Genomic DNA, 114017 nt, shown 5'->3' with positions numbered 1-114017 from the left:
GCGCCGACGCCCCCGCCGGGGGACGTCACGGTCAGCCCGGGGGCGCTGCCGGTGCTCGACGCCGGGGAGGCCGCCCGGCTGGCCGCCGCCGACGCCGGGGTGCTGCTCGACGTGCGGGCCGCGCCGCGCTACCGGGGCGAGACCGAGCCGATCGACCCGGTCGCCGGCCACGTGCCGGGCGCGGTCAACCTGCCCGCGCCGGAGTACGTCACCGACGGCCGCTTCCCCGCCGCGGCGGCGCTGCGGCAGCGGTTCGCGGCAGCCGGCGTCGGCGCGGACGCGCCGGTCGGGGCGTACTGCGGCTCCGGGGTGACCGCCGCGCAGGCGGTGCTCGCCCTGCACCTCGCCGGCCGCCCGGACGCCGCCCTGTACGTCGGGTCGTGGAGCAACTGGGTGGCCGACCTGGACCGGCCGGTCGCCACCGGCGCGGCAGCCGCGCGCTGACCAGCGCGTGCGGTGGGCGCGTCCAGGTGGGCGTGCGACGATGACCCCATGGCCGACGACACGGTGGTGGTGTGGGACGAGGCCCTGCTCGCCTACGACATGGGTGACCATCCCCTCGACCCGGTCCGGGTCGAGCTGACCATGGCGCTGGCCCGCGAGCTGGGGGTGCTCGACCGCCCCGGGGTGCGGCTGGTCAAGCCGGAGCCGGCCGACGACGAGCTGCTGACCCGGGTGCACGACCCGCGCTACCTGGACGCGGTGCGGGCGGCGCCCCGGGATCCGCTCTTCGCCGGCTACGGACTGGGCACCTCGGACAATCCGGTCTTCGACGGCATGCACGAGTCCAGCGCGCTGATCGCCGGGGCGAGTGCGGCCGCCGCCGAGGCGGTGTGGCGCGGGGAGGCCCGGCGGGGGGTGAACGTCGCCGGCGGGCTGCACCACGCCATGCCGGCCCGGGCCGCCGGCTTCTGCGTCTACAACGACCCGGCGGTGGCCATCGCCCGCCTGCTCGACCTCGGCGCGGAGCGGATCGCGTACGTGGACGTGGACGTGCACCACGGCGACGGCGTGCAGGAGATCTTCTACCGGGACCCGCGGGTGCTCACGGTCAGCCTGCACGAGACTCCGCTCGCGCTCTTCCCCGGCACCGGATTCCCCGACGAGACCGGCGGTCCGGGCGCCGAGGGGAGCGCGGTCAACGTGCCGCTTCCGCCGGGCGTCGGCGACGCCGGCTGGCAGCGCGCCTTCCACGCGATCGTGCCGTCGGTGCTGCGGGCGTTCCGGCCCCAGATCCTGGTCACCCAGTGCGGGGCGGACGGCCACCGGCTCGACCCCCTCGCCGACCTGCACCTGTCCGTCGACGGGCAGCGGGCCACCTACCAGGCGCTGCGGGCCCTGGCCGACGAGCTCTGCGACGGCCGCTGGGTCGCCTTCGGCGGCGGCGGATACGCCCTGGTCGAGGTAGTGCCTCGGGCTTGGACGCACCTGCTCGCCGTGGCCAGCGGGGAGCCGATCGAGCCGGCCACGCTCACCCCGCCCGCCTGGCGGGAGCTGGCGGCGCTGCGGCGGCCCGGCCGCGAGATCCCGCTGCGGATGACCGACGACGCCGACCCGGCGTACCAGCCGTGGCAGCCGACCGGCGAGCCGACCGCGGTGGACCGGGCCATCGCCGCCACCCGTAAGGCGGTCTTCCCGCTGCACGGGCTCGACCCACACGACCCGCGCGACTGATCCGGTGGTGGGGAGGACCGACCGGTGACCACCGTCGAGCAACCGGTGGACGTGCTGCTCAGCGACGGCACGACCGTCCAGCTGCGACAGATCCGTCCCGACGACGCCGCGGCGATCGTGGCGATGCACTCGCGCTTCTCCGAGCGCACCCGCTACCTGCGCTACTTCTCGCCGTACCCGCGCATCCCCGAGCGGGACCTGCAACGCTTCGTCAACGTCGACCACCGTGACCGGGAGGCGTTCGTGGTGCTGGCCGGCGACCGGATCGTCGCCGTCGGCCGGTACGAGCGGCTCGGCCCAGGGTCGCCGGAGGCCGAGGTGGCCTTCGTGGTGGAGGATGCCTACCAGGGCCGGGGGATCGGGTCGGTGCTGCTGGAGCACCTGGCCGACGCGGCCCGCCGGTCCGGCATCGTGCACTTCGTCGCCGAGGTACTCCCGGCCAACGGGGCGATGCTGCGGGTCTTCTCCGACTTCGGCTACCAGGTCCGGCGCCAGTTCGCCGACGGCGTGGTGCACCTGAGCTTCCCGATCGCCCCCACCGAGACGACCCTGGAGGTGCAGCGCGGCCGGGAGCACCGCACCGAGGCCCGCTCGATCGCCCGACTGCTCGCCCCGCGCGGCATCGCCGTGTACGGGGCCAGCACCACCGGGCAGGGCGTCGGCGCGGCCCTGCTCGGGCACCTGCGCGACGGCGGCTTCACCGGCGCGATCGTCCCGGTGCACCCGACCGCGGCGACCGTGGCCGGGCTGCCCGCCTACCCGTCGGCGGCCGAGGCCGGGATCGCCGTCGACCTGGCGGTGGTGGCGGTCGCGCCCGAGGCCGCCATCGACGTGGTCGCCGACGCCGCGACCGCCGGCGCGCACGGCCTCGTGGTGATCTCGGCTGGCTTCGCCGAGTCCGGCCCGGAGGGGTCGGCCACCCAGCGGGCCCTGGTCCGCGCCGCCCACCTGGCCGGCATGCGGGTGGTCGGCCCGAACTGCCTCGGCGTCGCCAACACCGACGGCGCGGTACGCCTCAACGCCACCCTCGCCCCGATGCTGCCCGCCCCCGGCCGGGTCGGCATCTTCAGCCAGTCCGGCGCGTTCGGGGTGGCCCTGCTCGCCGAGGCGTCCCGGCGCGGCCTCGGCCTGTCCAGCTTCGTCTCCGCCGGCAACCGGGCCGACGTCTCCGGCAACGACCTCCTGCAGTACTGGCAGGACGACCCCGGCACCGACGTCATCACGCTCTACCTGGAGACCTTCGGCAACCCGCGTAAGTTCGCCCGGCTGGCCCGGCGGATCGGCCGGAACAAGCCGATCGTCGCGCTCGCCTCGCTGGCCCGCCCGCCCGGCCTCGGCGACGGACCGGCGCTGGACGCCGCCGCGGTCAGCGCGCTCTTCGCCCAGTCCGGGGTGATCCGGGTGGACACCGTCTCCGAACTGCTCGACGTCGGCGTGCTCCTGGCCCACCAGCCGCTGCCGGCCGGCCGCCGGGTGGCCGTGGTGGGCAACTCGTCGGCGCTGACCGGGCTGGCCGCCACCGCCTGCGCCGCCCAGGGCCTCACCGTCGCCGACGGCTACCCGCACGACGTCGGCCCCCGGGCCGGTGCCGCCGCGTACGCCGCCGCGCTCGCCGCCTCCGCCGGCGACGAGCGGGTGGACGCCGTCGTGGCGCTCTTCGCGCCACCGCTGCCCGGCCAGCTCAGCGACCCGGAGGCCGACTTCACCGCCGCCCTGCCCGACGCGCGGACCACCGGCAAGCCGGTGGTGGCGACCTTCCTCGCCGGCCGGGTGCCCGCCGGGGTGCCGGCGTACCCGAGCGTGGAGGAGGCGGTCCGGGCGCTCGCCCGGGTCACCAGGTACGCCGACTGGCTGCGCCGCCCACCCGGCGTGCTGCCCGAGCTGGACCGGGTGAACCGGGCGGCCGGGCAGGCGGCGCTGCGCGCCGACGGCGCCGATCCGGTGGCGCTGCTCGGCGCGTACGGGATCGAGGTGGTGGAGTCGGTCCCGGCGCACTCGGCCGACGCGGCGGTCGCCGCCGCCGAACGGCTCGGCTGTCCGGTCGCCCTCAAGGCCGCCGCGCCGGGCCTGCGGCACCGCCTCGACCTCGGCGCGGTCCGGCTTGACCTCGCCGACCCGGCGGCGCTGCGCCGCGCGTACGACGAGATGGCCCCGGTCTTCGGCGCGGACGTGCTGGTCCAGCCGATGGTCGCGCCCGGCGTGGCCTGCGTGGTGGAGCTGGTGGAGGATCCGGCGTTCGGGCCGGTGGTCGGCTTCGGCCTGGGCGGCGTCGCGACCGACCTGCTTGGCGACCGCGCCTGGCGGGCGGTGCCGCTCACCGACCGGGACGCCGCCGAGCTGGTCGACGAGCCTCGCGCCGCCCCGCTGCTGCGCGGCCACCGCGGTGCCGCGCCGGTGGACCGGGCGGCCCTGGTGGACCTGCTGCTGCGGGTCGGGCGGCTCGCCGACGAGCAGCCCCGGGTGCGCTCGCTCACCCTCAACCCGGTGCTGGCCCGCCCGGACGGCATCTCGGTGCTGCACGCCACCGTCCGCACCGGCGCCGAGGCGTTCCGCCCCGACACCGGCCCCCGCCGGCTGTGAGACCTCCCGCTTCGGGGCGCGGCAGCGAATCGCCGGGGCGAGGGGGCCGGGTGGCCGGTCCCGGGCGACACCGACGCCGCCGCCGGGATCAGCGATCCGGGCGTGGGGTGTCCGGCCCGACGCGGGGGCGAGCGACCCGGAGACCGCGGCCTCCCGACCGGGCGCCGAGGTCAGCCCCGGCTGGAGATCTGCTGTACCGCCCAGGCGTTGCCGTCCGGGTCGGTGAAGAAGACGAAGCCGACGTTGTCCAGCGGGTGCGGTACCGGGCGCGGGTTCTGCCCGAGCACCTGGATGTCGCTGACCTCCACGCCCCGCTCGACCAGCTCCGCGCGGGCCTTCTCCAGGTCGGGCACGACGAGTTGGAGTCCCTTGAGCGAGCCCGGCGGCATGTCCGGGACCGCACCCCGGCCGATCACGATCGAGCAGCCCGAGCCGGGCGGGGTGAGCTGCACGATCCGTACGTCGTCGCCGATCCGGGTGTCGTGGTCGACGGCGAAGCCGAGCCGGTCGGCGTAGAACTCCTTGGCCCGGTCCACGTCGGAGACCGGTACCACCACCACTTCCAGGGTCCAGTTCATCACCCCAGCGTGGCCGCTGGCGGCGGCCGGTTCAAGCACCGTGGCGCCCCGGCGAACCGCCGGGGCCCCACGCGCCGTCCGCTCAGCAGGCGTACGCCTCCAGGCGGTTCGCCCGCTCCGGGGCGCGCAGCTTCAGCAGGGTGACCTTCTCGATCTGCCGGATCCGCTCCCGGGACAGGCCGAACTCCCGGCCCACCTCGTCGAGGGTGCGCTGCCGGCCGTCGTCCAGGCCGAACCGCAGCCGGATCACCGCCTGCTCCCGCTGGGAGAGGGTGGCCAGCACGATCCGTACCTCGTTGCGCAGCTCGCCGTTGGCGGCGGCGTCGCCCGGCTCGTCGCGCGGGTCCACCGCCGCGACGAAGTCGCCGAGCGCGCTCTCGCCGTCCTCGCCGACCGCCTGGTCCAGGCTCACCGGCTCCCGGTCGTACGAGATCAGCTCGATCACCTGGAACTCGGGGATCTCCAGCGCCGTGGCCACCTCGCCGACGGTGGGCTCGCGGCCCAGCGAGGCCGACAGCTCCCGGCGGACCCGGACCATCCGGTTGACCTGCTCGACCATGTGCACCGGGATGCGGATGGTGCGGGCCTGGTCGGCCATGGCGCGGGTGATGGCCTGGCGGATCCACCAGGTGGCGTAGGTGGAGAACTTGTAGCCCTTGGTGTAGTCGAACTTCTCGACCGCGCGGATCAGGCCGAGGTTGCCCTCCTGGATCAGGTCGAGGAAGGCCATGCCGCGACCGGTGTAGCGCTTCGCGATGCTCACCACCAGCCGCAGGTTCGCCTCCAGCAGGTGCTCCTTGGCGGCGCGCCCCTCGGCCACGATCAGCGCCAGGTCGGCGTGCAGCTCCGGGGAGACCGGGGTGCAGGTGGAGAGCTTCTCCTCGGCGAAGAGGCCGGCCTCGATCCGCTTGCTGAGCTCGACCTCCTGCGCGGCGGTGAGAAGCTTGGTACGCCCGATGCCGTTCAGGTACGCCCGAACCAGGTCGGTGGAGACGCCGCGCTCGTCGGTGGCGTCCAGGTCGGTCAGCGTGTCGGTGCCGAGCTCGGCGTCGCTGGTGGCAGCCGGGCCGGTCTGGTGCTCGATCATCTGCAGGGCCATCTCTGTCTCTCCCCGTGTCCTTCGTGCCGCGTACCGGATCCCGCGCCGCATGCCGGCGCGGTGGTGCCGGTGAGGAACAGCTTGGCGGTCGGGGCGTGAAACGGGAGTGAGGCAATCGGGGAACCGACAGCAATCCCGGCGGAAAGGAGGGTGTCCCTTGCCCGACCCGGTTACCGTGCCAGCGGCCGGCCACCGGGGCGCGGCAGCTCAGACGATCGGAGGACGTGGTGGTCTTCAAGCGGCTCATGCAGGCGATGGGTGTGGGCGGTCCGTCGGTGGAGACGGTGCTGGCCAACCCGAACTGCCGCCCCGGCGGCCACCTCGAGGGCCGGATCCAGGTGCTCGGCGGCGACCACGCGGTGGACGTGTCGTACGTGGCGCTCGGCCTGGTCACCCGGGTCGAGGTGGAGAGCGGCGACTCCGAGTACGACACCACTCAGGAGTTCGGCCGCCGGCAGGTGACCGGGGCGTTCCGGCTGGAGCCGGGGCAGCGGTACGAGGTGCCGTTCCGCTTCGACGTGCCCTGGGAGACTCCGCTGACCGACCTGTACGGCCAGCACCTGCATGGCATGACCATGGGGCTGCGTACCGAGCTGCAGGTGGCCCGGGCGGTCGACAAGGGAGACCTGGACGCGGTGGCGGTGCACCCGCTGCCCGCCCAGGAGCGGCTGCTGGAGGCGCTGCTGCGGCTCGGCTTCCGGTTCGCCCGGGCGGATGTCGAGCGCGGCCACATCTACGGCGTGCACCAGACCCTGCCGTTCTACCAGGAGGTCGAGTTCCACCCGGCGCCGCAGTACGCCCGCGCAATGAACCAGCTCGAGGTCACCTTCGTGACGAACCCGCAGCAGGTGCAGGTGGTGCTGGAGGTCGACAAGCGGGGCGGCCTCTTCACCGAGGGCCGCGACGCGTTCGGGAGATTCACCGTGGACCACGCTACGGCGGACCGCACCGACTGGACCGCCCAGCTCGACGCCTGGCTCCGCCAGTCCCTCTCCCGCCGCGGCCTCTTCTCCTGACCCCGCCCCTCACCTGGTTGATCATGAAGTTAGCGGCACTCTTGGAGATCCACACCGCCGCTAACCTCATGATCGACGCAAGGGGTGGCGGGTCAGAGGTCCAGGAGGAGGGTGCGGGGGCCGACGTTGACGGACTCGACCAGCATGTGGGTGCGGAAGCGGCCGGTCTCGACCTTGGCGCCGCGGGCACGCAGCTCCTGCACGACCGCCTCGACCAGGGGTTCGGCGAGCTCCGCCGGGGCGGCGGCGGTCCAGCTCGGACGGCGGCCCTTGCGGGCGTCGCCGTAGAGGGTGAACTGGCTGACCACCAGGATCGGGGCGCCGGTGTCGGCGGCGCTCCGCTCGTCGTCCAGGATGCGCAGCTCGTGGATCTTGCGGGCCATGGTGGACGCCACCTGCGGGGTGTCGGCGTGCGTCACGCCGAGCAGCACCAGCAGGCCGTCCGCGATCTCGCCGACCACCTCGCCGGCCACGGTCACGCTGGCCCGGCCGACCGTCTGCACCACGGCCCGCATCAGGCCTCCACCGGCTCGATGATGCTCCGCTCGACCAGGTGCGCCACGATCGGTCCGGCCGCCTCGGCCAACTCGTCGGGGGCGACGTCGTGCGCCGCGGCGAGCAGCGCCAGCTGGTCGCGCAGCGGCAGCCGGCCGTCCGCCCCGCCGACCAGGGCGAGCACCAGCGGGTCGATCTCCTCCGACCAGCGCAGCCCGCGCGGCATCGCGAGGACCTGCCGGTCGACCGCCCAGCCCTCCTCGCCCATGGTCGCCTCCTGCCGCAGCTGGAGTCCATCGGCGGCCCGGTACCGGGCGGCGAGCAGCTCCTCCGTGTCGCGGTCGCGCAGCCAGTCCTGCCGGTCGAACCACCCGGCGATCCGGTCGCCCATCGGCGGCTCCACCCGCTGGCGCAGGTCCTCCACCCGGACCACGGGCTGGTCGTGGCCGGAGCGGCGCAGCGAGACGATGCCGAAGCCGATCGCCTCCACCTTGTGCGCGTCGAACCAGTCCAGCCAGGCCGCCATCCGCTGCGGGTCGGCCGCCTCGCCGACGTCGGTGAGCCAGAGGTTGACGTACGCCATCGGGTCGGCCACCTCGCGCTGGATCACCCAGGCGTCCAGCCCGGTGCCGGCGAACCAGCCGGTCACCCGCTCGGCCCAGTCCTCGCCGGTGACGTGCACCCAGTTGGCCAGGTACTGCATCGTCCCGCCCTCGGTGAGCAGGTGCGGCGCGGCGGCGGCCAGCTCGGCACCGATCGCGTCACCGACCCGGCCCGAGTCCCGGTAGACGTGGGTGGTGGTGCCGGGGCCGACCACGAAGGGCGGGTTGCTCACCACCAGGTCGAACCGGCGTCCGGCCACCGGGGCCACCATGTCCCCGCGCAGCAGTTCCCAGTCCTGTCCGTTGAGCGCGGCGGTGGTGGCGGCAAAGCGCAGCGCCCGCTCGGAGACGTCGGTTGCGGTCACCCGGCGGGCGTGGGTGGACAGGTGCAGGGCCTGGACGCCGGAGCCGGTGCCCAGGTCCAGGGCGGTCTCCACCGGGCGGCGCACGCTGGCGCCGATCAGCGTCTGGGTGGCCCCGCCGATGCCCAGCACGTGCTCGGCGTGCAGCGGCCTGCCAGGTCGGGCGCTGGCCGGCACGTCGGCGAGCACCCACCAGTCGTCCCCGTACGGCTCCAGGTCGACGCCCGCGCGCAGGCCGTCGCCGTGCCGTTCGACGATGCCGCCGGCCAGGGCCTCCGCCACGGTCAGCGGGGCGAGTGCGGCGGCCACCGCCGCCTCCGGCTCGGTCTGGTCGCAGATGAAGACCCGGATCAGCATGGCGAGCGGGTCGCGGTCCTCGGTGGCGCGCAGCGCGGCCCGGAAGTCGTTGCGGGCCACCCCGCCGGTGGCCTGCGGGCCGAGCCGGTCGGCGATGCCGTTCGAGGTGAAGCGCGCCCCGGTCAGCGCGGTGCGCAGCGCCGCGACGCCGGCGGGGGAGAGCAGCATGTCATGACGATCCACGTCGTCATCCTGCCTCCCCCGTGGCGCCGCGCGACCGCCACCCGTGACATCCGTACCGTCGTCAACTGAGGACCTGCCCGCGGGCCTGGCCGGCGGACCCGTCCCCGCCGGGCCGTGCCGCGTCGTCCGGGGAGTCGGCGTGGCGGGCGGCGGCCCGACAGGCAGGATGGGGACATGACGCTCTCGCTGCCCATCGACCCGGAGGCCAACGAGCTGCTGGCCCGCAGCCCACTGGCGTTGCTCCTCGGCATGGTGCTCGACCAGCAGGTGCCGATGGAGAAGGCGTTCTCGTCCCCGTACGTCCTCGCCAAGCGGCTGGGCCACGAGCCGGACGCCCGGGAGCTGGCCGGGTACGCCCCGGAGGCCCTGGTCGCGCTCTTCGCCCAGCCACCGGCCCTGCACCGGTTCCCCAAGGCCATGGCGGCCCGGGTGCAGGAGGTGTGCCGGGTCCTGGTCGACCGGTACGACGGCGACCCGGCCCGGCTCTGGTCCGACGTCGCCGACGGCCGGGAGTTGCTGCGCCGGGTCGGCGAGCTGCCCGGCTTCGGCAAGCAGAAGGCGCAGATCTTCGTCGCCCTGCTCGGCAAGCGGTTCGGCATCACCCCGGACGGCTGGCGGGAGGCGGCCGGCGGCTACGGCGACGCGGACGCGTACCGGTCGGTGGCCGACGTGACCGATCCCGAGTCGCTGCGCCGGGTCCGGGACTACAAGCAGCGGATGAAGGCGGAGGCGAAGGCCGCGAAGAGCTGACGCGACTCTCGTCCGTCCCCGTACCGTGATCTGGTCACGACGGACGGCGGGCGGGGGATGGCGACCGGGTCGGCCGGTGGGACGGACGGTCAGGCCGCGGTGGGTCGGGACAGCGCGGCCAGCGCCCGGCGCACGTCGGCCAGGGAAACGGTGGCCGAGTCGTCCAGGTCGGCCAGGCCGGCCTCGATCCACTGCCGCATCAGCGTGGTCACCCCGATGCCGCGCGCCTCGGCGGCCGCCCGGACCCGCTCGTACGTCTCCAGGGGCAGGCGTACCGAGCGGCTGACCATCGGCACGTCGGTGTCCGGAGTGGGCAGCTCCACCGGCTGGGTCTCGTCGATCAGGTCGGCGAGCGCGTCGTCGCCGTCGTGGAACCGTTTGGTCGCCTCGTTACGGTGCATCGTGACCGCCTCCTCGTCGGCGCGATCTCCGCACGGCCTCGTCGTAGCGTTTGGCCTCGACGTCGCTCAGTTCGCGGGCGGAGAGGATGTCCCAGTCGTTGTCGGTGCCGTCGGCCTCGGCCAGCAGCACGGCGAGCCGCCGCCCCCGGTGGTCGGTCGCGTAGACCACCATGACGTCGTCGCCGAGGTGCCGGATGACCCGTCGGGTGCTGTGCAGGGCCTCCCAGACTTCCCCGGGCGTGACGTCGTAGACCCGCAGGTTGGCCAACGCCTCGTCGGTGAAGCTGAACCGGTTGCCCACGACGTCAGCGTACCACGCACGTAACACGGCCCTGGCTTGTCACGATTTTGGCCGATCAACCGTCGAGGGTGACAGGATGGGGCGTAATCCCCTCGAGGAGGTCCGTGGTGAAGCATCCGGCGCACCAGCCGATCCTGATCACCGACGCCTCGCGCAGCCAGGATGACCAGCTCAGCAGCCGGCAGAAGCGCTACGTGCTGATGATGGGCATCCGGGTCGCGTGTCTGGTGGTCGGCGCGATCCTGGTCGGTGCGAAGGCACCCCTGCTCTGGCTCTGGCTGCCGCTGTGCGCCCTCGGGATGGTGCTCATCCCGTGGCTCGCGGTGCTGCTGGCCAACGACGGGCCGCCGAAGGAGCAGCACCGCCTCGCCAACAAGCTCCACCCCCGCCACCGCGACGACACCCCACCCATGGCGCTCTCCGCCGAGGAGCGCCCCCACAAGGTCATCGACGCCGAACCCTGATCCCCGCCCCTGCCCGCGCCATCCGCCGCGATCTTGCACTTCGTGCCCGGGCAGCACGTCCGAACCGGACGCCGGCGGGGCCGTAAGCGCAAGATCGCCGCAGCGGGGGCGTCAGGGGGTGGGGCGGGCGCCGACCGAGGAGACCGCCAGGGCGCCGAGGTCGCCGGCGCGGGACAGCGCCGCGCGGGGGCCGGCGCCGCCCAGCCAGGCGGTGAGCAGGCCGGCGGCGAAGGCGTCGCCCGCCCCGGTCACGTCCACCACCGGAACGCCCCGGGCGGCGGCGGCGGTCTCGACCGCCCCGGTCCGGTCCACCCAGACCGCGCCGGCGGCGCCCCGCTTCACCACCACCCGCCGGGCCACCACGGCCAGCGCCCGCGCCTGCGCCGCCGGGTCCAGCCCGCCGGCCAGCACCGTCGCTTCGTCCGTGTTGACCAGCAGCAGGTCGACGTCGCGTACCCAGGCCAGGAAGGCCGCCGCGCCGGCCCGCCGCAGCGGTGCCGCGGACGCCGCGTCGACGCTGGTGGTGAGCCCGCGCTCGCGGGCGGCCGCCAGCGCGCGCAGTCCCGCGCCGCGCGACCCGGCGTCCAGCAGCGTGTACGCGGACAGGTGCAGATGCCCGGCGTCGGGCGCCGCGGCCAGGGCCCGGTCGACCTGCGCGGCGGTCAGCCGCAGGTTCGCCCCGCGCTGGCTGACCATGGTCCGCTCCCCGTCGTGGGCGAGCACGACGACCGTGCCGGTCGGGTAGCCCTCGTGCCGCTCCACCGCGCACGCCACACCGACCCGCTCCAGCTCGGCGATCCGCTCGCGGCCCGCCTCGTCGTCACCGACCGCGGCGACCAGGGTGACGTCCGCCCCCTGCGCGGCGAGCCAGGCCGCCGTGTTGGCCGCCTGGCCGCCACCGCTGAACCGGATCGCGGCCGCGGTGTCCGAGCCGGTCGCGAGGGGACCGGAGAGCACCGCGACCACGTCGGTGATCACGTCGCCGACCACGACGACCCGGGGTGTGCGGCTCATGCCGGGGAGTCGGTACGCCGGGCCGCCGCGGCGACCGCGATCCGGGCCGCCAGGTCGGCGTTGCGCAGGATGATCCGGACGTTCACCGCCAGGCTGGCGCCCTCGGTGGCCGAGTGGAAGTGGGCCAGCAGGAACGGGGTGACGGCCTTCCCGGTCACCCCGTTCCGGGCCAGCAGGGCCAGCCCCTCGGCGAGCGTGCGGTCGTGCAGCGCCGGGTCGAGTTGCTCGTCCACCGGCAGCGGGTTCGCCACGATCAGCCCGCCCTGGTGCACGCCCTGCCGCTCCCGGGCGACGAGCACGTCGGCCACCTGCTCCGGCGACTCCACCGACCAGTCCAGGTCGAAGCCGGCGTCGGTGAGGTAGAAGCCGGGGAAGCGGCGGGTGCGGTAGCCGACCACGCTCACCCCCAGCGTCTCCAGCCGCTCCAGGGTGGCGCCGACGTCGAGGATCGACTTCACCCCGGCGCAGACCACCGCGATCGGCGTCCGGGCGAGGGTGACCAGGTCGGCCGACTCGTCGAAGGTCTGCGCCGCCGCCCGGTGCACCCCGCCGAGCCCGCCGGTGGCGAAGACGCCGATCCCGGCCGCCGCGGCCACCGCGCTGGTCGCCGCCACCGTGGTGGCGCCGTCCGCGCCGGTCGCCGCCGCCACCGCGAGATCGCGTACGGAGAGTTTGCTCACCCCGTCGACCGTGGCGAGCCGGGTCAGCTGGGCGTCGTCCAGCCCCACGATCAGCTCGCCGGCGACCATCCCGATGGTGGCCGGGACCGCGCCCGCGTCCCGGACCGCCTGCTCGATCTGCCGGGCGACCCGCAGATTGTCCGGCCGGGGGAGGCCGTGGGAGACAATGGTGCTCTCCAGGGCCACGACGGGACGCCCGTCGCGCAGGGCATCGGCCACCTCGGGGCCGAAACTGATGTGAAAGTTGGTCACTTCCGTTACGGTACGGGCCGCGCTCGGACCGGCCTGCGGTGGACCGGCCCCGGACGACCTGCGAAACTGGAAAGTTGGAGGTGTAGGAGAGTGAGCACACAGGTTCTCGAGCGTCCCGAGCTGAAGGACGCCGACACTGGTCCCGAGATGTTCCACTACGTGCGCAAGGAGAAGATCGCCGAGAGCGCGGTCATGGGCACGTTCGTCGTCGCGCTCTGCGGGGAGACCTTCCCGGTGACGAAGGCGGCCAAGCCGGGTTCGCCGGTCTGCCCGAAGTGCAAGGAGATCTACGACTCCTGGGCCGAATGATCGCGGGCGGCTCCGCCGCCCAGCCACGTACCCTGCGGCGGTGACCACCTCCACCGCCCTGCTCCTCGCCGACCTCACCGGCGTGGCGGTCTTCGCCGCGTCCGGCGCCTCCGCGGCGGTGGCCAAACGGCTCGACCTGTTCGGGGTGGTCTTCGTCGGCGTCGTCGCCGCGCTCGGCGGCGGCATCTTCCGGGACCTGGCCATCGACGAGGTCCCGCCGCTGGCCTTCGCCGACTGGCGGTACGCGGTGACCGCGGCGGTCACCGCCACCGCCGTCTTCTGGCTGCACCCGCAACTCGCCCGGCTGCGCACCACCGTGCTGGTGCTCGACGCGGCCGGTCTCGGTCTGTTCACCGTCACCGGCACGCTCAAGGCCCTCGACGCGCACGTGCCGGCGGTCGGCGCCTGCATGATCGGCATGCTCACCGCGATCGGCGGCGGCCTCGGCCGGGACCTGCTCACCGGCGAGATCCCGGTGGTGCTGCGCCGGGAGATCTACGCCGTCGCCGCGCTCGCCGGGTCGATCCTGGTGGCCCTGCTGTCCGCGTACGGCCACGCGCACGCGGTCGGGCTGACCGTCGCCGCCATCTTCGTCTTCGGGCTGCGCGTGCTGTCGCTGCGGCGACGCTGGTCCGCCCCGGTGGCCACGCTGCGCCCGCCCCGCACCGGCACCCGCGGCCCGCAGGGCTGAGCCGCGCCGACGTCGCCGGCCCCGCGCGCACCGTGCGCCAGCGGCGCGGCGCCTCCCCAGTAGCGAGGCCGACGTCGCCGGCCCCGCGCGCACCGTGCGCCAGCGGCGCGGCGCCTCCCCAGTAGCGAGGCCGACGTCGCCGGCCCCGCGCGCACCGTGCGCCAGCGGCGCGGCGCCTCCCCAGAAGCGAGGCCGACGTCGCTGCGCGCCGTGCGCCGGCGGTGCGCCCGGATGTGACCAGCGTGGCGTCGAGTGGGGAGAACTGCCCCCGCTGGTTATGCTGAGTCGGCCTTCGCGGCACCGGATGCGCGAGGGCCTTTTCATGGGCGGCGAAACCCCGTGGCCCTCGGCCGGGGCCCGCCGTCGTGCGGTCGGAGAGGAGCTACGCGTGGCACCGCGGTTGCCGGCGCTCGAGACGTTCCCACCCCTGCGTGCCTGGCAACGCAAGGCGATGGTGGAGTATCTGCGTCGCCGTACCGAGGATTTCACGGCGGTCGCCACGCCCGGCGCCGGCAAGACCACCTTCGCCCTGCGGATCGCCGCCGAGCTGCTGCACGACGGCACCGTCGAGGCGGTCACCGTGGTCGCCCCGACCGAGCACCTGAAGACCCAGTGGGCGCAGTCCGCAGCCCGGGTCGGCATCCAGCTCGACGCCGCCTTCCGCAACGCCGACCTGCACTCCGCCGCCGACTTCCACGGCGCCGTCGTCACGTACGCCCAGGTCGGGATGGCACCGCAGGTGCACCGGCGGCGCACCATGACCCGGCGGACGCTGGTCATCCTCGACGAGATCCACCATGCCGGCGACTCGCGTACCTGGGGCGACGGCGTCAAGGCCGCCTTCGAGCCCGCGGTACGCCGGCTGATGCTCACCGGTACGCCGTTCCGCTCCGACGACAACCCGATCCCGTTCGTCAACTACGACCGGGGCGGGGACGGGCTGCTGCGTTCCCGCGCCGACTCCGTCTACGGCTACTCCGACGCGCTGCGCGACGGCGTGGTCCGGCCGGTGCTCTTCCTGGCGTACTCGGGGGAGACCCGGTGGCGCACCAACGCGGGGGAGGAGCTGGCGGCGCGGCTGGGCGAGCCGATGACCCAGGACCTCGTCGCCCAGGCCTGGCGTACCGCGCTGGACCCGGCGGGCGACTGGATGCCGCAGGTGCTGCGGGCCGCGGACGCCCGGCTGACGGTGCTACGCAACGCCGGCATGCCCGACGCCGGTGGCCTGGTGATCGCCAGCGACCAGCAGGCCGCCCGCTCGTACGCGAAGCTGATCGAGCAGGTGACCGGCGAGAAGGCCGCCGTGGTGCTCTCCGACGACCAGGGCGCCTCCGCGCGGATCGCGACGTTCGCGGCGTCCGAGCAGCGCTGGCTGGTCGCGGTCCGGATGGTTTCCGAGGGCGTCGACATCCCCCGCCTGGCCGTCGGCGTGTACGCGACCAGCGCCAGCACCCCGCTCTACTTCGCGCAGGCGATCGGCCGGTTCGTCCGGGCCCGGCGGTCCGGGGAGACCGCCTCGGTCTTCCTGCCCAGCGTGCCGCACCTGCTCGGGCTCGCCAGCGAGATGGAGGCCGAGCGGGACCACGTGCTCGGCAAGGCCAAGGAGTCGGACGGCTTCGACGACGACCTGTTGGAGCGTGCCCAGCGGGACGACCAGGCCAGCGGCGAGCTGGAGAAGCGGTTCGCCGCGCTCTCCGCGACCGCCGAGCTGGACCAGGTGATCTTCGACGGGGCGTCCTTCGGCACCGCCGCCCAGGCGGGCACCCCGGAGGAGGAGGAATACCTGGGCCTCCCCGGACTGCTCACCGCCGACCAGGTCTCGATGCTGCTCACCAAGCGGCAGGCCGAGCAGCTCGCCGCGCAGCGGCGCAAGGCTGCCCGGCAGCCCGCTGAGCCGGCCGCTGCGGTCTCGGCGGCGGCCCCGCCCCCGATGAGTGCCGCCCAGCGTCGGGTGGCGCTCCGCCGGCAGCTGAACGCCCTGGTGGCCGCCCGGCACCACCACACCGGCCAGCCGCACGGCAAGATCCACGCGGAGCTGCGCCGGCTCTGCGGCGGCCCGCCGAGCGCCCAGGCCACCATCGAGCAGCTCGAAGAGCGCATCGCCACCGTCCAGACCCTCTGACCGGTCTGGGGCGGGTGCGCAAAAAGCCGGCCGGAGGCCCCTTGAGGGACCTCCGGCCGGCTATGTCGAGTTGCGGATCGTTCGGATTCAGTTCGCCATCAGATCGGCGCCACGCCAGCTGAACTCCGGGTCCGTCGCGTACCGCACGGTGATCTTCACGAGATCCTCCGCGTACTTGTTCGCGTGGTGCCCACAGAACACCAACTCGCTCCCACCCGCCAGAGTGATCCGGAGCTTGCCGGCAGCATTGCAGCGGTCGCACCGTTCATCGGCGGCCGGGGGGCTCACCGTCTCGGGCGGCGGCGTGAGGGTCGGGGTCATCGCCTTCCTCCTCTGGTCGTCACCGATGAACACTCTCTCGTTGCTCACCTATCCTGCAACACCCTTGTCGGGCCTTGCCTTCCCTGTGTGCCCGGCCGGGACGGAGGTCACACCTGGCGGCAAGACAGTGTGCCTTCCATCAAGGGTGCCACGTCAACGATCACAAACGGGCAACCGGCCGATCACCTTTGCGTGTTCTACGACTGGTGATCAAACCGACACGTCTGGTTGTCCTGGGCGGTCAGTCCAGGTAGTCGCGGAGCACCTGGGAACGCGACGGGTGCCGCAACTTGGACATGGTCTTGGACTCGATCTGACGGATGCGCTCGCGGGTCACGCCGTACACCTGGCCGATTTCGTCCAGGGTGCGCGGCTGGCCGTCGGTGAGGCCGAACCGCAGGCGTACCACGCCCGCCTCGCGCTCGGAGAGCGTCTGGAGGACCTGCTGGAGCTGGTCCTGCAGCAGCGAGAACGAGACCGCGTCGACCGCGACCACGGCCTCCGAGTCCTCGATGAAGTCACCGAGCTGGCTGTCGCCCTCGTCGCCGATGGTCTGGTCGAGCGAGATGGGCTCCCGGGCGTACTGCTGGATCTCCAGCACCTTCTCCGGCGTGATGTCCATCTCCTTGGCCAGCTCCTCCGGGGTGGGCTCGCGGCCCAGGTCCTGGAGCAGCTCGCGCTGGATCCGGCCGAGCTTGTTGATCACCTCGACCATGTGCACCGGGATGCGGATGGTGCGGGCCTGGTCGGCCATGGCGCGGGTGATGGCCTGGCGGATCCACCAGGTGGCGTAGGTGGAGAACTTGTAGCCCTTGGTGTAGTCGAACTTCTCGACCGCGCGGATCAGGCCGAGGTTGCCCTCCTGGATCAGGTCGAGGAAGGCCATGCCGCGACCGGTGTAGCGCTTGGCCAGCGACACGACCAGCCGGAGGTTCGCCTCCAGGAGGTGGTTCTTGGCCCGCTCGCCGTCCCGGGAGATCCAGAGCAGGTCGCGCTGCATGTCCCGGGTGAGCTTCTCCTCGCCCTCCTCGGCGGCGCGCAGCCGCTCGGCGGCGTAGAGGCCGGCCTCGATCCGCTTGGCGAGCTCGACCTCCTGCTCGGCGTTGAGCAGCGGCACCTTGCCGATCTGCTTCAGGTACGCCCGGACGGAGTCGGCGGAGGCGGTCAGCTCGGCGTCGCGACGCGCCTGCTTGAGCGCCTCGGACTCCTCGTCGTCCCACTCGAAGTCGTTGTCGCTCGCGGAGCTGGCCGCGTCGGCCTCGGCGGCCTGGGTCAGCTCGGCCGGCTCCTCGACCACCACGTCCTCGATCTCGGCGGCCAGCTCCTCCGGGTCGATGTCGCCCTCGGGGCCCTCGCCCTTCGGCGCGGCCTTCGCCGCGGCGGTCTTCGCGGCCACGGTCGCCTTGGTGGCCCGGGTCGCCTTGGTGGCCTTCGCCGGCGCGGCGGCCTTGGCGGCCACCTCGGCGGTGGTGCCGGCGGCCTTGCGCGCGGTCGCCTTCCGCGGGGCGGGGGCCGGGGCCTCCTCGGCAGCCGGCGCCTGCTTCGGGGCGGGCGCGGCGGCCTTCTTGGTGGTCTTGGCGGTGGTGGCCCGGGAAGCGGGCGTGACCGACCGGGCGGCGGCCACCCGGCGGCGGGTGCTGGCCGAGCCGTCGACGACCACCGTCACCCCCGCCTCGGAGAGCGCACGGAGGATCTTCTTGGCCTGGGCCGGGGTCACCTCAGCGGACTCGACGGTGCGCGCGAGCTGGGCCGACGTGAGCTGGCCGCCGGCGCTCTGCGCATGGGCGATCAGGGTGTCGGTGAGCGAGCGAACGTCGGCGCCGGTCTGGCGGGGTTCTGTCACGAATGACCTTCCGGAGGCGAAGAGCGAGCACGGCCGGGTCGTCCGGCGCAGCAGGAAACGCCGTGCCGGGCGATGTCGTTGAGGGACCCCCGTGTCCCGGGCCGGCCGGTCGCTGGCGGTCCGTGGCGCGTGGGCAGGGTGAATTGTAACGCCGTCTGCGGCGATCATCCCGCGCCGCACGGCGTACCGGCGGCGTGGACCGCCGATTCGGCGCAGATGTGGACTTTGTAAGGATGATACCCGCGCACGACGCGGGTGGCCCCGGCCGTGCGGGAAGGGGACGAACATGATCCGCTCGGCGCCCACGCCGCGGGAATTGCTGGAGATCGCCGTCGAGGTGGCCCGGGACGCGGCCGCCACCGCGCACCGGATGCGGGCCGAGGGGGTCTCGGTCGCCGCGACCAAGAGCACGGTCACCGACGTGGTCACCGCCGCCGACCGCGCGGTGGAGCGGCAGGTGCTCGACGCCCTTGGGACGCTCCGGCCGGACGACGCGGTGCTGGGCGAGGAGTACGGCGCCGGCGCCACCGGCCCGGCGGCCGAGGGCGGAGTGCGCTGGATCGTCGACCCGATCGACGGCACCGTCAACTACCTCTACGGGCTGCCGTACTGCGCGGTCTCCCTCGCCGCCGAGGTCGACGGCGAGGTGGTGGCGGGGGTGGTGCGCAACGTCGCCACCGGCGAGGAGTGGACGGCCACGGCGGGTGGCGGTGCCTGGCGGGCGGGGGAGCGGCTGGGCTGCTCCACCGAGACCGACCTGGGACAGGCGCTGGTCGCCACCGGGTTCGGCTACGACGCCGGCCGCCGGGCGCACCAGGCGCGGGTGGTCGCCGAGCTGATCCCGCACGTCCGGGACATCCGCCGGATGGGGGCTGCGGCGCTGGACCTCTGCTTGGCCGCCGAGGGGCGGGTGGACGCCTACTACGAGAAGGGGCTGGCCGCCTGGGACCTCGCCGCGGGCGGGCTGGTCGCCCGCGAGGCGGGGCTGCTGGTGACCGGACTTGCGGGCCGACCGGCCGGCCCGGACCTGGTGATCGCCGTGCCGCCGGCGCTGTTCGAGCCGCTGCACACCCGGCTGGCCGCCCTCGACGCCTCCGGTGGTCCCTGACCGGCCGGCCGGCGCGCCGGAGACTCCTTTTTCATGGAAAGAGTGGCCGTCCCGCCAGGGGAGGCCACTCTTTCCGCGAATTCGGATGGATCTTGTGTGATCAACGGGTCGGCTGAATGGCCGACGGTTACTTCTCCCCGACCGGGGCCGGGCAGGTGCCGGGCGGGGCCTCGGGCGAGCCGAGGTCGCCCAGCGACTGGTTCACCTCGGTGGTGGTGGCCAACTGCTGGAAGCTGTTGCCGAGGATCACGTCGACCGTGTCGTCCTTGCGCTTCAGGTCGGGTTCCAGCTTGGCGCTGTTGAGGAAATAGGCCCGCAGCAGCTGCGCGGAGCCGACGCCCTTCGGGCCGAATCGCAGCACCGCGACGTCGTCCACCGCCTTGGGGGCGTTGCCCTCCTTCTTGACCTGGAACTTACGGTTGCGGAAGTCGTCCGCCACGCTGCCGGCCAGGCCCACCTCGTCGGTGCCGTTGTAGACGTTGATCTTGACGTCCTTCGGCTCGCGCAGGGTCACGTCGGCCAGCGGCCAGCCCTTGGGGCAGCCCTCGGCGGTGCCCGCGTTGCTCTGGGAATCCTTGACCATCGCGACGACGACGAAGACCAGGGCGAGAACCGCCAGCAGACCGACGACAACGAGTGCTCGCACTCGCGCAAAACTCATCTGGGCGCTCCCCGGACAGTGATTGGGTGGCGGCGGCCGTCGCCCGCCGGCCGTCGAGTACGCCGCTGAGGTTAACGGTTGTCCGGCCGTCGCGTGGAAACAGTCCGACATGCCGGCGCGCCACCGGGGGAACGGGTACTACTACCCCTATCTTCGTGTCGCCTGAGTCACATTGGGAACAACTTCGGGCGCAGGGGCGTACATCTCTGCCGCGAGGGCGGTATACATGCCTCGCCCAAAGGGGGGGTAAGGTTCCGCGCTCGCTGGGGTAGTTCCTCCTGGCGGACTCGGCCCACCGGTCGTCGGGTCGTGTGACCGACACATTTGGTGGCCGGCCAGTGGAACCGAAACAGCGTCCTCCGGCGTTACACCCGGAAGCGACAATATCGATATGGGAGAGTGAAACCGATGGCCACCGACTACGACGCCCCGCGTCGCGACGAGGTCGACCTCGGCGAGGACAGCCTGGAAGAGCTCAAGGCCCGGCGGGTCGACTCACAGTCGGGCGCTGTGGACGTCGACGAGGCCGAGGTGGCGGAGAGCTTCGAGCTGCCCGGCGCCGACCTGGCCGACGAGGAGCTCACGGTCAAGGTGCTACCGATGCAGCAGGACGAGTTCCGATGCGGCCGCTGCTTCCTGGTCCACCACCGCAGCCAGCTGGCGGTCGAGCGCAACGGCGAGCTGATCTGCCGCGAGTGCGTCTGATCCCGACGCGTGTACACCGGCGGCGGCCTCCTCGACGGGGCCGCCGCTGTTCGAGCCGCCGTGCGCCGGTGGCCGGAAGCTGCTTGACTCGTACCCGCGGCTGCCACGCCGCGCGGAGCACGGGAGGGCGGACGGGTGAGCGAGCGCATCGAGCGGACCGGGGGACCGGACGCCGACGGGACCGGCGCCGAGCAACCGACCGGTAGCGGCGGAGCCGAGCGGCCCACGCCGGCCGCACCGAGCGGTGCGACCGACGAGCTCGGCGCGACCGTCGCCGCGCTCACCGCCGACGACATCGCCCCCGCCCGGCGCCGCCAGCTGCTCACCCGGCTGGTCGGCCAGGCCCGCGCCCGCGGCCTCAGCGACCTGTTCAAGCCGAAGGCCGCCATCCGCTGGATGTCGGACACCGTCGCCGAGGTCGCTCCGCACGTGCCGATCCGCGACCTGGCCACGCTCCGCCGGCACTTCCCCGGCTTGGACGACGACGAGCTGGCCGAGCGGCTGATCCGCAACGCCGCCCGGGCCACCGCCGGGGTCGGCGCGGCCGGCGGTGGGGTCGCCGCGGTCGAATGGACGGTCACCCCGACGCTGCTCTCCGCGCCCGTGCTGCTGGCCGCCGAGACGGTCACGGTGGTTGCCATCGAGCTGAAGTTGATCGGCGAACTGCACGAGATCCATCGCGCTCCGCTGCCCACCGCCGGGACCCAGCGCGCGGTCGCGCTGGTGCAGTCCTGGGCCACCCAGCGAGGGATCAACCCGATGATGCCGGGGGTCGGGGTGAGCGCGGTGCTGAGCACCGCCGCCCGCCGGGAGCTGCGGGACAGCCTGCTGCGCCGGTTCGGCCGCAACCTGACCACGCTCGGGCCGTTCCTCACCGGTGCCGCCGTCGCCGGCTACCTCAACCGCCGGGCCACCCGGACCCTCGGCGAGCAGCTCCGCAAGGACCTGCGCCGCCCGAGCAGGGAGCTTCCCGACGGCCGCCCCGCCCTGCCCTGACCGCCCAGGGCGGGTCAGGCGGCGTCGCGGGCGGCGAGGATCGCGGCGGCCAGCTCCACCGGGCGCCGGGTGCTCACCACCCAGAACGGGGTCGGGTCGGCCGGGTCGGCCAGCACCACCTGGACCGCGCCGCCGATCCACGGCCGCTGCACCACGAAGGCGAGCGGGTCGGCCCCGAGGCCGAGCACCTCGCGCCGGCCGGCGGCGTCCAGCGGGACCACGTCGGCGACGTGGCGCACCGGGAGGTGGGCGTCGTCCACCCACAGCTCGCCGTCGCGTACCGCGACCCGGAGCCGGCCCAGCCACGCCAGCGCGGCCACGGCCGCCGGAATCAGCAGCACGAACGGCAGCCAGGCGCGTACGCCCGTCGCGCCCATCCAGAGCTCGGCGGCGAGCAGCCCGGCCACGGCGAGGCCCGCCGGCCAGGCCCACCAGGGCAGCGTGAGCCGCTCCGAGTACTCCCGGGCGGCGGCCACCGGGGACGCCGGGGCGGACGAGGACGACGACAGGCTCACAGTCCGAGGGTACGGCGCACGGCCGGCCGGCCAACCGGCAGGATGGCAGGGTCACCCCCGCATGGACCGGACGGAAGAGGTAGACCGTGACAGACGTCGTACCCGTGCCCGTACGGCAGCTCGATCCGGAGCTGCCGCTGCCGGCGTACACCCATCCCGGCGACGCCGGCGCGGACCTGGTGGCCGCCGCGGACGTCGAGCTGCCGCCCGGCGGCCGGGCCCTGGTCCCGACCGGCGTGGCCATCGCGCTGCCGGAGGGGTACGTCGGCCTGGTGCACCCCCGATCGGGGCTGGCGGCGAGGCTCGGCGTGACGGTGCTCAACGCGCCCGGTACGGTCGACGCCGGCTACCGGGGTGAGATCCTGGTCAACCTGATCAATCATGATCGGGAGACACCCGCGAAGATCAGCCGGGGTGACCGGATCGCGCAGCTCGTCGTCCAGCGGGTCGCGCGGGCCGACTTCCAGCCGGTGGCGGAACTGCCCTCGTCCCGGCGCGGAACCGGCGGGCACGGGTCCACCGGCGGGCACGCCGGGCTGGTCCCGGCACCGGCGGGCGGGCAGACGGAAGAGGTGGCAGGGTGAGTGCGAACAGCGGAGGGTGGGCGCAGTGATCTTCTCCCGAAAGCGGGCCGAGGGCGCGCGGCACGCGCGTGACGAGCGGAACGCCGAGGTCCTCGACTTCGACGAGGCCGAGGAGACCGCGCAGGCGCCGTCCCGGGGCCCGTACGACATCTCCGAGGCGCCCGACGCGCCGCGGCTGGACCTGGGCAGCCTCCAGATCCCGGCGGTGCCGGACGTGGAGGTGCGGGTGCAGGCCGACCCGCAGGGCGTGATCCAGCAGGTGGTGCTGGTGAACGGCCAGAACGCCCTCCAGCTCGGCGTCTTCGCCGCACCCCGCTCCGAGGGCATCTGGGACGAGGTGCGCGAGGAGATCCGGCAGTCGCTGTTCAACGACGGCGCCGCCGCCGAGGAGGTCGAGGGGGAGTACGGCACCGAGTTGCGCGCCCGGGTGCGTACCCCGGACGGCATGACCGACCTGCGCTTCGTCGGCATCGACGGGCCGCGCTGGATGGTCCGGGCCGTCTACCAGGGCGAGGCGGCCAACGCCCCGGTCGCCGCCGGCCCGCTGGCGCTCTGCCTCGACGGCCTGGTGGTCGACCGGGGCCACGAGGCCAAGCCGGTCCGCGAGCCGTTGCCGCTGCGGCTGCCCCGCGAGGTGGCCGAGCAGCACGCCGCGCAGCAGGGCGAGGCCTGAGACCTACCGCGCCGGGCCCGGTCCCGTCGGCTCCCGTCGACGGTGCCGGGCCCGTCGCGCGTCCGCCGGGCGGGGGTACGCCCGGCCGACGCCGGCTCCGCGGCCGGACCGGATCGGCGTACGCTGGCGGGACGGTTCCGGCATCGGCCGGGCCGAGCCAGCGCCGGCGCGGACCGGCCCGGGTGGAGAGGGTGACGCGGAGGTCATGACGACCGACGAGAGTCGGGTGTCGCTGCGGCGGCTCCTGCATCGGCTCACCGCGAGCGAATCCGAGATCGAGGCGCAGGAGCTGCGCCGGGAGAGCGCCGAGTCCGGCGGCATGCCGGCCCACCAGTGCAGCCGGGGCCAGGTGGTCTCGGTCGCCGGGCGGCTCCGCACGGTGGTCTACACGCCCCGGACGAACCTGCCCACGCTCGAGGCGGACCTGTACGACGGCAACGACGTGGTCACCCTGGTCTGGCTGGGTCGGCGGCACATCGCCGGCATCGAGCCGGGCCGGCACCTCACCGCCCGCGGTCGGGTGGCCGTACGGGACGACCGCAAGGTGATCTACAACCCGTACTACGAGCTGGAGTCGCCGAAGTGACGACCGGACCGCACCGCACCACTGACCCGGAACTCGGGCCCGAGGACGAGCGGCTGCCCAGCCTCGCCGAGCAGATGGCCGACCAGCTCGGCGGCTGGCGGGGCCTGGTCGAGTCGAGCATCCCCGTGGTGGTCTTCGTGATCGCCAACGTGGTGGGGGAGCTGCGCCCCGCGGTGATCGCCTCGGTGGCCGTGGCGCTGCTGATCGCCGGGCTGCGGCTGGCCCAGCGCCGGCCGGTGCGGCACGCGGTCAACGGCCTGGTCGGCATCGCCATCGGCGCCGCCATCGCCTGGCGGACCGGCGACGAGCGGGACTTCTACCTCCCCGGCATCCTCTACGGCGTCGGCTACGGCCTGGCCCTGCTGGTCTCGGCGGCCGTCCGGCAGCCCCTGGTCGGCTGGATCTGGTCGGTGCTGGTGGCCAAGGGGCGCTCGGAGTGGCGGGACGACCCCCGGTTGGTGCGCACCTTCACCCAGCTCACCGTGCTCTGGGGCGTGGTCTGGCTGGCCAAGGTGGGCGTGCAGGCCGGGCTCTATCTGGCGCACCAGGACACCGCGCTGGGCGTGGCCCGGCTCGCCCTGGGCTACCCGCCGTACGCGCTGCTGCTGCTGATCACCGTCTGGGCCGTGCGCCGGGTGACCCGGGAGACCGCGCCGACGCCGCTGCCGGGCGCCTGAGCCCCGCCGGCCGGTCCCGCCGGCCGGCGGGACCGACGGGGGGTCACGCCCGGTCGCGGGTGCGCTCGACGCTGTCCGGCCCGAGGATGACCGCCCGGACTTCGTTCTCCACCGCGGCCGTGCACACGAAGATCAGCTCGTCGCCGGCCTCGATCGGGTCGTCCGGGCTGGGCACCAGCACCCGCTTACCGCGCAGGATCGCCACCAGGGCGGCGTCCCGGGGGATGGGCACCGCGTGGATGGGTTGGCCGACGTACGGCGCGGTGGGCGGCAGGGTGATCTCGACGAGGTTCGCCTCGCCCTGCCGGAAGGTCATCAGCCGGACCAGGTCGCCGACCGTGACGGCCTCCTCGACCAGGGCGGCCATCACCCGCGGCTTGCTCACCGCGACGTCGACCCCCCACTGCTCGGTGAAGAGCCACTCGTTCTCGGCCCGGTTGACCCGGGCGACCACGCGGGGCACCGCGAACTCGGTCTTGGCCAGCAGCGACACCACCAGGTTGACCTTGTCGTCGCCGGTGGCGGCCACCACCACCTCGCAGCCGGCGACGTTGGCCTCCTCCAGGCTGGCCAGCTCGCACGCGTCGGCGAGCACCCACTCGGCGGCCGGCACCCGGTCGGGGCGGAGCATCTTCGGCTGCCGCTCGATCAGCATCACCTGGTGCCCGTTGTCGATCAGCTCCTGGGCGATCGACCGGCCCACGTTGCCGGCGCCGGCGATGGCGATGCGCATGGCTCAGTGCCCTCCTTCCGGCGGCGCCGCCGCCCCCGAGGTGACCGACCCGATGATGTCGTCGGTCACCAGCATGAAGACCTGGTCGCCCTCCTGCACCACGGTGGAGGCGGTGGGCAGCGTGCCGATCCCGAAGCGGATGAGGTACGCCACCCGGGCGCCCGCGGACTCTTCGAGCTGCCGCAGCGGCCGGCCGATCCAGTCCTTGTGCACCGGCACCTCGATGATCGAGACGGTGCTGGTCGGGTCCCGGAAGATCTCGACGTTGCCCTCGGGGACCAGATGGCGCAGCATCCGGTCGGCGGTCCACCGCACGGTGGCCACGGTGGGGATGCCCAGCCGCTCGTAGACCTGCGCCCGGCGCTGGTCGTAGATCCGGGCGGCCACCCGGGAGACGCCGAAGGTCTCCCGCGCCAGCCGCGCCGAGATGATGTTGGAGTTGTCGCCGCTGGAGACCGCGGCGAAGGCGTCGGCGCGCTCGATGCCGGCCTGGCGCAGCACCTCGCCGTCGAAGCCGGCGCCGGTCACGGTGATGCCGGCGAAGTCGGGCCCGAGACGGCGGAACGCGTCCGCGTCCTGGTCGATCACCGCCACCGAGTGTCCCCGGGACTCCAGGCTGTGGGCCAGGGTCGACCCGACCCGACCGCAGCCCATGATCACGACATGCACGGTGTCCGCTCCTCCCACGGTGCCGCCCGCTGGCCCGTCGACTGCGAGCCTGCCACGTCCCCGCCGCAGGCGGGGGACCGACCGTACCGCGCGCGCGGACGCGAGGGTGATCAGGCACCCCCACCGGGTGGCGCGGGGTCGTCGTACTCTTGGCGGTTGTGGCCAACCCCACCTCGCTGCTGAAGCGACTCCTCCTCGGTCGACCGTTCCGGTCCGACCGCCTCCAGCACACCCTCCTGCCGAAGCGCATCGCGCTGCCGGTCTTCGCCTCCGACGCGCTCTCCAGCGTTGCGTACGCCCCGGACGAGATCCTGCTGACGCTCTCCATCGCGGGCGCGTCGGCTTTCTTCTTCTCGCCGTGGATCGCGCTCGCGGTCGTCGTGGTGATGCTCACCGTGGTGGCGAGCTACCGGCAGAACGTGCACGCCTACCCCTCGGGCGGCGGCGACTACGAGGTGGCGACGGTCAACCTCGGGCCGCGCGCCGGGCTCGCGGTGGCCAGCGCGCTGCTGGTCGACTACGTGCTCACGGTCGCGGTCTCGGTCTCCTCGGGCGTGGCGAACCTCGGCTCGGTGGTGCCCTTCGTGGCCACCCACAAGGTGTTGATCGCGGTCAGCGCCGTGGTGCTGCTCACCGCGATGAACCTGCGCGGCCTGCGGGAGTCCGGCACCGCGTTCGCCATCCCCACGTACGGCTTCGTGATCGTGATCGGCGGCATGCTGCTGACCGGGCTGTTCCGGATCTTCGTGCTCGGCGACGACCTGCGGGCACCGAGCGCCGGGCTGGAGATCCACGCCGAGCACAGCGTCACCGGCTTCGCCCTGATCTTCCTACTGCTGCGCACCTTCTCTTCCGGCTGCGCCGCGCTCACCGGCGTGGAGGCGATCTCGAACGGCGTGCCCGCGTTCAAGACGCCGAAGTCGAAGAACGCGGCGACCACCCTGCTGCTGCTCGGCACCATCGCGGTGACCATGCTGGTCGGCATCATCTGGCTGTCCCGGCTGACCGGGCTCCAGTTCGTGGAGGACCCGTCGCAGATCGTCTCCGGGCCGGACGGGTACGTGCAGAAGACCGTCACCGCCCAGCTCGGCGAGACGGTCTTCGGCAACGGCTCGGTGCTGCTCTACGTGGTGGCCGCGATGACCGCGCTGATCCTGTTCCTGGCCGCGAACACCGCCTTCAACGGCTTCCCGGTGCTCGGCTCGATCCTCGCCCAGGACCGCTACCTGCCCCGCCAGCTGCACACCCGGGGCGACCGGCTGGCCTTCTCCAACGGCATCGTCTTCCTCGCCGTCGCCGCCGTGGTGCTGATCGTCGGCTTCCAGGCCGAGGTGACCCGACTCATCCAGCTCTACATCGTCGGGGTGTTCGTCTCGTTCACCCTCTCCCAGGCCGGCATGATCCGGCACTGGAACCGACACCTGCGTACCGAGCGGGACCCGGAGGCGCGGCGCCGGATGATCCGCTCCCGGGCGATCAACACCTTCGGCATGGCCATGACCGGCGTGGTGCTGGTCATCGTGCTGATCACCAAGTTCCTGCTCGGCGCCTGGATCGCGATCGCCGCGATGGCGGTGATCTACCTGCTGATGCTGGCCATCCGCCGGCACTACGACCGGGTCTCCGCCGAGCTGGAGCCGACCGAGCAGCGGGCCGTGCTGCCCGCCCGCAACCACGCCATCGTGCTGGTCAGCAAGCTGCACCAGCCGACCCTGCGGGCCGTCGCGTACGCCCGGGCCACCCGGCCGGACACGCTGACCGCGGTCACCGTGAACGTCGACGAGAAGGACACCCGGGACCTCCAGGCCGACTGGGAGCGGCGCGAGCTGCCGGTGCCGCTGACCGTGATCGACTCCCCGTACCGGGAGATCACCCGGCCGATCCTCAACTTCGTCGCCTCGGTCCGCCGGGAGTCGCCCCGCGACGTGGTCACCGTCTTCATCCCGGAGTACGTGGTGGGCCGTTGGTGGGAGAACCTGCTGCACAACCAGAGCGCGCTGCGGCTCAAGGGGCGGCTGCTCTTCGAGCCGGGCGTGATGGTGACCAGCGTGCCGTGGCAGCTCGCCTCGACCGCCAACAAGAACCTGGACCGGCTGGACGCCACCCTGAGCCGAGGGCCGGCACGCGGGCCTCGGGTGGCTCCGCGCAGCACCCTGCCGCCGACCGTCCCGCCGGTGGTCTCCGCCCCGCCCGGGGAGAGCGGGGACCGCCGGTGACCGCGACCGCCCGACCGGGGCTGGAGGAGGCCGAGCGGGTCGAGCTGACCGTCGACGCGGTCGCCCCCGGCGGGCACTGCGTGGCCCGGGTGGACGGCCAGGTGGTCTTCGTCCGGCACGCGCTGCCCGGCGAGCGGGTGGTCGCCGAGGTGACCGAGCTGCACCGGGGCTTCGCCCGGGCCGACGCGGTGGAGATCCTGACCGCCTCCCCGGACCGGGTCGAGCCGCCCTGCCCGTACGCCCGGCCGGGCCGCTGCGGCGGCTGCGACCTCCAGCACGTCGCCCCCGAGGCGCAGCTCGACTGGAAGACCGCCGTGGTCGGTGAGCAGCTCACCCGGCTGGGTGGCCTCACCGACGCCGAGGTCGACGCGCTCGGCGTCCGCGTCGAGGCGCTGCCCGGCGGGTCGCTGGGCTGGCGTTCCCGGGTCCGCTACGCGGTCGACGGCGCCGGCCGGGCCGGGCTGCTCAAGCACCGCTCGCACGAGGTGGTGCCGGTCGACCGCTGCCTGATCGCCCACCCGGCCATCCAGGAGCTGCCGGTGCTCGCCCCCGACGGGGCCCGCTGGCCGGACGCGGACGCCGTCGAGACGGTCGCCTCCACCTGCGGGGACGTCAGCGTCGTCGCGTACGCCGCGGGGGTGCCCACCCCGGTGAGCGGGCCGGAGCAGGTCCGCGAGGTGGCCGCCGGCCGGGACTGGAGGCTGCCCGCGTCCGGCTTCTGGCAGGTGCACCCCGCCGCGGCGGACACCCTGGTCGGCGCGGTCCTCGACCTGCTCGAGCCGCGCTCCGGCGAGACCGCCTGGGACCTGTACGGCGGCGCCGGCCTGTTCGCCGCCGCGCTCGCCGGTCGGGTCGGCGACGCCCGGGTCACCCTGGTCGAGTCGGCCGAGCAGGGCGTGGCCGCGGCCCGGGCGAACCTGGCCGACCTGCCCGGGGTGGAGGTGGTCGCGGCCCGGGTGGAGACCGCGTTGGCCCGCCGCCGGGTCACCGGCCCGGTCGACCTGGTGGTGCTCGACCCGCCCCGCTCGGGTGCGGGCGCGCCGGTGGTGCGGGACATCGTCGCCGCCGGCCCGCGCGCGGTGGCGTACGTGGCCTGCGACCCGGCCGCCTTCGCCCGGGACGTGCGCACCTTCACCGGACTCGGCTGGCGCCTGGCCGCGCTGCGCGGCTTCGACCTGTTCCCGATGACCCAGCACGTCGAGCTGGTCGGGCTGTTCCTCCCGCCCGGCGCCTGACTAACCTGGCCCGATGAAGATCGTCGGGCTGATGTCGGGCACGTCGTACGACGGGGTGGACGTGGTGGCGGCCGAGTTCACCCGGGCCGGGGAGACGCTGCGGCTGCGCCCGCTCGGGCACCGCAGCCTGGACTACGACGACGGGTTGCGCGCCGAGATCGGCAAGCTGCTGCCCCCGGCGGCCACCACCATCGAGGCGGTCTGCCGGCTGGACAACCGGCTCGGCGAGGTCTTCGCCGAGGCGGCGGCGGCCGGCGTCGAGCTGGCCGGCGGCGCGGTCGACGCGGTGGTCTCGCCCGGGCAGACGGTCTTCCACTGGGTCGAGGCGGGCCGGGCCCGGGGCACCCTCCAGCTCGGCGCGCCGGCCCGGGTGGCCGCGCGGGTGGGCGTACCGGTGCTGCACGACCTGCGGTCGGCGGACGTCGCGGCCGGCGGACAGGGCGCGCCGCTGGTCCCGGTGTTCGACGCGTTGCTGCTCGACCCGGCCACCGCCTCGCGCGCAGCGCGGGGTTCGGGCGGCAGTGCGCCGCGCGCCGCACTCAATTTGGGCGGGATCGCCAACCTCACCGTGGTCGCCCCCGGCGCGCCCGTGCTCGGGTACGACGTGGGTCCGGCCAACGCCCTGCTGGACGCCGCCGCCCGGCGGTTCCTCGGCCGCCCCTGCGACCTGGACGGGGCCCGCGCGGCGGCGGGCCGGGTGCACGAGGGCCTGCTGGACCTGCTGCTCGCCGAGCCGTACTACGCCGCGCCGGCGCCCAAGTCCACCGGCAAGGAGCTGTTCCACGCCGGCTACCTGGACGCGAAGCTGGCCGCCCTGGGCGAGCCGGTGGCCGCCGACGACGTGCTGGCCACGCTGACCGTGCTGACCGCCGCGACGGTGGCCGCCGAGTGCGCCCGGCACGGGGTGACCGAGGTGGTCGCCGCCGGCGGCGGGGTGCGCAATCCCACCCTGATGGCCCGGCTGGTCGAACTCGCCGCCGACCGCTGGCGGCTGCGCACCACCGACGAGCTGGGGGTGCCGGCGCAGGCCAAGGAGGCGTACGCGTTCGCCCTGCTCGGCTGGCTCTCCTGGCACGGGCTGCCCGGGGCGATCCCGTCGGTGACCGGCGCCACCCGGGCCGCCGTGCTGGGCTCCTGGACCCCGGCCGGCCCGGCCCGGGCGGCGGCCCCGCCGGCCCCGCCGCGCCGGCTGGTGATCGAGGCCTGATCTCGGCTCCGACCTGGGAAGATCCACGGCCGGGCTGCGGGCTGTCGGGCGGCCGATAGACTCTTGCGTCATGAGTGTTGAAGAGGGCACGGCCAACCACGGCCGGCTGCTGGGCACCGTCCGCGGTCCGCAGGACGTGAAGCGGATGACCGCCGAGCAGCTGGACATCCTCGCCGCCGAGATCCGTGACTTCCTGATCGCCAAGGTCTCCCGCACCGGTGGGCACATCGGCCCCAACCTTGGTGTGGTGGAGCTGACCCTCGCGATGCACCGGGTCTTCGACTCGCCGCGGGACCGGCTCCTGTTCGACACCGGCCACCAGGCCTACGTACACAAGATCATCACCGGCCGGCAGGAGGGCTTCGACAAGCTCCGCCAGCGCGGTGGCCTCTCCGGCTACCCCAGCCAGGCGGAGAGCGAGCACGACCTGATCGAGAACTCGCACGCCTCCACCGCCCTGTCGTACGCGGACGGGCTGGCCAAGGCGTACGCGCTGCGCGGCGAGAAGCGCAGTGTGGTCGCGGTGGTCGGCGACGGCGCGCTGACCGGCGGCATGTGCTGGGAGGCGCTGAACAACATCGCCACCGCCGGCAACCCGCTGGTCATCGTGGTCAACGACAACGGCCGGTCCTACTCGCCGACCATCGGCGGCCTCGCCGACCACCTGTCGTCGCTGCGGCTCAACCCGGGCTACGAGAGGGTGCTCGACACCGTCAAGGACGCGCTCGGCAACACCCCGTTCGTCGGTAAGCCGATGTACGAGGTGCTGCACGCGGTCAAGAAGGGCATCAAGGACGCGGTCGCCCCGCAGGCCATGTTCGAGGACCTCGGCATCAAGTACGTCGGCCCGGTCGACGGGCACGACGTGACCGCGGTCGAGTCGGCGCTGCGCGCCGCGAAGAACTTCGGCGGACCGGTGATCGTGCACGCGGTCACCCGCAAGGGCTACGGCTACCGCCCCGCCGAGGAGGACGAGGCGGACTGCCTGCACGGCCCCGGCGGCGCCTTCGACGTCGAGACGGGTCAGCTGGTCGCCGCGCCGTCGGTCAAGTGGACCCACGTCTTCGCCGACGAGCTGGTCGCCGTTGCCGACGAGCGCCCCGACGTGGTGGGCATCACCGCCGCCATGGCCGAGCCGACCGGCATCGCCACCCTGGCCCGCAAGTACCCGCAGCGGGTGTATGACGTGGGCATCGCCGAGCAGCATGCCGCCACCTCGGCGGCGGGCCTGGCGATGGGCGGCCTGCACCCCGTCGTCGCCGTATACGCGACCTTCCTCAACCGGGCGTTCGACCAGGTCCTGTTGGACGTGGCGATGCACAAGCTGCCGGTCACCTTCGTCCTCGACCGGGCCGGCATCACCGGCCCGGACGGGCCCAGCCACTACGGGATCTGGGACATGTCCGTCTTCGGCGTGGTGCCCGGCCTGCGGATCGCCGCGCCCCGCGACTCGGCCAGCCTCCGCGAGGAGCTGCGCGAGGCGGTCGCCGTGGACGACGGCCCGACCATCCTCCGCTTCCCGACCGGCACCGTCGCCGCCGACCTGCCGGCCATCCGCCGGGTCGGCACGGTCGACGTGCTGGCCGAGTCGGCGCGTACCGACGTGCTGCTGGTCGCGGTCGGCTCCTTCGCCGGCCTCGGCATGGAGGTCGCCGCCCGGGTCGCCGAGCACGGCTACGGCGTCACCGTGGTCGACCCGCGCTGGGTCCGCCCGGCCCCGGCCGAGCTGGTCGAGCTGGCCGCCGCGCACCGGCTCGTGGTCACCGTCGAGGACGGTGTCCGGGTCGGCGGCGTCGGCGACGCGCTGGCCCAGGCCATGCGGGACGCCGACGTCCGGGTTCCGCTGAAGGACCTGGGCGTGCCGGCCGACTGGCACCCGCACGGCACCCGCGCGCAGATCCTGGCCGACCTGGGTCTGACCGCGCAGGACGTGGCCCGCGACGTCACCGGCTGGATCTCCGGCCTGGACGCCCAGCCCGTCGACCCCGCCGCCGACGCGGCCACCGCGAAGAACTGACGTCCCACGCCGAACCGGCGGTCCTGCTCAGCGCAGGGCCGCCCGTTCTGCATCAAGGGGAGAGGTCCCCGCTGGCGTGACGTGGCGGTGTCACTCCGCTCCGCTCGGGTAGTCCGTGCCATGGAGGGCGGACGGATCGCGGAGCACGGCTTCCTGGCCGATGGTCGCAGCGCGGTGCTGGTGGACCGCGCCGGGTCGGTGAACTGGTGGTGTCCTGCGCGGTTCGACGCTCCGTCGGTGTTCGCCAGCCTGCTCGACGGTGACGCCGGGCACTGGGTGATCCGCCCCGAGGGCAGGTTCAGCACGGAACGTGCCTATCTGACCGATACGCTCGTGCTTCGTACCGTCTTCACCACCGCGACCGGCAGCGTGGCGGTGACCGACGCGCTGGCCCTGGAACCGGGGGCGCGGGGCCATGAGGTCGGTCTGCACTCGCCGAGGGTGCTGGCCCGGGTGGTGCGGGGACTCTCCGGCGAGGTCGCGCTGCGGTTGCACTACCGGCCCCGGTTCGAGTACGGCCGGATGGTCCCCCAGTTGGTGCGGCAGGACGATGCGTTGGTCGCCACTGCCGCGTCGGCCCGGCTGGACCTGCGCGCGACCATCCCACTGGAGTGCGAGGTCGGGGAGGCGTTCGGGTCGTTCACGGTACGGGCCGGCGAGACGCGGCACTTCACCCTGGGGTACGCGCCGGCTTACGATGCCGGCCCGCCGGCGGTGCTCGACGCCGAACAGGTGATCGACAACGCCGTCGTGGGCTGGCGCTCCTGGATGGTCCAGCACGACTACCGTGGCCTCTACCGGGAGCAGGTGCGACGCAGCGCGCTGGTGGTGCAGGGCATGACCTACCGGCCCAGTGGTGCGGTGGTGGCCGCCCCGACGATGTCCCTGCCCGAGGCGTTGGGCGGCGAACGCAACTACGACTACCGCTACGCCTGGGTACGCGACTTCAGCTTCACCCTGGAGGCGCTCTGGCGCGTGACCTGCACCGACGAGCTCAACCTGCACGTCGGGTGGTTGACCCGCTCGATGGGCATGAACGAGGGCATAGTGCCGATCATGTACGGGGTGGAGGGGGAACGGGACCTCACCGAACACCACCTCGAGCACCTGGCCGGCTTCGCCGGCAGCCGTCCGGTACTGGTGGGCAACGACGCCTGGCGACAGCGGCAGAACGACGTGCACGGTGAGCCGCTCGCCGCCGCCTGGCTGATGCGGGAGCACCTCGACCCGATGCCGCCGGACATCGGCCAACTGCTGCGCGGGATGACCGAGCGGGCCGCGCGGGACTGGCACCTGCCGGACGCCGGGATGTGGGAGGCACGCGACGCCGAACGCCACTACGTGTCATCGAAGGTGCAATGCTGGACGGCGTTGGACCGAGCCGTCCGCTTCGGGTCCCAGCTTGGCTCCGAGGCGGACGTCGCCAGGTGGGCAGCGGCACGGGACGAGGTGCGACGAGCCGTGCTGACCCGGGGCTGGAGCGACCGGCTGATGGCCTTCACCGCGGCGTTCGACACCGATGAGCTCGATGCGTCGGTGCTGCTGATGCCATTGGTCGGCTTCCTTCCCGCCGACGACCCGAGAATGCGTTCCACCATCCGGATGATCGAGGAGAGGTTGTCCCACGACGGCCTGCTGCGCCGCTGGGAGGGCGACCCCGCCGGCTTCGTGATCTGCTCCTTCTGGCTGGTCAGCTGCTTGGCGCTCGCCGGCGAGCGCGACCGGGCCGGGCAGCTTTTCGAGCGGCTCGCCGACCGGGTCAACGACCTCGGCCTGTTCGCCGAGCAGATTGACCCGGACAGCGGCGAAGCCCTGGGCAACTTTCCGCAGGCGTTCTCGCACATCGGCCTCATCAACGCCGCCGGGGACCTCACCGACCTGGACGCCGGGCGCCACCACCTTCCGCCGGCACCAGAGCGACTCATCCCCGCTCACCAGCAGGCCTGACCGCCGATCAGCGAGCGCCGACGGACCGGTACCAGGTCTTCTCCGTACCCGCCAGGCTGAACGTCTCCTTGCTGTCCGGCTGCGGCACCACCACCAGGCCCGGCCGGTCCACCAGCCGGGACGTTCCCGGGGGCGCGGCGAACGAGGCGTCCCGGTTGGTGCGCCAGCTCAGCACCGCCACGGGCTGGCCCGGCACCGGCAGGTGGTACGCCTGGAGGGTGGTGGACCGGTCGGCGGGGGAGAGCACCGGGGTCCCGCCGTCGGCCGGGCGGTAGACCACCGCGGTCATGGTGTCGGTGGCGCTCTCCCAGGTCAGCTGCTCCAGGTCACCCGGCTCGGCGCCGCCCAGCGCCACCTCGCCCAGCGACCGTACGGCGATCTTCGCCATCGGCCAGGACTCGGGCGCCGAGCGGGGCGCGTCCCGGTCGCCGATCCGGCGCGGGATGCTGCCGAATGGCCCCTCCTCCCCGGCGAGGAGGCAGGTGTCCAGGCCGGCCAGGGCCCGGTTGCCCGAGCCCGTCTCGTCGCGGACCAGGGGGTACCGAGGGTCGGCGGTGCCGGTACCCAGGTCGAGGACGCGGTCCGCGGCCCGGCCGCGCGGCAGCGACCGGGTGGCGCGCAGCGTCGCGGTCAGCTCCACCGCCCGGCAGGCCGGCACGGCGAGCGGCCCGGTGAGGCCGTCCGTGCTGGGCAGCTCGCGGCCGTCCGGGCCGAGCAGTCGCTGCACCCGGGCCGAGAGGAGGTAGCGGCGGCCGTCGCTCACCTGGACCGGCAGCACGTCGGAATAGACCAGGTAGCCGGGGTCGGTGTACTCGGTGGCGTGGTCGACCCGCCAGCGGTCGCCGTCGCGGCCGAGTTGCAGCAGCCAGGCGGCGCTCTCGCCGGGCACGTCGGCGGCGACCAGGGCCAGGGGCGCCCCGTCGACCGCGCCGGAGAAGAGGATCCCGGACGACGGCAGGTGCACCCGGTCGTCGACCGGGGAGCGCCAGTCCCGGACCGCCCTGGTGATCGCGGCGGTCGTGGCGGCGTCTTCGGCCAGGCTGCCGCGGGGCGGCCAGACGGTCAGCGGCCCGTCCAGGCTGTCGTAGCCGACCCGCAGGTCCGCCGGCTGCCGCCCGGCGACGGGCCCGCAGCCCGTCACGGCGAGCAGCAGGGCCAGCAGTGCGGTGGCCGTCGTGCCGCGTCGGCGGACTGAAGCCACCTGTACGCCCCCGATCGCGTCTCCGGTCGTGTTCGGAAGCCACATGGTACGAGACGTCCGACCGCCCGACCTCGCCCGCCTCACCCCAATCGCTCCGGCCACAGAGGACAGCGGTGCGCGCTTCGTGCTCATTTTCCGGCTCCGGTAGACTCCGCCGACTGTGACGCCTGCCGAGCCCCGTGGCGATTCGCCGCCGGACGCCGACGCCCCGACGGGCTCCGCCTCCGTCACTCTCGCCGACCCGCTGGACGCCTCCGCCGCGACCGCCGATGACCGGTCGGTCACCCACCGTCGCTGGCGCTGGACGGCCCAGCCGCGGCCGTGGCGCTGGACGCCCGGGCGGCAGGACCTCGCCGTGAACGGCGTCTTCCTGGTCGCCGCGCTCTGGGTGACCTGCCGGATCTGGGCCGATCCCGCCGGCCGGGTGGCCCCCCTCTACAGCGGCGACCCCGCCCAGGTGCAGTTCTTCCTCGCCCACTCGGTACGCGTGGTGCTGCACGGCGAGTTCCCGTTCTACACCGACCAGTTCAACTATCCGGACGGGGTCAACCTGATGGCGAACACCGCCATCCTGGCCCTCGGCATCCCGATGGTGCCGGTGACCCTCCTCTTCGGACCGGCGGTGTCCTTCGTCACGCTGGTGACCCTCGGCCTCGCCGGCACGGCCGCCGCCTGGTACCGGGTGCTCTCCCGGCACGTCGTCCGGACCCGGCTGGCCGCCGCCGTCGGCGCCTGGTTCTGCGGGTTCTCGCCGGCAATGCTCGCGCACGCCAACTGGCACCCCAACATCATCTCGCAGTTCCTCCTGCCGTTCATCGTCTGGCGGGTGCTGGTGCTGACCCGCTCCACCCGACCGGTCCGCGACGGCGCGCTGCTCGCCCTGCTGGTCACCGTGCAGGCGTTCATCAACGAGGAGATCCTGCTCTTCACCGCCCTGGCCTGCGGCGTGTTCCTGGCCGCCGTGGTCACCCAGCGACGGGCGCTCTGGGCCGCCGCGTGGTGTCCGCTCGGCACCGGGCTGGTGGTCTGCGCGGTGCTGGCCGGGGCGCTGCTGGCCTACCCGCTGTACGTCCAGTTCGTCGGGCCGATGGCCTATCACGGGCTCAGCGACACGGTCCGGGACTACGGCAACGACGTCGCCTCGTTCTTCGCCCCCGGCTCGCCGACCCTCGGCGGCAACGAGCGGGCCAACGTCAACCTCGCCCCGAACTACTCGGAGGAGAACGCCTTCTTCGGCTGGAGCCTGTCCCTGCTGACCGTCGGCATCGTGGTCTGGCTGCGGCGGGAGGTGCTGGTCCGGGCGCTCGCGGTGACCGGGGTGGTCTTCGCGGTGCTCTCCCTCGGCGAGCGGGTGTCCTGGTGGGACCGGGACCTGTTCACCGGGCCGTGGGAGCTGCTGGTCCGGCTGCCGCTGCTCGACGCCGTGGTGCCCACCCGGTTCGGCCTGATCACCACCGTGGTCGTCGGGGTGCTGCTGGCGTTCGCCGTCGAGCGGGCCGCGTCGCTGCGGGTTCCCGACCGGCGGACGGTGCGCACGCTGACTGTCGCCGGCCTGGTGCTGGCGCTGCTGCCGATCGCGCCGATGCCGTTGCAGGTCACCAGCCGGCCGCCGGTGCCGAAGTTCATCACCGCCGACCGGTGGCGGCAGTACGTCGGCCCGGACCAGACGCTGGTGGCGGTGCCCGTGCCGAGCATGGGCAACACCGACCCGATGCGCTGGGCGGCCAGCACCGACCTGGCCTTCAAGATTCCCGGCGGCTACTTCCTCGCCCCGCGCAACGGGGTCACCGGCGACCCGGGCCGGTTCGGCGGGCGGCCCAGCGGCATCGGTGACCTGCTGGAGGAGGTCGCCGCCACCGGGCGTACGCCGAAGCTGGACGACCGGCAGCGCCGCCGCTTCCTCGACGAGCTGCGGCACTGGCGGGCCGCCATCGTCGTGCTGCCGCTGGACGAGCCGAACGCCGAGCCGCTGCGGCGGACCGTCGAGCAGCTCGTCGGCCCCGCCCGCCAGGAGCTGGATGTGTGGTTGTGGGACGTCCGGACACTGACCAGCCGGTCGGCCTGACCGGGGCGGTGCCGGCCGGCGGGGGACCGGACCCGGCGGTCGACGGCGTCCCGGCCCGGCGGACCCGACGCCGGTGGCCGCGCCCGGTCGACGCGCTCGTGGTGGCCGGCTACCTCGGCCTGGCCGTGTTGCTCACCGCCGGCCAGTGGGGTCGCCCCGACCGGCTGTTCCACCAGGCCGGCGACCAGATGCTCTTCGAGTGGATGCTGGCGCGTGCGGCCCGGGCGGTGGCCGGCGGGGAGAACCCGCTGTACGGCACCGCCCTGAACGCGCCGGACGGGGTCAACCTGATGGCCAACACCTCGGTGCTCGGGCTGGGTGTGCCGCTCACCCCGGTAACCCTGCTCGGCGGCTCCCAGGTGACCTTCCTGGTTGCCGTGGTCGGCTGCCTCGCCGGCACCGCCACCACCTGGTACGCGCTGCTGGCCCGCCGCCTCGTCCGGTCCCGGGCCGCCGCGGCGGTCGGCGGGTTGTTCTGCGGCTTCGCCCCCGGCATGGTGTCCCAGGCCGGGGCGCACCTGCACATGGCCGCCCAGTTCCTCGTCCCGGTGATCCTCGCCCTGGTGTTCCGGCCCGACGCCGACCGGGTCCGCCGGGACGGGGTGCTGCTCGGGCTGGCCATCGCGTACCAGGTCTTCCTCGGCGAGGAGGTGCTGGTCTTCCTCGCCCTCGCCGCCGGGGTGTTCGCCGGGGCGTACGCGCTGGCCGACCGGTCGGCGGCCCGCCGGCTGGCGCCCGTGGTGGCGCGCCGGATCGGGATCGGCGCGCTGGTCGCGGGGGTGCTGCTGGCGTATCCGCTGTGGTTCCAGTTCCGCGGCCCGGGCCACTACACCGGGATGCCCTTCTTCGCGCGGGGCTACCGGCTCGACGTGGCCTCGTTCACCGCCGCCGCCCGGCAGAGCGTCGCTGGGGACGACTACCACGCGGGGCTGCTGTCGCCCAACCCGACCGAACAGAACTCCTTCTTCGGGCCGTTCCTGCCGCTGCTCGCCGTGCTGGTGGTGGTCCGGCTCCGGCGGCGGCCGCTGGTCCGGGCGCTGGCGGCCTGCGGGCTGCTGTTCGCCCTGCTCTCCCTCGGCACCACCGTCGTGGTGAACCGGCACGACACCGGGCTGCCCGGGCCGTACCGGCTGCTCGCCGGCGTGCCGCTGCTCGACCTGGTGGTGCCGGCCCGGTTCGCGCTGGTCTGCGTGCCGGTGCTCGGGGTGCTGCTGGCCCTCGCCCTGGACCGGGTACGCCTCCGGTCCGCCCGGACCTGGGTGCCGTGGGTCGGTGCGGTCGCCGCCGCGCTGCTGCCGCTGGTCCCGACGCCGATCCGGACCGTGCCGGCGATGCCGGTGCCGGCCTTCGTCACCGGCGGCGACTGGCGGGCGTACGTGCCGCCCGGGCGAACCGTGGTGCCGGTGCTCCCGATCACCGGGGCGGGGGTGAGCCCGGCCACCTTCTGGTCGGCGCGCACCGGGCTGGCCTTCGACGCCCCGGGCGGCTACTTCATCGGCCCCCGGACCGCGGACGACCCGACCGCGCGCTGGGGCGCGCCGGACCGCCCCACCTCGCTGCTGCTGCGCCGAGCCGCCGAGACCGGCCAGGTGCCGCCGGTCGGCGAGGCGGAACGCCGGCAGGCGGTCGAGGACCTGCGGCACTGGCGGGCGGCGGTGCTGGTGCAGGCCGCCTCGTCCCCGGGCGACCCGGTCCGCGCCACGATCGACGCGCTGGTCGGCCCCGGCCGGGACGTGGCCGGCGCGCACGTCTGGGACGTCCACCGCCTGGTCAGCTGACGGCGCCCGCAGGTGTCAAGCGGGGGCCGGCCCTGCGCTACCGGAAACGTTGAGACGGGGCCCTTCCTCAGCCGCGGTCGCGGACGTCCCAGAGCCAGACGTCGTCGACCCGCTGCGGCGGGCCGATCAGCTGGGTCATCAACTCGCGCAGCACCCCCTCGCGCGGGTTCGCGCCGAGCACCACCACCGACGCCTTCCAGAAGCGCAGGTCCTCGAGCGCCTGGCGGCGGTTCTCCTCGGTGATCGCCGGGACCTTGTCGGCGTCCATGGTGGAGTAGATCAGCGTGCTGGTCGGCCGGTTCGGCGCGCCGAACACGCCCTCGCCGTTCTCGTTCGGCCCGATGAAGTAGCCGCCGGGGATCGGGAACTCCTGCCCGGTCAGCGCGCTCCAGCGCAGCGTGGGCAGGCCGTGCACGTTGCTCGGGATGGGCACCGGCACCAGGGTCCGTCCGGCCGGGACGTACGGCCGCCAGCCGCCCGCGGTGATGAAGTGCGGCGGCGGGTCGATCTGCTGGGCCGGCAGCGGCCGGGGCAGGAGCGGCAGCAGGGCGGCCACGATTGCCGCGTACCCGATACCGCGCAGCCAGCGGCGGCGCCGGGCGGGCGACGGCGCCGGGGTGGTCGCCCCGTCGGACGCCGCGCGCGGGGCCGGCACCGGTGGGCGGTTGCCCCCGGCGAGGGCGTTCCAGGCCAGCGCGAGGAGCACGCCGACCGCGCCCGTCACCACCAGGGTCAGCCGGGTCGGCATCATCATCTCGACCAGCGGCAGGTTGTCCGGCACGTACGCCCAGGGACCGTCGATGGTGGTCTCCACCCCGTCGAAGCGCACCTTCGGGCCGATCGCCGCGACGGAGAAGACCACCACCAGCACGGCCGCGATCCGGGCCGGCAGCGAGCGGCGCACCAGCAGCACCAGGGCGATCAGCGCGACCAGCACCAGCGGCCAGCCGTACCAGGTGTTCTGCTCGGTCATCCCGATGGTCTTCTCCACCGCCTCGTCACCGGCGACGGTGTCCCGGGCGAAGGTGACGAAGGCCATCAGGTCCTCGCCCCAGCTGTGGAAGACGCCGCCCTGCAGGCCGCGGTAGGACTGCGGTCCGTTGAACTGGAACCAGATCGGGTACGCGGCCAGCAGCAGGGCCAGGCCGCCACCGACGCCGACGGCGGCGAGGAAGGTGCCGGCCCTCGACCACGCCGCACGCGGCCGCTGCACGGCGTACGCGACCACGACGACCAGGCAGGCCAACGCGGTGAGCAGCAGCATCTCCTCGTTGATGAAGATCTGGTACGCGACCAGCAGGCCCAGCGCGACCCCGTTGCGCAGCCAGCGGCCCGGCTCGCCCAGCCGCAGCACCCGGACCACGATGAGCGGGAGCACGAAGTTGGAGACGAAGTTCGGCTGCCCGTTGGCGTGGTGCACGATGCCCGGGGCGAAGCCGAGGAACGCGCCGCCGACGAAGGCCGCCGCGCGCGAGCGCACCAGATGCCGGGAGAGCATCCAGTACGACGTGGCCGCCGTCGCCGACAGGGCCGCACCGAGGTAGAACGCGTACATCACCTGCGGGCCGAGCAGCATGGTGAGCGGCGCCAGCGGCAGGGTCACCCCGAGCAGCGAGGTGTTCGCCATCATGTTCACCCCGTCGGGGGCGTTCTGGCGGGCGGTGAAGAGCGGGTTCTCCAGGTGACGGAGCGAGTAGGCGCCGTGCTCGAAGAGCCACTCGAACCAGCTGTGGTCGGTCGGCAGGTGCGAGGAGACCCGGTGCTGCACATCGCCCCAGTAGTTGAGGCAGACGAGGACACCGAGCAACGCATAGGCTGCGATCGCCAGCACGTCGGCACGGGTCGGCCGGCGTCGGGGCCGGCGCGGCGTGTCGGCCGCGACGGGTTCGACCGCGACGGACGACGGGTTCAACGAGGGGTCTACCACCGGCACAGCCACGACGGGCCATCGTACAGGCGGCGCGGCGTGGGCCCGGCCGGCCGGTGGGCGCGGTCGGGTCCGCCGGGCGGCGGCGCGGGGAGGGGTGGTCGTGACGGTCATCGATCTGGGCGAGTGCCGCGGCGACACCACGCCCGATCCGCCGGCCCGGCGCCGCCTGGCCGGCGGTCGCCCGTACCGGTCCCTGGCGGTGCTGGTGGTGGCGTTGGTCACCCTGGCAGGCGCGGCACCCGCGTCCGGGCGCGTCGTGGCCACCGTGCCGGGCGGCCGTGCCGACGCCGCGTTCGTCTCCGGCGACCGGGTGTACGTGGTGCAGGGGCCGGATCCGCAGCGCGGCGTGGGCCGGCAGCTCGTCGCGTACCGGGTGAACCCCGGACCGCCGCGGTCGCTCTGGCGGACGCTGCTGCCGGGGGACGGCGTCGCCAGCGCGGTGTGGGAGCAGGGCGGCACGGTGCTGCTCGTCGGGCGGACGGCCAACGACCCCGGGTGGGAGACAGTGGCCTTCGACGCCGGCACCGGACGGGTCGGCTGGCGACAGCCCGGGGTGGCCTTTCCGGCCGGTGATGCCCTGGTGGTGCAGCAGTTCGACGACCGGGAGCCGACCCGGCGCGTCGAGGTGGCCACCGGCCGGACACTGTGGTCGGGGCCGCCCCTGGACGAGCTGCAGATGAGCTTCGGGCCGGCGGGGGTCGACCGCCTGGTCGTGGTGCCCGCCTCGGGTCCGGCCGAGGTCTTCGACGCCGGCACCGGCGTCCGGCTGGCCGCCCGCGACCTGCGCCCCGGCGAGCTGCCTGCCCGACCGCGGATCCTGCTCACGGCGGGACTGCTGTTGCTGGTCCGGGACGCCGGCGGGACCGTGGCCGGATACGACCTGGACACCCTGGACCGGCGCTGGACCGTCTCGATGCCGCTGGTCGGCCGTGCCGAGGCCTGCGGCCGCCTGCTCTGCGCGTCCCGGCAGACCGACGGCATGTGGGCCGTCGACCCGGCCAACGGCGCGATCCGCTGGACCGACGACCGGTGGGCGGGCGCCCTGGCAGCCGGCGGCGGCCGGCTCCTGGTCGCCGCCAACCCCCCCGGCACCGAGCTGGCGGTGGTGGAGGAGGCCACCGGCCGGCTGGTCACCGAGCTCGGCGACTGGGAGCTCGTCCCGCAGGACGAGACGGACGGCCGGGTGATCGGCATCCGGCGCGGCGGCGACGGCCGGCTGCTCGTCGCCGAGCTGGACCCGGCGGCCGGCCAGGCCCGGGTGCGGGACGCCCTGTCCGGTGCCGTCGGGGACTGCCGGGTCGGCGCGGCGGTGCTGGTCTGCCGCCGGGTCGACGGCAGCTTCGGGGTGTGGCCGATGGGACGAGCCACGTGATCGAGCTGGGGGAGATGCCGCACGACGAGAAGGCCGAGCCGCTCCCCGGGCCACGCCGGCCCCCGGGCCCCACGGTCCGGGTGGCGGCGCTCTGCGGCGCGGCGCTGCTGACCCTGGCCGGCGCGGCGCCGGTGGCGCACCGGCCGCCCGGCGTACCGGTGCCCGCGCCGCAGGGCGCCAGCTTCGCGATCGTGGCCGGCCGGCTGGTGGTCGCCGACGGACCGGGCACGGTCGGCCGGGATGGCCGGGTGGTCACCGGTCACCGGCTGCCCGGCGGGGAGTCGCTGTGGCAGTTCGTCCTCCCGGCCGGCGACCACGTACTGGGGCTGAGCAGTGTGGCCGACGTGCTGCTGGTCACCACCAGCCCGGCCGGGGCCGGCGACACCATCTCCACCGCCCTGGACCCGGCGTCCGGCACGGTGCGCTGGCGGCAGGCCGGTTATCCGGTGCCGACCGAGTCGGGCGGGGTGCTCTTCGAGATGCCCCGCGCCGACGGCACGGGCACGATCCGGTCGGTCGACCTGGCGTCCGGGGCGGCCCGCTGGTCGCTGCCGCTGCCCGGCAACGGGGTGGCCTACCGGCGCGGGGACCGGGGCGTGACGGAGATCGTGCTGGTCAGCGCCGACGGACGGGTGGCGGTGCACGACGCCGGCTCCGGCACGCTGCGGCACGCCGGCCGGGTGCCGCCGGCCGCCGACCGGGTGTCGTACCGGTTCACCCAGGTGGTGGCCGACCTCCTGCTGGTGGACGGCGGGCCGGGCGTGGTCACGGCGTACGGCCTGGACCGGTTGGACCGCCGCTGGACCGTTCCGGTGCCGCTGCGCAGCGCCGCCTGGTTCACCGACTGTGCCGGCGTGCTCTGCCTGCACGACGAGTCGGGCGGGGCACGCACCTTCGACCCGGCCACCGGGCGTCAGCTCTGGACCGACGACCGCTGGCTCGGGGTGACCCCGGTCGACGACCGGCTGCTCGCCGCCGCCCCGGCGATCGGGCTGGAGATGGAGCTGGCCACCCTCGACCCGCGCACGGGCCGCGTCCTCGCCCGGTTCGGCCGGTGGCGGCTCGGCGGCGCCGATCGGTCCGCTCCCCGGCAGCTGGGGCTCCGGCGGCTCCCCGACGACCGTACGCTCGTCGTCGCGCTGGACCTCCCGGCCGGGCAGGTCCGGTTCCGGGCGGTGCTCCCCGGCTCCGGGGACGACTGCATGGACGCCGGCACGGCGCTGGTCTGCCTGCGTCCATCCGGCGGGATGGTGCTGTGGCCGGTGGAGGGGTGAGTCACCAGTTGGCCTGGGCGGGCGGCGTGGGCAGCGGCACCGACTCCGGCCGCACCACGTACGCGATGCCGCCGCTGCCGCCCTGCCAGGCCGCCTCGAACGGCACCCGGGGCACGGTCCGGCGCACCGCCTCGTCGTCCGGGGCGTACGGGTCGTTGAGCACCGGGTCGCCGTCGGCGGTGAAGCCGGCCAGCACGATCAGGTGGCCCCGGGTGTCGTAGTCCAGCCCGGGTACCTGTCCTCGGGTGAAGGCCGCCGACACGATCAGCGGGATGCCGGCGGCGACGAACCGTTCCGCCTCGGCGAGGCCGCGCAGCCGGGTGACGAAGGCGTCCACCCCGTGCCGTCCCGCGTACGCGATGTTGAACGCCCAGTTCCCGGCCCCCGCGTACGCGTGGTCGTAGCAGTGCCGGGCGGCGTGCACCACGACCGGGCGGTGGCCCGGCGGAGCCACCCAGGCGTACCGGTCGGGGGTGGGGCCGGCGCCCCAGAAGTCCAGCACCATCGAGACGCAGGTGGGGCTGCACCAGGAGTCCCCGCCGCCGCCCCAGCGGGTCTCCCCGCCGGCGTGCAGTCGCTGCGAGTACCGGGGCACGTCGAGCACCCGCCCCCCAGGGGCGGTCGTCCCGTCCGGGCCGCACGCCGCGGCCACCGCGTCGGTGCCGGGGACCTGACCGACCTCCCCGCCGGCCTTCGGGGCCGCCGCGTCACCCGAGGCGACCGGCGAGCCGGCGGAGGCGACCGCGCCGACCGTCCGCAGCACCGGGCCCGCCGCCTGGCCGGCTCGACGGCACAGCGTGACCCGGACCTGCCAGCCGGTCACCCCGGCTCCTGGGAGGCACAGGGTGTCGACCGCCACCCGGGCGTCGTCGTCGGCCTGCCCCGGCACCGAGCTGCGGTGGACGGTCGTCTCGTCGGCGGCCCAGTGGCCCAGGTCGTACCAGGCGGTCGCCGGCTCGCCCGCGGCGCAGCCGCGCAGCTCGACCCGGAGCCAGCAGCCTGCCGGGGTGTCCGCGGTCCACGACGGCACGATCTCGTCGGCGTCGAAGCCGACCGGCACCACCGGGGAGGTCCAGCTGGCCAGGTCGTACCCGGCGGTGAAACCGCTCTGCGGATCGGTGTGGTCGCACCGGCCGGCCGGCGCGCTGAACACCACTCCGTCCGGGCCGGCGACCACCCCGTCGGCCTCGCCGAGGCCCAGGTCCGCCGGGAAGTGGAAACGGCGGTGGACGATGTCCCGGGCGGGGTCGACAGCGGGCATGACGGCTCCGTCGGCTCGGGCCCGGGCCGGCGGCCGGGCGGACGTTGCTGGCTGCCGGGGAGCATCGCGCACCCGAAGGTTTTTTGCAACGACGGCGAGCGACGCTGGTTTGGCGGCCGGCACTAGGTTGTCGGGAGGTCACGAGGCGGGAGGCCGGGGATGCGGGTACTGGTGGTGGAGGACGAGCGGAACCTCGCCGACGCGATCGCGCGGGGGCTGCGCAAGCGCGGCATGGCCGTGGACGTCGCCTACGACGGCGACGCCGGGCACGAGGCGGCGTTCGTCACCCGGTACGACGTGGTGATCCTCGACCGGGACCTGCCCGGCGTGCCCGGCGACCGGATCTGCGCCGACCTGGCCGCCTCCGGCACCCTGACCCGGGTGCTGATGCTGACCGCCAGCGGCACGGTCGCCGACCGGGTGGAGGGGCTGCAGCTCGGCGCCGACGACTACCTGCCCAAGCCGTTCGCCTTCGACGAGCTGGTGGCCCGGGTGCAGGCGCTCGGCCGGCGGGCCACCCCGGCCGCCCCACCGGTATTGGGGGTCGCCGACCTGGTGCTCGACCCGGCCCGCCGGGTGGTCACCCGCGGCGGCGCGCCGGTCGACCTGACCAACAAGGAGTTCGGCGTACTGGCCGAACTGCTTAAGGCGCGCGGCGCGGTGGTCTCCAGCGAGGAACTGCTGGAGCGGGTCTGGGACGCGAACACCGACCCGTTCACCACGATCGTCCGGGTCACCGTCATGACGCTGCGCAAGAAGCTCGGCGACCCGCCGCTGATCGAGACGGTGGTCGGCGCCGGCTACCGGATGGCCGAGGTGCACGCGTGAGCGGAATTCGGCTGCGGCCCACCCTGCGGCTGCGGCTCACCCTGCTCAACGGGGTACTGCTGGTGGGCGCCGGGGCGATCCTGGTGCTGCTGGCCTGGCTGCTGGTCCGGGACGCGCTGCGCCCCACCGACGAGCTGCTGCCCGGTACGACGGTGGTGCTCGCCGACGGCCGTTCCCTCGACGCCGGGCAGTGGCAGCGGCAACTGGTCGACGCCGCCTCGCGGGAGCTGCTGCTCAAAGGCCTGGTGGCGCTGCTGGCGATCAGCGTGGTCGGGGTCGCCGGGGCGTACGCGGTGGCCGGCCGGGCGCTGCGCCCGCTGCACCAGGTCACCAACACCGCCCGGCGGCTCGGTGAGGCCACGCTGGACCAGCGGATCGGCTGGTCCGGCGCGGATGACGAGGTGGCCGAGCTGGCCAAGACCTTCGACGCGATGCTGGACCGGATCGCTGCCGCCTTCGAGGCGCAGAAGCGCTTCGTCGCCAACGCCTCGCACGAGCTGCGTACCCCGCTGGCGGTGATGCGGACCGAGATCGACGTGACGCTCAGCGACGACGAGGCGGACATCGCGGAGTACCGCCGGATGGCCACCGTGGTGCGCGACGCCTCGGAGCGGGCCAACGGGCTGGTCGACGCCCTGCTGGTGCTGGCCCGCAGCGAGGCGCAGGCCGGGCGGCGACTGGCCCGGCGGGCGGAGTCCGACCTCGCGGTCGGCACCTCGAACGCGCTGTCGGCGATGGCCCGGGAGGTGGAACGGATCGGCCTGAAGGTGCACACCTCGCTGCGTCCGGCACCGGTGGTCGGCGACCCGGGCCTGCTCGACCGGCTGGCCGGCAACCTGGTCGAGAATGCGGTCCGCTACAACCACCTGCACGGTCGGCTCTGGGTGCGGACCGGCACCGACGGGCGGCGGTCCTGGCTGGTGGTGGGGAACACCGGCTTCGAGGTGGCCCAGGCCGACGTGCCGGGGCTGTTCGAACCCTTCCGCCGCGGCGGCCAGGAGCGGACCGGGGCCCGGGGCTCCGGCCTGGGGCTCTCCATCGTCCGGGCGGTCTGCGACGCGCACGGCGGCACGGTCAAGGTGGTCGCGCAGCCGGGCGGCGGCCTCGAGGTGACCGTCACCCTGCCGTCCGCCGATGCCCCGGCCGCCACCTGAGCGCGCCGGTCTTGCGTGGAACGCGGGCCGGCTGACATGATCAGCCGGTCAGCCCGAGCTCGGGAAGGGGGTGCGGTCGATGTCCACCATGAACAGTCCCGCGCCCCGCACCGGCCACCGCTGACCTTCTGAACCTCCGCGGGGCGCACTCCGATCAGGAGGAAGCACCGTGAGTGCACAGATCCACTGCGTCACCGTCGAGACCGACGACCCGTACGCCCTGGCGAGCTGGTGGGCGCGGGTGCTCGACCGGAAGCTGCACGACGACGACCACCCCGGCGACCCGGAGGCGGTGCTGGTGGCGCCCGACGGCCACGGCCCCGACCTGCTCTTCGTCGAGGTCGGGGAGCGGCACGGCAAGGGCGCGTTCCACCTCGACGTGCATGCCGCCGAGGGAACCCGGGACGCCGAGGTCGAGCGGTTGCTCGGGCTCGGCGCGGCGCTGGTCGCCGACCGGCGGCGGCCGGACGGCACCGGCTGGGTGGTGCTCGCCGACCCCGAGGGCAACGAGTTCTGCGTCTGTCGCAGCCCGGCGGAGCGGGCCGCTTCGGCCTGACCCGAACGGGAACGGGCCCCCGCCGCACGGCGGGGGCCCGTTCCCCGGGCTCGCGGAAGGGTCAGCCCTTCTGCTCGATCTGGCCGCGCATGGTGACGAACTCCTTCTGGAGGTCGGCGGCGGACTTGAAGTACAGGACGATCACGCCGAGGCTGCCCCGGTCGGCCCAGACGCAGACCCCGACCGGCAGGCTGTCGGCCTTGCCGTCGCCGCATTTGGCCTCGCCGCCCAGCGGGCCGGCGTCCGCGGTCTTGAAGCTGGTCACCCCGAGCTCGGTGGAGAGGCCGGCGGTGGCGTCCGCCATCTCCTTCTTCGGGTCGGCGATCAGGCCGGACACGCCGCCGATCATGACCAGGTCCTGCTTCTCCGGGTTGCCGTAGAAGGCGCCGACGGTGCTGGTCGCGTCCGGCACGTCCTTCTTCATCTCCGAGATCATCTGCTCGGCGGCCGTCTGGAGCTGCGGGTCGGTCACCTTCGGCCGGCCGGCGAGGGTGTCGGGGGCCGTCATCCGGGTCTTGGTGGCGTCGACGACCTCGGTCACCTTGTCCTTGGTGGCGAAGTAGAGCGCGGTGCCACCGCCGACGCAGAGGACCACCACGACGGCCAGGACGATCAGCAGGATCTTGCCGACGCTGGACTTCTTCTTCGGCGGCACGGCGGGGGCGCCGTAGCCGGGCTGGCCGGCCTCCGCGCCGAACGGCTGGCCGGGCTGCGCGGCCGACGGGTAGCCACCCTGCTGCGGGCCGGGCTGCTGCGGCGGCTGGAAGCCACCGGGCTGCTGCTGCGGCGGCGGGTAGGAACCGGGGTAGGGATTGGACGGCGGCTGGGACATTTGGCAGCTCCTGTGAAAAATCGGGACGCGTGATGTTAGCGAGCCCTACCGACACCGTGTCACCCGCCGAGGTCGACGTGACGAAACCGGAACCGGGTCGTGACCAGGGCGGCCACTCCGTGGCGCGTTCGCGAGCGGCGGGTGGCCGGGCGGTGACGCACCGGCGACGTCCCCCGGCCGTGCCCCGGGGTCGGAAACGGCGATCGCGGTGACCGGGCCGTCCGGGAGGGACGGCCGGCCACCGCGATCGCGGGGAGCGGCGGCGGACCAGGCCGCCAGCCGAGGAGCTGGAGCTGTTACCGCAGGCTGGCGACCCCGCGGGGCAGGAACCGCTGGCCGGTGACCCGCTCGGAGGCGCCGGTCCGGTCCAGGTACGGCGTGACGCCACCCAGGTGGAACGGCCAACCGGCGCCGAGGATCATGCAGAGGTCGATGTCCTGCGCCTCGGCGACGACACCCTCGTCGAGCATGAGCCGGATCTCCTGCGCCAGCGCGTCCAGCGCGTTCTGGCGCACCTGCTCGGCGGTGAGCGGCTGATCGCCGACCACGAGCAGCTTGGCGACCTCCTCGTTGACCTGGTCGTCGACCACGATCGGTTGGCCGGAGTCGGCGATCCGCTTGAGGTTCTCGCTGACCCCGAACCGGTCCGGGAAGGCGGCGTGCAGGATGCCGCCCACGTGGTACGCCACGGCCGGCCCGACCAGCTGGAGCAGGGCGATCGGGCGCATCGGCAGACCCAGCGGGTCCAGCGCGCTGTTCGCCACGTCCAGCGGGGTGCCCTGGTCGACGGCCGCGAAGACCGTGCCGAGGAACCGGGTGAGCAGCCGGTTGACCACGAACGCTGGGGCGTCCTTGACCAGCACCGAGGACTTCTTGAGCTGCTTGCCCACGGCGAAGGCGGTGGCGAGGCTGGCGTCGTCGGTCCGCTCGCCCCGGACGATCTCCAGCAGCGGCATCATCGCCACCGGGTTGAAGAAGTGGAAGCCGACCACCCGCTCCGGGTGCTCCAGGTCCGCGGCCATCTCGGTCACGGAGAGGCTGGAGGTGTTGGTGGCGAGCACCGCCTCCGGCTTGACGATCTTCTCAAGCTCGGCCCAGACCTGCTTCTTGACGTTCAGGTCCTCGAAGACCGCCTCGATGACGAAGTCACAGTCAGCGAACGAAGTGAGCTGGCCCGGCATCGACGCGGCGAAGGCCTCAGCCTTCGGCGCGCCGCTGACCAGGCCGTACAGCTTGGCAGCGGTGCCCTTGTCCATCCGGCCCTTGCTGACCGACTTCTCGATCTGGGTGTACACGTAGCCGACGCCCTTGTCCACCCGGGCCTGGTCCAGGTCGGTCAGGACGACCGGCACCTGGAGGCGGCGGGCGAACAGCAGGGCGAGCTGGCTGGCCATCAGGCCGGCGCCGACGATGCCCACCTTGGTGACCGGCCGGGCCAGGCCCTTGTCCGGCGCGCCGGCCGGCCGCTTGGCCCGCCGCTGCACCAGGTCGAAGGCGTACAGGCCGCTGCGCAGCTCCTCGGAGAAGACCAGGTCGGCCAGGGCCTCGTCCTCGGCGGCGGTGCCGGTGGCGAAGTCGGCGTCCTTGGCGGTCTCCAGCAGGTCCAGCGCCTTGTACGCGGCCGGGACCGCGCCGTGCAGCCGCTGGTCGAGGGTCTGTCGGGCGAAGTAGAGCACGCCCGCCCACATGTCCTTGTCGACCTCGGGGCGGGTCACGGCGACCTCGCCCTTGACCACGCCGGCGGCCCACTCCAGGGACCGCTCCAGGAAGTCGGCCGGCTCCAGCAGCACGTCGGCGATGCCCATCTCCGCCGCCTGCTTCGGCTTGAGCATCCTGTTCTGCATCAGCGGGTTCTGCAGGATCACCTGGGTCGCGGCGGGGATGCCGATCAGGTTCGGCAGCAGTTGGGTGCCGCCCCAGCCGGGTACCAGGCCGAGCGAGACCTCGGGCAGCGCCAGGGCCGCCGCGCCCGCCGACAGGGCGCGGTAGTGGCAGTGCAGGGCCAGCTCCAGGCCACCACCCATCGCCGCGCCGTTGACGAAGGCGAAGGTCGGGATCCCGCTGTCCTTGAGCCGGGCGAAGACCCGGTGGCCGAGCCGGCCGATCTCCAGCGCCTGCTCGCGGTTCTCCAGCGCCGGCAGGCTGGTGATGTCCGCGCCGACGCAGAAGATGTACGGCTTGCCGGTGACCGCGATGAACGCCGGGTTCGCCGCCAGGGCGGCGGTGATCGCCTCGTCCAGGCTGGTCAGGCCGCCCGGGCCGAAGCTGTTCGGCTTGGTGTGGTCGAAGCCGTTGTCCAGGGTGATGAGGGCGGCGGGACGGTCCAGCCCCGGCACGGCCACCTGGCGCAGCAGCGCCTTGGTGACGACCTCGTTCGGTGCGGCGAGGCTCACTTGTCTCCACCCTCCCAGTTCGGGTTCTCCCAGATCACGGTGCCGCCCATGCCGATGCCGATGCACATGGCGGTGAGGCCGTAGCGGACCTCGGGGTGCTCGGCGAAGTGCCGGGCGAGCTGGGTCATCAGCCGTACGCCCGAGGAGGCGAGCGGGTGACCGATGGCGATCGCGCCGCCCCACGGGTTGACCCGCGGGTCGTCGTCGGCGATGCCGAAGTGGTCGAGGAAGGCGAGCACCTGCACGGCGAACGCCTCGTTCAGCTCGAACAGGCCGATGTCGTCGATGGTCAGGCCGGCGATGCGCAGCGCCTTCTCGGTCGACGGGATCGGGCCGACGCCCATCACCTCGGGCTCGACGCCGACGAAGCCGTACGACACCAGCCGCATGCCGATCGGCAGGCCCAGCTCGCGGGCGGTCTCCTCGGCCACCAGCAGGGCGGCGGTGGCGCCGTCGTTCAGGCCGGCCGCGTTGCCCGCGGTGACCTTGCCGTGCGGGCGGAACGGCGTCTTCAGGGTGGCCAGCTTCTCCATCGAGGTCTCCCGGGGAGCCTCGTCCACCGTGGCCAGGCCCCAGCCGGTCTCCGGGTCGCGGACGGCCACCGGCACCAGATCGCCCTGCAGCTTGCCGTTGGCGTACGCCTTGGCGGTCTTCTGCTGGGAGGCGAGCGCGAACGCGTCGGTGCGCTCCTTGGTGATCTGCGGGACCCGGTCGTGCAGGTTCTCCGCGGTGGCGCCCATGACCAGGGCGGACGGGTCGACCAGCTTCTCCGCGATGATCCGCGGGTTGGGGTCGACGCCCTCGCCCATCGGGTGACGGCCCATGTGCTCGACGCCGCCGGCGATGGCCACGTCGTACGCCCCCATGGCGATGCCGCCGGCGACGGTGGTGACGGCGGTCATCGCGCCGGCGCACATCCGGTCGATGGCGAAGCCCGGCACCGTCTTCGGCAGGCCGGCCAGCAGGGCGGCGGTGCGGCCGATGGTCAGGCCCTGGTCGCCGATCTGGGTGGTCGCCGCGATGGCGACCTCCTCGACCCGCTCCGGCGGCAGCTGCGGGTTGCGCCGCATCAGCTCGCGGATGCAGCGGATCACCAGGTCGTCGGCGCGGGTGTTGGCGTACATGCCACCCGCTTTGCCGAACGGGGTGCGGACGCCGTCGACGAAGACGACATCCCGAACTTCACGGGGCACTTGGAGCCTCCTTTTCGGCCATTCGGCCTCCGCACCGGCAGGCGGCGCTACGGACCGGATGAAGGCCGCCGGCACGGGCGTTTCCCCCGGATGCTACTCGCCAGTAACCAATAGCGGCACCGCCCCCCGTGTGGCCCACCCCACACTCCGCCCGACCGTCGACGCCCGGTTCGGCGTCAGGCGGTGGGGCCGGCCAGGGCGTGGGTGAGCGCGGGCAGGAGGAGGGTGATCTGCCACTCGCGGGCACCGAAGCCGCGCAGGGTCTCCGCCACCGTGGCGTCGGTGATCTCCTCGGGTGGCTGCCAGGCGAGACGGCGGACGTAGTCCGGCGCGATCAGGTTCTCCGGCGGGAGGGTGTGCGCGGCGGCCGTGCCGACCACCACCTCCCGGCAGCGGGCCAGCCGACCGGCGGCCACCGGGTCCCGCTCCGCCCACCGGTGCGGCGGGGGCGGACCCTCGACGACCGGGTTCACCGGCAGCGCGTCGTCGGGGAGCAGCCGGGCGTCGTCCAGGGCCGCCAGCCAGGTACGGGCCAGCCGGCGCACCGAGCGACCGCCGAATCCGGGCAGGGTGAGCAGGGTCTTCTCGTCCTTCGGGTCCAGCTCGGCGGCGGCCACGATGGCCGAGTCCGGCAGCACCCGCCCCGGGGCGGCGTCCCGCCGCGCGGCGATCTGGTCGCGGGCGTACCAGAGCGAGCGCACCCGCGCCTGCGCCCGCGGGCCCCGCACCCGGTGGATGCCGGAGGTGCGCCGCCACGGCTCGGCCCGGACCCGGGGCGGCCGGGCGCCGTTGCGCACCAGCCCGGCGAACTCCTCGGCGGCCCAGTCCGACTTGCCCTGCCGGAGCAGCTCCTCGTCGAGGGCGTCCCGCAGATCCACCAGCATCTCCACGTCCAGCGCCGCGTACGTCAACCAGGAGTCCGGCAGCGGCCGGCTGGACCAGTCCGCCGCCGAGTGGTGCTTCTCCAGGGTGTAGCCGAGGATCTGCTCGGTCAGCGCGGCCAGGCCGACCCGTTCGAAGCCGGCCAACCGGGCGGCCAGCTCGGTGTCGAAGAGCCGGCGCGGACGCAGCCCGAGCTCGGCGAGGCAGGCGAGGTCCTGGCTGGCGGCGTGCAGCACCCACTCGGCCTCGGCGATCACCGCGTCCAGGGCGGTGAGGTCGGGCAGCGGCAGCGGGTCGATCAACGCCGTGCCGGAGCCGGTCCGGCGGAGCTGCACCAGGTAGGCGCGCTGGCTGTAGCGGTAGCCCGAGGCGCGTTCGGCGTCCAGGGCCACCGGGCCGGTGCCCGCCGCGAAACGGGCCACGACGTCGTCGAGCCCGCTCGGCGTGGCCACCGGCGCGGGAGTGCCCTCGCGCGGGGCGGTCAACGGGACGGGCCCGCCGGCGGTGGGTTCGATCCCCGCGTCCGCCGGCTCCGGCACGGCCGAGGACGGGTGCGGCGGGGCCTCTCCCGTACGGCTTACGGCGGGCCGACGGCGCAGGGGTGGTTCGTCGGTCACCTGACAACCCTAGTGCGCCGGGACTTTCGGCGTGCGCAGCCGGTCGGGCGCGTGTCGGCGCGATGGCCGACAGGTGTCGTGGCAGGGTCGTCTTGCGTCGATGGCAGGGTCGGACAACGGGGGAGACAAACCCCGTTCGCGCAGGTACGGTCCTTCGGGCCGCGCCGGGTCCGAGGGCCCGCGGGTGGCGTCGCGACGGGGTGGGCACGGGGGAGGACGAAAGATCATGACGGCGGGGGACGGAACCGGTGACCGGGCGCCGGGGCAGAACGCCGACGAGACGGCCGACCAGGGGCGTCCCGAGCGCCCGATGACCGATCGGCCGGGGCCCCTGCCGCCGCGCATGGCCCCACCGTCCGGGGCCGGCCATCCCACGGTTCCCGGCCAGCCCACCGGCTTTCCCGCCGCGCCCGGCGCCGGCGTCCCGGCCGCCCCGGGCACCTTCCCGGCCGTGCCGGGCCCCGCCACCGCTCCGTCCGCGCCCGGTGCCTTCGGCGCCGCGCCCGGCGCCGGCGGTCCGCCGGCCTCCGAGCAGGCCGGCGCCGGCCCGGGCCAGCCGGCCGTCCCGGCGCCCCGCGCCACCTGGTCCCCGACGCCGAACAGCGGCCAGTGGGGCGGCCCGACCGGCACCCCCGCCGCCCCGCGTCCGCAGGGCGGCTGGCCGCCCGCCCCGCTCGGGGCCGCCGGGCAGCCGACCGGCGTCGTCCCGCCCCCGGCGCAGCCGGCGGGCGCGGAGCCGACGATCCCGGGCCGCGCCCCGGTCCAGCCCCCCGCCGCACCCGCCCACCCCGGGCAGCCGGCCTCCGGTCCCAGCTACCCGGGGCAGCCCACGTCCGGTCCCGCCTACCCGGGGCAAGCGACCTCCGGTCCCGTCCATCCGGGGCAGCCGGACTTCGGGACCGGCCACGCCGGCCTGTCCGGGCCGGGCCACCTCGGGCAGTCCGGGTCGGCCTACGCCCTGTCCGGGCAGCCCACCGCCGGACCCGCCCTGCCCGGGCAGCCCGCGGCGGCCTACCCCGGCGGGACGACCGACGCGCCGGGCCGGCGGCGCTGGGTGCCGGTGGTGGCGCTGACCCTCGCCGGGGTGCTGGCCCTGGTCGCGGGCGTGCAGGCGTACCAGATCCACCGGCTGGACGACCGGCTCGCCGCCACCGACCGGCGGCTCGCCGAGGCCCAGGGCGCGGACGGCAGCCGGTTGGACGGCCTGGAGAACCGGGCGGACGCCCTGGAGAAGCAGGCCGGCGCCGCGTTCAACCCGGAGGCCGTGGCGAGCGCGGTGCTGCCCAGCGTGTTCCGGGTCCGCGCCGGCCAGTTCACCGGCACCGCCTTCGCGATCGGCAAGCCGCCGGCCGGGGGCGGCACCACGCTGCTGACCAACTTCCACGTGGTGGAGTCGGTCTTCGCCGGCGGCGGCCGCAAGGTCTTCCTGGAGCGGTCCGACCAGCGCTTCGACGCCACCATCATCCGGGTCGACAAGGACAAGGACCTCGCCCAGCTGCGTACCACGGCCCGGTTCAAGGGGCTGGTGGCGGCCGCGACGCCGGTCAAGTCGGGGCAGCAGATCGTCGTGGTCGGCGCCCCGTTGGGCCTGCAGGACACGGTGACCACCGGCGTGGTGAGCGCCTTCCGGAAGGACGACGGCGGCTCCGGCCCGGTCATCCAGTTCGACGCGCCGATCAACCCCGGCAACTCCGGCGGACCGGTGATCAACGGGTCCAAGGAGGTCGTCGGCATCGCCACCGCCAAGGCCCGGGACGCCGAGGGCATCGGCCTCGCGGTGCCCATCAAGACCGCCTGCGACACGTTCACCCTCTGCTGACCGGCACCGCCGCCGGTCGCCCTTGACCGCAACGCGCACTGTCGAGGTGTGGCCCCGACCACGCCGATTCGCCACCCCGGCCCTTCGCGGCCAACCACGGGGGACCAGAACCTGGAGGAAGAGACATGTCCCAGCCACCGACCGGAGCGGAGGGCTACCCGCCCCAACCGCCGGGCGGCACCGTGTACGGCAGCCCGTACGGCGGCCAGCCCGCGCCCCAGCAGTACGGCCCGGCCCAGCCCGAGCCCACCCTGCCCCAGCAGCCCGTTCCACCGGCGTCGGCCCCGCCGGTCCCCGGCCAGTACGTGCCGGGCGCCGCCCCGGTCTCCGCGCCGGGCTACCCGCAGCCGATGTCGGCCCCGCCGATGTCCGCCCCGCCGGTCTCCGGCCCCGGGTTCGGTCCGCTGCCGATGTCCGCCCCACCCGGCCCGGGTGTCCCGCCGTACGGGGCGCCTGCGGCGGGCGCCGGCAAGGGGCGCGCCACGCTGGTCCTCGCCCTGGTCGCCGGGCTGCTCTTCGTCCTCGGCGGCGTGATGACCGGCCTCTACGTCACCACCAACGGCAAGCTGCACCGGACCGAGCAGAAGGTCAGCCAGCGGGACGGCACGATCGCGGCCAACCAGCAGGAGATCGACAAGCTGAAGGTCGACCTCCAGACGGTCCGGGACAAGCTGGCCGACACCGAGCAGGACCTGACCGGCACCAAGAACGACCGGGACGAGCAGGCCCGGCAGAAGAAGGTCATCGCCACCTGCCTCGACAAGCTGACCACCGCCATCGCCGCGGCGTCGACCGGCAACAAGGCAGCCTTCGACAAGGCCAACAAGGGCCTGGACAAGGTGTGCGACGAGGCCGAGAACTACCTCTGAGCCAGCTCGGCGCGGGCCGCTCCGGTCACCCCGGGGCGGCCCGTCCGCGTTCCGGCGGGGGCGCTGTCCGGGCTCAGGCGGCGCCGGCGGGGCGACGGGTCGGCAGGGCGGTCACGCCGGGCGGCGGCAGCCCCGCCGTCGAGGCCAGCAGGGTGCACCAGCCGTGCAGGTGCGGGGCCAGGTCGACGCCGAGCGGCGTCCAGGAGGCGCGGATCTCGATGTCCCCGGCGGCGGGCGGACCGGCCAGCTCGCCGAACCGGGTGGAGAGCGTCTGGGTGACCGTGCCGCCGATCGCCCGGTGCCGGGCGTCCTGCGCGTCCAGCGCGTCGGTCAGCCAGGTCCAGCCCACCCCGGGCAGCAGCGGGTCGCTGGCCAGGTCCACCTCCAGTTCGGCGGTAACGTAGGTGACCAGCCGCAGGGTGCCCTGCCATGCCTCGTGCCCGGCCGGGTCGTGCAGCAGGATCAGCCGCCCGGTGGCCACCTCGTCACCCTCGCGCAGGACCGCGGCGGAGAGCGCGAACGCGTACGGGGCCAGGCGCTGGGGCGCCCCGACCTCCTCCAGCACGATCTCCGGCCGGGGTGTCACCGAGCGCAACCCCGCGACCGCGCGAGCGAAGGTTTCCGGGAGCGCGATCGGGGGGGCCATGACGGCAGCCTATGCCGCCGGCCGCCAGCGGCACGTGACGGCGCGCCGGGCGGGCGGTCACGATCATGCGGCGACGGCCCGCCCGGGAGCGGAGGGTGGCCGGTCACAAAAGGTGACGGTGGCGGGGAGAGCCACCCGGGCCCGTGGCACGATTGCCGCGATGACCACCGACACCACGGGCACTGCCGCCCGAGACGGAGAATCCCGCCGCGCCGGGACGGCCGACTCGCCCTTCGTCCGCGCCTGCCGGCGTGAGCCGGCCCCGCACACCCCGGTCTGGTTCATGCGCCAGGCCGGCCGGTCGCTGCCCGAGTACCGCGAGATCCGGGCCAACGTACCGATGCTGGAGTCGTGCCGCCGCCCCGAACTGGTCGCCGAGATCACCCTCCAGCCGGTCCGCCGGCACGGGGTGGACGCCGCCATCCTGTTCAGTGACATCGTGGTCCCGGTGGCCGCCGCCGGGGTCGACCTGGACATCGTGCCCGGCACCGGGCCGGTGGTCGCCGAGCCGGTGCGCACCGCCGCCGACGTCGACCGGATCCGACCGATCACCCGCGACGACGTGTCCTACGTGGACGAGGCGGTCCGGCTGCTCGTCGCCGAGCTCGGCGACACTCCGCTGATCGGCTTCGCCGGCGCCCCGTTCACCCTGGCCAGCTACCTGGTCGAGGGCGGGCCGTCGCGGACCCACGCGAAGACCAAGGCGCTGATGTACGGCGACCCGGACCTCTGGCACGCGCTCTGCGCCCGGCTGTCCGAGGTGACGCTGTCGTTCCTGCGGGTCCAGGTCGACGCCGGGGTCTCCGCGGTGCAGCTCTTCGACTCCTGGGCCGGCGCGCTGTCCGAGGCCGACTACCGCCGCTACGTGCTGCCGCACTCGACGCACGTGCTCGCCGGGCTGGCCGACGCCGGCGTGCCCCGGATCCACTTCGGGGTGGGCACCGCCGAGCTGCTCGCCGCGATGGGCGAGGCCGGCGCCGACGTGGTCGGCGTGGACTGGCGTACGCCGCTGGACGTGGCGACCCACCGGATCGGCCCGGACAAGGCCGTACAGGGCAACCTCGACCCGTGCGTGCTGCTCGCCCCCTGGCCGGTGGTGGAGGCCGAGGTGCGCCGGATCCTCGACCAGGGGCGGGTCACCCCCGGTCACGTGTTCAACCTCGGTCACGGCGTGCTGCCGGAGACCGACCCCGACGTGCTGACCCGGGTGGTCGCGCTGGTGCACGAGCTCAGCGCGCGGCCGGTCGACCAGAGGAGTTGATCGTGGCGCGACCGTGGCGGGTGGCGATCGTCGGTGGGGGGATCACCGGGCTGGCCGCCGCCGTCCGGTTGCGCGACCGCGCCCCCGCCGGCACCGAGGTCACCGTGTACGAGCAGTCCGGCCGCCTCGGCGGCAAGCTGCGCACCGGCGAGCTGGCCGGGCAGCCCGTCGAGTTCGGCGCCGAGTCGTTCCTCATGCGGGACCCGACCGGCGCGGAGTCGGGGGCGGTGACCCTGGTCCGCCGGCTCGGCCTGGCCGAGAAGATCGTGCACCCGACGGTCGGGCAGGCGGCGCTGGTCGTCGACGGCGGGCTGCGCCCGGTGCCGGGCGGCACCCTGGTCGGCGTACCGGGGGACCTGGACACGGTGACGGCGGTGGCGCAGCCGGCCGGGGACGCCGACCGCGACGCCGGCCGGCCGCTGCTCGGCCCGGACGAGGACGTGGCGGTCGGCGCGCTGGTCCGCGACCGCCTCGGCGACCAGGTGGTGGACCGGCTCGTCGACCCGATGCTCGGCGGCGTCTACGCCGGTCGCGCCGACGAACTTTCGCTGGTCACCACCATGCCGGCCCTCGCGCGGGCGGCCCGGGTCGAGCACACCCTGGTCGGGGCGGTCCGCGCCGCGCAAGCCGCCGCGCCCCGCGCCCCCGGCGCCCCGGTCTTCGGCACCCTGGCCGGCGGGCTGAGCACCCTGGTCGACGCCGCGGAGCGGTACAGCGGCGCGACGATCCGCCGGGACGCCGCCGTCCGGGACCTGCAGCCGACGCCGACCGGGTGGCGGCTCACCGTCGGCCCCACCCGCGAGCCCAAGCACCTTGAGGTCGACGCGGTGCTGCTCGCGGTGCCGGCCCGCCCGGCGGCGCGGCTGCTCGCCGGCGCGGCGCCCGAGGTGGCGGCCACCGTCGGCGGGCTGGACTACGCCAGCGTCGCCCTGATCACCATGGCCCTGCCCGAGCCGGAGCTGCCGGCGCTCTCCGGCTTCCTGGTCCCGGCCACCGAGGGGCTGCTGATCAAGGCGTCCACCTTCTTCTCCACCAAGTGGGGGCACCTGCGCCGCCCCGACGGGCTGGCCCTGGTCCGCGCCTCGGTCGGCCGGTACGGCGACGAGACGTCCCTCCAGCTCACCGACGACGACCTGGTCGCCACCGTGCACCGGGAACTGGCCAAGGTGCTGGGCGGCCCGCTGCCCGCCCCGGTCGCCCGGCACGTGCAGCGGTGGGGCGGCGCCCTGCCGCAGTACACCCCCGGCCATCTCGCCCGGGTGGCGGCGGTCCGGGCGGAGCTGCGCGCCGCCCACCCGACGCTGGCCCTGGCCGGGGCCGGTTACGACGGCGTCGGCATCCCGGTCTGCGTCCGCTCCGGCGAGACGGCAGCCGAAGAGATCATCACAGCACTGGGAGGATCGGCATCATGACCGAACAGAGCAACGCGGCCCGGCTGCGGGAGCTCAACGAGACCATCCGCTACACGATGTGGTCGGTGTACCGGGCGACCAGCCCCCTCCCGTCGCTGCGCGAGAACGTCGTCGACGAGGTCGAGTCCCTCTTCGAGGAGCTGGCCGGCAAGGATGTCACGATCCGGGGCACGTACGACGTGGCCGGCCTGCGCGCCGACGCCGACCTGCTGATCTGGTGGCACTCCTCGTCCAGCGACGCGCTGCAGGACGCGTACCTGCGGTTCCGGCGGACCACGCTGGGGCGGGCGCTCACCCCGGTCTGGTCGCAGATGGCGCTGCACCGGCCGGCCGAGTTCAACAAGAGCCACATCCCGGCCTTCCTGGCCGGCGAGGAGGCCCGGGCCTACCTCTGCGTCTACCCGTTCGTCCGCTCGTACGAGTGGTACCTGCTGCCGGACGCCGAGCGGCGGGAGATGCTGGCCGAGCACGGAAAGATGGCCCGCGGCTACCCGGACGTGCGGGCCAACACAGTGGCCTCGTTCGCCCTCGGCGACTACGAGTGGATGCTCGCCTTCGAGGCCGACGAGCTGCACCGGATCGTCGACCTGATGCGCGACCTGCGGGCCGCCCGGGCCCGCCGGCACGTGCGGGAGGAGATTCCCTTCTACACCGGCCGCCGCCGCTCCATCGCCGACATCGTCACCTGCCTGGTCTGACCCGGCAGCGGGCGGCGCCGGGAGCGGCCCGGCGAGCGTCCGGACCGCCGATGTGAACGGGCCCCGGAGGAAGTCCTCCGGGGCCCGTCGTCGTCCGAGGGTCAGCGCACCACGGCGATGCCGTCGAGGGTGACCTGGGGGCGGCCCGAGGTGCCGACCACCACGACCATCACGCTGTGCGAGGCGCTGCCGCTCCAGGTTCGCGTCCAGACCGCCTGGCGGTGGGCCGTGCTGCCGGCCTTCAGGTCGACCGTGTTGACCCTGACGCCGTCCACGTAGACGTAGACCTGGCCGGAGGTGGTGCTGCGGCTGGCGATGACGGCCACCGACCGGCCGGTGAAGGTCCACTTCAGCCAGGCGTTCCGCGTCTTCGAGGTCATCGCCCTGCCGCCCAGGTAGGACGAGCTGCTGGCGGTGGTCCAGGTGCCCGAGCGCACCGCCGAGGATTCGGCGGTCAGCACCGGCGTACGGCTGGCCGACGAGGTGCCCGAGTTGCCGGCCCAGTCCGTCGCCCGCATCGACCAGGTGGTGGCGACGCCCGGCTTGGCGGTCACCGGCCAGCTCGTCCGCCCCGGGGAGAAGGTGACCGAGCTGGGCGCGGTGAGGTACGCCGCGCGCAGGGCCGTGTTGTCGGCCGCCCGCCAGCTCAGCGTCGCCGGGACCGCGCTGGTGCTGACCGTGCCGGTGCGCAGCGAGAGCTCCGGGGCGCGGGAGAAGGCCGGTGCGGTGGTGTCGCCGACGACGGTCACCGCGGCGGTGGTGACCACCCGCCCGAGCCGGTGCACGCCGCGGATCGCCAGGGTGTGCGTACCCGGGGCGACGGTGACCGCGGCCGACCGGGCGGTGCCGGCGGCGGTGGCCGCGACCGCGCCGTCCACCAGCACCTCGAACCGGTCGATCAGCACGCCCGGCGTGCCCACCGACCAGGAGGCGGTGAACGAGCCCCGGGTGTAGTAGGTGGTGCCGTTCTTGGTCGCGGTGAGCCCGGTGAGGGCCAGCCCGGACATCGTGGCGGCCTTGATCCGGATGGCGCGCAGCTGGCTGTAGAGCGCGTCGCCGGGGCACTCGGTCGCCCCCGCGTCCCGGTGGCCGGAGATCCGGTTCATCACCACGGACTCGCCGAGGTGGTACTTGGTGCCCTCGGTCCCGGACACCAGGGTGACGGTGCCGTACGGGTCGTTGCGGTACTGGCCCAGCTTGTAGGCCGCCACCTGCGCGATGGCGTCCTGGACCACGGTGGGCACGCCCGCGGAGATGTACGTCCCGAGCACCGCGATCGCCGCGTTGTTGGTGTTGAAGCCGTAGGTGTGGGCCCCGATCACCGGCTTGTCGATGCCGCCCTTGCGGCCCTCGAAGACCACGCCGCACTTGTCGACGAGGAAGTTGTAGCCGATGTCGCCCCAGCCGTTGCTCTTGACGTGGTAGACCTCGATGCCCCGGATGATGGCCGCCGAGTCGGCGCAGCTGTAGTTGTTGGTGCCGGCGGTGTGGTGGACGAAGAACGCCTTCACCGTGGTCCCGTACTCCGGGGGATCCACGATCGACTCGTCGGCCTTCCACTCGGCGCGGGTGACCACCTTCGGGGTGGGGACCGGGTTCGGCGGGGTGGTCGGCGGGGCGCTGGTGGTGGGCGCCGGCGCGGTGCTGGTGGTCGGGGCCGGCGCGGTGGTCTCGGCCGGCGCGGTGGTCTCGGTGGGCGCCGGGGTGGTGGTCTCCGCGGGCGCGGTGGTGTCGGTCGGCGCGGGCGCCGTGCCGGTGTCGGTGGGCGCCGGGTCGGTGGCGGTCGGCTCGAGCGCCCGCACCTCGGCGACCGGCTGCAGGCCGGCCGGGCGGATCGCCGTGCGGCCCGCGGCGCCGACCTTGCGGCGTTTGGGCTGGCCGGGGTCGACCAGTTCCAGGCGCAGCCCGGCGGGGAGCCGGTCGCTGATGTCGCCGCTGGCCGCCGCCGCGCGCACCTCGACGCCGTCGGAGGGGCCGACCCAGAGCGGGTCGCTGCCGCCGCGGGCCCGGGCGGCCTCGGCGCCCGTATCCGGCCCGCGGTGGTTCTCCAGCTCCAGCGGCTGCCAGTCGGACCAGCCGCCGCCAACCGCCCGGGTGCGGACGGAGATGGTGCCCCGGAAGTCGACCTTCGGGCTGGTCCAGGTCACCCCGACCATGGCGAAGCGGTCGGTGTCCCGGCGCGGGATGGTGACCTCGCGGCCGGTGGTGGCCGGAAAGTCGATGTTGTGCAGGGCGGTGGTGACCGGCCCGTCGGCGACCCACTGCGCGCCGCCGTCGCCGTAGCTGACCGCGATCAGGCTCACCGTGCCGGCCACCGCGGCGGCCACCGTGGCGGCCGCGATGCCGACCCTGCGGCTGGTCCACCGGATCCCCGTTAACTTCACGTTCTCGTTCCCTCCGCTGTGGTCCCACTGGAGGGCACAGCGCGCCGGTCGCCTGTGGCGTTACCTCACGGCGTGTCGCCACGCCGCCCGCCCTCGCCGGACGGCGCGGAAGCCCGGCACACGCTAGCTGACGTCGGGCCGACCCGGGGACCCCCCTTGGCTGGGACAGGTCTGCTCAGGCCGGCGGCCGCCCGGCGCGGCGCATCGGGGTGTGCGGGATGCCGTCCTCGACGTACCCGGGGCCGCTGATCGCGAAGCCGTGGCCGGCGTAGAAGTCGACCAGGTGGGTCTGCGCCTCCAGCACGCACGGCCGGTCGCCGAGCAGGGCCAGGGCCTCGGTCATCAGCCGGCCGGCCAGGCCGCCGCCGCGGGCGGCCGGCGCGACCACGACCCGGCCGATCCGGTCCACCCCGTCCGGGTCGGCGAGGATCCGCAGGTACGCCACCACCGCACCGTCCCGGGTCAGCCACAGGTGCCGGGTGCCGGGCTCCACGTCCCGGCCGTCCAGCTCGGGGTACGGGCACGCCTGCTCCACGACGAACACGTCGATGCGCAGCCGGAGCAGGTCGTGGAAGGTGCGGGCGTCCAGCTCGGCGAAGCTCGCGACGTGCGACTCGATGGGCATCCCGCGATGCTAGGTCGCGTCCACCTCGCGGCGCCGATTGGCCCGGGCGGGAGTGGCGTCGGCGCGGGCGGTGGCGAGCCGCCGGCGGACCAGCGTGCCGACGGCGGCCGACCCGACCAGGGCGGCGACGACGCCGGCGACGGCCCACGGACCCAGCTCGGCCAGCCCGTCGCGCACCGCGCCCTGCACCCGGCCGGCGGCGGCGATCAGCGGGTCGTCGGCGTCGCCGCCGGCGAAGAGCCGGACCTCGTACCAGCCGTACCAGGCCACGTAGCCGCCGGTGAGCACCAGCAGCAGACCGGCCAGCCGGCCGAGCAGCGGCGCGGCCCGCCGGGTGCGCCGGACCAGGGACTCCCGGACCAGCGCCACCGCGAGGGCCGCCGCGCCGACCGCCAGCCCCATGCCGAGGGCGTACGCCACGAAGAGGCCGACCCCGGCTGCGGGGCTGCCGGCCCGGAAGCCGGCCACCACCACGGCGAGGAACGGCCCGACCGTGCAGCCGAGCGAGGCCACCGCGTACGCCACGCCGAAGAGCGCCATCGAGCCGAACCGGGCCCGGACCGCGGGACCGGTCGCCGGTCGCGGGGTGACGGTCGGCAGCTGCCGACCGGCGAGCAGCCAGCCGCCGGCCGCCACCAGCGCCGCGCCGATGAGCACCGACACCCACGGCAGCCGGCGCGCGACGGCGTCCGCGACCGGCCCGGCGAGCAGGCCGAACGTGCCGAAGACCGCGACGAAGCCGGCGGTCATCGCGCCGGTCAGGGCCAGTGCCCGGCCGACCGGCCCGAGCGGTCCGCGGGCGGCCGCCGGGCCCTCGCCCAGCACCAGCACCGACAGGTACGCGGGCAGCAGCGCGAACCCGCACGGGTTCACCGCGGCGAGCAGTCCGGCGGCGAGGGCCAGACCGTAGGGGGCCTCGGACATGTCAGGCCAGCTCGGCGACCCGGCGGCGCAGTTCCGCCTGGGACAGCGCCCCGGAGTGCACCACCGCGCCGGTGGAGTCGAGCAGCACGTACCACTCCTGGCTGGTGACGCCGAACCGGCGCCACACCGCGCCCTCGTCGTCGGCCAGGTTGGGGAAGGTTGCGATGCCGGTGTCCCGGGCGAACCGGCGCATGGCGTCGCCGCCGCTGCCCAGCCCGGCCACGCCGATCAGGTTGACCCGGTCGGCGTTGTCCCGGCGCAGCGCGGCCACGTCATCGGCGACGCCGCGGCAGCGGCTGCACCAGGCCGCCCAGAACCACAGCACCGCCGGCTCGCCGGCGAGGCTGCTCCCGGCGAACGACCCGCCGTCGATGGTGCGCGCGGTGAAGTCGAGCGTGGCGGGCACCGGGGCGGCGGCGGCACCGGGCGGGCCGGTCGGCGTTCCGGCGGACGCCGGGGTGGTGGCGGCCGGGGTCGGCGCGGCGGGGGCCGCCTCGTCGGTGGTCCGGTCCGACCCGGTGCAGCCGGCGAGGGCGAGGACGGCGGTCAGGGTGATCGGCAGCAGCGTCGATCTGGTGGCGGGCATGGCCGGATGCTAATCAGACGAGAGCCCGTTCGACCCTTACCGACCGGTTACGGCCGGCCTCGCCGCCCGGCGGGCGTCAGGACGGGCGGGCGCCGACCGCGTCGCGGACCTCGGCGCCCTGGGCGCCCTCCACCGCGCGGGCGCAGTGCGCGCAGCAGAAGAAGCGGCCGTTGACCTCGACGCCGTGGCCGGCGATCTTGATCTGGCAGTGCTCGCAGATCGGTGCCATCCGGTGGATGGCGCACTCGAAGGAGTCGAAGGTGTGCACCGCCCCGCTGGCCGTGCGGACCTCGAAGGCCCCCCAGTAGTCGTTGCCGCAAACCTCACAGGTAGCCATGCGAAACCCCCCGAAAATGGACCCGTCATCCCAGGGTCGAGCAGGGGACACACCGGGGCAACCGAAACCGGCGAACCTGATCCGGCTCGACGGCGAGTCGCCCCCGGCGTGTCGCGCGTTGGGCCTGATGACCGCCCTCGAACCCCGGAGGACCCCGTGATCAAGCGCAACAAGCTCTTCGGCAACCAGACCCGGGTCACCTTCTGCCTGCCCCGGGACACCCCGCCCGGCACGGTGAGCGTGGTCGGCTGCTTCAACGACTGGGAGCCCGGCCGGCACGAGCTGGTGGCCCGCCGGGACGGCACCCGGACGGTGACCGTGCGGCTCGGCCCGGGCGAGTACCGGTTCCGCTACCTGGCCACCGGCGGGGTGTGGCTGGACGACGACTCCGCCGACGCGATCGACGAGCAGGGCAGCCGGCTGCGGCTCTGACCGCCCGGCGTCACCCGGGGGTGACGCCGGGCCGCGCGTCAGCCCTGCGTCGGCTCCAGCCGGACGGAGATCGAGTTCACGCAGTGCCGGATGTCCTTAGGGGTGAAGCCCTCGCCCTCGAAGACGTGCCCCAGGTGGCTGTCGCAGCGGGCGCAGCGGATCTCCGTACGCCGCATGCCGAGGGTGTTGTCGGAGATCTCCTTCACCGCGCCCGGGATCGCGTCGTCGAAGCTCGGCCAGCCGCAGTGCGAGTCGAACTTGTCCTCGCTGCGGAACAGTTCCGCCCCGCAGGCCCGGCAGTGGTAGACGCCGGGGGTCTTGGTCTCGACGTACTCGCCGGTCCACGGCCGCTCGGTGCCGGCCTCGCGGAGCACCCGGAACTCCTCGGGGCTCAGCCGGACCCGCCACTCTTCCTCGGTACGGGGCAGTTCGCTCTCGGAAAGACTCACCGGTCAACGGTACGTCGAGCGTCGGTGCCATCGCATATGGTCGCCGAATGGCTGGCAGCAAGGCAGCAGTCGAGGAGATCGAGGTCGCCGGGCACACCGTCCGGCTGAGCAGCCCGGACCGGGTGATCTTCCCGCAGCGCGGCTTCACCAAGGCGGACGTCTTCCACTACTACCTGTCGGTCGGCGACGGGATCATGCGCGCCCTGCGTGACCGGCCCACCACGTTGCAGCGCTTCCCCGAGGGCATCGAGGGGGAGATGTTCTTCCAGAAGCGGGTGCCCGCCCGGGGCGTACCTCCGTGGATCCGGACCGCGGAGATCAGCTTCCCCAGCAGCCGCAAGGCCGCCGAGCTGTGCCCGGCCGACCTGGCGCACGTGGCCTGGGCCGCGCAGATGGGCACCGTGGTGTACCACCCGTGGCCGGTCCGCGCCGCCGACGTCGACCGCCCCGACGAGCTGCGGATCGACCTCGATCCGCAGCCCGGCACCGACTTCACCCACGCGGTCACCGCAGCCGGGGAGCTGCGGGCCCTGCTGGACGAACTGGGCGCGACCGGTTGGCCGAAGACCTCCGGCGGTCGGGGCGTCCACGTCTATCTGCGCATCCACCCGCGGTGGACCTTCGTCGAGGTGCGCCGGGCCACCATCGCGCTGGCCCGGGAGTTGGCACGCCGCCGTCCCGACCTGGTCACCACCGCCTGGTGGAAGGAGGAGCGGGGCAGCCGCGTCTTCGTCGACTTCAACCAGATGGCCCGGGACCGGACCATCGCCTGCGCGTACTCGCTGCGGGCCAACCCGAAGGCCACCGTCTCCACCCCGGTCGACTGGGCCGAGCTGACCGAGGTGGACCCGGACGACTTCCACCTGGGCACCGTGCCGGCCCGGTTCGCCGAGCGGGGCGACCCGCACGCCGGCATCGACGACAGTCCGTGGGACATCAGCCCGCTGCTGGAGTGGGCCGAGCGGGACGCCGCCGCCGGGCAGGGCGACCTGCCGTATCCGCCGGAGTACCCGAAGATGCCGGGTGAGCCGAAGCGGGTGCAGCCCTCCAAGGACCGGGACCGGCCGCGGGACTGACCTGGCGGTACGCGGCGATCGCCTCGTGCTTCTCGTCCCGGGCCAGGTGCGCCCGCGCCTCGGGCAGTTCGGGACTGATAACGATCACGTAACGCGCGCGAACCTTTCCCGGCCCCTGACCGGTCTCCCTGGTCGTCGGCCCGACGGGGGCCAGGGGAGGGCGTCGGATGAAGCTGGTGTGGAGACGGGCCGTCGAGGCGCGCGGGCTGCTGCTCGCCGCCGCGGTCGCGGCCCTGGTCGCGGTCGCGCTGGTGACCGGGCTCTCCGACTACAACCGCCGGGCGGTGGAGGCCGGCCAGCGCGCGGTGCTCGGCGCCGCCCCGGCCGAGGAGCGCAGCCTGCTGGTCAGCGGCTCCGGCGGCGGGGACGCCGCCGCGTACGCCGATCGCGACCGCGCGGTGCGCGCGCAGTTCGCCGACGGTCTGGGCGGCGTGCCGGCCACCGTCGCCGCCGCCCGCTACGGCACCGGGCGCGAGCTCACCGGCGACCTCGGCGCCGCCCGGATCGGCGACGACCCGATGTTCGCCAACCTCGCGACGCTGACCGACCTGACCGCGCACGCCCAGCTCACCGCCGGGTCGTGGCCGACGCCCGGGGCGACGCCGTTGCAGGTCACCCTGCCGGAGAAGATCGCCGGACAGCTCGGGCTGCGGATCGGCGACCGGGTGCCGCTCTACGACCGCAGCGCCGAGAAGGCCGGCGCGGTGGTGGTCGCCGGCACCTGGCGGCCCCTCGACCCCGGCGACGCGTACTGGCGGCTCGCCCCGGGCGTGGGCGACAGCAAGGGCACCGGGGCGGTCACCTCGTACGGGCCGTTCGTGCTGGACCCGGCCGACTTCGCCCGCACCTTTCCCGGCTCCACGTCGGCCGCCTGGCTGGTCGCCCCCGACCTGGCCGTGGTCGCGCCGAGCCGGCTGACCGGGGTCACCGACGCCCTCGCCACCGTCGCCGACAAGCTCCCCGAGGCCACCGGCCTCGGCTCCTCCGCCCAGACCGTCAGCAACCTGGACCGGCTCATCGACCGGCTCGGCCGAGCCGACCTGGTCGGCCGGTCCGCGCTGCTCACCCCGCTGCTGCTGATCGTGGTCCTCGGCGGGTACGCGCTGGTGCTGGTCGCCGCGCTGCTCAACGAGGACCGGCGGGCGCAGACCGCGCTGCTGCGCGCGCGGGGCGCCGCCCGGGGCCAGCTCGCCGGTCTCGCCGTACGGGAGGCGACCCTGGTGGTGGCCCCGGCACTGCTGCTCGCCCCGCCGCTGACCGGGCAGGCCGTGCACCGGCTCGGCGCCGACCTGGGGCTGGCCGGCGGCGGGATCGCCCAGGTCTGGACCGTCGCCGTCGCCGCCGCGATCGGCTGCCTGCTCGCCATGGTCGTGCCGGCGCTGCGCCGGGCCGGCACCTACGTCGCCGACATGGCGGCCCGGTCCCGCCCGACCCGGGGCGCGGCCGCCCAGCGGGCCAGCGTCGACCTGGCCCTCGTCGCGCTGGCCGTGCTCGCCTGGACCCAGCTGCGGCAGTACTCCTCGCCCCTCGCCGGGGCCGGCGGGCGGCTCGGCATCGACCCGCTGCTCGCCGCCGCGCCCACCCTCGGCGTGCTGGCCGGGGCGGTCATCGCGCTGCGGCTGCTGCCCCCGGCGACCCGGTTCGCCGAGCGTTTCGTCGACCGGCGGCCCTGGACGGCCACCATGTTCGGCATGTGGCAGGCGGGGCGCCGACCGCACGCCGGTCCGGTGCTGCTGCTCGCCCTCGCCGTGGGCGGCAGCACCCTCGCCTGGTCGCTGGTCGCCTCCTGGGAACGGTCGCAGCGGGACCAGGCCCAGCACATCGTCGGCGCCGACCTGCGACTGGTGGAACGGAACGGTGCCGCCCCCGCCGACCGCGCGGCCGGGCTGGCCGCCGTACCCGGAGTCAATCGGGTGCTGGCGGCCTGGCGGGACGAGGTCCGGCTGGGCCGCGACGCCCGGCCGGCCACTGTGGTGAGCCTCGACACGGCCGCCGCCGGCGGGCTGCGGCTCGACGACGCCGACGGCGGGGAAGCCAGCGACGCGCTGCTCGGCCGGCTGGACACCGGGCGGGCCGCCCCCGCCGGGGTGGCCCTCCCGGCCGGCGCGCACACCCTCTCCGGCACCGTCCGCACCCCGGTCGACTCGCCGTACACGTCACCGCAGGTGTTCGTGTCCGCGCTGCTCACCACCGACGGCGGCACCGCCTGGCGGCTGCCGCTGGCGGTGGGCGGCGGGGCCGGCCGGCCGGTGTCCTTCTCGGTGCCGCTGCCCGGGACCGGCGGCGTCCCGCTGCGGCTGGCCGGGTTCGAGGCCGACGGCGGCGCGGCGGTCGGGGTCAGCTACCGGCTGCGGATCGACGGGCTCCGGCTCGCCGACGCCGCCGGCGCCGCGCTGCCGCTGCCGCTCGACGGCGACTGGCGGATCGTCGACGCCCAGGAAGGACCGGGTTTGCCGGCCACGGTTGCCGGGACCACCGTCGACGTCACCCAGCGGATCGACCTGCCGGACGGCCTGCTCGTGTACGCCCGCCAGCCCGCGGCCCGGTTCGCCGTGGTGCCCGCCGGGGACGACCCACCCGTGCCGGCCCTCGTCACACCCGGCGTCGCGGCCGCGCTGAACGCGCACACCGGTGACGAGGTTCCCCTCGCACTGTCCGGGGTCACCCTGAAGGTGAAGGTGGTCGGGCAGGTCAAGGCCGTGCCCGGTACCACCGGCGACGGGGTGCTGCTGGACCTGCCCGCCGCCACCAACCTCCTGCTCCGCCAGCAGGGCACCGTCCGCCCGCAGGCCGAATGGTGGCTGGGCACGGACGACGCCGGGCACGGCGCGGCGGCGGCCGCGCTCGCCGAGCTGCCCGGGACCACCCTGCTCGACCGGCGCCAGGTGGCGGCGGAGGCCGCCCGGGACCCGTACTGGCGGGGTGCGCGGACCGGCCTGCTCGCCGCGGCCGTCGGCGCGGTGCTGCTCGCCCTGGTCGGCCTGGCGGTGGACGTCTGGGCGACCGCCCGGCACCGGATGACCGAGTTCGCCGTGCTGCACACGCTGGGCGCGAACACCCGCCTGCTGGCCCGGGCGCTCCTCGCCGAGCAGGCCTTCCTGGCCGGCATCGGGGTCGGCGTCGGGCTGCTGGTCGGGGCGGGGGTCGCGGCCACCATGGTGCCGCTGGTGATCCTCACCCAGGCCGCCGGGCGGCCGGTGCCCGATGCGGCCTTCACGCTGCCCTGGACACCGGTCGGGGCGACCGCGCTCGGGTTGCTGGCGGTCGCCCTGCTGTTCAGCGCCGTCATCACCACCGGCCTCCGCCAGCGGGTGGCCGCCGTGCAGCTCCGGATCGGGGGAGAACGATGAGCCTGTTCGCGGCCGTGCGACGGGTCCGGGCGTACGGGGGGCAGTTCCTGCTGCTGGCCGTGCTGACCCTGGTGACCGCGCTGCTGATCACGGGGGTGCCCCGGGTCGCCGACCGCCTCACCGGGCAGGGGCTGCGCGAGTACCTGGCCGCCCAGCCGGTCGCCCGCCGCGACCTCACGTACACCGCCGAGGACGCGCCGCTCCGGGGCGGCGGCGCCGGCGCGGCCACCGCCCGGGCGGGCGAGCTCGACTCGCTCCAGGAGCGGATGCCGCCCGCCGTCCGGCAGGCCGTCGGCGAGCGCTGGTACGCCGCCCGAACCCTCTTCGGCCGGATGACCGGACCCGATCTGCGGGCCGACCAGGGGCTGCTGGACCTGAGCCTGCGGTTCATGAGCGGCATCCAGGACGCGGTCACCATGGTCGAGGGCCGGTGGCCCGAGGCGGGCGTCACCGGGGACGGGGCGGTCGAGCTGGCGCTCGCCGACACCGTCGCCGGTCGGCTCGGGCTGCACGCCGGCAGCCGGTTCCAGCTCGCCATCCTGGACCCCGACGGCAAGCCCATGCTGCGGCAGAAGCTCGCTTTGGTCGGGGTGTTCCGGCCGGTCGACCCGCGGGACGGGATCTGGGACGCCCTCCCCTCGATGCTCCGGCTCACCCCGCCGGTGAAGGACGGCCAGCCGACCCTCCTCGTCGGTGCGACGGCCGCGCCCGGCTTCGGCGCGATGGCGTCCGCCGGCTGGCCGGTCGGCTTCTCGTGGCGCTATCGGATCGCCCCGGACCGGGTCGCCCCCGGGGACCTGCAGCCGATGGTCGAGGGGCTGGCCGTGCTGGACCGGACCCGTCCGGCGGGGCTGGCCTTCACCCAGGGCGTCGACATCCCGCTGCGGCGCTTCGCCGAGTCACTCGCCGCCGCCCGTACGCTGCTCGCCGTCATCGCCGCCGGGCTGCTCGCCACCCTGGCCGGCCTGACCCTGCTCGCCGCCCGGCTCGCGGCCCGCCGGCGCCGCACCGAATATGTGCTGATCCGCGCCCGGGGCGGCTCGACCGGCGCGGTGCTGCGCCGCGGGCTCGCCGAGTCGGCGCTGGTGCTGCCCCTCGCGGCGGGCGCCGGCTGGCTGCTCGGCGGGCTGCTGCCGGGGGAGGGCGCGGAGCTGCACTGGGTGCTGCTCGCCGGGGTGCTGGCCACGCTGCTGCCGCCGGCTACCGCGCTCACCGCCGGGCGGGGCGGCGGCGGGCGGGCCGACCTGGTCGGCGCCCGCTCCACCGCCGTCCGGCTCACCGTCGAGGTGACCGTGCTCGGGGTGGCCGTGCTCGGGGCGTTCCTGCTGCGGCGGCGGGGGCTCACCCTCGACGGGACGGTGGACCCGCTGCTGGTGTCGGTGCCGGTGCTGCTGGCGGTCGCCGCGGCGCTGGTCGCGCTGCGGGCGTACCCGTGGCCGCTGCGGCTGCTCAGCCGGGCCGCCGCGCGGGCCCGGGGCAGCGTCGCGTTCCTCGGCACCGCCCGCGCCGGCCGGGCCGCCGCCACCGGCCCGCTGGTCGTGGTCGTGCTGGCCGTCGCCACCGCCGCGTTCTGCGGGGTGGTGGCCGCCGGCATCGAGACCGGCCGGGACCGCGCGGCCGTCCGGGCCGTGCCCGGCGACGTCCTGGTCAACGGCGAACGGTTCGCCCCGGACACCACGGAGGCGCTGGCCGCGCTGCCCGGGGTGCGCGCGGTGGCCCCGCTGCTGCTGGTGACGGGCGTGCGCCCGTACGTCGATCAGGCCGGCCGGTTCGGCGGCGTCGGCGACACCCGGGTGCTGCTGGTCGACGGCGCCCGCTTCGCCGAGGTGGCCCGCGCCGCGGGCGTCCCGGTGACCGTCCCCGACCCGCTGCGCGTCACCGCCGACGGCAGCACGCCGCTGCCCGCGCTGGTCTCCCCGGCGCTCGCCGAGGAGTTCGCCGATGCCGGGCTGGCCGATCGGGACGGGCGCCGGCCCGCCTGGCTGGACGTGCAGGGCAACCGGCTGCCGGTGCGGACGGACGCCACCGTCGAGGAGTTCCCGCTGCTCGACCGGAGCGTCACGCGGTTCGTGGTGCTGCCCTGGCCGACGCTGCCGGCGGACGCCCCGCACCAGCTCGCCCCCACCGGCTTCGTGCTGGCCGGGGACCGGGTCGACCCGGCCGGGGTGGCCGGGGTGGTCGACGAGGGGCAGCGGCGCTACCAGCGCATCGGAGGGGTGACCGGCGGCGAGCCGCCCCGGGCACCGGAGGTGCTCACCCGGTCGGCGGTCCGCGCCGAGCTGGGCGGCAGCGGGGTGAACGGGCTGCTGGTGTTCGGCTTCAGCATCGGCGCGGTCGGCGGCGGTGCGCTGGGCCTGCTCGCGCTCGCGTTCGCGGTGCTCGCCGGGGCGCGCAGCCGGGGTCAGGTGCTGTCCCGGCTGCGCACCATGGGGCTGTCCCGGCGGCAGTGGCGCGGGCTGCTGCTGGTCGAGCTGACCCCGCTGGTGCTGGTCTCGGTGCTCACCGGGGCGGTGGTCGGCGCGCTGCTGCCGGTGCTGCTCACCCCGGTGCTCGGCCTGCCCGCGTTCACCGGTGGAGTGGCGGTGCAGGTGCGTTTCGAACCCGGTCTGGTGGCCGGTGTGCTGGGCCTCGCCCTGGTGGCCCTCGGCTTCGCGGTCGCCGTCGAGGCCCTGAACAACCGCCGGATGCGCCTCGGCGAGGTGCTCCGGCTCGGAGAGGAGAGCTGAGATGACAGCGATCGCCGAGGTGTCCGCCGTGCCGGACCTGGCCGCCCTGCAGCAGCGCGCCGCGCAGCGCGCGGCCGAACGGGCCGGTGGCCGGGACCGGTTGCGCGGGCACATCGTCTGCGACGGCCTGGTCCGCATCTTCAAGACCGAGGGGGTGGAGGTGGTCGCCCTCCAGGGCCTCGACCTGGTCATCGACCGGGGCGAGCTGGTGGCGATCGTCGGCGCCTCCGGGTCCGGCAAGTCGACCCTGCTGAACATTCTCTCCGGGCTGGACACCCCCACCGCCGGCATCGCCCGGGTCGCCGATTACGACCTGCTCGCCCTGTCGAACCGGCGCCGGCTCGCCTACCGCCGCCAGGTGGTCGGCTTCGTCTGGCAGCAGACCGGCCGGAACCTGCTGCCGTACCTGACCGCGCTGGAGAACGTGGAGCTGCCGATGAAACTCGCCGGCGGGCGGTCCCGCCGGGCGCGGCGGGACCGGGCCCGGCAGCTGCTCGACCTGGTTGGAGTCGGCTACTGCGCGGACCGGAAGCCCGGCCAGATGAGCGGCGGCGAGCAGCAGCGCTGCGCGGTGGCCGTGGCGGTGGCCAACGACCCGGAGGTGCTCTTCGCCGACGAGCCGACCGGCGAGCTGGACGAGGCGACCGGCGCCGAGGTCTTCGCCGCGCTGCGGACCATCAACGCCGAGCTGGGCGTCACCATCGTGGTGGTCACCCACGACCCCGCCGTGGCGGGCCAGGTCCGCCGGACCGTCGCCATCCGCGACGGCCGGACCTCCTCCGAGGTACGCCGCACCGCCCGGGTCGGGGCCGACGGCAGCACCGAGCTGGTCAGCGAGGAGTACGCGGTGCTCGACCGGACCGGTCGGATGCAGCTGCCGGCGTCCTTCGTGGACGCCCTGTCCCTGCGCGACCGGGTCCGGCTCAACCTGGAACCCGAACATGTCGAGGTGCGGCCCGGCGACCGGGCGCACGCCGAGGAGAGTGAGTCATGACCGAGCAGCTGTCCGTGGCGCCGACCCGGGTCGTCACCACCGAGGCGGTGGTCCGGGTCGAGCGGGTGAGCCGCACCTTCGGCAAGGGCGAGCACGCCGTGCACGCCGTGCGGGACGTCTCCTTCGCCGCCGGCCGGGGCGAGCTGGTCGTCGTCCGGGGTCGCTCGGGCGCCGGCAAGACCACCCTGCTCAACCTCGTCGGCGGGCTGGACCGGCCGGACACCGGCCGGGTCCGGGTGGCCGGGCACGACGTGACCGCCGCGAGCGAGCGGGAGCTGCTCGCGCTGCGCCGCGGCACCGTCGGGTTCGTCTTCCAGACCTTCGGTCTCGTGCCGATCCTGTCGGCGGCGGAGAACGTCGGGGTGCCGCTGCGGCTGGCCAAGGTGCCGGCCGCGGAGCGGGAGCAGCGGGTGGCCGTGCTGCTGGAGCTGGTCGGGCTGGGCGGGCACGCCGCGCAGCGCCCGTACGAGCTCTCCGGCGGGCAGCAGCAGCGGGTGGCGGTGGCCCGGGCCCTGGCGAACGAGCCGGACCTGCTGATCGCCGACGAGCCGACCGGCCAGCTCGACTCGGAGACCGGCCGCTCCATCATGGACCTGCTCCGGGCCGTGGTGCACGCCCGGGGCATGACCGCCCTGGTGGCCACCCACGACCCCGCCCTCATCGAGATGGCCGACCGCACCCTCACTCTCCGCGACGGCCACCTGGTCGACTGATCCCCCCGCCTCGTCGATCATGAGGTGACGTGACCCCGACCTCATGATCGACGGCGGGGGAGCGATCAGTCGCGGCAGCGGCGGCGGTGGTAGGCGAGGGTGAGCACCAGGAGGAGGGGGCCCCAGAGGAGCAGGGGCGAGTAGCAGGCCAGCAGGAGGACGAGGCCGGACGGCGTGAAGCCCAGATCGCCGCCCCGGACGGCGCCGCCCCAGGCGGCGTACCCCCAGATCAGGATGAGCGCGACGGCGCCGGCGGTGGCGACGGTGACCGCGAACGACGGCGGCACCCGGCGCCCGCCCAGCAGTGGCAGCCGGCGGGGGAAAACCTCACCCCACGGGCGGACCAGGCCGAGCGCGAGCAGCGCCAGTGCCTCCGCCACCAGGCTCAGCGAGACGATGTAGACGCGCTCGCCGAGCCCGGGGCGGAGCGACGCGCTGTGCTCGGACAGGCCGAGCGGCACCCCGGCGACCAGGGCGATCCGCCACAGGCCGGAGGGAAGGGTGAGCAGCGGGATGAGGTGCGCGACGCGGACCGCCCAGGCGGGCGCGGGACGGCCGTCCCGGGGATGGGCGACGGTCGGTGCGACGGCGGTGGTCATGCGGACTCCGTTCGGTGGGCTGCCCCGTCAGCCTCCGCACCGGGCCGGCGGCGGCCGTCCCGCCCGCCGGGGAATCGGCTCCCCATGACGGGGGAGACCGCGTCAGAGGGCCAGCTTCATCCCTTCGTGGCTGGCCACGAAGCCGAGGTTGCGGTAGAAGCGGTGCGCGTCGGCGCGCGTCTTGTCGGTGGTGAGTTGCACCAGCGCGCAGCCCCGCTCGCGGGCCCGGTCGATCGCCCAGGTCATCATCTCCCGGCCCAGGCCTCGGCCGCGCAGGTCGGAGCGGACCCGGACCGACTCGATCAGCGACCGTTCGGCGCCGTGCCGGCCCAGCCCCGGGATGTACGTGATCTGCATGCAGCCGACCAGCTCACCCGCGGCCTCCGCGACCACCAGGTGGTTGCGCGGGTCGGCGTCGATGTCCGCGAACGCCTTCTCGTACGCCGCGTCCACCTCGGTGAAGTCGCGGGCCTTGCCCAGCACGTCGTCGGCGAGCAGGGCGATGACGGCAGGCAGGTCCGCCCGGACCGCCTCCCGGAAGATCACGTCGGTCATGCCGGCAGCCTGACACAGTGGCGTCCGACGATGTGCCGGCGTGGGTTGCCGGCACCCGGCAGCATGTCGGCCATGGACGTCCTGCTGCCGTTCCGGTGGATCTACCGGGGTCTCGTCTGGTTCGCCAACTCGCCCCGCACGCTGATCGCCTCGTACCTGCTGATGATCGTGGTGGCGGGCGTCATCTACAGCCAGGTGGAGCACAAGAACGCCGCGGACTCGGTCTGGTGGGCGGTGGTGACCGCCTCCACCGTCGGGTACGGCGACATCTCGCCGACCACCTTCGCGGGGCGGTTCCTCGCCGCGTTGCTCATCTCCACCATGGTCCTCCTGGTCATCCCGCTGATCACCGCGCACTTCGCCAGCCGGCTGATCGTCGACGACGACGCCTTCGAGCACGCCGAGCAGGAGGAGCTGAAGGCCGACGTGCGCCGGCTGCGGGCGCTGGTGGAGGAGATGGCCGCCCGGCAGGGCATCGAGGTGCCCGAGTCGCCCCGCCCCGAACCGCTGAACGCGCCGGGCAGCGCGGTCCCGGTCTGGGAGCGGTCCACCCGGCCGGGCCGGCCTCGCCGGCGGCGCTGACCCTCAGTGGGACGCCCCCGCCGGCCGGCGCACCGTCACCGGGCGGGGCAGCGCAACCCTTCCCGGGGGGCGGTGAGCGAGATCAGGTACGCGTCGACGGCCGCGGTCACGCAGGCGGTCTGCGGGTACGCGGTGTGCCCCTCACCCTCCCACGTGAGCACCCGCCCGACGCCCAGCATCGAGGCCAGCGCGGCGGTCTGCTCGTAGGGGGTTGCCGGGTCGCCGGTGGTGCCGACCACCACGATCGGTGGCGCGCCGACCGCCTTGCCGGTCGGGTACGGGTCCCGCCCGCCCGGCCACTGAACGCAGCCGAGCATCCCCACGGCCAGCGACGGACCGAAGAGCGGGTACTTCTGCCGCCACTGCGACTGGAGCTGTCGGATCTGCTCGCGGGTCGGCTTCTCCGTCTCGTCCGCGCAGTTCACCGCCATGTTCGCGTCGAAGAGGTTGGTGTAGTGCCCGTCCTCCTCACGGCCGGCGTACGCGTCGGCGAGCTTGAACACCCCGGTCGGGTCGCCGCCCTGCAGCGAGTCGATCGCCCGGGCCAGCTCCTGCCAGCCCGACTCGGTGTAGAGGGAGGAGATGACCGCGTAGAACACCCAGCCCGCGGTGGCCTCCCGGCCGTCCTTGCCGCGTACCGGGGAGACCCTGGCCTTGTCGATGGCGGCGGTGACCGCGCCCCGGGCGTCCGGCGCGATCGGGCAGCGGCCGGCGTTCGCCGCGCACCACCGGTCGAAGTTGTCGAAGGCCCGCTCGAAGCCCTTCGCCTGGCTCTCCGACCCGGCGATCAGCTTCTGCTGCGGGTCCACCGCGCCGTCGAGGACCAGGGCCCGTACCCGCTGCGGGTAGAGCTGTGCGTACACCGCGCCGAGCAGGGTGCCGTACGAGTAGCCGAGGTAGGTGAGCTTCTCGTCGCCGACCGCCGCGCGCACCGCGTCCATGTCCCGGGCGGCCTGCTCGGTGCCGTAGAGCGGGAGCTGGTCGCCGTACTTGGCGCCGCACCGCTGCCCGACCCGCTTGTTGAGGTCGACGAAGCCGTCGAACGACGCCTGGCTCTCCGGATCGGGGTCGTAGCCGAAGCTGGCGTCCAGGTCGGCGTCCGGGATGCACTTCACCGGGCTGGACCGGGCCACCCCGCGCGGGTCGAACCCGACGATGTCGAAGCGGTCGGTAACCGCGGCCGGCAGCCCGCCGAACCCCGAGCCGAACGAGAGGTAGACGGCGGTGTCCACCCCGGAGGCGCCCGGACCGCCGGGGTTGACCAGCAGCGACCCGATCCGGTCGTGCTGCCGGTTCGACCGGATCCGGATCAGCGCGATCTCGAAGGTCTCCCCGGTGCCGGGCCCGGCCGTCGCGCCCGTCGCCGCGCCGGCGCCCCAGTTCCGGCGTACGGCGATCCGGGCGCACTCGTAGCGCATGCCCGGCGCGCCCCGGCCGACCAGCTCGTCGGGGACCTCCGGACAGGCACGCCAGGTCGGGGTGGTGCCCGGGGCGGCCGCCTCGCCCCGGCCCTCGGTCCGCGGGGCGATCGCCGGCAGGGTGCAGCCGGCGGTGAGCAGCACCGCGGCGGCGAACCCGGCCAGGGCGGGCCGCACCCGGCGGATCCGGTCGGAGAAGCGGGTCACGTCGGAGCCTTCCATGATCGTGTCGACGGCCACGCTATGCCCGGCCGCGCGCGCCACCGACGGTCACCGCCGGATCCCCGCGCAGCACCTGGTCCACGTCGTAGCGGATCGGGCGCTCCAGCTGGTCGTACGTGCAGGAGCGGGGGTCCCGGTCGGGGCGCCAGCGGACGAACTGGGCGGTGTGCCGCAGCCGCTCGCCCTCCATCGCGTCGTAGCCGACCTCGGCGACCAGCTCCGGGCGCAGCGGCTCCCACTCGAGGTTGCGGGTGCCGGTCCACCGGCTCACCCCGCCCGGGATGCGCTGCCCCCGCTCGTGGTCGCCGTGCACCCACGGGTGGTCACCGTCCACGTCGCGGTACGGCTCCAGCTCCGCCAGCAGCTCCTTGCGGCGGGCCGCGGTGAACGAGGAGCTGACCCCGATGTGGTGCAGCACGCCGGCGTCGTCGTAGAGGCCGAGCAGCAGCGAGCCGACCACCGGGCCGGACTTGTGCCAGCGGAAGCCGGCCACCACCACGTCGGCGGTGCGAGCGTGCTTGACCTTGAACATCAGCCGCTTGCCCGGCTCGTACGGCAGGTCGGCCGGCTTGACGATCAGGCCGTCCAGCCCGGCCCCCTCGAACACCTCGAACCAGCGTCGGGCCGTCTCCGGATCGGTGGTCACCTGGGTGACGTGCACCGGCGGGCGGACCGTCGCCAGCGCCTGCTCCAGCCGGGCCCGGCGCTGCGGGTAGGGCTGGGCGGTGAGCAGCTCGTCGTCGAGGGCGAGCAGGTCGAAGGCGACGAAGTCGGCCGGGGTGGTCTCGGCGAGCAGCTTCACCCGGGAGGCGGCCGGGTGGATCCGCTGGGCGAGCAGCTCGAAGTCGAGCCTCGGCTGGCCGCCGGGTCCGTCCCGGCGGATCACGATCAGCTCGCCGTCGACCGCGCACCTCGGCGGGAGCTGACGGCGCGCCTGTTCGACCACCTCCGGGAAGTAGCGGGTCATCGTCTTGCCGCCCCGGCTGGCCAGCTCGACCTCGTCGCCGTCGCGGAAGATGATGCAGCGGAATCCGTCCCACTTCGGCTCGTACGTCATCCCGGGGGCGGTGGGGAGTTGGGGCACGCTCTTGGCCAGCATCGGCTCGACCGGCGGATTGATCGGCAGGTCCACGGCGACCAGTCAATCAGACGCCACCGACGGTCGTGAGGCGGATCACCGGCGGTGCCGGGCGGCGTGTCCCGGCCGCGACCCCTTCGTCACCCCCGACCGGATGGCGAAACCGCAGGTCAGCGCTACCGTTCGCGGCGTGCCGGAGTGGATCTGCGGGTGCTGCGGGCGCTGGCGGGTGAGCGTGGAGCTGATCCGCGGGCGGTACCGCTACCGGCTGGTGCACCGCTACCGTCCCGAGCACGGCGGCGGCGCCAACGTCGTCGGCGAGGTGGCCTCGGTGGCCGAGCTGGAGGAGCTGCTCCGGCGGCACGCCCCGGTCGGTCTGGCCGACCTCCGCGAGGCCGCGTAGCGACCGCCGGCCGGCGAACGGCGGTCACCCGGCCCGGCCGTACGCTGGCGGTGTCCCGCACCCCGAAAGGCGGCCGCCGTGCCCGAGCTGACGTACCCCGAGGTGGGGGCGACCCGCGACGGACGCCTGCCGGCCGGCTACCACCACCTGCGCCACCGGGTCCGGCTGCCGGACGGCTGCTTCCCGACGGCGGCGGACGCGGTGCTCGGCTGGCGGCTGCACCGGGCGGCGGGGGTGGCGATGCGCACCGGGGCGCCGCGCGCGGACGCGGGCGTGCGGGTCACGCCGGGGCTCGGCGTCGGGCCGCTGCGGATCTGGGGCCCCACCGAGGTGGTCTGGGCGGTGGACGAGCCGGACCGGGCCGGATTCGCCTACGGCACGCTGTCCGGGCATCCCGAGGTCGGCGAGGAGGCGTTCCTGGTGCGGCGGGCGGCCGACGGCGTCTTCTTCGAGGTGACCGCGTTCAGCCGTCCGGCCGGGTGGTACGTGCGTGCGGCCGGGCCGGTCGCCCGGGCCGTCCAGCGGGCGTACGCCTGGTGGCTGGGGCGCACGCTGCGTCGGCTCTGCGCGACTCAGTAGCGCGCGAAGCGTCGGCTCTGCGCGGCTCAGTAGCGCGCGAACGAGCGGATCGTCGCCCGGGGACCGTACCGCGGCGCCTGGATGCCGGCGGCCTCCAGGAGCAGGCAGACCCGGCCGCGGTGGCCCCGGAACGGCTCCAGCAGGTCGAGCATCCGGGCGTCGTCGCCGCGCGGTTCGCCGGCGAGGGCCCAGGCCACTGTGTTGGGGATGTGGTAGTCGCCGACGCTGACCGCGTCCGGGTCGCCGTACGCGATCCGGACCACCTCGGCGGCGGTCCACGGGCCGATGCCGGGGATCGCGGTGAGCCGGCGGGTGGCCTCGGTGGTGTCGGCGCAGCGTTCCAGCCGGTCCGCGACGGCGGCCGCGCGGCGCAGCGTGTCGGCCCGGCGCTGCTCCACGCCGAACGGATGGAAGGCCCAGTACGGGGTGGCCGCCACGGCCGCCGCGGTGGGCGGCAGCAGCAGCGGTTGCAGCGGCCCGGGTGCCGGCTCCCGGAAGTGCCGGACGGTCGCCGCGTACGCCCGGTACGCCTCCTTGCCGGTGACCTTCTGTTCCAGCACGGCCCGCAACACCCGGGGGAAGACCTGCCCGGTGGTCGGCATCCGCAGCCCGTGGTGCTCCCGGGCCAGCCGGGCCACCAGCGGGTGCGCCGCCGCGAGCTCGGCGAAGCCGGTGAGGTCGTCGCGGAGCCCGGCCACCGCGTCGGCCCGTTCGACCACCTGCTCGGCGCCCGGGCCGTACCCCTCGGCGACCAGTTCGCCAGCGGCGGGGCGCAGCGCGAGGGTGGCCGGTCCGGCCGGGGTGCGGGTGGCCCACCAGAAGGTGCCGGCGGCGACCCGGGCACATGGGTCGTACGGGCTGAAGGTGAGCCCGCGGACCGACGCGGCGAGTCGGTAGCCGGCCGGAGGGCGCAGCGTCCGGCGGGCGGCGGGGGAGGTCACCCCGCCACTCTGCCATGCAGGTCCGCCGTGACGGGCGACACCGCCGACGCGCCGGGGCGTGGGCAGCCCGCCGGCCCGGGCCGGGCGGATCCGCGGCGCCGGCCCGGGGCGGGCCGGCGCCGCGCCGGGACGCGGGGCGCTGCCGGTTACGCCGGCGTCCAGGTCACGACGGTGGCCGGCCGCGCCCTCCCCGGCTACGACCGGCCACCGCGTCCATGCGCGGCGTGGGATCAGTACGAGTACCCCGAGCCGCCGCCGTCCGAGCCGCCGGAGGCCGGCGGGGCGACCGCCTTCGGGGTGCCGCTGGGCAGGCAGGTCAGGTTCTTCCTGCCGTTCGCGTCGACCACGAACCAGGTGCCGCCGACGCCCTGGCCCTTCCACTGACCGGGCTTCTTGTCACCGATGTAGCGGTAGACCGGCCAGCCCCCGATGGTGATCTGCCGGGTGCCGTCCTGTCGGGTGACCGTGCCGACCTTGTCGTCGGAGACGCCCTGGAGCTGCGGGTTGCCGTCGGTCAGTGCGGGCGGCCAGACCTGGGCGCACTTGGCCACGCAGTTGGACTGCGGCGGGTCGGCCGAATCCTTGTCGAAGCGGTAGAGGACCCAACCGTCCTGGTCGGTCACGACCTGGCCCATCCGGGGCAGCCTCTTGCCGACGAGTTGGTCGGTGAGCTTCACGTCGGCCGGCGGCGCGGCCTGCTCGTTGGCGGGGGCGTCCGCGGTCGCGGAGGCCTCCGGTTCGGCCGTCGCGGTGGGTTCGGCCGCGGCGACGGCGACCGGCTCGGCCGCGCTCGAGTTCGCCCCGTTGTAGCCCGCTGGGGCGCAGGCCGTTAGTGCGACCATCGCGCTCGCGACGATGACGGTCGTCCGCTTCAGGTGTGCCACGTGCCCTCCTCAATCTTGGCAGTTCGCCGAGTAGTACGGGCGGCGCGTTGTCAAGGTTGAAGAGGAAAGGGTGCTCCATTTCACAGTGGACTGGTTGAACCGATCCCGCCCCCGGTGCGTATGGGAGCACGTCGGGGTGCGACGGGTCCGGGCACGCCGAAAGGGCGCCGGGCGGTGTCGCTGCCCGGCGCCGGAGCCCGGCGGATCAGAGGTCGGCCACCGTCACCAGCGGGCTGGCGATGCCGTTCACGTCGACCGACTGCACCTGGATCTTCTCGATGTCGTCCCGACCGGCCGAGGTGGAGGCGGTCAGCTCCAGCGGAAGCTGGTTGGTGCTCGTCCCGTAGCCGCCGCCCGGCACCGACCAGGTGGAGACCACCTCGCTGGTCGAGTTCTTCCGGACGATGACCAGCCGGCAGGTGCGCGGCCCGGGCAGCCGGGTGAGCTGGAGGTCGATCCGCGTGCCGTACTCCTTGGCGCTCAGCCACATGGTGGTCTTCACCCCGGTGCCCGGGTCGACCGCGTTGTGCTTCTCGCCCTCCTGCTCGTTGCCGCCGATGCCCGGGTCGTTCGGGTCGGTGGGCACGCTGCTCGGCGGGGTGACCGGCACGGTCGCCGTCGGCTCGGCCAGCGGGGCCGGCGGGCCGTCGTCGCCGAAGACGGTGGCGAAGCCGACCCCGGTCAGGCCGCCGAAGACCACCACGGCCGCCGCGGTGGCGAGGATCTGCCGCATCCGGGTCCGCCGGCGGTCCAGCCGGACCGCGACCAGGGTCCGGTCCAGCAGGGCGGGATCCGTATGGGTCTGCTCCAGCGCGGTCATCGTCTCGCCGTCGATGCCGGAGAGCAGCCCCACCACCGGGACCATCGTCTCCAGCTCCGCGGCGCACGCCCAGCAGGTGGCGAGGTGCTCCTCGAACCGCTCCGCGTCCTGCGGGTCCAGCACGCCGAGCGCGTACGCCGCGACGTCCAGGTGATCCGCCCGGCTCATCCCGTCACCCCCCTCTCCTGCAGAGCCGTGCGCAGCGCGCGCAGCGCGTAGTAGACGCGCGACTTCGCGGTGCCGAGTGGAAGGCCCAGCTCCTCGGCCGCCTCGGGCACGGTACGTCCCCGGAAATAGGTCGCCACCAGGATCTCCCGATGCGACTGGCTCAGCGTACGCAGCGCGTCCGCCACGGTCATCGTGCGCAGCACCCGGTCGGTGCTGTCCGCCTCGGCGAACGCGGTGAGGTCCCGGTCGTACGTCTCGGCCGGCCGGGCCTGCTCGCTGCGATGCTCGTCGATGGCGATGCGCCGGGCCACCGTCACCAGCCACGGGCGCAACGAACCCTGCCCCTGGACGCCCAGCCGGTGCGCGTTGCGCCAGGCCCGCAGCAGGGTCTCCTGCACGATGTCCTCGGCGCGCTGCCGGTCCCCGCCGGTCAGCCGCATCACGAACATCAGCAGCGGCCCGGCGTGCTCGGCGTACAACAGCCGGATCAGCTGGTCGGAATGACTGGCCTCGGTAGACGCCGCCTGGTGGCGCCCGGGCGCCGGTCGCGGCGTCACCGGGTCATTCTGGCGACCCGCGGAGTGGGCGTCGACCCCCCGGCCCGACCGGGACGCGCGCGACTGGGACTGCGCTCGGGCGAACATCCACTCGGGCCTCGCCACCTCGCCGTGCCAGCCGGCCGCCACCGCATGCATGCAGACCTCCGGTGTCCAATGACATCAGCCGGCCCCCACGGGCGTGGCCGCCCGGTGATACGGAGCGGTCCGCCGGACGGATCAACGACCCACGGAGAAAATTCCGGGCGGTGGTGGGGTGGAGTCGGTGGCGTCGGCGTCCCGGACCACCGGGGCGCCACCGGCGAACCGGTCCAGCTCGTCGCCGGCCAGCACCCGGCCCGGAAACCAGTCGCCGGCCGCCCGCCGGGACAGCTCCGCCACCGGCGGTTCGACCCGGGACGCGACCAGCACCAGATTGCCGTAGCGGCGCCCGCGCAGCACCGCCGCGTCGCTGACCAGGCAGGCCCGGGGCAGCACCGCCCGGACCGTGGCGACCTGGGCGCGGGCGTGCCGCAGCGGCGGGCCGTCGGCGACGTTCGCCAGGTAGAACCCGTCGGGACGGAGCACCCGGGCCACCTCGGCGGCGTACTCCACCGAGGTCAGGTGGGCCGGGGTGCGGGCGCCGGCGAAGACGTCCGCGACGACCACGTCGTAGCCGGCGTCCCGACTGGACGTCAGGGTGGCCCGGGCGTCCGCCACCCGCACCCGCAGCCGCGGGTCGGTCGGCCAGGGCAACGCCCGGCGGACCAGCTCCACCAGCGCGCCGTCCACCTCGGACACCCGTTGGGTGGAGCCCGGGCGGGTGACGGAGACGTACCGGGGCAGGGTCAGCGCGCCGCCGCCCAGGTGCAGCACCCGCAGCGGCGTGCCGGCCGGAGCGACCAGGTCGACCGCGGCGGCCAGCCGCCGGACGTACTCGAACTCCAGGTGGGTCGGATCCGTCAGATCCACATGGGACTGCGGGGCGCCGTCCAGCAGCAGCGTCCAGGAACCCGGCCGGTCCGGGTCCGGCACCAGCTCGGCCTGCCCCGTGTCGACCTGCTCGACCCGCCGGTCGGCGCCGCGTCGGCGGCCCATCAGCGCCGGATCCCCCGGGCCGCCGCGGTCAGCACCCGGTGCAGCAGGCGGGCGTCGCCGAGCAGCCCGCGCAGCCGGCGCTCCAGGCCGGCGATCGGGATCAGGTTCTGCGGGGCCCGCGGATCCTTGTACGGGGTGGAGGCGAACCGGGGGAGGGTGACCAGCGACAGGTCGGCCAGCTCGATCGCCTCGGTCTCGGTCAGCTCGGCGGAGCACTCCACCCGCACGATGCCCGCCCACGGCGCGCCGCCGGACACCGGCAGCCGCAGATACCAGGAGTAACCACCCCAGGCGGTGCCCAGCCGGAACACCGGGCAGCGCTGCCCCGGGGTCAGGCCGGTGACCACCGCGGTCAGCCGGGCGTCCAGGTACTGGCTGTGCTGGGTCTTGATGTAGCCCAGGGTGCGCGGCAACTGCCGGCGGCTGCGCAGCGGGCCGTCCACCACCAGCAGATCCCCGTCCGTCCGCGCCGCGTCGGAGACCGCCACCTCCAGCGCGGTCAGCGGCGCCTGCACCGCGGCCGGCAGCTTGCTCAGCTCACCGGTGCCGCCGACCCGGTGCACCGGGTAGCGGATCCGCCCGGCCACCACGTCCTGGGCGGACGGGCTGGCGGTGAACAGCCCCCGGCCCACCTTCGCCCCGGCCAGCTCGGCCGCGCCGCGCTCCAGGTCGCAGCGGACCACGCCGGCGGCGTACGAGGCGGCGATGCCGGGGAACGAGCCGCCGTCGTCCTCGACCGTCCAGACGCTCGCGTCGATCCGGCGTACCCCGTCGACCAGCAGCACCACGTCCGGGGCGGGCACGTCCCGCCGGACGCCGATCGCCCGCCAGTCGGTCGCCGGCAGCTCGACCTCGGCGTCGACCTGGGCGCTGCTCGGCGCCGCCGGGCCGCCCCCGCCGCCCGCCTCGAACGACGCCCCGTACGCCGGGTCCCACGCGTCGACGAAGAGCCGGGGTTGACTCACAGGCCGGTCCGTTCCACGCGGGCCGTGCGGGCATCTTTGCGGACCTCGAAACGGACCGGGATCCGCTCGGCGAGGGCCGGCACGTGGGTGACCACGCCGACCATCCGGTCGCCCCGGGCGGCCAGGTTCTCCAGGGTGGCCGCGACGGTGTCCAGGGTGGCCGCGTCCAGCGTGCCGAAGCCCTCGTCGAGGACGATCGACTCCAGGCTCGCCGCGGTGGTGGACATCCCGGCGAGCTGCTCGGACAGCGCGAGCGCCAGGGCCAGCGACGCCTGGAACGTCTCGCCGCCGGAGAGCGTGCGCACGCCCCGGCGCAGCCCGGCGTCGTGGTGGTCGACGACGAAGAACTCGCCCTTGTCGTGCACCAGGTCGTACTGGCCGTTGGAGAGTTCCCGCAGGATCCGCGAGGCGCCGTCCACCAGCAGATCCAACGCCTCGGCCAGCAGCCAGCGCTCGAAGTTGTTGGCCCGCAGGTGCCCGGCGAGGGCCCGGGCCACCCGGGCCTCCCGCTCGTGGCCGGACCGCTGCTCGCGCAGCTCGGCGGCCTGGTCGCGGCGCTCCGCCAGCCGGCGCAGCTCCGCCTCGGCCCGCTCCACCGCCACCGCGGTGTCCCGCTGCGGGTCGTCGCCCCCGTCCAGCCCCGCCGCGGTGAAGAGCCCCGCGATCCGCTCCGCGACCTCGCCCGCGGCGGCCTCGGCCGCGCCGACCGAGGCGGCCAGCCCGTGGCGGTCGGCGCGCCGCCGGTCGGCCTGCTCGTTCGCCCAGCCGGCCAGGGTCGTCCAGGCGGCGGCCACGTCGTCCCGCTCGGCGGCGGGCGGGCCGAACCGGGCCAGCCCGTCCCGGACGGCGTCGAAGTCGCGCCAGACGCGGCGGAGCCGCTCCTCCGCGCCGTCGAGTGCCCCCCGGGCCCGGCGGGCCGTGTCCCGGCCGGCGCGGACCGCGCCCGCCGCCTCCTCCAACGCGCGGCGCAGCCGGGCGTGCTCGGCCAGCGACTCCCGCAGCGTGTCCGGCGCGGCGGCGTCGGCGAGCTGCCCGTCCAGCTCGGTCAGCCGGGCCCGCAGCTGGTCGTGCTCGGTCCGGGCGCGCAGCAGCACCCGGTCCAGCTCGCGGGCGGCGGCGTCGCGCTCCTGCACCACCCGCTTGGCCGCCTCGCTGGCCGCCCGGGCCGCCTTGCCGGCCGCGACCGCCCGGGCCACCGCCGACTCCTCGGGCACCGCCGGCACCCGGGGGACCACCTGCTCGCAGACCGGGCAGGGGGCGCCGTTGACCAGGTGTGCCCGCAGCGCCACCGCCTGGTCGGTGGCCTTCGCCTCCTCGTGCGCCCGGAACGCCGCGTCCAGCTCCGTCTCGGCCCGCTCGGCCGCCGCCCGGGCCTGCGCGAGCGCCGCGGCCGCCGCGTCGTGCTCGGTCCGCGCCGCGGTCACCGCCGCGCCTACGGCCGTCACCTGGCCGGTCAGCTTCTCCCGGTCGGCGTGCGCCTTGAGCAGCAGCCGCAGCGCGCTCTCGTCGCCGGCCGCGGCCAACTCCCCGCGCAGCTTCTCTTCCCGCTCCTCGGCGAGCCCGACCGCCGCCGCGGCCTCGTCGGCCGCCCCGCGCGCCGCGGCCACCGCCCGGGCCAGCTCGGCGATCCCGTCCGGCGGCCGGACCCCGGCCAGCACGGTCAGCTCCGCGTCGAGCGCCGCGAGGGCCGCCGCCTGCTCGCGCGCCGTGGCCCGGGCCCGGTCCAGCTCCGGTACGGCCGCCGCGACCGCCCCGGCCAGCTCCCGCATCCGGTCGACCCGCTGCTGCGCGCCGGCCAGCGTCGCGTCGTCGACGTCGGCGAGCCCGCCGAGCATCTTGTCGATCGTCTCCAGCCTGGCCTCGGCCTGGCCGGCGCGCTCGGTGGCCCGCTTCTGCACCTCCTCGTAGATGCCCAGCCCGAGCAGGTTGACCAGGATCTGCTGCCGGGTGGCCGGCTTGGCGTGCAAGAAATCGGCGAACTGCCCCTGCGGCAGCACCACGCAGCTGGTGAACTGCTCGTACGGCAGCCCGACCGCCTCCAGCACCGCCTGCTCCATCTCGGCGGGGGTGCCGGCCACCACCTCGCCGAGGTCCTCCGGGCTGAGCCCGGTGTCGAGCTTGGTGACGTCGAACCCGGGCGGCATCAGCTGGAGGCCGGCGTTGGCGGTCTTCACCGTGCCCCGGCCGTCCCGGCGGACCACCCGGGTCGCCACGTAGCGGTCGCCGGCGGACTCGAAGACCAGCCGCACCCGGGCCTCGGTGGCCGACGGCGCCAGGGCGTTGGCCAGGCCGCGGGTGCCGCCCCAGCGGGGCACGGTGCCGTAGAGGGCGAAACAGATGGCGTCGAGCACCGTCGACTTGCCGGAGCCGGTGGGCCCGACCAGCGCGAAGAAGTCCGCGTCGGTGAAGTCGACGGTGGTCTCCTCGCGGAAGACGGTGAAGCCGGCCATGTCCAGGCGCATCGGTCGCATCAGCGGTCAACCTCCTCGAGCAGCTCGTCGAAGAGCTCCTGGACGCCCTCGTCGGCGTGCCCCCGGCTGCCCAGGTAGTCGGCGAAGAGCTCGCGCGGCGACCGGCCGGCCCGCTGGGCGGTGCGGGTGGCGCTGCCGGGGGCGGGCACCAGCTCCGGGTCGATCCGGATCTCCAGCGCCCGGGGCAGCAGCTCCTGCACCTCCTCGCGCAGGCCGGCGCGGGGCTGCTCGCGGACGTAGACCCGCAGCCAGCCCTCGGGGGCGTCGAGCTCGGCGAGCTGGGCCAGAGTGCCCCGGACCGTCCGCAGCGGGGTGGCCCCGGGCACCGGCACCTCGCGGATCTGGGCGGCGGTGGTCGCGGTCACCTCGACGATCGTCACCGAGCCGACGTTCTCCTGCTCGCCGAAGTCGATCGCGAGCGGACTGCCGCTGTAGCGGATCGGGCACGGGCCGATGACCCGCTGCGAGCGGTGCAGGTGGCCCAGCGCCACGTAGTGCGCGTTGCCCGGGAACACGGTGGCCGGCACGGCGTAGCCGAGGACGGTGTGCGCGTCCCGCTCGCCGCCGCCGGTGCTCGCCCCGACCACGGTCAGGTGGGCGGTGACCAGGTGCACCCGGTCCGGCTCGGTGAAGCCCTCGGCGAGCCGGGCGAGGACGCGGCCGAGGTGGTCGGCGTAGGTCTGGTTGGCCTCGGCGGCGGTCAGCTCGTACATCTCCACGGCGCGGACGGCGTACCGCTGGGAGAGGAAGGGCAGCGCGGCCAGCTGCCAGCGCTCGCCGCTGGCGGTGACCCCGTCGATGACGTGCTCGGCCGGGTTGTCCCGGACGCCGCCGCGCAGCGTGATGCCGGCCGCCTCGGCCCAGGGGCGCAGCGCGTCGAGCGCCTGGCCGTTGTCGTGGTTGCCGCCGATCGCCACCACGTCCGCGCCGGTGCGCCGCAGCGCGGTCAGTGCCCGGGTGACCAGCCGGGTCGCCTCCGGGGTGGGCGCGGCGGTGTCGTAGAGGTCGCCCGCCACGATGACCAGGTCGGGCCGCTCGGCCTTCGCGATCTCGATCACCTGGGCGAGCACCTGCTTGTGCTCCTCGGCACGCGACTGCCCCTTGAGGACCTTGCCGACGTGCCAGTCGGAGGTGTGCAGGATCTTCATGGCTCAGGTCACCTCAGAACGGGATGTCGTCGTCGGAGGTGCCGGAGCCCACCACCGCGAACGGGTCGGCCGCCTGGGTGATCGAGCGCAGCGTCTCCGACGGCGCTCGGCCGGCCTCGGAGACCCGGGTGGCCCAGGCCGGGAAGGGGAACTCCAGACAGAGCGGGACCGGGATGTCCGGCTGGTTGACGAACATGGTGCCCGGCTTGGCCAGCAGGGCCCGCTGCCGCTGGGCGGGCGGGAGGAAGCCGTACTCCGGGCGGGACGCCTCGGCCGGGTCGAGCCGGCCGACCACCCGGATGGCCGAGTTGGTCACGATCCGCCGCTCCACCTCGCTGGCCGTCTGCTGCGCGCCGACCAGGATCACGCCGAGCGAGCGACCGCGCTCGGCGATGTCCAGCAGCACCTCCTTGATCGGCGAGGAGCCCTCGCGTGGGGCGTACTTGTTGAGCTCGTCGAGCACGACGAAGAGCAGCGGTTTGGCGGTGCCGGCCTTCTCCTTGCGCTCGAACTCGCTCTTCAGCGTCACGCCGACCACGAAGCGCTGCGCCCGGTCCGGCAGATTGTGCAGGTCGACCACGGTGACCTGGGCGCTCTCGGACGTGTTGATCGAGTGCGGGCGGCGGGTGGCCAGGTCGCCCCGGATCAGCCGGCCCAGGTCCTTCTTGCTGCCGATCAGCCGGCGGGCGAACGCGTTGACCGTGCCCAGGCCGACCGCGCTGCCCGCCCAGTCGCCCCGGGTCTCGTCGTCGTTGAGCTGCTCGACGATGTGGTCGACCAGGTCGGCGTACGAGCCGAGCCGGACCCCGTCGAGGCTCACCCCGCCGTCGGCGGGCTGGGCGTACCGGGCCAGGTGGGCGGCGACCGAGTGGACCACCATCGTGTACTGCTGCCGCTCGTCGTCGGCGTCGGCGAAGACGTAGGGCAGGAGCCGATCGGCGCAGAACTCGCTCAGCGTCCAGTAGAAGCTGTCCACCCCGGTGAGCCGGCTGCTCACGTCCGGCGTGCCGGAGGAGTCGCCGACCCGGGGCGGCGCGTGGACCCGCACGTCGGGGAAGGCGCCCGCGTCCAGCCCGAGCTTCGCGTAGCCGGCCCGGGTGTCGTCGTCGAGCCGGGCGTTGGGGTGGTCGAGGAAGAGCAGGTCCTCGCCCTTGACGTTGAAGATCAGCGCCTTGGCGTTGACCGCGTCGCCGCCGAGCACCCCGGACCGGAAGACCGAGTAGAGCAGGAAGGTGGCGAAGCTGGTCTTGGTGGCCACGCCGGAGATGCCGGAGATGGAGACGTGCGCGCCCCGGGTGCCGTCGAGGAAGTCGGCGTTGAGGTAGACCGGGACGCCGTCCCGGCCCATGCCCATCGGGATGCGCCGCTCCATCCGGTCGAAGTGCAGCGCCCGGGCCCGGGCGTCGCCCTCGGCCCGGTGCACCACGGCGCCCGGGGTGGGCGGCACGTAGAACTCCGGGTCGACCCGGGTGGTGGTGACCTCGGCGGCCTCCTGCACCTGGGCCGGCAGGGTGCCGTCGGCGATGGCGAAGACGTCGGAGTCGAACTGCGCGCCCTCGTGCCGGGCGCGCACCTGGGTGACCACGCCGGCGATGGTCACCGGCTCCCGGTCGGGCAGCTCGCGGCGGGTGACCACCACGTCGTCGAGCTGGAGATAGCTGCCGGGGGCGACGGCGGTCCAGAAGGTGAGCGGGGTGGCGTCGGCGGTGCCGAGCACCCGGCCGACCCCGTCGCCGGGGCCGTCGAGCAGGTCGTCGGTCATCGGCGGTCTCCGGTCGGCTGGTCGTCCCGTTCGCGGCGCACGTGGTGCATCCTGCCCGAGGGATGCGACAGGTTGCCACGCGACGCGGCGGACGCCACCTCCCGGGTCGGTCGGGTTCGCGCAGCGGGGCCGGACGCTGACCCTCCGTACGGCTCGCGGTCCGTGATTCCGGCACGACCCGGCCGGATCCGCGAGATCCTGCAGGGAGCGCTGAGGACCGAGGGCGCGAGGAGCGGCGGTGGAATCGACCCGGACCCGGCTGGCGATGTTGCTCCTCCTCGCCGCGCTGCCGCCGGTGCTGGAGGAGGCGGTGCTGGTCGGCATCGGCTTCATCGGGGCGCGGGCGCTCGCCCCCCAGGCCACCGCGGCCTGGCCGTACGACTCGTACCACGACCTGCGCTGGCTGATGGTCTACCACAACTCGTGGGGACAGTTCCTGTTCGGGCTGCTCGGCGTTGTCGTCGTCCGCGGGTTGCTGTCGGCGGGGCTGACCGCGCTGGCCTGGCCCGCCCAGGCACCGCGTCCCCCGCTCGGCTGGCTGGTTCGGCGGAACCTGCAGGTCGCCGCCCTCGCCGCGGTGATCATCTCGCCGTGGGCCGCGCTCTCGGTCGCCTTCTCGGTGGTCGCGCTCTCCTGGTACCTGCTCGCCTCGCTGATCCCGATGCTGGTGCTCGCCCCGTTCCTGCAACGCGCCGGGGTGACCGGGACCTGGTGGCGGGGTCTGCCCACGATCGAGTTGCTCGGCTGGTCGGCGCTCAACTTCGCGCTGCTCACCCTCGCGGGGGCGGTGATCTCCAGCACCCGGGGCGGGTGGGGCGTCGTGGTGGCCGGCCTGGCCGGGGTGGCGAACGGCCTGCTCTGGCGGCAGACCGTGAAGGCGGCCGTGCTGCCCGCGCGGATTCGCTGGCCACGCGTGCCGGTGGCGCCGGTGGCGATCGGCCTCACCATGGTCGCCGCGGTGGCGGCGCAATGGCTCATCGGTCTCGCGCTCGGCAAGCCGGGGGAGTGGATGCCCCCGGTGGTCAGCGAGCGGCTCCCCGACCGGGTGCCGCACGCGGTGATCGCCATCGCCGGGCACGACTCGAGCTGGAACGGGCGGCCGCCGGTCGATCCACGGGTGGAGCGCTTCTCCTACCAGGGCCTCGACAAGCAGGGCCGTCCGCTGCCGTACGCCCCGGAGGCCACCCACCGGTCCCTGGAATCCAGCGCGGCCCTGCTGGCCGCGCACGTCGAGGCGCTGCACCGGCGCACCGGTCGGCCGGTGGCCCTGCTCGGGTCCAGCGAGGGCGCGATGGTGGCGCGTACCTACCTGGAGAAGTGGGCGAAGCCGACTCCGGTGGACGCGGTGATGCTGTTCAGCCCGCTCATCCGGCCCGGGCGCGCGTACTATCCGCCGCCGGGCCACAGCGGCTGGGGCGTGGCCACGGGCTGGGAGCTGCGCGGGATCTTCTGGCTGGCGAACCTCGGCCGCGAGGTGAAGAGCGGCCCGGATGAGCCCTTCGTGCGGTCGGTCCTGAGCAACGCGCCCTTCTACCGCAACCGCACGCTCTGCCCGGTGCCCGGCGTCCGCATGGTCGCCTTCCTGCCGACGGTCAGCGCGGCGGAGGCGCCGCCCGGCGAGTACAGCCGGGTGCCGGTGTTCCAGCTGCCCGCCTTCCACGGTGGGCTGGTCGGTCGGCGGGCCGCCGAGAACCGGGTGATCGACTTCCTGGCCGGGGGCCGGATCGATCAACCGAGGCGGGAGTACGACCTTTTCCAGCGGCTCGGCTCCGCCTGGCAGGCTCCGTCGCTCGCCCTCGGGCTCAACCCGGTGTGGGCGGCCGAACGGGAGGCCGACCCGGCGTTCACCGGCCGGATCTGCGAGCCCCGCTGAGCGGGACGGCCCGCCCCACGCGGCGGGCTGCCGGGCGCGGCGGCGCCGGAGCGGCAGCCGCACCGCCGCGCCGTTGAGCGCGGCCACCAGGATCGCCCGGACCGGCGCGTACGGGAAGAGCAGCGCGTCCACGGCGATCGCGAGCGCCGCGCAGCCGACGGCGATCCCGGTCGTGCCACGCCGACCGGAGTCCGCCACGGTGTTGGCGCAGGCGGACCCAGTCGAAAAATCTTGGCCGCGGGTCGTGACAGACAAGGGCCCGGTGGCGCAAGAATGTGCAACAGCACATCGAGGATCTTTCCTACATCGATGCCTTGTGCGCCGCCGTGCCCGCGCCACCCGCGCGGGCGCGGCCGATCCGTCGCGCCCACCCACCGGCGGGTCACCCGTCGGTCGGTACCCCCCCGACCGGCAGTCCTAGTGAAGGTAGGAGCTTCATGCGTCGTACCACCCTCCTCGGCGGGCTGGCCACCGCCGCGCTGCTGGCCGCCGCCGGCAGCCTGCCCACCACCGCCTCCGCCGCCCCCGTTTCCGGTGACGCGTTCACCCGCGCGGTGGCCCAGCTCAAGGCCCACCCGGGCAGCGCCCTCGTCGCCGACGGCCAGTCGTTCACCCTCCGGAACGTCGCCACCGACGCCAACGGCACCGAGCACGTCCGGCTCAACCGCTACCAGGACGGCCTCCCCGTCCTCGGTGGCGACACCGTCGTCCACCTCGGCAAGGGCAACACCTGGAAGGGTGCCAGCCAGAGCCTCGCGGTGGCCCCGACCCGGGGCGCCAAGGCCCGGATCAGCGCCGCGGCCGCCGGTCGCACCGCGCTCGCCACCTCGACCGCCGCGACCCGGCGGGTCGACGGCAGCCAGCTCGTGTACGACGCCGACGCCACCGGCACCGCGCTCGCCTACCAGGTCGTCGTGGGTGGCGCGTACGCCGACGGCACCCCGAGCGAGCTGCACGTGCTCGTCGACGCCACCATCGGCAAGGTGCGCGACTCGTGGGAGGGCGTGCAGCGCGACGGCGTCGGCAACACCTTCCACTCCGGCACGGTGACCGTGGGCAGCCTCCTCTCCGGCGGCACCTACCAGCTCGCCGACGCCACCCGGGGCGGCCACAAGACGTACGACCTGAACGGCGGCACCACCGGCACCGGGACCCTGGTCACCAGCGCCTCGAACGTCTTCGGCGACGGCACCCTCGCCAACCGCCAGACCGCCGCGGCCGACGCCGCCTACGGCGCGCAGGAGACCTGGGACTTCTACCAGGCCACGTTCGGCCGCAACGGCATCCGCAACGACGGCGTCGGCGCGTACAGCCGGGTGCACTACAGCACCAACTACGCCAACGCGTTCTGGAGCGACTCCTGCTTCTGCATGACCTACGGCGACGGCGGCTCCGGCTGGTACCCGCTGACCTCGCTGGACGTCGCCGGGCACGAGATGAGCCACGGCGTCACCAGCAACACCGCCGGCCTGCGCTACAGCGGTGAGTCCGGCGGTCTCAACGAGGCCACCAGCGACATCTTCGGCACCCTGGTCGAGTTCTACGCGAACAACGCCAAGGACCCGGGCGACTACCTGATCGGCGAGAAGCTGCGCACCAGCGGCGCCCCGCTGCGCTACATGGACAAGCCCTCCAAGGACGGCTCCTCCGCCGACTGCTGGAGCAGGTCCGTCGGCCGGCTGGACGTGCACTACTCCTCCGGCGTGGCGAACCACTTCTTCTACCTGCTCGCCGTGGGCAGCGGCTCCTCGTCGTACGGCAACAGCCCGACCTGCAACGGCAGCACGGTGACCGGCATCGGCAACGCCAAGGCCGGCGCCATCTGGTACCGCGCGCTCACCACCTACATGACCTCGCGGACCGACTACGCCGGTGCCCGCACCGCGACCCTGTCGGCCGCCGCCGACCTGTACGGCGCCGGCAGCGTCGAGTACAACACCGTGGCCGCCGCCTGGTCGGCCGTCTCGGTCAACTGATCGCCTGATCCGGCGTCGGCGGACTCCTCCGCCGCCGGCGTCGGAACGCAGCGCCTCGCGACGGCGGGCGCGGGTGTGCCGCACGGCATCCCGCGCCCGCCGTCGTGCCGGGCCCCTGCCCGGTGCGCGGGCCTCGGCCGGGGACGCGGCTCAGCCGTCGGCCAGCACCTCACGGAGCCGGGTGGCGAAGGCGCCCGGATCCTCCACGAAACCGAGGTGCCCGCCGGGGAACATCGCCGGGGCCGCGCCCAGCGCGGCGGCGAGCGCCCGCGAGGTGCGGTCGCAGATCTGGTCGGTCGACGCCTCGCCGAGCCCGACGACGACCCGGGTCGCGCCCCCGTGCAGCGTGGCGACGTCGGGGCGGAACCGGGTGGTCCCCCGGATCATGTGCAGGTACTGGAAGTGTTCGTCGGCGGCCGCCCGGGGCTCGGGCTCGCCGCCGAACATGCCCAGGACCACCTCCTCCGGCAGGTGGATGTTCGCGTTCGCGAGGAACTTGCGCCCGGCGCCGAGCCGGTCCCCGGCGAGGTAGGTGGCGATCATGTCGTCCTCCCGGGCCAACAGCTCCGTCCGGTCCGCCAGCAGCCCGAGCAGCGGCGGCTCGTGCGCAACGACCGTGTGCACCTGCTCGGGGTGGGCCTGGGCGAGGGCGAGGACGGTCACCGCGCCGCCGCTGGACCCCAGCACCGCGGCCGGGCCGGCGTCCAGGTGGGCCAGGAGCCGGGACACGTCGTCGGCGCGCAGCTCCGGAGTCGAGTCCTGGTGCGGGTCGTGCAGCACGCTGCGGTGGATGCCGCGCGGGTCGGTGGTCAGCACGGTGTGCTCCGTGGCCAGCAGGTCGGCCAGCGGCGCGAAGGCGTCGGCGTCCATCGGGGCGGCGACCAGGGCCACCAGGGGGCCCTGTCCGCGTACCTCGTAGTAGAGCCGCCCGTCGGGCACCGCCAGGGTGTCGGCCGTGACGTGCGCGGTGGAAGTACTGCTCATCGGATCCTCCGGATTCGTGGCTGGTGAGCCGGTCACCTTCCAGACCGCGCCGATGCGGCAGAATCGTCGCTCATGAGCGCCATTTCCGGGAGCGCTGCCCGATCCGGGGAGCAGGCCGGGCCGGGCGTGGTCGACGAGGCCGCCTTCACCACGCTGGTCGCACCGCTGCGCCGGGAACTGCACGCCCACTGCTACCGGATGCTCGGCTCGGTCCACGACGCGGACGACGCCCTCCAGGACACCCTGCTGCGGGCCTGGCGCGGACTGCCGGGCTTCGCCGGACGCGGCTCCCTGCGCTCCTGGTTGTACACGGTGGCGACCCGCGTCTGCCTGGACGCCGTCGCCGGCCGCCGGCGACGGGCCCTGCCGGTCGATCTCGGCCCGGCGAGTGACCGCGCCGTCCCGGACAACCGCGCGGACGAGAGCGTCGCCTGGCTCGGCCCCTACCCGGACGCCGGCCTCGCCACCGCGCCGGCCGCCCCGGATGCCCGGTACGAACAGCGCGAGGCGGTCGAGCTGGCCTTCGTCGCCGCGATGCAGCACCTGCCGGGCAACCAGCGGGCCGCGCTGCTGCTCTTCGACGTCCTCGGCTACTCCGCCGCCGAGATCGCGGCGATGATGAGCACCTCGACCACGTCGGTGAACTCGGCTCTCGCCCGGGCCCGCCGGATGCTCGCCGAGCGGCTCCCGGCCGTCACGCAGCAGCGAACCCTGCGCGCGCTCGACGACGCCCGGCTGCGGGAGATCGTCGCCCGGTACGCCACCGCCTTGGAGGACGGCGACGCCGACGCCCTGGTCGCCCTGCTCATCGAGGACGTCACCTGGTCGATGCCGCCCATGCCGCACTGGTACCGCGGCATCGAAGCGGTCATGGACTTCGCCCGGTCCGCGCCCCTCGGCCCCTGCGGTAGCTGGCGGCACCTGCCCGCCGGCGCGAACGGCCAGCCCGCGGTCGCCGGCTACCTGCGCCGGGCCGGGACCGGTCCCTACCTGCCGTGGTCGATCGACGTGCTGACGCTGCGGGGCCACCGGATCGCCGAGATCACCTCGTTCGTGGGCGCGGCGTACGTCGCGGCCTTCGGGCTGCCGGACTCGCTGACGCCGGAGCCGGCACCGCGGGCCGCCGAACCGCCCGGTCGAGCGGCGCGGCGGTCCGCGACGGCGGCGACCGGGTCGACCGCCCCCGCCCACGGGGCGGGCGTGCGGCGCCGGGCTCAGGCGGCGGGGGCGGCGCCGGCGGGCGTGGGCGCACCCGGGTCACGGGCGTAGCGCAGCATCAGCACGCCGTCCTCGGCGGCGAGCACGTGGCGCAGCGGCAGGTGGCGCGGCGGGCCGCCGTCCCCGGCGGTGATCCGGCCCGGGCCGGCGCCGGCGAGCAGCGGCGCGACGGTCAGGCAGAGCTCGTCCACCAGGTCGGCGGTGGTCAGCGCGCCGAACAGCTGCGGTCCGCCCTCGCAGAGCAGCTGATCCAGCCCGCGGCGGCGCAGCTCGGCGAGGCCGGCGGCGAGGTCCACCCGCGCCTCGCCGCAGCGGACCAGGTCGGCCACCTCGGTCAGTCCCGGCGGTGGCGCGACCCCGGCGCGGGTGAGCACCAGCGGCCGGACCGGCGCGTCGGCGAAGCAGGCCTGGGCCGGATCCAGGTCCAGCGACCCGGAGACCACCACCAGGGTCGGGTACTCGGCCAAGCCCTGCTCCCGGCGCCAGGCCCGGCGGGCCTCGCTCAGCCGGACCGCGCGGTAGCCCTCGTGACGCAGCGTCCCGGCGGCCACCACCAGGCCGTCACAGAGCATCCGGAGCAGGCCGAAGACCCGCTTGTCCGGCTCCCCGGAAAGTCCGGCGGAGTAGCCGTCCAGGGCGACCGCGCCGTCGGCGCTGGCCACGAAGTTGACCCGCAGGTGGGGCCGGGTGGCCCGGCCGTAGAGCGCGGCCAACTCCGGATCGGTCAGCGGACCGGTCGCGGGCGCCGGCCAGACCCGTGAGATCGGCGTCCCGGCGGTCATTCGCTGGCCGGACCGGTGACCGGAGGGGTGGGTTCAGGGGTACGGTGCTGGCAGTCGCACCACTTCCGGCCTGGACAGTCGTCGTGCCGCCGCTCCCGGCACGCTCGGCAGATCATGCTGGCAGCCTATGCCGAGGAAGGTTGGGACAGCATGCCGCGTCAGATCTTCCAGTTCACGGTGGCCCTCGTCGGGGTCCGACCGCCGGTGTGGCGGCGGGTGCTGGTCCCCGGCGGCTACACCCTGGACCGCCTGCACCGGGTGGTGCAGCACGCGATGGGCTGGCGGGACTGCCGCCTGCACTCGTTCGAGATCGACGGCCTGCAGTACGGCGAACCCGACCTGGACGGCGAGCTCCCGGTCCGCGACGAGCTGGACGTCCGGCTGGACGCCGTGGTGGGCAAGGGCAGCCGGTTCCGCTACCTCTACGACTTCGGCGACTGGTGGGAGCACGACCTGGTGGTGGAGGACGTCTGCGCCGGTGACCAGGACGAGCGCTACCCGGTCTGCCTCGACGGGGAGCGGGCCTGCCCGCCCGAGGGCGTCGGCGGTCCGTCCGGGCATGCCGTCCTGCTCGCCGCCCTCGCCGACCCGGAGCACCCCGAGCGCCGGACGATGCGGGAGTGGGCCGGGCCCGGCTTCGACCCGGCCGCCTTCGACGCCGCGCGCGCCACCACCCTGCTGCGCCGCTTCTGCTGACCGCGCCCCGGAAGACTTCGCCGGGCCGACGCGATACGATCTGGAAACGCTCCCACAGGCCTGTTGACAGATCGTCACCCTGCCCCTGTTCCTGGAAGGCGCCGTCAAGTCGTGAGCAACCCAGCCAACCCGCCCGCCGTCGGCGTCCTCGACCAGGGTCCGGAACTCACCTTCCCGCCCGGCTTCCTCTGGGGCGCGGCCACCGCCGCGTACCAGATCGAGGGCGCGGCGACCGAGGGCGGCCGCACCCCGTCGATCTGGGACACCTTCAGCCACGCAGAGGGTCGGACGGTGGGCGGGCACACCGGCGACGTCGCCTGCGACCACTACCACCGGATGCCCTCCGACGTGCGGCTGATGGCCGACCTGGGGTTGAGGTCGTACCGCTTCTCGGTCTCCTGGCCGCGGGTCCAGCCGGGTGGGGCCGGGCCGGTGAACCAGGAGGGGATGGACTTCTACCGGCGGCTGGTCGACGAGCTGCTGGCCCACGGCGTCGAGCCCTGGCTGACCCTCTACCACTGGGACCTGCCCCAGCCGCTGGAGGACGCCGGCGGCTGGCCGGCCCGGGACACCGCCGCCCGGTTCGCCGACTACGCCCAGCTCGTCGCGGACGCCGTCGGCGACCGGGTGAAGTACTTCACCACGCTGAACGAGCCGTGGTGCTCGGCGTTCCTCGGCTACGGCTCCGGGGTGCACGCGCCGGGCCGCTCGGACGGGGCGGACGCCGTCCGCGCCGGGCACCACCTGATGCTCGGGCACGGGCTGGCCGTCCAGGCGCTGCGGACCGCCCGGCCGGCGGCGCAGCTCGGCATCACGGTCAACCTCTACCCGGTCACCCCGGCCGGCGACTCGCCCCAGGACGCCGACGCGGCCCGCCGCATCGACGGGCTGGCCAACCGGTTCTTCCTCGACCCGGTCCTGCGCGGGGCGTACCCGGCGGACCTGCGGGCCGACCTGCGCGCGGTCACCGACTTCGGGCACGTCCGGGACGGCGACCTGGCGGTCATCTCGACCCCGCTGGACATGGTGGGCGTCAATTACTACAGCCGGCACGTGGTGGCCGCACCGGTCGAGGGGGTCGAGCGGGAGGCGTACTGGCGGGCGCAGTCGTGCTGGCCGGGCAGCGAGGACGTCCGGTTCGTCACCCGGGGGGTGCCGGTGACCGACATGGACTGGGAGATCGACGCCCCGGGCCTGCTGGAGACCCTCGAGCGGGTCCACCGGGACTACACCGACCTGCCGCTCTACATCACCGAGAACGGCTCCGCGTTCGTCGACGCGGTGGCGGACGGCCGGGTCGACGACCCGGACCGGCTGGCGTACTTCGACTCCCACCTGCGGGCCGCGCATGCGGCGATCAGCGCCGGGGTGCCGCTCAAGGGCTACTTCGCCTGGTCACTGATGGACAACTTCGAGTGGGCGTGGGGCTACACGAAGCGCTTCGGGATGGTGTACGTCGACTACGACAGCCAGGCGCGGATCCCCAAGTCCAGCGCCCGGTGGTACGCCGAGGTGATCCGACGCAACGGCCTGGCCGCCGCACAATAGGCTGGGCCGGCCACTAACGGGGCCCGGCCCCGATGCCCAAGCAGGTGTGGGTTCGTCCGGCGTAAGAGGGGGATTGACTAGTTGTCGATTTCCTCTGCAAACCTGTCTATGGTTGCTTGGCGTGAGTAATGTCTATCGGATCGGCGATTTTGCCAAGCGGGTGGGCCGCTCGGTGAGCACGGTGCGTCGGTGGGAGGCGGAGGGTCGGATCACCGCCCGCCGTCTGCCGTCCGGGCAGCGGTACTTCGACGACTCCGATGTTCGCACGGTGCTACAGCCGGGCTTCGATGCGGCGCGGCGGAAGGTCGTGGTGTACTGCCGGGTCTCGTCATCAGGGCAGGAGGCAGATCTGGCCATGCAGGTCGCGGCGATGCAGCGGTTCTGCTTGGCCCGCGGTCTGGCGGTAGACGAGTGGATCAGCGAGGTCGGCGGCGGGATGGACCTACGCCGTGAGAAGTTCCTGGCGCTGATGGACTCGATCGACCGCGGGGAGGTCGCCACGCTCGTGGTGGCCCACAAGGATCGGCTGGCCCGGTTCGGCTTCGACTTGGTGGAGCACGTGGCGGCGCGCAGCGGCTGCGAGATCGTCGTCGCGAACCAAGAGACGTTGTCCCCGCAGCAGGAGTTGGTCGAGGACTTGCTGGCGGTTGTGCACACCTTCTCGGGCCGGCTGAACGGGCTGCGACGCTACGAGAAGGAACTCGAACGGGCGAACCTGACCGTGGCGGGTGACCGGTGAAGGTCACCCGGATCGCGTACTCGACGGCCCTGAATCCGGGTAAGTACGCGGCGTTGGTGGAGCAGGCCCGCCGGTTGGGTCGAGTTCGTAGCGAGGTGTGGCAGCGCTGCGGGTCGGTCGCCGGTGTCGGGTCCGGGTTGAGGGACCGGCAGGTGCGGGACCGCTGGCTGGCCGACGGCACCCACGTTCAGTTCGGTGTGCTGGCAAATGCGTGGAAGGAAACCGTCCGCGACGCGATGGCCGACATCGCAGCGAACCTGGCGGCGGCGAAGGTCGAGGTGCGTCGGGCGGTCGCTCGGCGCATCAACGATCCCGTCGAGCTCAGGCGGATGTTGACCGCGCTGAAGGCCGACCAGTGGGCCGGGGACCCGTTCCTGGCTCGTCAGCTGCGCAAGCATTGGAAGCGGGGCCGCAACCACACCCACGATCAGATCGTCGTGCGCGCCGACCAGCACAACAGCATCACCGACGCGCGCGGCCGAGTATGGCTGGCCGTTCCCGGCCTCGTACGCCGCAAGATGGTCAAGATCCCACTGTCGACGACCGTCGCCCCGACGGGAACGCTGCGGCTGATCCTGCGCCGGGGTCGGGTCGAGGTGCACTACCAGATCGACGCGTCGCAGATGCGGTCGTCGCAGCGGCCATGCGGCGATGCGACTATCGGCGTGGACAAGGGCTACACCGAAGCGCTGACCGACTCCGACGGCGACCCCCACGGCACCCGTCTCGGCCAAATGCTGTCCAGCGAGTCGGACAGGTTGAAGGAACGCAATCGCCGTCGGGCGAAGCTACGCTCAATAGCAAACACCGCTGCGCTGCGTGGCGACCACGCGAAAGCGCACCGGATCAAGATCAACAACCTCGGGACCGTGAAACGGGACCGGCAGGTCGCCCGCCACCGGGCGCAGGTGCGCACGGAGGTCTTCACCGCCGTGCACCGGGTCGTCGACAAGGCCGCCACCGTGGTCGCCGAAGACCTCACCAAACGCTTCGCCGGCCGCAAGAGGCTCGGCAAGAACATGAATCGGCGTCTCGCCGCGTGGACCAAAGGAGTCACCGCCGAGGCCCTCACCAACGTGTCGGAGCGCAGAGGTTCTGCGCTCGTGCACGTCAACGCCGCCTACACCTCACAAACCTGTCACCGCTGCGGCCGGCTCGGCCGACGCAACGGGGACACGTTTCACTGCACCTGGTGCGGGGTGGTGTGGCAGGCAGACGTGAACGCCGCGATCAACATCCTGCAGCGAGCCGGCGACCCTGACATCGCCCTGCACACCCCCCACCACAGGGTGAAGCAGATCCTGCAGGACCGGACCGATCGCCACCGGACCAGACTGCCGGTCCAGGACTCCAGCCCGGCCACCGCCGAGCGGAGAGCGAACCATCCGAACCGCTCAACCACGAGCAACTAGTAGGAAGCAGCAGACGATGACAACGCAGCGCACCCGGTCGCTCGGGCGCCCGACCCTCGACGCGGTCGCCGCCCGCGCCGGCGTGGGGCGCGGCACGGTCTCCCGCGTGGTCAACGGCTCGCCCCAGGTCAGCCCGGAGGCCCGGGCGGCCGTCCAGGCGGCGATCGCCGAGCTGGGGTACGTGCCCAACCGGGCCGCCCGGGCGCTGGTCACCCAGCGGACCGACTCGGTGGCGCTGGTGGTCTCCGAGTCGGGGGAGCGGGTCTTCACCGAGCCGTTCTTCGCGGCCATCGTCCGGGGCGTCAGCTCCGGGCTACTGGAGACCCCGATGCAGCTCTGGCTGGCCATGGTGCAGTCGCCGATCGAGCGGGAACGGGTCGAGCACCACCTGACCAACCAGCACGTCGACGGCGTCCTGCTGCTCTCGCTGCACGACGCGGACCCGCTGCCCACGCTGCTGCAGGAGCGCGGCCTGCCCACGGTGCTCGGCGGCCGGCCGGCCCGGATGCTGCACCCGGACGCCCAGCCCGCCTGGTTCGTCGACGTGGACAACGTCGGCGGCGCCCGGCAGGCGGTGGAGCACCTCTTCGCCCTCGGCCGGCGGCGGATCGCCACCATCGCCGGCCCACAGGACATGGGCGCCGGCCTGGCCCGGTTGTCCGGCTACCAGGAGGCCGTCCGGGCCGCGGGCGGCAACCCCGACCCGGACCTGATCGCGTACGGGGATTTCAGCGAGGGCAGCGGCAGCGCCGGCATGCGCCGGCTGCTCGAGGTCCGCCCCGACCTGGACGCCGCTTTCGTCGCCTCCGACCTGATGGCCTTCGGCGCCCTGCGGACGCTCCGCGAGGCCGGCCGCCGGGTGCCCGAGGACGTGGCGGTGGTCGGCTTCGACGACGCCCCCATCGCCCGGCAGGCCGAGCCGCCGCTGACCACGGTCTTCCAGCCGGTGGAGGAGATGGGCCGGCAGATGGCCAGCCTGCTGGTCTCCCGCATCCGCGGCGACGAGGTCAGCCCGCACGTTGTGCTGGACACCAGACTCATCCACCGCGCCTCCGCCTGACCGGGGGCGTGCGCAGCGGCCCGCTGGGCGAGGTGGGTCACTTCTCCCGGACCGCGCGCAGACCGTGCTCGACCAGCGGCGCGACCATCCCGCCGATCCGGTCGAAGCCCGGGCCGAGCGTCTGGCCGAGGGTGTGCCGGTAGTGGATGCCCTCGCAGATCACCGCGAGCTTGAAGCAGCCGAGCGCCACGTGCCAGTGCAGCGGCCCGACGTCGACGTCGCTGCGGGCGGCGTACCGGTCGATCAGCTCGGCGCCGCTCGGGAAGCCGGCCCGGGGGCCGAGGCCGTCGGCCACCGGGTTGCCGTCGGCCAGCTCGCTGTCGCCGAGCACGCTCCAGTACGTCAGCAGCAGCCCCAGGTCGGCGAGGGGGTCGCCGAGGGTGGCCATCTCCCAGTCCAGCACGGCCCGGACGGCCACCGGCTCGACCGCGGCGAGGAGGTTGTCCAGCCGGTAGTCGCCGTGCACGATCCGCCCGGCGTTCGCGCCCTCCGGCACGCTGGCGGCGAGCGCGTCGCGCAGCTCGTCGATGCCCGGCAGCGGGCGGCTGCGCGAGCGGTCGAGCTGGCCGGCCCAGCGGCGTACCTGCCGGGCCAGGTAGCCCTCGGGGCGGCCGAAGTCGGCCAGCCCGACCGCGGCCGGCTCGACCATGTGCAGCGCGGCGAGGGTGTCCATCATCGCCATGGCCAGCTCGCGCCGCTGCCCGGCGGTGAGCGGGTCGGTCTGCGACCGGCTCCGGTAGACCTCGCCGTCGACCTTCTCCATCAGGTAGAACGGCGCGCCGATCACGTCCTCGTCGGGGCAGAGCAGCAGCGCGTCGGGGACCGGCACGTCGGTCGGGGCGAGCGCGGAGATCACCCGATGCTCGCGGGCCATGTCGTGCGCGGTGGCCAGCACGTGTCCGAGCGGCGGCCGGCGCAGCACCAGCTCGCGGTCGCCGCAGCGCAGCAGGTACGTCAGGTTGGACCTGCCCCCGGCGATCAGCCGCGCCGACAGCGGCCCGGCGGCCAGCTCGGGCCGGTGCGCGGCGAGGTAGGCGCCCAGCCGGTCGAGGTCGAGCCCGCGCGGGGCCGAACCGGTCGGGTTCCCTGGCGCGTCGACGGCCGGATCGGTCATCCGGATAGTTGATCGGCAGCTCAGCTTTCTTGTCAAGGTCGGATTTTCCGGGCGGACATGGCACTGCAACAGCGGCGAAATGGTCAACCGGCAGGCTGGGGCCCAGCCTGCCGGCCGCCCCGGCCGGCCCGCCGAGCGGAGGGACCAGACATGCTGCTGAGAGTTCGGGTGACCCTGCCGGACCGACCCGGCACCCTCGGCCAGGTGGCCCGCACCCTCGGCGTCTCCGGCGCCGACATCGTCCAGGTGGTCGTGTTGGAGCGGCTCGGCGGCCGGGCGGTGGACGACTTCACCGTGGTGTGGCCGGGCGCGGCGCGGGTGGAACGCCTGCTCGCCGGCCTGGCCGCGATCCCCGGCGTACGGGTGGACGGGGTGTGGCGGGCGATCGGCGCGCCGACCACCACCGGCCAGGACGCGGAGCTGCTCGCCCAGGTCGCGGCGAACCCGACCGACGGGGTCGCCACCCTGGTCGACGCGGTGCCCGGGCTGCTCGCCGCCGACTGGGCGGTGGCCGCGGTCGTACCCCTGGACTGGGCCGCGCGCAGCGGCGGCGCGGGCGAGGCCACCGTCGGGCACGCGAGCTGGCGCGCCCCGGTCCCGCCCCGGCTGCCGGAGGTGACCCCGCTGCGGGCCCGGGCGATGACCAGCCCCGAGGGGCACCACTACGCGGTCGCCCCGTTCGGCCGCGCCGGGCTGGTGCTGGTGGTGGCGCGGGACCACACCGAGCCCCTCGCCGCCGCCGCGTTCCACTCCACCGAGGTGGACCGACTGGCCCAGCTGGTCCGGGCCGGCGCGGTGATCCTCGGCGACCGGCTGGACCTGGTCGGCGCCCCGTCGGTGACGACCATCACCTGACCGGTTCCCGCCGTGTCACCGTCGGGCAACGGCATCGCAACAGCCGGCCGGCAGGGTCGAGGGTGAGGAAGGGAGCGAACCATGGCGCTGTGGCGAATCCGAGCCACCGTGGACGACCGGCCGGGTTACCTGTCGGTCCTCACCGCGAGCCTCGCGTTGCGCGGGGTCAACATCCTCACCGTCCAGGTGCACACCACCGAGGTGGGTGCCGTCGACGACTTCCTCGTCGACGCGCCCGACCAGCTCACCGAGGCCGACCTGCGGGCTGCCGTCGAGCGGGGCCGGGGCCGGGACTGGTGGGTCGCGCGCAGCGAGGCGCGCGGGCTGGCCGACCAGCCCACCCGGGTGCTCGGTCTGGCCACCCGGCTGGCCCGCGACCCGGATGCGACCGGGGAGGCGCTGCGCACCCTGCTCGGCGCGGACGCGGTGACCTGGCGGCCGGCGTCGGCCGGTCCGCTCGGCGGGGTGGGTGCCACGACGATGCTGCTGGCCGACCCGTCCGGCGGCCCGTACGAGCTGTGCCGGCAGGAGCCGAGCTTCACCCCGGCCGAGTACGCCCGGGCCCAGGCCCTGGTCGAGCTGGCCGCGGCCGTCGCCCGCCGGGACACCGACCGGGTCACCCTGGTGCTGCCCGACGCGGCCGAGGTGCAGGTCCGGTCGGCGACCGTGGACGACGTGTCCGGGCTGGTGGAGCTGCACGAGAGCTGCTCGGCCCGCAGCCGCCGGCGGCGGTACCTCAGCGGGGCGGCCCTGCCGTCGCCGGCCCGGCTGCGCCGGCTGCTGGAGCCGGCGCGGGGGCTCACCCTGATCGCCACGGCCGGCTGCGGCGGGGCGTCGGCGCCGGTCGTGGCGATGGCCAACCTGCTCGGTGAGGGGGACGAGGCGGAGGCGGCGCTGCTGGTCCGGGACGACTGGCAGCGGCGCGGCCTCGGCTCGGCGCTGCTGCGGCGGCTGCTCGGGCACGCCGAGCGGGTCGACTACGCCGCCGTCGAGCTGTACGTGCAGGCGGAGAACGCGCCGATGCTGCGCACGGTACGCGGGCTTCGGCGGCCGACGTCGGTGGAGCGGGACGGCAGCGTGCTGACCGTGACGCTGCCGTTGGCCGTCCGCCGGGTCGGCCCGTCCCGGCGGGCCGCCCCGGCCGCCCCGGCCGCCCGGTCGCACCGGGCGCACTGACCCGACGGGCGCCCGCCGCGACGCGTCCCGTGCCGCAACGGCGCGGCACGCCGACGACGACCGGCGGGCGTCCGGCACCGGCGCCGGGGCGGACCCGGCGCCACGTGGCCGACCTCCGGTGCGGGGGACGGTGACCCGGCAGGGCCCCCGGTGCGGGGGCCCTGTCCGTGTCCGGGTACCGCCCCGGGACCGGGTCGAGGTGGACGCGGGGGAAATCCTCCGCCCGGCTCCGGCCGGGCCGCTCAGGTCGTCGGGTAGCTGCTGTAGTCCGGGAAGTTGCCGTAGAGCCGGCCGTCGCCGCCCACGGTGACCGCCTGCACCAGCAGGTCGCCGCCGACGAACGCGCCCTTCCAGGAGGCGCCCCGGCCACCGAACGGCTCCTCCCGGTCGCCCCGGGAGCGGGGCTTGTTGATGCCCACCTTGAATGCCTGCAGGTCGACCGCGAGCTTGCCGGCCAGCTCCTCGTCGTCGCAGGCGAGGGAGGCGACCAGGGCGCCGTTGGAGGCGTTCATCTGGGCCAGCAGCTCGTCGGTGGTGTCCACCACGACGATGGTGTCGACCGGGCCGAACGGCTCGGCGTGCATCAGCCGGGACCGGCCGGGCGGGGCGAGCAGCACGGCCGGCGCCACGTACGCGGACGTGTCCTGCCCGTCGAGGAACGGCGCGCCGTCGAGCTTGCCCCGGTGCAGCGGCACGGCGCCGCCGCGTACCGCCTCGTCGACCTTGCGGCGCAGCTCGTCGGCCTTGGCCGCGCTGATCAGCGGGCCGAAGTCCAGCTCGGGCAGCGGGTCACCGGCGGACCAGTCGTCGCCGACGGCGAGCGGGTGTCCGAAGCGGACCGAACGCACCACCGGCAGGTACATGTCGAGGAACTCGTCGACCAGGTCCCGTTGGACCACGAACCGGGGGTACGCGGTGCAGCGCTGCTTGCCGTACTCGAAGCCCTTCTTCAGGTGCGCGGCGAGCAGGTCCCACCGGGAGAAGTTCCAGATGCCCCAGGCGTTGAGGCCCTCCTGCTCGATGAAGTGCCGCTTGTCGGAGTCCAGCAGCGCGGCGGCCACCTTGCCGCCGTTGGAGCGGCCGCCGACGAATGCCACCGCGCCGATCTCCGCGGCACGGACCAGCACCTCGGAGAGCTCCTCGCCGCTGCCGGAGAGCAGGGTGGCGGGCAGCCCGGCGCGGCGCATCAGCGCGTGTGCGACGGTGAGGCAGACCGCGCCGCCCTGGGACGGGGTCTTGGCGATGACCGCGTTGCCGGCGAGCAGTTGGACCAGTTCGGCGTGCACCAGCACGCTCATCGGGTAGTTCCAGGAGGCGATGTTGCTGACCGGGCCGGGCAGTGCCTCCCGGCCGTCGGCGAGCATCCGGTCGATCTCCTGCACGTACCAGCGCACGCCGTCCAGCGCCCGGTCGACGTCGGCGCAGGCCAGCCGCCACGGCTTGCCGATCTCCCAGACCAGCAGCATGGCGAGCAGGTCGCGGTGGGCGGTGAGCGCGTCGAGCGCCGCGGTGACCCGGGCCTTGCGTTCGGCGAGCGGGGTCTGCGCCCAGTCCCGGTGGCTGGTGGCGGCGTACGCGACGGCGCCGCGCGCCGCGTCCGCGTCGAGGCGGGCCAGGTGCACCAGGACGGTGTTGTCGACCGGCGTGCGCACCGGGGTCGGCGTGCCGACGCCCCGCCACTCGCCCTGGATCAGGTTGTGCAGGGTGGCGGCGCCGTCGGGTGTCGTGCCGAAGGCCTCCGGCGCGGCGGACACCGCGCGGGCGAGCGTGTCGGACCAGGAGGTGCCGTCGGCGAGTCTGAGAGCCATCGAGTTCTCCTCAGGGTTGTCCGGGGGAGCGGCGGCGTCGATGGCACCGCTGGTGTCGGGTACTGTCCCGCGTGGCCGAGCGCGCGGGCAACCGTACGCTCGTATGCCAGGACACCAGGCCCGCCGGTTGGCCCGGCCGCGCGACGTCGCGACCGTGCATCACCGGCTCCGACCCGGGAGTACGCCGGCGTCCAATTGAAGATAGTCGATAATGTGATCCAGCTCCGGGCGACATCGACCGGGTTACCCGTCGGTACGGGTCAGCCCGCCGGTCGGTTCAACCGCGCAGCGCGGCGATCGCCTCCGCAGTGGTGCAGACGGTGCCGAGTCGCCGGAAGACGTAGTCGACCGCGAACTCGTGGGCGTACCCGTCCAGTCCGGACATCGCGTCGTGCGGCAGGACCACCCGGTAGCCGATCTCGTCGCCGATCCGGGCGGTCTGCTCGACCCCGAAGTTGGTGGCCAGCCCGCCGATGACGAGGGTGTCCACGCCCCGCTCGCGCAGCGCGGCGTCCAGCCCGGTCTCGTGGAAGGCGCCCCAGCTGTGCTTGACGATCGCCAGGTCGCCGGCGCGCGGGCAGACCTCGGGCAGCAGTTCGCTCCCCTCGGGTTGCGGGTCGGCGCCGGGCCGGTCGACGCGGACCACCACGACGGTGGCCCCGGTGGCGCGGGCCGCGTCGGCGAGCGCGAGACAGCGCTCGACCACCTCGGGGCCGGTGTGCGGGGCGGTGGGCAGGTCCACGATGCGACGCTGGAGGTCGATCAGGACGACGGCGGTGCGGGTCGGGTCGAGAGCGTCCACGTTCAAGATCGTATCGGAGGCGCGGCGACACCGAGGTCCCGAGATGCGGAACCGGCCGCCGGACGGAGGTCCGACGGCCGGTTCCCGGCTGGCCCGAGGGTCAGCTGGTGAAGCGGATCTTGTCCCGGCGGCGCCGCAGCACCGTCAGGGCGACACCGCCACCGATCAGGGCGAGGCCGGTGAGCGCGGTGCTGGTCGCGGCCACGCCGGTGATCGGCAGGCTGCCACCGCCCCCACCGCCACCGCCACCCGCCGAGGAGCCCGGCGACGGGGTGCCCGACGAGTTGCCCGGGCCGCCCGGGGTCTCCGAGCCGCCCGGCGTCGACGGGGTCGGCGTCGGCGACTCGGACGAGCCGCACGGCCGCAGCCAGAAGACCTTGTGCTTCTCGGTCCACTCCGGGTGGTTCTGCCGGTCGACGGTCAGCTTGATGTGGTAGCCCTGCTTCGGGTGGGCCATCGCCGCCGTGAGGTTCAGGTCGGCGGCGGAGAACCGGAAGACCTCGTCCGGGTCGTTGCGGTACGAGCCACCGCTGGCCTTGTCGTTGCTCACCAGCACGTTCTCCACCCGCTTGACCTCGTGGAAGTCCGGGGCGGACGGCGGCCAGGCCTCGAAGATGAGGGTCGCGTGCTCGTCCTTGTCGAAGTTGAAGAACTCGACCTGGAACTCGCAGGTGACGTGCGGCTCGTTCCGGTTGTCCTCCTGGTACGCAGGCCCGTCGATCTTGACGGTGCCGTTCGCGCCGGGCGGGTCGGCGAAAGCGGGACTACCGAGAGCGAGGCAGGCAGTGGCGGCGGCTGCGGTGAGGGCGGCGCGCGCCACGTGCCGACGCTGTGGCATGGGGAATCCTCCGAGTGCGGGATAGGCGACGGCACATGATCGCATAGCAGGCCACCACCGGCGACATCGGACGTTCGGCCTGAGCTGCAACGATATGGCCACAGTGTCAGAGAAATCGAGCGTGATTCAGCCAACTCCAGGGCGTGTCGGCGTAACGCGGAACGGGGCTTTGGCGCTTCGGCTGTCCGTGCACCGCTCCGGCGGCGGCCACGGAACGACTCCGCCCCGCCCGCCCGGCTGGCTAAGCTCGACCCGTGCGGGCCCCGGGGCGCAGTGACACCGTGCTCTTCGTCGTCTACGACGGGATACGGCTCCTCGACGTCACCGGGCCGTTGGAGGTGCTCACCGTAGCCAACGAGCACGGCGGGTCGTACCGGCCGCTGCTCGCCTCGCTGGACGGGCGGGACGTGGTGAGCAGCGCTGGTGCCCGGCTCGGAGTCGACCTGGCGCTGGTTGAGGTGACCGGCCCGGTGGGCACGCTGATCGTGCCCGGCGCGCCGGACTGGCAGGCCGCGGCGGACGACCACGCACTACTGGATCAGATCCGCCGGCTGGCCGCCGGGTCCGCCCGGACCGCGTCCGTCTGCGCCGGGGCGTTCCCGCTGGCCGCCGCGGGCCTGCTCGATGGCCGCCGGGTGACCACGCACTGGGACCTGGCCGACCAGCTCGCCGCGCACTTCCCGACGGTCACCGTCGACCCGGACCCGATCTTCATCGTCGATGGCCGGATCATCACCTCGGCCGGGATCACCGCCGGCATCGACCTGACCCTGGCGCTGGTCGAGGCGGACCTCGGCCCGGAGACGGCCCGGGCGGTGGCCCGGCACCTCGTGGTCTTCATGCAACGCCCGGGCGGGCAGTCCCAGTTCAGCGTGCGGACCAACACGGCGAGTACCCGTAACGACCTGCTACGCCGGGTGCTGGACACGGTGGCCGCCGACCCGGCCCGGCCGTACGACCTGGCCGGCCTGGCGGCGCTGGCCGGAGTGAGCGTGCGGCACCTGGGCCGGTTGTTCCGTACCGAGTTGGGCATCACGCCGGCGGTGTACCTGGACCGGATCCGGGTGGAGGCGGCCCAGGACCGGCTGGAGCGGGGCGGCGAAACCCTCGACGTGGTGGCCCGCCGGGTCGGCTTCGGCTCGCCGGAGACGATGCGCCGCGCCTTCCTTCGCGAACTCGGCGTCACTCCTGGCGCCTACCGCTCCCGCTTCCGCACCACCGGGATCAACTCCGGCCGCTGATCGCCCCGCCCGCCCGTACCGGGGCCGGTCGTGCCGGCGGGGTCGGCGCCGCACGGCAGGCCCCGGACCGGGGCGGGACGGGGTCCGGTCAGCGCGGGGCGAGGACGGGTCGCGGAACCTCGGCCGGCACGATGTCCCGCTGGCGCAGGGCGACCAGGCCGGCTACGGCGAGGAGGGCGACCGAGAGCCAGAGCCCCACCGCGACGCCACCGGAGTCCGACAGCGCGCCCGAGATCAGCGGGCCGACCGCCTGACCGACCGAGAAGGCCACGGTGAGCAGGGCGATGCCGGCGGTCCAGCCGCCGGCCGGCAGGGCCCGGCGGGCGAGCACGGTGGCCGCCGTCGGGCCGGCCATGAACGAACTGCCGAAGACCACCGCCGACACCAGCGCCGCGGGCAGCCCGGCCGGCAGCAGCAGCACCGGCAGCACACCGACCAGCACCAGCACCGAGACCAGCGCGGGCGCCCGGCCGCCGGGCAGCCGCCCGATCACCCGTCCCCACACCGTGAGCGTGGCCAGCGCCGAGGCGATACCGAGCACCACGAAGAAGGTGGCGACGCCCGGGGTGCCGAGTCCCTGGTCGCGGAGCAGCGCGACAACGAAGGTCATGTAGCTGACGTAGCCGGCGCCGAACAGGACGTACCAGGCGAAGGTCGGGGCGAGCCGGGCCAGGTCGGTCCGGGCCAGCCGAGTGCTGGTCGTCCCCGACACCGGTGGCACCCGCCGGACGGCGAGCAGGGCCGGCCCGACCGCGAGCACCGCGACGAGTCCGAGCAGCAACCAACCTGCGCGCCAGCCGGCGTCCCCGGCCACCGTGAGCGCCGCCGGCACCAGGAGTCCGGACAGCACCACGCCGATGCCGACCCCGGCCATGTAGAGGGCGACCAGCAGCGCGGCCCGGCGCTGCCCACCACCGGCGGTGACCCGGGCGGCGAGCGCCGAGCCGAGCACGAAGGAGACCGCCGTGCTCAGCCCGCCGACGAACCGCAGCAGGCTCAGCACGGGATAGGCCGCGGTGGTCGCGGTGAGCAGCAGGGCGAGCGCGCTGACGGCGAGGGTGCCCGCGAAGGCGGCCCGGTCGCCGAGCCGACGGGCCCAGAACACCGCCGTTCCGGCGCCGATCACGTAACCGGCGGCGTTCGCGGTGTTCAGGCCGCCGGCTTGGGCGTACGTCCAGTGCAGGTCGCCGCGCATGGCGGGCAGCAGCAGGGCGTACGCGAAGCGGGTGAAGCCGAGCGCGACCACCGGGCCGGCGGCCAGGCCCAGCGCGATCAACGCCTCGCGTCGGCGTGAATTCTGGGACATGGTTCCTCCTCAGTCGGCGGGCTCGTCGGCCCACTGAGAGGGGGAACCTGCAGCGGCTCGGGGGCGATGGCCGTCCGGAAGGACACACTGCCCTCGGATCGGGACATCACCACCTGCCGGCGTTTTGGTGGAAATGGGGATTGATGGGAGAATTCGTCTGGTCGGCGGCCGCCCGCGTCGCGCTCCCGGCGACGGGTGGTACTGGCCGATTTCGCGGAAAGCGGTAGTTGGCCACGGTTGTGGGCAAGTCGAGTGCGTGTTGCTGACGGTGGGACACGGGGCCGCCGACCGGGAGCGGTTGGGGGAGTTGCTGGGCGGGGCGGGGGTGGCGCTGGTCGTCGACGTGCGGCGGTACCCGGCCAGCCGGGCCAACCCGGACGTCCGGCGCGAAGCACTCGAACGCTGGCTGCCGGCGGCGGGCGTCGACTATCGCTGGGAGCACCGCCTCGGCGGCCGCCGCCACGTCCGCGCCGGGGAGCCGCAGCCGGACACCTGGTGGACGGTCGCGGCATTTCGCGCGTACGCCGCGTACACCCGGACCGCCGACTTCGACGCGGCACTCGACGCGCTGCTCGCCGACGCGGCGTGGCGGACCACCGCGGTGATGTGCAGCGAGAGCGTCTGGTGGCGCTGCCACCGGCGGCTGATCGCCGACGTGACGGTGCTCGGGCGCGCCGTCCCGGTGCGGCACCTCATGCCCGACGGCCGGCTCAGCCCGCACCGCCCCGCCGAGGGCGCCCGCCGACTCCCTGACGGCCACCTGCTCTGGGACGCCCGCCCGTCCGAGCCGGGCACAGCAGACGGCTGACCGTCCGAGCCGAGCACAGCCGACGGCTGGTCGGGTCAGTCGGGCAGTTCGTCGGCCAGGAGGTCCATCAGGAGGGCGTCGTGCCAGCGGCCGTCCGCGCCGCGCTCGTAGCGGCGCATGATGCCGACCGGACGGAAGCCCACCTTCGCGTACGCGCGGATCGCCGCGGTGTTCGCTGCCGCCGGGTCGATGGTGAACCGGTGGTGGCCGTACTCGTCGATCAGGTGCCGGGCCAGGGTGCGGATGGCGTCCCCGCCGCGGCCGGCGCCGCGTACCGCCGGGTCGAGGAAGA

At 74.5% G+C, this 114017-nt stretch carries 103 protein-coding genes (2 of these 103 only partly in view); 54 read left to right on the top strand and 49 right to left on the bottom strand.

The window, feature by feature from the left end; all coding sequences use genetic code 11:
- The 3 genes in view from ACFYOS_RS15740 to ACFYOS_RS15730 are tightly spaced (at most 48 nt apart) and all read left to right on the top strand, a layout consistent with a single transcriptional unit that may run on beyond the window.
- A protein-coding gene (locus ACFYOS_RS15740) for a sulfurtransferase (RefSeq protein ID WP_387141027.1) crosses the window boundary here: on the top strand, positions 1–444 show its 3' portion. It extends 414 nt beyond the left edge of the window; 444 of the gene's 858 nt are visible here — the last part of the coding sequence; the start codon falls outside the window, past its left edge; the stop codon is at positions 442–444.
- 48 nt (positions 445–492) lie between these two features.
- Positions 493–1674 (top strand): acetoin utilization protein AcuC, encoded by a 1182-nt coding sequence (locus ACFYOS_RS15735; protein ID WP_387141024.1) that lies wholly within the window; start codon positions 493–495, stop codon positions 1672–1674.
- A gap of 24 nt (positions 1675–1698) precedes the next feature.
- Complete coding sequence (locus tag ACFYOS_RS15730) at positions 1699–4254, top strand: GNAT family N-acetyltransferase (RefSeq protein WP_387141021.1); 2556 nt, start codon at positions 1699–1701, stop codon at positions 4252–4254.
- Positions 4255–4424: 170 nt separating this feature from the next.
- Here ACFYOS_RS15730 and ACFYOS_RS15725 read toward each other — a convergent pair whose 3' ends face one another.
- Positions 4425–4832 (bottom strand): VOC family protein, encoded by a 408-nt coding sequence (locus ACFYOS_RS15725; RefSeq protein WP_387141018.1) that lies wholly within the window; start codon positions 4830–4832, stop codon positions 4425–4427.
- Between the two features lie 82 nt (positions 4833–4914).
- Positions 4915–5931 (bottom strand): RNA polymerase sigma factor SigB, encoded by a 1017-nt coding sequence (gene sigB / locus ACFYOS_RS15720; RefSeq protein WP_387141015.1) that lies wholly within the window; start codon positions 5929–5931, stop codon positions 4915–4917.
- A 227-nt stretch (positions 5932–6158) separates the two neighbouring features.
- Between sigB and ACFYOS_RS15715 the strand changes: the two genes are divergently transcribed.
- Positions 6159–6947, top strand: coding sequence for a sporulation protein (locus ACFYOS_RS15715; protein WP_387141101.1), 789 nt, complete (start codon positions 6159–6161; stop codon positions 6945–6947).
- A 92-nt stretch (positions 6948–7039) separates the two neighbouring features.
- Here the strand turns inward: ACFYOS_RS15715 and dtd are convergent, their stop codons facing one another.
- On the bottom strand, positions 7040–7462 hold the full coding sequence (gene dtd, locus ACFYOS_RS15710; RefSeq protein ID WP_387141012.1) for a D-aminoacyl-tRNA deacylase: 423 nt from the start codon (positions 7460–7462) through the stop codon (positions 7040–7042).
- Entirely contained in the window at positions 7462–8946 is a 1485-nt protein-coding gene (locus ACFYOS_RS15705) for a methyltransferase (RefSeq protein ID WP_387141009.1), read from the bottom strand. The genes dtd and ACFYOS_RS15705 overlap by 1 nt, the downstream gene beginning before the upstream one ends.
- A gap of 174 nt (positions 8947–9120) precedes the next feature.
- Here ACFYOS_RS15705 and ACFYOS_RS15700 point away from each other — a divergent pair, with 174 nt between their 5' ends.
- Positions 9121–9696: an HhH-GPD-type base excision DNA repair protein gene (locus tag ACFYOS_RS15700; protein WP_387141006.1), complete on the top strand. Its 576-nt coding sequence runs from the start codon at positions 9121–9123 to the stop codon at positions 9694–9696.
- An 89-nt stretch (positions 9697–9785) separates the two neighbouring features.
- On the opposite strand, the gene ACFYOS_RS15695 is transcribed toward ACFYOS_RS15700, so the two are convergent.
- Both ACFYOS_RS15695 and ACFYOS_RS15690 read right to left on the bottom strand, forming a co-directional pair.
- The gene (locus ACFYOS_RS15695; RefSeq protein ID WP_387141004.1) at positions 9786–10097 is read right to left on the bottom strand and encodes a hypothetical protein; all 312 of its coding nucleotides are present in this window, start codon (positions 10095–10097) and stop codon (positions 9786–9788) included.
- Complete coding sequence (locus ACFYOS_RS15690; protein WP_231934773.1) at positions 10087–10398, bottom strand: hypothetical protein; 312 nt, start codon at positions 10396–10398, stop codon at positions 10087–10089. The genes ACFYOS_RS15695 and ACFYOS_RS15690 overlap by 11 nt, the downstream gene beginning before the upstream one ends.
- 107 nt (positions 10399–10505) lie before the next feature.
- On the opposite strand from ACFYOS_RS15690, the gene ACFYOS_RS15685 reads away from it, so the two are divergent.
- Entirely contained in the window at positions 10506–10862 is a 357-nt protein-coding gene (locus tag ACFYOS_RS15685; RefSeq protein ID WP_387141098.1) for a DUF3099 domain-containing protein, read from the top strand.
- Between the two features lie 111 nt (positions 10863–10973).
- Here ACFYOS_RS15685 and ACFYOS_RS15680 read toward each other — a convergent pair whose 3' ends face one another.
- Both ACFYOS_RS15680 and ACFYOS_RS15675 read right to left on the bottom strand, forming a co-directional pair.
- A complete protein-coding gene (locus tag ACFYOS_RS15680; protein ID WP_387141001.1) occupies positions 10974–11876 on the bottom strand; it encodes a carbohydrate kinase family protein in 903 nt (300 codons plus the stop codon).
- Positions 11873–12808 carry a pseudouridine-5'-phosphate glycosidase gene (locus tag ACFYOS_RS15675; protein WP_387140998.1) on the bottom strand — a complete coding sequence of 312 codons (936 nt, stop codon included), beginning with the start codon at positions 12806–12808 and terminating at the stop codon, positions 11873–11875. The genes ACFYOS_RS15680 and ACFYOS_RS15675 overlap by 4 nt, the downstream gene beginning before the upstream one ends.
- Before the next feature lie 90 nt (positions 12809–12898).
- On the opposite strand from ACFYOS_RS15675, the gene ACFYOS_RS15670 reads away from it, so the two are divergent.
- From ACFYOS_RS15670 to ACFYOS_RS15660, 3 genes are all read left to right on the top strand, one after another.
- Positions 12899–13117 carry a DUF3039 domain-containing protein gene (locus ACFYOS_RS15670; protein WP_387140995.1) on the top strand — a complete coding sequence of 73 codons (219 nt, stop codon included), beginning with the start codon at positions 12899–12901 and terminating at the stop codon, positions 13115–13117.
- 40 nt (positions 13118–13157) lie between these two features.
- The gene (locus tag ACFYOS_RS15665; RefSeq protein ID WP_387140992.1) at positions 13158–13808 is read left to right on the top strand and encodes a trimeric intracellular cation channel family protein; all 651 of its coding nucleotides are present in this window, start codon (positions 13158–13160) and stop codon (positions 13806–13808) included.
- 388 nt (positions 13809–14196) lie between these two features.
- Entirely contained in the window at positions 14197–15930 is a 1734-nt protein-coding gene (locus ACFYOS_RS15660; protein WP_387140989.1) for a DEAD/DEAH box helicase, read from the top strand.
- Between the two features lie 87 nt (positions 15931–16017).
- Here the strand turns inward: ACFYOS_RS15660 and ACFYOS_RS15655 are convergent, their stop codons facing one another.
- A complete protein-coding gene (locus ACFYOS_RS15655) occupies positions 16018–16251 on the bottom strand; it encodes a hypothetical protein (protein ID WP_073835435.1) in 234 nt (77 codons plus the stop codon).
- 241 nt (positions 16252–16492) lie between these two features.
- Positions 16493–18094 carry an RNA polymerase sigma factor gene (locus ACFYOS_RS15650; RefSeq protein ID WP_387140986.1) on the bottom strand — a complete coding sequence of 534 codons (1602 nt, stop codon included), beginning with the start codon at positions 18092–18094 and terminating at the stop codon, positions 16493–16495.
- A 286-nt stretch (positions 18095–18380) separates the two neighbouring features.
- On the opposite strand from ACFYOS_RS15650, the gene ACFYOS_RS15645 reads away from it, so the two are divergent.
- Positions 18381–19202 (top strand): inositol monophosphatase family protein, encoded by an 822-nt coding sequence (locus ACFYOS_RS15645; RefSeq protein WP_387140983.1) that lies wholly within the window; start codon positions 18381–18383, stop codon positions 19200–19202.
- 127 nt (positions 19203–19329) lie between these two features.
- Here ACFYOS_RS15645 and ACFYOS_RS15640 read toward each other — a convergent pair whose 3' ends face one another.
- On the bottom strand, positions 19330–19848 hold the full coding sequence (locus ACFYOS_RS15640; RefSeq protein WP_387141094.1) for a LytR C-terminal domain-containing protein: 519 nt from the start codon (positions 19846–19848) through the stop codon (positions 19330–19332).
- A 423-nt stretch (positions 19849–20271) separates the two neighbouring features.
- Between ACFYOS_RS15640 and ACFYOS_RS15635 the strand changes: the two genes are divergently transcribed.
- Positions 20272–20568, top strand: coding sequence for a DUF4193 domain-containing protein (locus ACFYOS_RS15635; protein ID WP_046565779.1), 297 nt, complete (start codon positions 20272–20274; stop codon positions 20566–20568).
- Positions 20569–20703: 135 nt separating this feature from the next.
- Entirely contained in the window at positions 20704–21564 is an 861-nt protein-coding gene (locus ACFYOS_RS15630; protein ID WP_387140979.1) for a hypothetical protein, read from the top strand.
- Positions 21565–21578: 14 nt separating this feature from the next.
- Here the strand turns inward: ACFYOS_RS15630 and ACFYOS_RS15625 are convergent, their stop codons facing one another.
- Positions 21579–22073, bottom strand: coding sequence for a DUF3093 domain-containing protein (locus ACFYOS_RS15625; RefSeq protein ID WP_387141092.1), 495 nt, complete (start codon positions 22071–22073; stop codon positions 21579–21581).
- Positions 22074–22165: 92 nt separating this feature from the next.
- Between ACFYOS_RS15625 and dut the strand changes: the two genes are divergently transcribed.
- The 4 genes from dut (at position 22166) to ACFYOS_RS15605 (ending at position 24599) form a co-directional block, all read left to right on the top strand.
- Complete coding sequence (dut, locus tag ACFYOS_RS15620) at positions 22166–22663, top strand: dUTP diphosphatase (RefSeq protein WP_387140977.1); 498 nt, start codon at positions 22166–22168, stop codon at positions 22661–22663.
- A gap of 25 nt (positions 22664–22688) precedes the next feature.
- Positions 22689–23336, top strand: coding sequence for a DUF3710 domain-containing protein (locus tag ACFYOS_RS15615; protein WP_387140974.1), 648 nt, complete (start codon positions 22689–22691; stop codon positions 23334–23336).
- Positions 23337–23541: 205 nt separating this feature from the next.
- The gene (locus ACFYOS_RS15610) at positions 23542–23922 is read left to right on the top strand and encodes an OB-fold nucleic acid binding domain-containing protein (RefSeq protein WP_387140971.1); all 381 of its coding nucleotides are present in this window, start codon (positions 23542–23544) and stop codon (positions 23920–23922) included.
- Complete coding sequence (locus tag ACFYOS_RS15605; protein WP_387140968.1) at positions 23919–24599, top strand: DUF3159 domain-containing protein; 681 nt, start codon at positions 23919–23921, stop codon at positions 24597–24599. The genes ACFYOS_RS15610 and ACFYOS_RS15605 overlap by 4 nt, the downstream gene beginning before the upstream one ends.
- Positions 24600–24642: 43 nt before the next feature.
- Here the strand turns inward: ACFYOS_RS15605 and ACFYOS_RS15600 are convergent, their stop codons facing one another.
- Positions 24643–25332 (bottom strand): potassium channel family protein, encoded by a 690-nt coding sequence (locus ACFYOS_RS15600; protein WP_387140966.1) that lies wholly within the window; start codon positions 25330–25332, stop codon positions 24643–24645.
- A 3-nt stretch (positions 25333–25335) separates the two neighbouring features.
- Positions 25336–26001, bottom strand: coding sequence for a potassium channel family protein (locus ACFYOS_RS15595; protein WP_387140963.1), 666 nt, complete (start codon positions 25999–26001; stop codon positions 25336–25338).
- Between the two features lie 158 nt (positions 26002–26159).
- Between ACFYOS_RS15595 and ACFYOS_RS15590 the strand changes: the two genes are divergently transcribed.
- The 5 genes from ACFYOS_RS15590 to ACFYOS_RS15570 all read left to right on the top strand — a co-directional run bounded on the left by ACFYOS_RS15590 (position 26160) and on the right by ACFYOS_RS15570 (position 34623).
- Positions 26160–28217, top strand: coding sequence for an APC family permease (locus ACFYOS_RS15590; protein WP_387140960.1), 2058 nt, complete (start codon positions 26160–26162; stop codon positions 28215–28217).
- Positions 28214–29452, top strand: a complete 1239-nt coding sequence (locus ACFYOS_RS15585; protein ID WP_387140957.1) for a class I SAM-dependent RNA methyltransferase — start codon at positions 28214–28216, stop codon at positions 29450–29452. The genes ACFYOS_RS15590 and ACFYOS_RS15585 overlap by 4 nt, the downstream gene beginning before the upstream one ends.
- A gap of 13 nt (positions 29453–29465) precedes the next feature.
- Positions 29466–30659 (top strand): anhydro-N-acetylmuramic acid kinase, encoded by a 1194-nt coding sequence (locus ACFYOS_RS15580; RefSeq protein ID WP_387140954.1) that lies wholly within the window; start codon positions 29466–29468, stop codon positions 30657–30659.
- A gap of 70 nt (positions 30660–30729) precedes the next feature.
- Positions 30730–32676 carry a 1-deoxy-D-xylulose-5-phosphate synthase gene (gene dxs / locus ACFYOS_RS15575; RefSeq protein WP_387140951.1) on the top strand — a complete coding sequence of 649 codons (1947 nt, stop codon included), beginning with the start codon at positions 30730–30732 and terminating at the stop codon, positions 32674–32676.
- Positions 32677–32796: 120 nt separating this feature from the next.
- A complete protein-coding gene (locus ACFYOS_RS15570; RefSeq protein WP_387140948.1) occupies positions 32797–34623 on the top strand; it encodes a glycoside hydrolase family 15 protein in 1827 nt (608 codons plus the stop codon).
- Positions 34624–34630: 7 nt separating this feature from the next.
- Here the strand turns inward: ACFYOS_RS15570 and ACFYOS_RS15565 are convergent, their stop codons facing one another.
- A complete protein-coding gene (locus ACFYOS_RS15565) occupies positions 34631–35824 on the bottom strand; it encodes a hypothetical protein (RefSeq protein ID WP_387140945.1) in 1194 nt (397 codons plus the stop codon).
- Positions 35825–35984: 160 nt separating this feature from the next.
- Here ACFYOS_RS15565 and ACFYOS_RS15560 point away from each other — a divergent pair, with 160 nt between their 5' ends.
- Both ACFYOS_RS15560 and ACFYOS_RS15555 read left to right on the top strand, forming a co-directional pair.
- On the top strand, positions 35985–37889 hold the full coding sequence (locus ACFYOS_RS15560; protein ID WP_387140942.1) for a hypothetical protein: 1905 nt from the start codon (positions 35985–35987) through the stop codon (positions 37887–37889).
- Entirely contained in the window at positions 37847–39667 is a 1821-nt protein-coding gene (locus tag ACFYOS_RS15555; RefSeq protein WP_387140939.1) for a hypothetical protein, read from the top strand. The genes ACFYOS_RS15560 and ACFYOS_RS15555 overlap by 43 nt, the downstream gene beginning before the upstream one ends.
- A gap of 67 nt (positions 39668–39734) precedes the next feature.
- Here ACFYOS_RS15555 and ACFYOS_RS15550 read toward each other — a convergent pair whose 3' ends face one another.
- Positions 39735–41594 carry a hypothetical protein gene (locus ACFYOS_RS15550; RefSeq protein ID WP_387141089.1) on the bottom strand — a complete coding sequence of 620 codons (1860 nt, stop codon included), beginning with the start codon at positions 41592–41594 and terminating at the stop codon, positions 39735–39737.
- A 103-nt stretch (positions 41595–41697) separates the two neighbouring features.
- Between ACFYOS_RS15550 and ACFYOS_RS15545 the strand changes: the two genes are divergently transcribed.
- Both ACFYOS_RS15545 and ACFYOS_RS15540 read left to right on the top strand, forming a co-directional pair.
- Entirely contained in the window at positions 41698–42969 is a 1272-nt protein-coding gene (locus ACFYOS_RS15545; protein WP_387140936.1) for a hypothetical protein, read from the top strand.
- On the top strand, positions 42945–44243 hold the full coding sequence (locus tag ACFYOS_RS15540) for a PQQ-binding-like beta-propeller repeat protein (RefSeq protein ID WP_387140933.1): 1299 nt from the start codon (positions 42945–42947) through the stop codon (positions 44241–44243). Before ACFYOS_RS15545 ends, ACFYOS_RS15540 begins: the two co-directional genes overlap by 25 nt.
- 1 nt (position 44244) lies before the next feature.
- On the opposite strand, the gene ACFYOS_RS15535 is transcribed toward ACFYOS_RS15540, so the two are convergent.
- A complete protein-coding gene (locus ACFYOS_RS15535; protein WP_387140930.1) occupies positions 44245–45504 on the bottom strand; it encodes a peptidase C39 family protein in 1260 nt (419 codons plus the stop codon).
- Between the two features lie 159 nt (positions 45505–45663).
- Here ACFYOS_RS15535 and ACFYOS_RS15530 point away from each other — a divergent pair, with 159 nt between their 5' ends.
- The 3 genes from ACFYOS_RS15530 to ACFYOS_RS15520 all read left to right on the top strand — a co-directional run bounded on the left by ACFYOS_RS15530 (position 45664) and on the right by ACFYOS_RS15520 (position 48042).
- The gene (locus ACFYOS_RS15530; protein ID WP_387140927.1) at positions 45664–46332 is read left to right on the top strand and encodes a response regulator transcription factor; all 669 of its coding nucleotides are present in this window, start codon (positions 45664–45666) and stop codon (positions 46330–46332) included.
- Entirely contained in the window at positions 46329–47486 is a 1158-nt protein-coding gene (locus ACFYOS_RS15525; RefSeq protein WP_387140925.1) for a sensor histidine kinase, read from the top strand. Before ACFYOS_RS15530 ends, ACFYOS_RS15525 begins: the two co-directional genes overlap by 4 nt.
- Before the next feature lie 169 nt (positions 47487–47655).
- Entirely contained in the window at positions 47656–48042 is a 387-nt protein-coding gene (locus ACFYOS_RS15520) for a VOC family protein (protein WP_387140922.1), read from the top strand.
- 61 nt (positions 48043–48103) lie between these two features.
- Here the strand turns inward: ACFYOS_RS15520 and ACFYOS_RS15515 are convergent, their stop codons facing one another.
- From ACFYOS_RS15515 to ACFYOS_RS15500, 4 genes are all read right to left on the bottom strand, one after another.
- Positions 48104–48874 carry a hypothetical protein gene (locus tag ACFYOS_RS15515; RefSeq protein WP_387140919.1) on the bottom strand — a complete coding sequence of 257 codons (771 nt, stop codon included), beginning with the start codon at positions 48872–48874 and terminating at the stop codon, positions 48104–48106.
- 296 nt (positions 48875–49170) lie between these two features.
- Positions 49171–51267, bottom strand: a complete 2097-nt coding sequence (locus ACFYOS_RS15510; protein ID WP_387140916.1) for a 3-hydroxyacyl-CoA dehydrogenase NAD-binding domain-containing protein — start codon at positions 51265–51267, stop codon at positions 49171–49173.
- The gene (locus tag ACFYOS_RS15505) at positions 51264–52460 is read right to left on the bottom strand and encodes a thiolase family protein (RefSeq protein WP_387140913.1); all 1197 of its coding nucleotides are present in this window, start codon (positions 52458–52460) and stop codon (positions 51264–51266) included. The genes ACFYOS_RS15510 and ACFYOS_RS15505 overlap by 4 nt, the downstream gene beginning before the upstream one ends.
- Positions 52461–52636: 176 nt before the next feature.
- Entirely contained in the window at positions 52637–53959 is a 1323-nt protein-coding gene (locus tag ACFYOS_RS15500) for a ribonuclease D (RefSeq protein WP_387140909.1), read from the bottom strand.
- Between the two features lie 226 nt (positions 53960–54185).
- Between ACFYOS_RS15500 and ACFYOS_RS15495 the strand changes: the two genes are divergently transcribed.
- Entirely contained in the window at positions 54186–55778 is a 1593-nt protein-coding gene (locus ACFYOS_RS15495) for a trypsin-like peptidase domain-containing protein (protein ID WP_387140907.1), read from the top strand.
- A gap of 125 nt (positions 55779–55903) precedes the next feature.
- Positions 55904–56647: a hypothetical protein gene (locus tag ACFYOS_RS15490; RefSeq protein WP_387140904.1), complete on the top strand. Its 744-nt coding sequence runs from the start codon at positions 55904–55906 to the stop codon at positions 56645–56647.
- A 73-nt stretch (positions 56648–56720) separates the two neighbouring features.
- Here ACFYOS_RS15490 and ACFYOS_RS15485 read toward each other — a convergent pair whose 3' ends face one another.
- Complete coding sequence (locus tag ACFYOS_RS15485; protein WP_387140901.1) at positions 56721–57293, bottom strand: DUF3000 domain-containing protein; 573 nt, start codon at positions 57291–57293, stop codon at positions 56721–56723.
- A 160-nt stretch (positions 57294–57453) separates the two neighbouring features.
- On the opposite strand from ACFYOS_RS15485, the gene hemE reads away from it, so the two are divergent.
- From hemE to hemQ, 3 genes are read left to right on the top strand one after another with little or no spacing between them, the layout of a single operon-like run.
- Complete coding sequence (gene hemE, locus ACFYOS_RS15480; protein WP_387140898.1) at positions 57454–58554, top strand: uroporphyrinogen decarboxylase; 1101 nt, start codon at positions 57454–57456, stop codon at positions 58552–58554.
- Positions 58555–58556: 2 nt separating this feature from the next.
- Complete coding sequence (gene hemG, locus ACFYOS_RS15475) at positions 58557–59966, top strand: protoporphyrinogen oxidase (protein WP_387140895.1); 1410 nt, start codon at positions 58557–58559, stop codon at positions 59964–59966.
- Complete coding sequence (hemQ, locus tag ACFYOS_RS15470) at positions 59963–60664, top strand: hydrogen peroxide-dependent heme synthase (protein WP_387140892.1); 702 nt, start codon at positions 59963–59965, stop codon at positions 60662–60664. The genes hemG and hemQ overlap by 4 nt, the downstream gene beginning before the upstream one ends.
- Before the next feature lie 101 nt (positions 60665–60765).
- Here the strand turns inward: hemQ and ACFYOS_RS15465 are convergent, their stop codons facing one another.
- The 5 genes from ACFYOS_RS15465 to ACFYOS_RS15445 all read right to left on the bottom strand — a co-directional run bounded on the left by ACFYOS_RS15465 (position 60766) and on the right by ACFYOS_RS15445 (position 65520).
- Entirely contained in the window at positions 60766–63048 is a 2283-nt protein-coding gene (locus tag ACFYOS_RS15465; protein ID WP_387140889.1) for an N-acetylmuramoyl-L-alanine amidase, read from the bottom strand.
- Between the two features lie 175 nt (positions 63049–63223).
- Positions 63224–63673, bottom strand: a complete 450-nt coding sequence (locus ACFYOS_RS15460) for a GNAT family N-acetyltransferase (protein ID WP_387140886.1) — start codon at positions 63671–63673, stop codon at positions 63224–63226.
- A gap of 9 nt (positions 63674–63682) precedes the next feature.
- Positions 63683–64597, bottom strand: a complete 915-nt coding sequence (locus ACFYOS_RS15455) for a cytochrome c biogenesis CcdA family protein (protein ID WP_387140883.1) — start codon at positions 64595–64597, stop codon at positions 63683–63685.
- A gap of 1 nt (position 64598) precedes the next feature.
- Positions 64599–65183, bottom strand: a complete 585-nt coding sequence (locus ACFYOS_RS15450) for a redoxin domain-containing protein (protein ID WP_387140880.1) — start codon at positions 65181–65183, stop codon at positions 64599–64601.
- Between the two features lie 76 nt (positions 65184–65259).
- Positions 65260–65520 (bottom strand): Prokaryotic metallothionein, encoded by a 261-nt coding sequence (locus ACFYOS_RS15445; RefSeq protein WP_073835399.1) that lies wholly within the window; start codon positions 65518–65520, stop codon positions 65260–65262.
- Positions 65521–65676: 156 nt separating this feature from the next.
- Between ACFYOS_RS15445 and ACFYOS_RS15440 the strand changes: the two genes are divergently transcribed.
- On the top strand, positions 65677–65952 hold the full coding sequence (locus tag ACFYOS_RS15440) for an isoamylase early set domain-containing protein (protein WP_387140877.1): 276 nt from the start codon (positions 65677–65679) through the stop codon (positions 65950–65952).
- A 38-nt stretch (positions 65953–65990) separates the two neighbouring features.
- Here the strand turns inward: ACFYOS_RS15440 and msrB are convergent, their stop codons facing one another.
- Positions 65991–66401 (bottom strand): peptide-methionine (R)-S-oxide reductase MsrB, encoded by a 411-nt coding sequence (gene msrB / locus ACFYOS_RS15435; RefSeq protein WP_387140873.1) that lies wholly within the window; start codon positions 66399–66401, stop codon positions 65991–65993.
- 47 nt (positions 66402–66448) lie between these two features.
- Between msrB and ligD the strand changes: the two genes are divergently transcribed.
- From ligD to ACFYOS_RS15410, 5 genes are all read left to right on the top strand, one after another.
- The gene (ligD, locus tag ACFYOS_RS15430; protein WP_387140870.1) at positions 66449–67477 is read left to right on the top strand and encodes a non-homologous end-joining DNA ligase; all 1029 of its coding nucleotides are present in this window, start codon (positions 66449–66451) and stop codon (positions 67475–67477) included.
- 167 nt (positions 67478–67644) lie between these two features.
- Positions 67645–70827, top strand: a complete 3183-nt coding sequence (locus ACFYOS_RS15425; RefSeq protein WP_387140869.1) for an FtsX-like permease family protein — start codon at positions 67645–67647, stop codon at positions 70825–70827.
- Entirely contained in the window at positions 70824–73553 is a 2730-nt protein-coding gene (locus ACFYOS_RS15420) for an FtsX-like permease family protein (RefSeq protein WP_387140866.1), read from the top strand. Before ACFYOS_RS15425 ends, ACFYOS_RS15420 begins: the two co-directional genes overlap by 4 nt.
- A gap of 1 nt (position 73554) precedes the next feature.
- The gene (locus tag ACFYOS_RS15415) at positions 73555–74547 is read left to right on the top strand and encodes an ABC transporter ATP-binding protein (protein WP_387140863.1); all 993 of its coding nucleotides are present in this window, start codon (positions 73555–73557) and stop codon (positions 74545–74547) included.
- Positions 74544–75260, top strand: a complete 717-nt coding sequence (locus tag ACFYOS_RS15410) for an ABC transporter ATP-binding protein (protein WP_387140860.1) — start codon at positions 74544–74546, stop codon at positions 75258–75260. Before ACFYOS_RS15415 ends, ACFYOS_RS15410 begins: the two co-directional genes overlap by 4 nt.
- Positions 75261–75325: 65 nt before the next feature.
- Here ACFYOS_RS15410 and ACFYOS_RS15405 read toward each other — a convergent pair whose 3' ends face one another.
- Positions 75326–75859, bottom strand: coding sequence for a hypothetical protein (locus ACFYOS_RS15405; protein WP_387140857.1), 534 nt, complete (start codon positions 75857–75859; stop codon positions 75326–75328).
- A 102-nt stretch (positions 75860–75961) separates the two neighbouring features.
- The gene (locus ACFYOS_RS15400) at positions 75962–76414 is read right to left on the bottom strand and encodes a GNAT family N-acetyltransferase (RefSeq protein ID WP_387140855.1); all 453 of its coding nucleotides are present in this window, start codon (positions 76412–76414) and stop codon (positions 75962–75964) included.
- A gap of 72 nt (positions 76415–76486) precedes the next feature.
- Between ACFYOS_RS15400 and ACFYOS_RS15395 the strand changes: the two genes are divergently transcribed.
- On the top strand, positions 76487–76996 hold the full coding sequence (locus tag ACFYOS_RS15395; RefSeq protein ID WP_387140852.1) for a potassium channel family protein: 510 nt from the start codon (positions 76487–76489) through the stop codon (positions 76994–76996).
- 35 nt (positions 76997–77031) lie between these two features.
- Here the strand turns inward: ACFYOS_RS15395 and ACFYOS_RS15390 are convergent, their stop codons facing one another.
- Together ACFYOS_RS15390 and ACFYOS_RS15385 are read right to left on the bottom strand one after the other, a co-directional pair.
- On the bottom strand, positions 77032–78636 hold the full coding sequence (locus tag ACFYOS_RS15390) for an alpha/beta hydrolase (RefSeq protein WP_387141086.1): 1605 nt from the start codon (positions 78634–78636) through the stop codon (positions 77032–77034).
- A gap of 19 nt (positions 78637–78655) precedes the next feature.
- Positions 78656–79768: an ATP-dependent DNA ligase gene (locus ACFYOS_RS15385; protein WP_387140850.1), complete on the bottom strand. Its 1113-nt coding sequence runs from the start codon at positions 79766–79768 to the stop codon at positions 78656–78658.
- 136 nt (positions 79769–79904) lie between these two features.
- Here ACFYOS_RS15385 and ACFYOS_RS15380 point away from each other — a divergent pair, with 136 nt between their 5' ends.
- Together ACFYOS_RS15380 and ACFYOS_RS15375 are read left to right on the top strand one after the other, a co-directional pair.
- Positions 79905–80117, top strand: a complete 213-nt coding sequence (locus ACFYOS_RS15380; protein ID WP_387140847.1) for a hypothetical protein — start codon at positions 79905–79907, stop codon at positions 80115–80117.
- A gap of 78 nt (positions 80118–80195) precedes the next feature.
- The gene (locus ACFYOS_RS15375) at positions 80196–80696 is read left to right on the top strand and encodes a DUF1990 family protein (RefSeq protein WP_387140844.1); all 501 of its coding nucleotides are present in this window, start codon (positions 80196–80198) and stop codon (positions 80694–80696) included.
- A 26-nt stretch (positions 80697–80722) separates the two neighbouring features.
- On the opposite strand, the gene ACFYOS_RS15370 is transcribed toward ACFYOS_RS15375, so the two are convergent.
- The 9 genes from ACFYOS_RS15370 to ACFYOS_RS15330 all read right to left on the bottom strand — a co-directional run bounded on the left by ACFYOS_RS15370 (position 80723) and on the right by ACFYOS_RS15330 (position 91489).
- Positions 80723–81637, bottom strand: a complete 915-nt coding sequence (locus ACFYOS_RS15370) for a DNA-3-methyladenine glycosylase family protein (RefSeq protein WP_387140841.1) — start codon at positions 81635–81637, stop codon at positions 80723–80725.
- Positions 81638–81867: 230 nt separating this feature from the next.
- Complete coding sequence (locus ACFYOS_RS15365; protein ID WP_387140838.1) at positions 81868–82521, bottom strand: hypothetical protein; 654 nt, start codon at positions 82519–82521, stop codon at positions 81868–81870.
- A 205-nt stretch (positions 82522–82726) separates the two neighbouring features.
- Positions 82727–83509 carry an anti-sigma factor family protein gene (locus ACFYOS_RS15360; protein ID WP_387140835.1) on the bottom strand — a complete coding sequence of 261 codons (783 nt, stop codon included), beginning with the start codon at positions 83507–83509 and terminating at the stop codon, positions 82727–82729.
- A complete protein-coding gene (locus ACFYOS_RS15355) occupies positions 83506–84204 on the bottom strand; it encodes a sigma-70 family RNA polymerase sigma factor (protein WP_387140832.1) in 699 nt (232 codons plus the stop codon). The genes ACFYOS_RS15360 and ACFYOS_RS15355 overlap by 4 nt, the downstream gene beginning before the upstream one ends.
- An 81-nt stretch (positions 84205–84285) precedes the next feature.
- Positions 84286–85143, bottom strand: coding sequence for a spermidine synthase (locus ACFYOS_RS15350; protein WP_387140829.1), 858 nt, complete (start codon positions 85141–85143; stop codon positions 84286–84288).
- Complete coding sequence (locus ACFYOS_RS15345; RefSeq protein WP_387140826.1) at positions 85143–86108, bottom strand: hypothetical protein; 966 nt, start codon at positions 86106–86108, stop codon at positions 85143–85145. Before ACFYOS_RS15345 ends, ACFYOS_RS15350 begins: the two co-directional genes overlap by 1 nt.
- Positions 86105–88579: an AAA family ATPase gene (locus ACFYOS_RS15340; RefSeq protein WP_387140823.1), complete on the bottom strand. Its 2475-nt coding sequence runs from the start codon at positions 88577–88579 to the stop codon at positions 86105–86107. Before ACFYOS_RS15340 ends, ACFYOS_RS15345 begins: the two co-directional genes overlap by 4 nt.
- Complete coding sequence (locus ACFYOS_RS15335) at positions 88579–89727, bottom strand: exonuclease SbcCD subunit D (protein WP_387140820.1); 1149 nt, start codon at positions 89725–89727, stop codon at positions 88579–88581. Before ACFYOS_RS15335 ends, ACFYOS_RS15340 begins: the two co-directional genes overlap by 1 nt.
- 13 nt (positions 89728–89740) lie before the next feature.
- Complete coding sequence (locus ACFYOS_RS15330; protein WP_387140817.1) at positions 89741–91489, bottom strand: ATP-binding protein; 1749 nt, start codon at positions 91487–91489, stop codon at positions 89741–89743.
- Positions 91490–91754: 265 nt separating this feature from the next.
- On the opposite strand from ACFYOS_RS15330, the gene ACFYOS_RS15325 reads away from it, so the two are divergent.
- A complete protein-coding gene (locus ACFYOS_RS15325) occupies positions 91755–93362 on the top strand; it encodes a hypothetical protein (protein ID WP_387141084.1) in 1608 nt (535 codons plus the stop codon).
- Positions 93363–93799: 437 nt separating this feature from the next.
- Positions 93800–95338 carry a M4 family metallopeptidase gene (locus ACFYOS_RS15320; RefSeq protein WP_387140814.1) on the top strand — a complete coding sequence of 513 codons (1539 nt, stop codon included), beginning with the start codon at positions 93800–93802 and terminating at the stop codon, positions 95336–95338.
- Between the two features lie 150 nt (positions 95339–95488).
- Here ACFYOS_RS15320 and ACFYOS_RS15315 read toward each other — a convergent pair whose 3' ends face one another.
- On the bottom strand, positions 95489–96322 hold the full coding sequence (locus ACFYOS_RS15315; protein WP_387140811.1) for an alpha/beta fold hydrolase: 834 nt from the start codon (positions 96320–96322) through the stop codon (positions 95489–95491).
- A gap of 72 nt (positions 96323–96394) precedes the next feature.
- On the opposite strand from ACFYOS_RS15315, the gene ACFYOS_RS15310 reads away from it, so the two are divergent.
- A complete protein-coding gene (locus ACFYOS_RS15310; RefSeq protein ID WP_387140808.1) occupies positions 96395–97591 on the top strand; it encodes a sigma-70 family RNA polymerase sigma factor in 1197 nt (398 codons plus the stop codon).
- Here ACFYOS_RS15310 and ACFYOS_RS15305 read toward each other — a convergent pair.
- Positions 97537–98322: a pyrimidine reductase family protein gene (locus ACFYOS_RS15305; RefSeq protein ID WP_387140805.1), complete on the bottom strand. Its 786-nt coding sequence runs from the start codon at positions 98320–98322 to the stop codon at positions 97537–97539. The genes ACFYOS_RS15310 and ACFYOS_RS15305 overlap by 55 nt on opposite strands.
- A 150-nt stretch (positions 98323–98472) precedes the next feature.
- Between ACFYOS_RS15305 and ACFYOS_RS15300 the strand changes: the two genes are divergently transcribed.
- From ACFYOS_RS15300 to ACFYOS_RS15280, 5 genes are all read left to right on the top strand, one after another.
- Positions 98473–99018, top strand: a complete 546-nt coding sequence (locus ACFYOS_RS15300; RefSeq protein ID WP_387141082.1) for a plasmid pRiA4b ORF-3 family protein — start codon at positions 98473–98475, stop codon at positions 99016–99018.
- Between the two features lie 111 nt (positions 99019–99129).
- The gene (locus ACFYOS_RS15295; protein ID WP_387140802.1) at positions 99130–100566 is read left to right on the top strand and encodes a GH1 family beta-glucosidase; all 1437 of its coding nucleotides are present in this window, start codon (positions 99130–99132) and stop codon (positions 100564–100566) included.
- Between the two features lie 121 nt (positions 100567–100687).
- Positions 100688–101305, top strand: a complete 618-nt coding sequence (locus ACFYOS_RS15290; protein ID WP_387140799.1) for an IS607 family transposase — start codon at positions 100688–100690, stop codon at positions 101303–101305.
- A complete protein-coding gene (locus tag ACFYOS_RS15285; protein WP_387140796.1) occupies positions 101302–102717 on the top strand; it encodes an RNA-guided endonuclease TnpB family protein in 1416 nt (471 codons plus the stop codon). The genes ACFYOS_RS15290 and ACFYOS_RS15285 overlap by 4 nt, the downstream gene beginning before the upstream one ends.
- A gap of 16 nt (positions 102718–102733) precedes the next feature.
- A complete protein-coding gene (locus tag ACFYOS_RS15280) occupies positions 102734–103777 on the top strand; it encodes a LacI family DNA-binding transcriptional regulator (RefSeq protein ID WP_387140793.1) in 1044 nt (347 codons plus the stop codon).
- Positions 103778–103814: 37 nt separating this feature from the next.
- Here ACFYOS_RS15280 and ACFYOS_RS15275 read toward each other — a convergent pair whose 3' ends face one another.
- Positions 103815–104891, bottom strand: coding sequence for a phosphotransferase family protein (locus tag ACFYOS_RS15275; protein WP_387140790.1), 1077 nt, complete (start codon positions 104889–104891; stop codon positions 103815–103817).
- 150 nt (positions 104892–105041) lie between these two features.
- On the opposite strand from ACFYOS_RS15275, the gene ACFYOS_RS15270 reads away from it, so the two are divergent.
- Positions 105042–105746 (top strand): amino acid-binding protein, encoded by a 705-nt coding sequence (locus ACFYOS_RS15270; protein WP_387140787.1) that lies wholly within the window; start codon positions 105042–105044, stop codon positions 105744–105746.
- Positions 105747–105827: 81 nt separating this feature from the next.
- Positions 105828–106922, top strand: a complete 1095-nt coding sequence (locus ACFYOS_RS15265; protein WP_387140784.1) for a GNAT family N-acetyltransferase — start codon at positions 105828–105830, stop codon at positions 106920–106922.
- A 242-nt stretch (positions 106923–107164) separates the two neighbouring features.
- Here the strand turns inward: ACFYOS_RS15265 and ACFYOS_RS15260 are convergent, their stop codons facing one another.
- The 3 genes from ACFYOS_RS15260 to ACFYOS_RS15250 form a co-directional block, all read right to left on the bottom strand.
- Positions 107165–108730, bottom strand: a complete 1566-nt coding sequence (locus tag ACFYOS_RS15260; protein WP_387140781.1) for an aldehyde dehydrogenase family protein — start codon at positions 108728–108730, stop codon at positions 107165–107167.
- 277 nt (positions 108731–109007) lie between these two features.
- Entirely contained in the window at positions 109008–109532 is a 525-nt protein-coding gene (locus tag ACFYOS_RS15255) for an isochorismatase family protein (RefSeq protein ID WP_387140778.1), read from the bottom strand.
- Positions 109533–109632: 100 nt separating this feature from the next.
- Positions 109633–110370, bottom strand: a complete 738-nt coding sequence (locus tag ACFYOS_RS15250; RefSeq protein ID WP_387140776.1) for a hypothetical protein — start codon at positions 110368–110370, stop codon at positions 109633–109635.
- Positions 110371–110624: 254 nt separating this feature from the next.
- On the opposite strand from ACFYOS_RS15250, the gene ACFYOS_RS15245 reads away from it, so the two are divergent.
- Entirely contained in the window at positions 110625–111611 is a 987-nt protein-coding gene (locus ACFYOS_RS15245) for a GlxA family transcriptional regulator (RefSeq protein WP_387140773.1), read from the top strand.
- Positions 111612–111699: 88 nt separating this feature from the next.
- Here ACFYOS_RS15245 and ACFYOS_RS15240 read toward each other — a convergent pair whose 3' ends face one another.
- Complete coding sequence (locus ACFYOS_RS15240) at positions 111700–112917, bottom strand: YbfB/YjiJ family MFS transporter (RefSeq protein WP_387140770.1); 1218 nt, start codon at positions 112915–112917, stop codon at positions 111700–111702.
- Positions 112918–113173: 256 nt separating this feature from the next.
- Here ACFYOS_RS15240 and ACFYOS_RS15235 point away from each other — a divergent pair, with 256 nt between their 5' ends.
- Positions 113174–113725 carry a DUF488 family protein gene (locus tag ACFYOS_RS15235; protein WP_387140768.1) on the top strand — a complete coding sequence of 184 codons (552 nt, stop codon included), beginning with the start codon at positions 113174–113176 and terminating at the stop codon, positions 113723–113725.
- A gap of 35 nt (positions 113726–113760) precedes the next feature.
- Here the strand turns inward: ACFYOS_RS15235 and ACFYOS_RS15230 are convergent, their stop codons facing one another.
- Positions 113761–114017 carry the 3' portion of a GNAT family N-acetyltransferase gene (locus ACFYOS_RS15230; RefSeq protein ID WP_387140765.1) on the bottom strand. The gene runs 250 nt beyond the window's last position, so the window shows 257 of its 507 coding nt (coding positions 251–507); its start codon lies beyond the right edge, outside the window — the gene reads right to left on this strand; its stop codon occupies positions 113761–113763.

The sequence above is a fragment of the Micromonospora sp. NPDC005806 genome (assembly GCF_042871425.1).
Classification (GTDB): Bacteria; Actinomycetota; Actinomycetes; order Mycobacteriales; family Micromonosporaceae; genus Micromonospora.
The sequence above is the reverse complement of the archived record's forward strand: the minus strand, read 5'-3'. Positions and strand labels throughout refer to the sequence as shown.

Coding starts and splice junctions, on each gene's coding strand:
- ACFYOS_RS15460 (WP_387140886.1), bottom strand. CDS start 63,673: ATGCCCATCGAGTCGCACGTCGCGAGCTTCGCCGAGCTGGACGCCCGC.
- ACFYOS_RS15350 (WP_387140829.1), bottom strand. CDS start 85,143: ATGGGCCGCCGACGCGGCGCCGACCGGCGGGTCGAGCAGGTCGACACG.
- ACFYOS_RS15300 (WP_387141082.1), top strand. CDS start 98,473: ATGCCGCGTCAGATCTTCCAGTTCACGGTGGCCCTCGTCGGGGTCCGA.
- ACFYOS_RS15420 (WP_387140866.1), top strand. CDS start 70,824: ATGAGCCTGTTCGCGGCCGTGCGACGGGTCCGGGCGTACGGGGGGCAG.
- ACFYOS_RS15355 (WP_387140832.1), bottom strand. CDS start 84,204: ATGCATGCGGTGGCGGCCGGCTGGCACGGCGAGGTGGCGAGGCCCGAG.
- ACFYOS_RS15325 (WP_387141084.1), top strand. CDS start 91,755: ATGTTGCTCCTCCTCGCCGCGCTGCCGCCGGTGCTGGAGGAGGCGGTG.
- ligD (WP_387140870.1), top strand. CDS start 66,449: ATGGCTGGCAGCAAGGCAGCAGTCGAGGAGATCGAGGTCGCCGGGCAC.
- ACFYOS_RS15265 (WP_387140784.1), top strand. CDS start 105,828: ATGGCGCTGTGGCGAATCCGAGCCACCGTGGACGACCGGCCGGGTTAC.
- ACFYOS_RS15415 (WP_387140863.1), top strand. CDS start 73,555: ATGACAGCGATCGCCGAGGTGTCCGCCGTGCCGGACCTGGCCGCCCTG.
- ACFYOS_RS15495 (WP_387140907.1), top strand. CDS start 54,186: ATGACGGCGGGGGACGGAACCGGTGACCGGGCGCCGGGGCAGAACGCC.
- hemQ (WP_387140892.1), top strand. CDS start 59,963: ATGACCGAACAGAGCAACGCGGCCCGGCTGCGGGAGCTCAACGAGACC.
- ACFYOS_RS15280 (WP_387140793.1), top strand. CDS start 102,734: ATGACAACGCAGCGCACCCGGTCGCTCGGGCGCCCGACCCTCGACGCG.
- ACFYOS_RS15360 (WP_387140835.1), bottom strand. CDS start 83,509: ATGAGCCGGGCGGATCACCTGGACGTCGCGGCGTACGCGCTCGGCGTG.
- hemE (WP_387140898.1), top strand. CDS start 57,454: ATGACCACCGACACCACGGGCACTGCCGCCCGAGACGGAGAATCCCGC.
- ACFYOS_RS15490 (WP_387140904.1), top strand. CDS start 55,904: ATGTCCCAGCCACCGACCGGAGCGGAGGGCTACCCGCCCCAACCGCCG.
- ACFYOS_RS15635 (WP_046565779.1), top strand. CDS start 20,272: ATGGCCACCGACTACGACGCCCCGCGTCGCGACGAGGTCGACCTCGGC.
- ACFYOS_RS15570 (WP_387140948.1), top strand. CDS start 32,797: ATGGAGGGCGGACGGATCGCGGAGCACGGCTTCCTGGCCGATGGTCGC.
- ACFYOS_RS15455 (WP_387140883.1), bottom strand. CDS start 64,597: ATGTCCGAGGCCCCCTACGGTCTGGCCCTCGCCGCCGGACTGCTCGCC.
- ACFYOS_RS15600 (WP_387140966.1), bottom strand. CDS start 25,332: ATGCGCATCGCCATCGCCGGCGCCGGCAACGTGGGCCGGTCGATCGCC.
- ACFYOS_RS15330 (WP_387140817.1), bottom strand. CDS start 91,489: ATGACCGACGACCTGCTCGACGGCCCCGGCGACGGGGTCGGCCGGGTG.
- ACFYOS_RS15270 (WP_387140787.1), top strand. CDS start 105,042: ATGCTGCTGAGAGTTCGGGTGACCCTGCCGGACCGACCCGGCACCCTC.
- ACFYOS_RS15645 (WP_387140983.1), top strand. CDS start 18,381: ATGATCCGCTCGGCGCCCACGCCGCGGGAATTGCTGGAGATCGCCGTC.
- ACFYOS_RS15335 (WP_387140820.1), bottom strand. CDS start 89,727: ATGAAGATCCTGCACACCTCCGACTGGCACGTCGGCAAGGTCCTCAAG.
- ACFYOS_RS15340 (WP_387140823.1), bottom strand. CDS start 88,579: ATGCGACCGATGCGCCTGGACATGGCCGGCTTCACCGTCTTCCGCGAG.
- sigB (WP_387141015.1), bottom strand. CDS start 5,931: ATGGCCCTGCAGATGATCGAGCACCAGACCGGCCCGGCTGCCACCAGC.
- ACFYOS_RS15450 (WP_387140880.1), bottom strand. CDS start 65,183: ATGCCCGCCACCAGATCGACGCTGCTGCCGATCACCCTGACCGCCGTC.
- ACFYOS_RS15390 (WP_387141086.1), bottom strand. CDS start 78,636: ATGGAAGGCTCCGACGTGACCCGCTTCTCCGACCGGATCCGCCGGGTG.
- ACFYOS_RS15395 (WP_387140852.1), top strand. CDS start 76,487: ATGGACGTCCTGCTGCCGTTCCGGTGGATCTACCGGGGTCTCGTCTGG.
- ACFYOS_RS15410 (WP_387140860.1), top strand. CDS start 74,544: ATGACCGAGCAGCTGTCCGTGGCGCCGACCCGGGTCGTCACCACCGAG.
- ACFYOS_RS15680 (WP_387141001.1), bottom strand. CDS start 11,876: ATGAGCCGCACACCCCGGGTCGTCGTGGTCGGCGACGTGATCACCGAC.
- ACFYOS_RS15700 (WP_387141006.1), top strand. CDS start 9,121: ATGACGCTCTCGCTGCCCATCGACCCGGAGGCCAACGAGCTGCTGGCC.
- ACFYOS_RS15610 (WP_387140971.1), top strand. CDS start 23,542: ATGACGACCGACGAGAGTCGGGTGTCGCTGCGGCGGCTCCTGCATCGG.
- ACFYOS_RS15315 (WP_387140811.1), bottom strand. CDS start 96,322: ATGAGCAGTACTTCCACCGCGCACGTCACGGCCGACACCCTGGCGGTG.
- ACFYOS_RS15310 (WP_387140808.1), top strand. CDS start 96,395: ATGAGCGCCATTTCCGGGAGCGCTGCCCGATCCGGGGAGCAGGCCGGG.
- ACFYOS_RS15305 (WP_387140805.1), bottom strand. CDS start 98,322: ATGACCGCCGGGACGCCGATCTCACGGGTCTGGCCGGCGCCCGCGACC.
- ACFYOS_RS15735 (WP_387141024.1), top strand. CDS start 493: ATGGCCGACGACACGGTGGTGGTGTGGGACGAGGCCCTGCTCGCCTAC.
- ACFYOS_RS15260 (WP_387140781.1), bottom strand. CDS start 108,730: ATGGCTCTCAGACTCGCCGACGGCACCTCCTGGTCCGACACGCTCGCC.
- ACFYOS_RS15535 (WP_387140930.1), bottom strand. CDS start 45,504: ATGCCCGCTGTCGACCCCGCCCGGGACATCGTCCACCGCCGTTTCCAC.
- ACFYOS_RS15320 (WP_387140814.1), top strand. CDS start 93,800: ATGCGTCGTACCACCCTCCTCGGCGGGCTGGCCACCGCCGCGCTGCTG.
- ACFYOS_RS15485 (WP_387140901.1), bottom strand. CDS start 57,293: ATGGCCCCCCCGATCGCGCTCCCGGAAACCTTCGCTCGCGCGGTCGCG.
- ACFYOS_RS15425 (WP_387140869.1), top strand. CDS start 67,645: ATGAAGCTGGTGTGGAGACGGGCCGTCGAGGCGCGCGGGCTGCTGCTC.
- ACFYOS_RS15445 (WP_073835399.1), bottom strand. CDS start 65,520: ATGGCTACCTGTGAGGTTTGCGGCAACGACTACTGGGGGGCCTTCGAG.
- dtd (WP_387141012.1), bottom strand. CDS start 7,462: ATGCGGGCCGTGGTGCAGACGGTCGGCCGGGCCAGCGTGACCGTGGCC.
- ACFYOS_RS15240 (WP_387140770.1), bottom strand. CDS start 112,917: ATGTCCCAGAATTCACGCCGACGCGAGGCGTTGATCGCGCTGGGCCTG.
- ACFYOS_RS15530 (WP_387140927.1), top strand. CDS start 45,664: ATGCGGGTACTGGTGGTGGAGGACGAGCGGAACCTCGCCGACGCGATC.
- ACFYOS_RS15695 (WP_387141004.1), bottom strand. CDS start 10,097: ATGCACCGTAACGAGGCGACCAAACGGTTCCACGACGGCGACGACGCG.
- ACFYOS_RS15250 (WP_387140776.1), bottom strand. CDS start 110,370: ATGCCACAGCGTCGGCACGTGGCGCGCGCCGCCCTCACCGCAGCCGCC.
- ACFYOS_RS15405 (WP_387140857.1), bottom strand. CDS start 75,859: ATGACCACCGCCGTCGCACCGACCGTCGCCCATCCCCGGGACGGCCGT.
- dxs (WP_387140951.1), top strand. CDS start 30,730: ATGAGTGTTGAAGAGGGCACGGCCAACCACGGCCGGCTGCTGGGCACC.
- ACFYOS_RS15400 (WP_387140855.1), bottom strand. CDS start 76,414: ATGACCGACGTGATCTTCCGGGAGGCGGTCCGGGCGGACCTGCCTGCC.
- ACFYOS_RS15580 (WP_387140954.1), top strand. CDS start 29,466: ATGAAGATCGTCGGGCTGATGTCGGGCACGTCGTACGACGGGGTGGAC.
- ACFYOS_RS15515 (WP_387140919.1), bottom strand. CDS start 48,874: ATGTCCCAGCCGCCGTCCAATCCCTACCCCGGTTCCTACCCGCCGCCG.
- ACFYOS_RS15275 (WP_387140790.1), bottom strand. CDS start 104,891: ATGACCGATCCGGCCGTCGACGCGCCAGGGAACCCGACCGGTTCGGCC.
- ACFYOS_RS15725 (WP_387141018.1), bottom strand. CDS start 4,832: ATGAACTGGACCCTGGAAGTGGTGGTGGTACCGGTCTCCGACGTGGAC.
- ACFYOS_RS15655 (WP_073835435.1), bottom strand. CDS start 16,251: ATGACCCCGACCCTCACGCCGCCGCCCGAGACGGTGAGCCCCCCGGCC.